The organism is Nocardia brevicatena NBRC 12119 (assembly GCF_000308495.1).
Taxonomy (GTDB): domain Bacteria; phylum Actinomycetota; class Actinomycetes; order Mycobacteriales; family Mycobacteriaceae; genus Nocardia; species Nocardia brevicatena.
The window spans coordinates 1-91,166 of sequence record NZ_BAFU01000244.1 but is presented as its reverse complement, the minus strand read 5'-3'; the positions used below and the strand labels follow the sequence as shown (position 1 = coordinate 91,166).

The window sequence follows — 91,166 nt, the reverse complement described above, 5'->3', positions numbered from 1 at the left end:
GTGGATGTGCAGGGGCAGGGTGTGGTGGCGGCGCACGAACAGGCTCGGCACCCATTGGGGTGGGGAGTCGTCGGCGAGGTCGAATCGGGTGCTGCGCTCGAGGAGCCTGGTGAGGGCGGCGATGGCCTCGAGTTTCGCCAGGGCCGAGCCCACACAGAAGTGGACTCCCTTGCCGAATGCCAGATGCGCTCGCCCGTAGGGCCTTTCGAGCTGAACCTCGTCGGGGTCGGGGTAGATGGCAGGATCCCGGTTCGCGGCTCCCCACAGCAGCAGCAGGTGCGCGCCTGCCGGGAGATCGACTCCGGCGAGGGTGGTATCGGACACGACGTGGCGGTGGTGGCTGCGGAACGGTGATTCCAATCGGAGTGCCTCGTCGAGGAATGCGCCGAGCAGTGTCGGATGGTCTCGCAGCGACTGTTGCAGCTCGGGTGTGGTGGCGAGGAGGCGCGCGGCATTGGCGATCAGGCCGGCGGTGGATTCACCGCCGGCGCCGACGAGTTGGACCAAGATGAGCACCGCCACGTCGTCGGTGAGCTCCCCGGCATCGCACGCCCGGACCAGGACGGTCAGCAAGGTGTCCGAACGCGGCTGGATGGCTGCGGCTTTGGCCTCGGTGAACCGCTCGTGCAGGTAGGCGGCCAGCTCCGCCGCGGAGGCCACGAGGCGTGGGAGCCGGTCCGCGGGCACGACGCCGCCGAGCATTTCGGTGCTGTCGTAGGCCCATGCGAGCAGGCGCGGAACGTCGGCGGCGGGGAGACCGATGACATCGGCGACCAGAGCCAGCGGCAGCCGGTCGGCCATACCGGAGGCCCAGTCGATCCGGTTCCCGTGCAGTTCCTCGGACCACAGGCGGGCCACCAGCTCGTGCACCGTCGGTCCCAGGGTGCGGATGCGCTTGGCGAGCGCCGGGCCCACCAGTTTGCGGTGCAGTGTGTGGATGTTTGCGTTGGCGGTGGCCAGCACGTGCACGGCCTGTCCGCCGCCGTCCATGTCGAATGTGAGCGGCGGCCCGGCCGATTGCTGCACCAGCACGCCCGTCAGATGCGAGGAGAATTCGCTGGTGCGTGCCACCGCGTCGGTAACCGCCTCCCACGAGGAGACGAGATAAAAATCCGTACCCGGGATGCGGTGCACGGGAGCTCGCTCGCGCAGGGCGCGATACATCGGATAGGGATTGTGAAGATTAGCGGTATCGAAAACGTCGATCTCGCTGGGTGACCTCATTGTCATCGTGTACTCCCGTGTCCGGAAACTGGTGTGGCCGGTACGGTGCTCGACATATGCGACCATCGTCAAGCCACGTCTCACTGTAAGAATCGAACCCGAGTCACGATCCGGGCGGAGGCCGGCGCGCCCGCTCGTTCTGAGGCTTTCTCTGCTGGTCACATCACTGGCGGATCCTCTTCTGTACGAGACTGATCATGTAATTTGTCTCATGATGAGATGATTGATGACCTGGGAGTGCGGAGGGCCGGTGCAATGGGGAACCAGCGGGTGGATTGGCTGGCGGGCGGTGACCGCCGGTCCGTGGCGCGCGATCGGATCGGGGCCGCGGCCACCGAACTTATCCTCGCCCACGGGATCGACGGGCTCAGCGTGGATGACGTGGCCGCGCGGGCCGGGTGTTCGAGAGCGACGCTCTACCGCCATGTGGGCGGCAAGACGGCGCTGGTGCGGATGGTGGTCATGGGGGCCGCTGAAGCCGTAGCGGCACGGGTGGCCGCCGAGGTGGAAGGTCATCGTGGATCCCGCCGCGCGGTCGAGGCGATCCTCGCGTCCGTCACGGCCATTCGAACCGATCTGATGCTGTCGCAATGGGTTACCGGGGCCGGGTCGAGCAACGCTGAAGAATTCCTCGCCGCGGCGCCGGACCTCGGCCGCATCGCGGTATCGCTGACGCGCATCACACCAGATCACGAAGCGGCGCAATGGATCGTGCGTGTAGTGCTATCCCTGCTGGCCTGGCCGTTGCCCGATGCGGCGATGGAACGGCGGATGGTCCAGCGGTTCGTCGCTCCCCTCTTCGCGCACGAGCGCCCAGGCGCATAAGGCACCGACCAGCACGCGGGTATGGTCGTCGATCCTTGAGCCGAGTCGCCGGCCACTAGCGTCCGCCACCGGAGATCAGATTCCGGCGCCAGCGTGCTCAGGACCACACCGATCGCCATACGACCCCGAATAGTGCTTCCGGCTGTGATGCCAGCGGAATCTCCCCCACGGAGCCGCCCCGCCCAACACCTCAGCCCTCACAGCCTCCAGCGGCTGCACCCATCGGAGCCGTCAGCACGCCGAAAAGCAACCTCGACAGCATCGACGCCGACCGACCACCGAGCCCTCGGCGCACTCACACTCGCCAACTCGAACCTGCCGCTACGGAAGCCTACCGGCGAAGATCATCCACCGGTCAGCCCACAGAGGGAACGGAATCTCAAAACCGTGGCGGATCCGCCACGGCACCGTCAATCATTCTGAGACTCCGCCACGAGTTTTGAGATCCTACAGCGATAGGTGGCTGGGGTCTTGCGATCATGTCCGGCTGTGTGTTGAGCATGGTGTGCGGTTGCCGTTGCCGCATCTGGCCGTGGTGGCGATCGAGGAAGGTGCCGAGGTCAGCGGCGTGGTGTGCATCCGGGCGTCCGCGCCGGCGGCGACTGTTGCCTGCGTGTACTGCGGGTATGACGCGACCAGGGTGCACAGCCGGTACGAGCGCCGCCTGGCCGACGCGCCGGCGGTTGGTGGTCCGTCTGCGGGTGCGGCGGTGGTTCTGCGATACCCCGCCCTGCGGGGTCAGGACTTTCGTGGAGCAGGTCGAGGGGGTGACTGTGCGGCACGGGCAGCGAACGCCGCTGCTGCGGGCGATGTTGGAGGGTATCGCGATCGCGCCGGCCGGGCAGGCCGGTGCGCGGCTGGCCACTGCGCTGCATGTGTTGGCGAGCCGGTCTACTCTGCTGCGGCTGCTCGAGGCGTTGCCGGATCCCGCGACGGAGACACCACGGGTGTTGGGGGTGGACGACTTCGCGTTGCGGCGCGGTCAGAACTACGGCACCGCGCCTGATCGTCTGCGAGACCGGTGCGCCGCTGGAGTTGTTGCCGGGCAGAGACGCTCAACCTTGGCGAATTGGCCGGCCGCGCACCCCGGGGTGGAGGTGGTATGTCGAGACCACTCCGAATCCTATGTGGAAGGAACCCGTATCGGCGCCCCGGCGCGATGCAGGTCGCGGGCAGGTTTCACCTCTGGGGAGAACATGGGCAAGGCCGTCGAGCGCTGCGTGGCTCGCCACCGCTACTGCCTTCGCTCCATCGAGCCTCAGCCGGCCGACCCCTACGACCGGGAATAAACAGTGGAAAAGCTGGGCAGACCAGCGGCTACCCCGTGCCCTGAAACCCGGTAGCGCGCACGTCGCCAGTGCGCTCACCACCCACCACCACCCACATCGGAGGATGGGGTGCGCTGTGCTGGGGTATTCGAGGAGGGGCTCGGGCCACGCCGTCACCGACCGGTAAGTGTAGAGCTTGGGCCTGCGGTGTAGGGGTTTCGCCGAGAAAGGCGGGAAGCGGTGGTCGCCGGCGCGATCGCACGGCGGTGCGATCGCGGTGTGGCGGCGTACAGGGTTGCGGGCGTGGCTCTTATGTCTGAGGAGTATCGGCACGACCAGGTGTCCGGTCGATGCGGCGTGAATGATACAGCTGAGCTGAGGGAGGAAGATTATTGCTGCCGGCCGGTTTCCGGAGTCCTGTGAAACGGTTGCGCATCGTTCGATTGATCCGACAGTGTTCGGAACGGTTGGCCGGCCACGTCCATGACGTGTGTTTTCGATTGATCGTCGATCATCGGTGCCGAGCGAAGGTGCTACTCGCCGTAATGACCGCGCTCCACTACTCCCTTATGACCATACCGTATCTTGATACGGTATGGTCATGGTTGATTTGCTGAGACGTAGGCGAGCGGGGGGCGGTCGGCGAGCCGAGTTGCTCGCGGTCGTGGTGGAAGTGTTGGTCGAGCGTGGGGTCGACAGGACTCGGTTTCAGGACGTGGCTCAGCGGGCCGGGGTTGCGGTGAGCACGTTGCAGGGACACTTCGGTTCGCGAGTGGACATGCTCGTCGAGGCGTTGCAGCGGTCGACGGATGCGGAAGTGTCCGTGATGAACGAGCTGGCGGCGGCGGAAACGGATCCGTGGGCGAGGCTGGAGGCGCTGGTCGACCGTGGTTTGGGCACACCGGTACCGGTGTGGCGGATGCTGATGGAGTTCTGGTACGCCGCAGCCCACGACGACGAGTTACGTTCGCACAGTGTCGGTTTGCAGCAAAGGTATCGACAGCCGTTTGTCGATGCGGTGCAGTTGGGGTGTGAGCGAGGGAGTTTCACGCCTCGTCGGAATCCCGACGCTGTCGTCGACACATTGATAGCGGCGTTGGACGGGGTGCTGTTTCCGTCCGTGCTGTCACTTCCTCGGCCGGAGCCGGCCGAGGTGCGTGCGGTGATGTTGGACCAGCTGTCCTACCTGTTGGGGGTGCGGTCGTGACCTTGTTGGTGACCGGGGCCACCGGGAAAGTCGGGCGGCATGTTCTCGCGGGAGCTCGCCGACGCGGAATGATGGTACGAGCCGGCTCACGGAGCAGCCGGATCCCGCTGGACTGGCAGGATCCGACGACTTGGGACGATGCGCTCGCGGATGTGTCTGCGATTTTTCTAGTGGTTCCCGGAGGCGACGACGGACGCCGCGATGTGACGGGCTTCGGCCGAAGGGTGTGCAAGTTCGTAGGGCGTGCGCAGGAGGCAGGCGTCGCGTAGGTTGTGCTCATGACGGCCCTCGGGATGCAGTATGCGCCGGAGAAAGTCGAACAGCGCGCCGTCGAACTGGCGGTCACCCGAAGCGGTATGGCGTGGACGATTCTTCGTCCGAACTGGTTCTATCAAATCTTGTCGACGGGTTGTTGGGCGAGCTGGCACGACACGGTGACGGCTGTCTGCGTTTACCGGTCGGTGAAGCGCGCGTTTCGTTCATCGATGCGCGTGATATCGCCGAGGTGGCCCTGACCGCTGTGGAAAGGTGTACGGACCGCGCGGCTTTCGACCTCACCGGACCGGAGTCGCTGACGTTTGCTCAGTTGGTTGCGCAGACCGCGCACGTTGTGGAGGCGCCCCGAAGGTTCGAACCGACCACCGCCGGTGAATTCCGTCGCCAACTCGTCGAACTCGGCTCCCATCCGCGATATGTCGAGGTGGTGGATGAGCTGATGTCGTTCATCGCCGCCGGGCATGCCTCGGCGGTGACCTTCGATGTACCCGGGGTTCTCGGGCGGCCTGCGATTTCGGTGGCCGAGTTCGCCGGCAGCACGCGGAATCCGGACAGATGATCTTCACAGATCGCATCTGCGGCGCCATCGCGGCCGGAGAGGTGCGAGTCGTTTTCCGGCGCTGGGCCGTCGCACGGGTACGATCTGGAACGGTGGTCCACACTCGCGCCGGCCTGGTACGGGTCGACCTGATCGAGACCGTCGACCCGGAGTCGCTTACCGACGCGGACGCACGAGCTGCCGGGGAGACCTCGCTCGCGCGGTTGTGCGCGGGCCTTCGCGGCACTGCCACCGACACCCTCTTCCATATACACGTCTCGTACGAAGGTCCCGACCCTCGATGGGCCTTGGCCGGCGACAGTGATATGACGGGGGCGGATATCGAAGAGATCGACGCTCACCTTGCCACCGCGGACCGTCGCGCCTCCGCGCCATGGACGAGACGAACTCTCGAGGTGATCGCCGATCACCCTGGTCTGCGAGCGGCCGGGTTGGCCGAGATCCTGCACGTGGAAAGCGTCGATCGTCTCAAACGGCGAATCCGTAGGCTCAAAGCCCTCGGGCTCACGCAGAGCCTTGGCGTGGGTTACGCTCTCTCGCCGCGCGGGCATACCTATCTTCACGGCCGAACCGACGGCCACAGCCGGAACGACTCGGAAAAGCGGCACTCCGGTTGAGCTCGACACCCGCCACCAAAGGTATGCGCTGCCGAAGTCCGACGCGCAGTGATGTCAATTTTCGCCGTCACGACAACGTCACTCGGTCCCCATGCGACGTCGGAATTCGCCCAGGAACGATCTCGGAATTCGCCGGCACAACCAGTCGGTGTTTACGATCGCTACGTTGTATGTAAATGCCCTTTTGTGAACACCATCCGGAGTGGGGCCGAGGTTCGATCGCTCGCCTGGCGTCAGAGCGTGGCCACGCCGAGTGTGAGGGGTGCGGACGGCGGCAAGGGTGAGCACTCTCGGTGCGATGGCACTCTTCATGTCGTGGACGCGGAGGTGGGAGGTGATCGCGCCGAGGAAGAACAGGACGACGCCGATGGCGGCGACGATGCCCATGGACCGCCAGGCGATTCCGGCGAGCAGGCGGGCGCCGGCGAGTTCGCGGGCGGCGAGCATGGTGCACCAGCCGGCCGGGACCTGCACGCTTGCAGGGATTCGACGACGTGAGGGTTGCAGGCCACAGTCCCCTCCATCATCCTTCAGGCCGAATGTCGTTGGTGTTGTCGGGATCACGCCGACTGCGGGCCCAGCACGGTGAGCATCGCGTGGGTGTCTTGATATTCACGCCAATGCACGATCTGTCCCTTCCCTGCGGTGAGCACGCTGATGAACCGGGCCGAGGCCTGCCGACCTGTCGTGGTGAGAGTGCCGGCCAGTTCGTACTCGCCGATGACGACGTCCGGGTCGGTACTTTGATGGACGACGACGTTGCGGACCTCCTCGAAACTCACCGGCAGTGCTCGGCGCCCCTCTTCGGCGAGGGCGAGAAGCCGGCCGCGGCCTTCGATCCGCCGCATCCCGCCCGGGGCGAACGGCATCTCGATTACCACGTCGAGCGCCCACAGATACTCGTCGACGGACTCGCCCGGATCGCTCAGCACGTAGTCGAGAAACCGGCGAAACAGTTGCTCGGCCGAAGTGTGCCGGCTCGTGGTGGTCATGGTCGTGGCTCCTTACCTGCCGGAAGTGGTACGAATGAAATACACTAAAATATGAGTAATGACTCCGTTTCTGGCATGAGAATATGAGTCGGCGCTCAGGCTGTCCAGAGTTCACGGGAAGGGTCGGGACCACAGGTGCCCAACGAACCCGGTAGCGGCGCACCACGCCGGGCCGACGCGCGACGTAACCGTGCCCGCATCCTCGCCGCGGCCGATCAGGTCTTCAGCGACGAGGGTGCGGCCGGGTCGACCGAGGAGATCGCCCGGCGCGCCGGGGTCTCGGTCGGCACGGTGTTCCGGCACTTCCCCACCAAGCAGGAACTACTCGCCGCGATCATCAAAGACCTGCGGCAGCGGCTGGAGGACGAGGCGGCCCGACTCGCCCACGACGGTGATCCCGCCACGGCGTTGTTCGCGTTCTTCTCCCAGCTCGTCGCCGGGGCAGCCGAGAAGAAGACGATCGTGGAACTCCTCGCCGGCATAGGAACTGCCGTCCCGGTCGACACCGCGATCACGGGGTTCGCTGACACTCTGGCGAGATTGCTGGCGCAGGCACAAGCCGCCGGAACCGTGCGCGACGACATCACCGACGACGACGTTATCGCATTGCTGACCAGTGCCACTCGAGGCGCGGTGCGGGGCGGATGGGACCCGCACCGGCAACAGCGCGTCCTGTCGATCATCTTCGCCGGGCTCGCCGCGCCCGCAGCCCGGTACACAGCCCCCAGCTGACCCCAGGTTCTTGCCGGCCCCAGCACTCCCCTGCCGGCCAGTGGCGAATGCGTCGACATACACGAACCTCAGTCGCAGGACCAGCCCCGAATTGCCTCAGATAACGGCCTGCTATGTGCAGGTAACCGCTAAGCGCCGGATTTCTCAGCGATGCTCCTCGACCCTCCGTGCCCCAGCCGCCCGCGGCCGAACAGCCGGACCGGCCGGATCTCACCTGTCCATCCAATAAACATTCTTGAACATCCGGACCGAAACAGGCTCCGACACAGGAACGCCCAGTATGGCTCGCGGCGGTGAGTGGCGGTGTTCTCGCACTGTCAGGCGTCGTAAGTGGCGAGGCCGGTTGGTCCCCGGGTGGGTGTGGTTCAGGCGCGGATCTGGTCGTGGCTGTCGGCGAAGGCGAGGTAGCGGGGAATGATCTGTTCGGGGTTGGCCCACAGCAGGTCGTGTCCGACGCCGGGGTAGATCTCGACCTCGGCCAACCGGATGTGTTGGCGGGCGCGATCTCCCGCGTGTTCGACGTCGTTCACTACCGTTTCGGCGCCGAAGAGCACGAGAGTCGGGGCGGTGATGAGTGCCAGTTGCTCGTCGGTGAACGGTCGGTCCCACGGCATGCCAGGCCGGAATTTGGTCGTGGCCAGCACCAGAGCGAATTCTTCGGCGTCGAGTTCGAAGCCGGGCATCAGCCAATTGTTGAACTTCCGCATCCGCTCGGGCGTAGGCCGCATCCCGGCCACCAGGAATTTGAACAGCAGGCTCGAGCGCGGTTTGGCGAAGGTCGACGCGCTCGGCTCGAGCATGGTCAGACTTGCCAGTCGATCGCTGCGATGTACCGCGATGGCACTCGCCAGCCACGCCCCGAGGGAGTTTCCGGCCAGATGGACACGATCGACACCGAGTCCATCGAGCGTCTCGGCCATCCACGTCGCGATGTCTGCGGTGTCGCACACGGGGGCAGTTTGTTTGCAGCGCCCTGCCCAACCGATGACGTCGGGTGTGCAGACGACGCGATCGCGGGACAGCTCTGCGATGAACCGCCACCACACCTGACCGTTTCCCCCGATACCTGGCAGCAGTACGATCGGCACACCCGTGCCGTTTCCTGATCTGCGTACTCGGGTCGTCCCGAACGACGTCTCGACGTCGATCTGACTCGAAGGCACCGGCCATTTCGCGGCGACCGCATCATAGGCGCGCAGGAAGCTCGCTTTCGCTTCCTCGCTGGTGAATCTCCCGATCCTTGGCATTCTACGTCCCTCTCATCCGTTTGATGGTATGAGCGTATCATCTTGACAATATGAACGTACCATTTATGCGGTATGGACATACCATCTAGCTGAGAACGCTCGACACGACGAGGAAGGCGAGGTTCCCGTGCCACGATTGGTCGACCATGAAGTGCGGCGCCGCCAGATCACCGATGCTGTGCGCCGAGTCATCGTCAGTGGCGGCCTGGAAGCGGTGACCTTCCAATCAGTCGCCGCCGAGGCCGGGATCTCGATACGGCTGGTGCAGTACTACTTCGGAACCAAGGACGAGTTCCTGTTGGCGACCCACCGATCGGTCATGCAAGACGCCGGTGCCCGATTCCTCCATCGGTGGACCGCACTGGGGCCGGACGCCACACCCCGAGAGGCGATCCGCGCGGTCCTGACCGAACTGCTGCCCTTGGACGAGCAGCGCCGGGAAGAAGTCATCGCACTCGGAGCGTTCGCGACCGCGGCGATCGCCGGCCGAGGCATCACCGCCGAAGAAACCTTCACCGCGCCACAAGCCCTCACCGCGATTGTCACCGACCAACTCCGGCGTACCCGGCGCTCCGACCCATCAGGCCCGAGTGCCCTCGAACGCGACGCCGAACTCATCACCATGGCGATCGGCGGACTGGCCCAGGCCATACTCCAGAACTACATCGCGCCACAATCCGCGCTTGAACTCATCGACCATCTGCTCGATCGCGTGCTGGGGACAAACACCACAGACACCAACCCAACCCGCTCGGCATCGAACTGAGCGCCACCAGACAACAATCCGATACTCCTGAGGACGATCGCGAGCTTGCTAGAACCAGCGCGGCGGCACTTGCAGCTGTGTCCGCGAACGATCGTTGACGAGACACCCCACTGGTGCGCACTGCGGGTCCTCGTGCGTCGAGGCAACCCTGTGCCCTCGAAGGACCAGGCCGCCGAAGCAATTGGTTGCGCACCGAACAACATGTATCGACAGCCCGGCCGATCCTTGTAGCGCTTCGTTCAATTCCATATCTGGTCGTAGTTGTCGGCGAAGGTGAGAAAACGAGGGATGACCTCCTCCGGGTTCGCCCACAGGAGGTCGTGCCCGATATTCGGGTATATCTCCACGTTCGCCGACGGGATGCGTTTCCGGGGGCGGGCCGCCCCGAATTCGGGGTCGTTGACGACCGGTTCGGCGCCCTCGCCGAATGCGACACGTGGCTCGGCGAGGGCGCCGAACCGGGCAAGGCCGCCGGGCATCTCCGCGACGACGGCGACCGGCGGTTCGAACGGCAGCTCGGCGTCGTTCTCGACGGTCTCGCGGCCCGGCTGCGCTGACAGCGCAGTCAGCTCACCGGACCGTGGCGGTAGGCGTAGACGAGCGGGAGCAGCAGCACTGCCGTACCGTCGTCGTCGAGAACACCTACCTGTGAATCCTGCATGGTGAAGAAGAAATCGCCGTCCGGCCTCGCAAGAACACCACACCCGTCACCCGCTTCTACGTCACTGGCAAGTGACCTGCCCCACCGGTTGGGTTCCAGCTCGGGTTGCTAACCGACAGCCTTCCCGAAAGGCTGATCCACGTGCCACGCGCCTATCCCACCGAGTTCCGCACCCGAGCGATCGCTGTGGTCCGGGCTGGTAAACCCGCCGAACAAACCGCGGTCGAGCTCGGCATCCACCCGGTCACCTTACTGCTCGACCGCAGGAAATGGAAGACCCGCCTCGAGCTCGCGAACGCGATCTTCGACTACACCGAGATCTTCTACAACCGCCGACGCCACCACTCCACCCTCGGCTACCGCACCCCCATCGAATACGGGCTACTCTCCGAGAAAACACCTTCTACCGCTGCCGGTTGGCCACCGCGACCGGAACCCGAGAGGTGGGGCAGGCCAACCTGTCACCTCATCATGCAGCAGTCCCGTGGTCACCGCAGACAATAGGGGTGATCAGGTCTATCGTCTCGGTTGTGGTGAGACCGAAGGCAGTGTAACCAGGCAGCAGGTGCGAGTCCTGGACGGACAAGCGTTCAGTATCCCTGGATCGCTTCTGGGGGAAGTCCTTCCGGCTTGTGTGTTGGGCACTCGACGTACTCTGGCGCCGATGAGTATTCGAGGCGTAGAGGGTGCGTATCAGAGGCTCTTCGGGCGTTCAAGACCCCGATGCTGGATTTGCTCCACCAAACATATGCGCCGTTTGTCGTGACCATGCCGGCGACGGTGTTCACGGCCGAGTGTTCCGCGTCGCTGTGGCGAACGTGCATGCGGAAATCGGTGATGCGCTGAATCAGTTGCGAGCCAAGAGATATGGCGAGGAGGACGGGTTACCGTTGCCCGCGGGCAGCCGAAGCCGGTCGAGTTCCCTGTCCCTGCCGGTTTCGTGCTCGACAACTACTCCGGTTTCCACAGGCCGAATGCCCTGAACACCCCAGAGCATTCCGAGCGCTGATGTCGGCTCCGGACCAGGATTGCGCGAGAAGAGTTCCGCGTTCGATCAGTGGTGGGAGCAGTGTCGGGTGCATCAACGCACCCACGGCTCCAAACGGCTACGCCACCCCCTCGTCGGCGAACTGACCGTCGAGTTCGAAACACTCACCTTGCCCGGAGACGCCGATACGACCCTGTTCGTCTACACCGCCGAAGCGGAATCGGCGTCGCGTCGGGCGTTTGACCTGCTGGCGAGTTGGACGCTTACCGGGCCGAGCGCGGAAACGGCGCACGAGCATTCGCCAGAACCTTAGCGGGAGCGGTGTCCGTGGTGATACCCAACGGGTCGGGTAGGAACCGCCTCTGTGCCAGGTCGATTCTGCGCACTGCCGGTACAGGTACTGGTGAATGTTCTGCCGCATTGGATACGGTGAGCACGGCGCACTCCCGCGAACTGGGTCGGGGTGCGCGGGTGCGGCCGCGCTCCTGGGTCGTTCGCAGTGCTGTCGCCGGCCGCGTTCGCGGAAAACGCACTGTACGGCCCTGTCGGCGACGGCAGCGAGGTCTGGCTGGGCGGTCTGGCCACCTCCCAACCACTGGCCGCCGCACTCACCGCACCAACCCCGGCTACATCGAACCCATTGTCCTATCCGACTGTGGCACTACCTGTTTTCGCTTGGGTCGTCGCGGGTGGATTACTGGTGTGGCGTCGCCGGGCAAGTATCGCCTCACGAGGGCCCGGCTCATGACCACCCTCGGTGTTCGGCGGCCGCCGCGGGCTCCGGGTTCGGTCTGGGTGGCTGGCTATCTCTACGCAGAGGTAGCCGCGGGTGCGCTCGTTGCCGCGATCGGCGCACTGTTCGCCCTACACGAGGCGAGTGCCTTCCACAGCGAACGAGCAGGCGACGTTGCGGCCGGTCGTGCCGCCACCTCCGGTTTGATCGCCTTCGTTCTCATAGCGATCGCATTCGCAGCTCTCGGTGTATGGCTTGCGCTGTCGAGCGGCCTCGGTAGGCCTTCGGTCCAGGTATTGCCGTGGGCAATCAGCATCCCAGCGGTCGTTTTCGACCTCGCGCTCCTAAGCGCTGGGGAATACAGCTCCGTCGGCTGGTTCGAGACTATGGGCCGAGTGATCGCCGCAGCGACTCTGTTGTTGACGACGGCGACACTCGTGCTGTTCGCCCAGTCGGCCTCGCGCACCTACTTCCGCACCACACAGGAGATCCGGCGCATCCGGGCGTTCCGGCCGGCTGCGCCGCTTCCCGGCGTGCCGATCCACGCACCCGGTTTCACCGCCGCGCCGACCCACCCATACGGCGTAGCCCGGCAGTGGAATCCTGCGTTCACGCCGTCGCGGCCACGGACACCGGCGGTGATGGTCCGGCCTTCGGCGGCAACCGCGATCATCGCAGCCGTCCTCGCGTTCCCTGGTGGAGTCCGGGGCCTTTTCAGGTTGCTTGCGATCCCGTTGATCGAAGCCGATCCCCATCTCGATCCGAGCGGGGATTGGCGCAGGATCGAGTTGCTGCTCGCGGTGGCTGCGCTGTTCGCGCTCCTGCTGCTGATCGGAGGGATACTTCTGCTCGCTCGCCGGAGGATCGGGCGCATACTGATCGGTGTGGGCGGCATCGGCACGTTGGTTCTGTCGCTCGTGGTGAATGCCATGCTGGACAGCGCCACCACCGGCGCCGGATCGGTGAACATCGTGCCGACCGCTTTCGGGGTGGTAGGGGCTGCGATGAACGTGGCGTGGTGATCCTGGCATTTCTGCCCAGCTCTTCGCGCTGGTTGGCATTTCGCCCCATCCCGCGCTGATGGCCGTTCGAATCGTCACGGGTCGGAGAGCGGCTTCGGGGCAGACCAGCGCGGTCTGCATGGTGATCGTCGAGATGGTGTTCGGACTCGGTGCAGCTACCTACGACCGGTACGACCACGGCCGCGGAGACCACCACCAGCATCGCCAGCGAACAGATCCAACCGGGTAGCAGACCCAGCACACTCAGCACCAGCATGACCATCGGACAAGCCAGCAGTCCGAAAGGTTCGGGCAGATCGCTGTCGCGAGGACGAACCGCGCAGAAAAGCTGGTCGGCATCATCGAGCACATTCCCCAGCGAGATGGATTTTCGTAGTCGGACCACCCGCGAGCATCCGATGGCGTGATCAATTGACCTGATTGTTGGGATGGTTCAATTGCTGCTCTCTCATGCGGTCGATACCGGTTGTCGTGGTCCGATCCACCATGGCAGCTGGTGTGCCGGTGCGCCGGCAAGTGCGGCGTCGGCATGACGTTGACCGAGTTCGATCGACGATTCGATGAATTCGCGGTCGAAGTACAGGTAGCTGAACAAGTCGCCGCGGCGTGGGCCGTCGCCGCCCAGCGCGCGGCCCAATATCCGTAATTCTGTTTGACGCAGCGTCGACACGATTCCGCTCTGATAATGGCGTCGATCGGCAAAAACCTCTTCGGCCAGGTTACCCAGGGTCGCTCGCGTGGGCGGCGTGATGGGGAGGAAGGGGATAATTTTTTTCGGCAGCTTGGTCGTGGTGGCGGATACGCTCGAGTCCACCAACGCGTTGACCTTGGCCAGCGTGCGCACATCCTCGATCATCCGGTCGACCAGCGCGGCATCCATCAACCGCACGATGACGTCGTCCACGTCGGGCGGCAGGTTGTTCGCGGGTGCCGTGGATATGGAATCGACTACAGGGTGGGTCGCCACGACCACAATCGCATCGGTGCCCAGCGCGATCGCAGGTTTGAGTGGCGCGTTGAGTCGTATTCCGCCGTCCAGATACCAACCGGCCCACTGTGGTGGGTCGCTGACGTGTACGGATGGGAACACGACCGGAATCGCCGCCGAGGCGAGCACATGTTCGGCCGTGATCTCGGCGGCCACGTAATCGATCGGCCGTTCATCGTCGGACGGCGGCAGCGGCGCCGTGTGGGCGCGGTCGACGAACACCACGGTGCGATTGTCCGCACCGGATGTCGCGACCACTGCCAACGTGGCCCGCCCCTCGGTGATATTGAGGCGCAGCGATTTCCAATCGATGGTGGTGCGGGCCGTGTGGTGCAAGGGAGAAGTATCGAGCAGGTTGGTCAACTGCACTCCCGGTATCCCCAGCAGTTGACCGGCAGCGCGGCCGACAAGGCGAGGCAGGCCGATGGCCGGGGACCGGAACACGTCGCAGACGGTGATGTCGCGCCACACTTGCAGCGCCCGCTGGGCCTGCTCGTCCGGCGGTAGATGCGACAGGGCAGCGAAGATCGTCGCGTTGATAGCCCCGGCACTGGTACCGACGAACCGCACCGTGTCCACACCCGCGTTGCGCAGGCGCGGCACCAGCACCGAGAGCACGCCGGCCTCGTAGCCACCACGGGCTCCCGCACCCGCCACGACGACGCTCACCCGGCGGGGCTGGGTACCAGTCCAGTCGATCACCAGCGACCTCCTTCGTTCCAGTGAAGTTCCTGCTTTGCAGTGCGTCGGGAAATATCTGCAGCATTCTCGAGGTGAAACCCCAGGTCCTGGGGCGTTGCCAACGTCGGAACAGGGCATAGACCGCCTGCCAGGATACGGGCAATTCATCTTGTGGGCCGTCAGCGAACGGGCCCGCGCGTCCGGGCCGGTGCCATCCTCGGTGTCGATCGGCGACCGCCACGACAACGCTTCATCGAATCGATTCGAGGCAGAACGCAGGCGAGTTGTCCAACCGGCAACTGGGGCGAACCTGCGACGGTGAGACCAATGAGCATCTCCAGGTCAGTGTCTCTGGCGCGCGTATGGCAGCGACTACCAGCGCCGAGCGGCAGTCCCCCATCGCCCGCGAGGTCTTCAAATCCCTGTCCCGCGGTCTCGCCGCCCCCGACCTCGACGACCTACGCCCGACACGACAAGCCAAGAACATCCCCCTCACCGCTGCCGCCGCCGCGATAGGCACCTACATCAGCAAACTCGCCCGCACCGAACTGGGCACCACCCCGACTGCGAACTCGCCCAATGCTATCGGGCATGGCTCACCGCAGCCTGATACGCAGCTTGATACAAATAGGAGCATCAATCCAGCCCCCCGATGCCGCACCTTCGGAACATCGGGGACTGCGAGTCGGCCGGGCCCCGAGCCGGTATGCGCCGTACGCAGGTAGGCCACTACCGACCTCGAAATCCCCATCAGAGACTCCATTTTCGGCTGTTTACACGTCTCCTGCACGGTCGCATGGTCATTTTGTGTTTTCGGTAGCGATAAGGGTGCATTTATCGATGGCCAAAGACGTGCACAGAGGATATGCGGGACGGAAATAACATCGAATACCAACAAGGCAGTCCCCTCACGTATCGGCGCCGATACCGGTGCAGCTACTCGATGACCAGCATTTCCCGTTGCCGTAGCACGTGGACGTAATGGTCGACTCCCCCTTCGGACACTTTTTCGTAGCATTTCCGCCCGAGAAGCCGTGTCCATGCGTAGGCACCTACACCACTGCCACTATCGCCGAAGTCGCCCTCGCCGTCGTACACCTCACCGGTGAACCTCACCCACTGGCCACCGAGGTCCCTGATTGCCGGGCTTCGCAGGGTCCGGGCCGGCTCGAGTAGGAGATCTGGGCCGGGTCGATTTCGGAATGAGTCGGGACGAGTTTCGACATCAGGATGTCGGTTGCTGGAACGCGAAACGTCGGCCGATTGACCGAGATACGCACTCACGACAAAACCACCGAGGAAAGGGCGTGGCGTCGCCAGATCGACCAGTGGGTGCGGTGGAGGGTTGGGGTGGTCTCACGAACAGGGGCATGAATTGGTAGAGGCGGTCTTTCGAATCGGGGATCCGGAAGTACCGTTGCAGGTGGTGGAGTACGTCCTCGCGGCGTCGGAGGTCCCTTCGACGGTCCGATAACGGTGGTCGCGGAACGGGGGGCTGATCGAGGGATGTCGGGCCAAGGGCCAAGCGGATCGCAAGCCCTCGCCAAGCGGGCTTGGCGACGGTGGGCATCGTCCCGCGCGGCCTTTCGGTCGCCCGCCCCGACGACCTCGTGAAGGACGGTTCTGCCGTGTCCGTTTCGCCCGTGCTCTCCCCACCGAGCCGGCCCTCGACTCCGCCACCATGGCTGCGCGCATCCGATGCGGCCGCGGAACCGGTGGTTGTGGCCCCGAGCCCGATCGTGCAGCGCGTCACCCTGGCCGTGGTGTGTCTGGCGACAGCGATGCTGATGCTCGACATCGCCATCGTGAACACCGCACTTCCGGCCATGGCCCGCGAGTTCGACGCCGGCATGTCCGCGCTCGAGTGGGTCGTCGACGGCTACACCATCACCCTGGCTGCGCTGGTCCTCAGTGCCGGAGGGTGGGCCGACAGGTTCGGCAGGCGCCGCATGTTCCTCTGCGGCGCGGTGATATTCACGGCGTCTTCGATAGTGTGTGCGATGGCCGGCGGGATGGATGTGCTCATCGCCGGCCGCATCGTGCAGGGGGTGGGCGGTGCGCTGCTGTTCGCGTCGTCGCTGGCGGTCCTGGCCGATGCCTTCCCCGAACCGGCCGCGAGGACCAAGGCGCTGGCCGCTTACGGAGCGACGATCGGCGCATCCTTCGCCGTGGGGCCGCTGGCCGGCGGCGTTCTCACCGAGACCATCGACTGGCGTGCCATCTTCGCGCTCAATCTTCCGATCGGCCTGGTGATGATCCTTGCGACCCGATGGCTTCGGGAATCGGCGAGCACGTCGCCCCGTCGAGGTGACTGGTTTGGACAGGTGCTGGTGATCATTGCTTTGGGTGCGCTCACCTTCGGCCTGATCGAAGCCAACGACCGGGGGTGGACCGACGTGGTCACTGTGGGCGTGCTGGGTATGGCGATTGTCGCCGCCGCCGGGTTCGTCGCGGTGGAAAGTCGAGTCGCCGAGCCGATGCTGCCGCTGTCGATGTTGCGCAACGCGCGGTTCGCCGGTGCGCACCTGGTCACCTTCGCGATCTCGGTGTCGATGTTCGCGTTGTTCGTCTACACAACGATCTACCTGCAGGGCGTCCTCGGCCTGTCCGCGATCGAGGCCGGACTGGTGTATCTGCCCGGCACGATGACGATGTTCGTCGTCGCGGGGCTGACCGATCAACTGGCCCGACGGGTGCCGACGAGTACGCTGCTCGCCGGGTCGATGGTCGCGGTGGCGGGTGGCCTGGCCTGGATGACGACCGGTGGGGTGGAGGGGTCCGGCTGGGGCCTGCTGCCCGGCTTCCTGCTGGCCTGTGTCGGCGCGGGTGTGTTCAATCCCGTGGTCAGCGGGCTGGTGCTGGCCGAGAGCTCCGACAACGACGCCGGGTTGGCCGCCGGTATCAACGATGTGTTCCGGCAGTCGGGTATCGCGCTCGGCGTCGCGGCTCTCGGTGCGGTCTTCCCCGCGCGGTCGGTGCTGCACGGTGGATCGCGGACCGAGTTCGTGTCGTCACTGCACACCGCGTTGTGGATCGGCGTCGGGATCGCGCTGGCCGGTGCCGCGGTCTGCGCGGTGACCATGAGGCAGACGCGGGCATGAGGCCCAGCGAGGAACGTACCGTGCTCTTACACTTCTGATGATCGCAACATCTGGTTGCACCAATCGACCATCGCAACGCTGCGCTGCTCGGGAGCCGGTGAAGGAGTCGCCCTGTGCGCGAGTATCTCGTCCTCGGGGCATTGGATGTTCGCCAGGACGGCGTGCCGGGTGATCTCGGATCGCCCAAGCAGCGTGCCGTCCTGGCCGCGCTGCTCCTCGCCAGGGGCGCGGTGGTGTCCACCGACCGGCTCATCGACGCGGTGTGGGGTGCGACGCCGCCCGCCGCCGCACTGACCAGCCTGCAGGCCTACATCTCCAATCTGCGGCGCGCACTGCGGTGCGGCGCCGACAGGTCGCCGATCGAACGTGTCGGTCCCGGCTATCGGCTCGATGTCACCGATGACCGGGTGGACCTGACCGAGTTCGTCACGCACGCCCATGCGGCACGGCGTGCGACCGCGGACTCGGACTGGGCGGTGGCGCTGGCCGAAAGCGAAGCCGCGTTGGCCCTCTGGCGCGGCCCGCTGCTCGCGGAGTTCGCCGACGCGGAGTGGGTGGTCGTCGAGTCGGTGGCACTGGCCGAATCACTGACCGTGGTGCGCGACGCGCACATCGGCGCGCTGCTCGCTCACGGCGACGTGGCCGGCGCACTGGCGGAGATCAGTGTGCTGCGCCGCGACGACCCGCTGCGCGATCGAGGGGTCTGGCTTCAGATGGTGGCGCTACATCGGGCGGGTCGGACCACCGAGGCCCTCGATGTCCATGCCGGGCATGTGCGGACTCTCGGCGAGGAGCTCGGACTCGATCCGGGCCCCGAACTGCGCGAACTGCATTCGGCGATCCTGCGTCACGACCCGGTGATCGCGGCCTGGCCGCGGACGCCGAATTGGGCGGGGGCCACAGCGGTCGAGGCGCCCGAGTCCCCGGCTGCCGACCCGTCGCCGCCGCGGGATGCCGGCCTACCCGCGCGGCCGCTGGTCGGCCGGGAGTCCGAATGCGTAGCCCTGGCAGCACAGTTCACCGCCGAATCGTCGTCGACGAGTCGCTGGGTGCTGCTCCAGGGACCGGCAGGGATCGGCAAGACCCGGCTCGCGGAGGAGGCCGCCCGGCTGGCCGACGACGTGGGGGAGCGGGTCGTCTGGGTGCGCTGCCCCGACGCCGAGGGCATCCCGGCATGGTGGCCGATGCGGCAGCTGTGCCGTGCATTCGACGCGACCGCATCCGAGGTGTTGTCGGTGCCCGACGGCGCCGATGCCGACACCGCTCGGTTCGTCGTCTACGAACGGCTCCAGCACCTCGTCGAGGAGGCCGCCGCACGCGGGCCCCTGACCGTGATCGTCGACGACGCCCAATGGGCCGATGCGATGTCACTCGGCTTCCTGACCTATCTCACCGGCGTGCTGCGTGACGTGCCGGTGTGCATGGTCGTCACGATCCGCGAGGACGAGGTCGACGCGGACGTGGACCGGCTGCGGGCGGCGCTGGTCCGTGCCGACGGCCTGGTCATCGAAGTGCCCCGGCTGGCGACCACCGAGGTTGCGACGCTGGTCGCGGAGATCGCGGGTGAGGCGATCACCGAGTCCGATGCGCGCACCCTGGCGCGTCGCACCGATGGCAATCCGCTGTTCGTCTCCGAATACGCGCGTCTGCCCCGTGACCAGCGGCTCGGGCAGGTGGTGCCGTCGGCGGTGCGATCGGTGCTCGCCCGGCGCCTGGCGGCTCTCGAGCCGGAGGTCCTCGCGGTCGTCGCGCATGCCGCGGTCCTCGGCGACGAGATCGATGTCTCCCTCCTCGCCGAGGTGATGGGACGAGATGTGGAAACCATCATGGACTGCCTCGACGAGGCCGCCGACGAGCGAATTCTGGTCACGTCGCCGATCCGGGGCGATACCGGCTTCGCACACGCGCTGCTCCGCGAGGAGGCACTCGCCACCATCCGTCCGTTGCGGCGGGCACGGATGCACGCGCGAGCGGCCGACGTCCTGCTGCGGCTCGGCATCCCCGACGCGACCCGGCGACGGGCCGCACACCTGTTGTCGGCGGCCGCGGTGACCGAACCGGTCGTCGTGGTGGAGGCGTGCCGCGCGGCGGCCGACGAAGCCACCGCGCAGTGGGACTCGGGAAACGCCGCCTACTGGCTGGATTCCGCGCTGCGGACCTACGAGGCGATGGCGCCCGCCGAGCAGGACGTGTCCGCCCGGGACGGCATCCTGATCGATCTGCTGGAGTCGCTGTCGCGGGCAGGTCGCGCGCGATCGGTGCTGGAGACCGTCGAGGCGCGACTGGACGAGGCGGTGCGCCGCGGTTCGACGGCGACCATCGGCCGACTGGCCGGCGCACTGGTCCGATCGGGTGGCGGGTGGCCGTGGATGGCGCCGTGGGGCGGTCCGGGACGACTGCATACCGTGCTGGCCACCGCCGAGGTCGCGGTCGCGGTCGAGGGCGATGCGGGCAGCCGGGCACGGGTGCTCGCCGCACTCGCGATCGGGCACTGCTACCACCCCGACGCGTCGGTCCCGGCCGGACTGCTCGAACGTGCCGAGTCGCTGGCCGGTGCTGTGGCCGATTCCGAGGTCACCGCCGATGTCGTACTGGCTCGGCTGATCACCTATTCCGGCGTCGCCGACCACGTGGAGGAGTCGATCGTGGTGGCCGCGCGGCTGGATGCCCTCGATCACCCGCAGGCGCCGGTCGACCGGGTGATCGCGGATTCGGTACTCACCATGTCGCTGATGGCGATCGGGGATATGCGGGCCACCGACGAGCACCTGCGGCGCGGGATCCTCGGCAGCGAACGGCTCAAGTTGCCGATCCTACGAGCGCAGCTGCGGTGGATGGAGCTGACGCTGGCGGTGTGGCGCGGGGAGTTCGCGCTGGCCGCCGAGCACTATCGGATCGCGGTGGCCGTGCACCGGGAGACCGAACTGTACGTCGCGGACAGCGGCGCGATCGCGATGATGGCGTTGGCCACCGAACAGGGCCTGCTCGACGACGCAGTGGAAACCGGCGACCTCGATCCGGTCACCTGGGCGAAGTCCATGGCCGCAGAGTTCAGCGAGAACGATGTCGCGATGCTCCTCGCCTCGGGAGTGGCGGCCATCGCGGGTCGCGCCGGCGACACCGATCTGGCCGTCGCGATGGTCGAGGCGTGGCTCGCCGACAAACGACCCATGGTGTGGACCTCCCTGGCGCAGGCGGTGCTGCTCGGTCACGTTGTCGCCGATCTGGGCCTCGTCGGCTACGCACAGCGGCTCATCGACTATCTGATGCCGTTCAAGGCGATGGTGGCCACGGTGGGTCAGGTGGGTTGTGTCGGTCCGGTCGGGCTGTCCATCGCGCAGTTGCTGGCGCTCGTCGGACGTCCGGAGGCGGCCCGGCAGATCCTCGACGATGTCGCGGCGCTCGCGGCGAGGACCGGAGGCCTGCCGGCTGCCGTACGGTGTCGCCTCCTGCGCGCATTGCTGGCCCCCGGGGGCGCCGCGCGCGACGCCGAGCTCCGGGATGTGGAACGGGTGGCGGCTGCCGTGGGGCTGACGCAGGTCGCCGAGCGTGCGCGCGAGGCCGTCGGCGTCGCGCCAAGCCATCACCAAGGTTTCACCAAGTAACGCGGATGACAGTGAGGGCACGGCAACCAGCCGTCGAAGTGTCCGCACAGAAAAGGTATCCGCAATGACGCTCTCCCTCGACGATGCCGACGTCGCCGATCTGCGCTCCCGTGTCCGAGGTGTCGTCTCGCGGCCGACAGAGCCGGCTTATGCCACAGCCGGATTCAACCTCGCCGTGTCCCGGCGACCGTGGGCGGTGATCGATCCGGTCGATGCCGCCGATATCGCCGAGACCCTGCGCTACGCGGCCGACAACTCCTTCACCGTGGCGGTGCACCATACCGGACACGGCGCCTTCGACATCGACGGCAACTCCCTGCTGGTCCGCACCTCGGGGTTCGACCGCTGCGAGATCGATGTCACCACCCGCACGGCCAGGGTGGGCGCGGGTGTCCGCTGGCAGACGGTGATCGACGCCGCGGCGCCGCACGGACTGGCCCCCCTCGCGGGTTCGGCGCCGGCTGTCGGGGTGGTGGGCTATCTCACCGGCGGCGGGATCGGACCGTTCGTCCGGACGGTCGGGCTGTCCTCCGATTACATCCGCTCTTTCGAGGTCGTCACCGGTGACGGCAACATCCACCAGGTGACGCCGGAGACGAATGCCGAACTGTTCTGGGGGCTGCGCGGCAGCAAGGGCACCCTCGGCATCGTCACCGAGGTGGTCATCGATCTGCTTCCGATCACCGAATTCTACGGCGGTGCACTCTATTTCGACGGCGCTGCGGCGGCGAATGTGTACGCGGCGTGGCTGCGCCTAGCGGTGGACCTGCCGCGTTCGGCGACTACGTCCATCGCGCTGCTCCAGCTCCCGGACCAGCCGGGTGTGCCGCCGGTGCTGGCCGGCCGGACGACGGTGTCCGTGCGGCTGGCAAGCCTCGACGATCCCGGCGCGGCGGCCGCGCTGCTCGACGAGGTCCGTGCGGCAGGGCCTGTGCTTCTCGATGCGATCGGCACCTTGCCCTATGCGGCGATGGGTGCGGTGCACGCCGACCCGGTCGACCCGATGCCCACTTTCGAGCGCAGCGCCCTGCTCTCCGAGGTGTCCCCGGAGTTGATCGCCGAACTCCTCCGGCAGGCCGGACCGGGCTCGGGATCGCCGCAGGTTGTCGTCGAGTTGCGTCTGCTCGGCGGTGCGCTGGCCGACACGCCGTCGGTGCCGTCGGCCTTCAGCCATCGCGGGGCGGCAGCGAATGTCATGGTGATCGGGGCGCTGGTCCCGCCCATCGCCGACGTGGTACCCGCACATGCCGAGGGTCTCATCGCCGCGCTCTCACCGTGGGCGACCGGTGGCGAGCTTCCCAACTTCGGTACGTCGACCGACCCGGCACGTCTGCGCCGGTGTTACGACCAGGACACCTATGCCTGGCTGGCCGCACTCGGCGCGCAACACGACCCGGCCGGGGTGCTCCGGGTGGGTGCCGTGGCCCGCTGACCGGTGGAGCGTTTCGAGCACGGGAATCCACAGGCGTCGGATACGGAGGGCGCCGCGGGGCGTCGACCCCCCGGGGTGGTGCGGCGATGGTCGCCATCACCATGCGCCTCCGGCGGTGACTCGTTGCCGAGTGAACTCCTGCCTTGGTCAAGACAACCTCGGGGAACGGGTGGACATCTCGTTGACGAAGATGCCGTTCCGATCCGGCGATCGTGCCCACCGGCGGGGTGTGGGCACGATTCGCATCTGCCATCAGTTCACTTTGCACCGACGTGTGTCTTGGTTCGGCGCTTCTCACCTCTCAGTTCTTGGTGCCGCATCGTTCGCCGCGCCGGACATTGCCGTTGGGGTTCTATCGGCCGGCATCACCGACGCCACCGCCACCAGGAGTTCCTGCGGTTCCTCGAGCCATCGGCGCCAACACCCCGGCCGAGTCGGATCTCCATCTGATCTGCGACAACTACGGCACCCACAAACCCCTGCCGTCAACAGATGGTTGGCCGCCCGCCCGCGCTTCCACCTGCATTTCACCCCCACCAGCAGTTCCTGGTTGAACCTCGTCGAACGCTGGTTCGCCGAACTGACCAACCGCAAACTCCACCGGTCGACCCACCACAGCGTCACCGAACTCGAAGCCGACGTCCAGGCCTGGATCCATGCCTGGAACGAGGACCCCAAACCGTTCGTCTGGACCAAAACCGCCGACCAAATCCTCGACAGCCTCGCCCACTACTGCCGCAAACTTACGGCGCTGAACAACGACTCAGGACACTGGCAGCGGTACGTCGCCCGACAGAATCGAATTATCAATAGCCGAGTCGGCGCTCCCTGGTATCGCTTGCGGGGACGGATCCGGTTCATCGCGCCTGTCGCGTCGGGGTCCCACACAACTCGAGCCTGATCACTATCGCTTTCGATACCGGGGTACTGGACTGTGCCGCGATGTGATCCAGTGGTACGAGCGGGTTGGTTTCCGGATAGTACGCGGCGGCGTTGCCGCGCGGGGTGGAGTATCCGACCAGCCGGAAGCCTTCGGCACGGCGTTCTTCCACCGCACGCCCACCGTGATCGCCGGACCAGCGACCAGCGCCGCCGAGAGCGCCGAGGTGACCACGTGCACTGTCCCTGAGTGGGAGTAAGCCGGATGGTCCTGCAGCGCAGTGGCGCAGGACCGTCCGGGCTATCGGGGCGTGACCGGTTCGAGCGCCTCGGCGTCTCCTGCATGCTCGGCAACGATCTTGCTCGGGCCGAATCCCAGGGTGTAGACCAGCAGGCCGCCCATGACGGCGACACCCACATGGCCTGCTGCTACCCGTGGACGAAGGGCTGCTGGGCTGCCTGAACCAGCTGTTGTGCATGCTCGCCCGCGCTACCTGCGATATCGACGGCGTTGGCGATGTCTTCGCGCGCGATATCGGCAGTGTCGTGCGGGATTCCGTCGAGCTTGCCGTCGATGGAGTTGCGGTAGCCGGTGGCCACGAGCGCGCCGAGCAGGGCGACACCGAGAGCGGTGCCGAACTCGCGGGTGACGTCGTTGAGTGCCGAGGCCACGCCTTGCTTTTCCTGGGAAGGGAGCTGGTGATGGCTTGGGTGGAGGGGGTCATCGCCAGGCCCATGCCGATGCCATGGCGATGCTGCCCGGCAGGATGGACAGGTAACCGCCCTCGACGGAAGCGAATCCGGCCATCTGCGCCAGGCCGGGGATGGGGGCAGCACATCCCGCAGCCCGGTGGCCACCAGCATGCGGCGGGTACCTGGACGGCGGCCGTCGGTCAGTGTGACGGTGAAACGCAGGTCAGCGTCGGCGGCCGGGGCGGCTGGTTCGGTGTCGGCAACCGTTGCGTGCACGACCCGGCCATCGTAGTGGCGCACTTGTTCGCGTCCGCGTTCGAGCAGTTGCGCGGGCGGAGTGCCATCGAGCACGATAAATCGGTGCATGGCCTCGGTCGGGGCGTTTCGCAGGTCGCAACTGTCGATCACGACGACCGAACGCCGTGAACGGGCCGGCATCAGTGCGCCGTTGAGACCTGCTCACCACGACATCGACGGTCTGGTCGGGCAGTGAGTCGGACGCGTAGGTGAATGCGGTCTCGGTCATGTCCATACCCTTCATGCCTGGTCCAGCGGTTCTGGACATCCACGAACGACCGTAACCGCGCCTTGCGGAAAAGGCATACAATGTTGCTCATGACGCAAGAAGAGGGTGGTTTGGACAGCCTCGTACGCAAGCGCATCCGCGCCCTGCGTGTGGCGCAGGGCTGGTCACTGGAAGAACTGGCCGCGCGAGCGCATCTGAGCCAATCCAGCCTGTCCCGGATCGAGAACGGCCAGCGGCGCCTGGCCCTGGATCAGCTGGTCATCCTCGCCCGCGCCCTGGAAACCACCCTGGATCAGCTGGTGGAGACCGACGCCGACGATGTGGTCATCAGCCCCGTGATCGACGGAGCGCACGGAGGCATGCGCTGGTCGATGAAGGGCGAACCCGGCATGAGCGTGGTGCGCCGGCGGATGACCCGGCCACCGCCGGACAACCCGGCGCGCATGCGCGCACACCCCGGCCGTGAATGGCTGGTCGTGCTCTCCGGCACCGCCGTCCTGATGCTCGGCCACCGGCGCTTCCGGGTCGAGACCAACCAGGCCGCCGAGTTCCCCACCATGTTGCCGCACGCGATCGGCGCCGAAGGCGGGCCGTGCGAGATCATCGGCATCTTCGACCGCGATGCCCGGCGTGGCCATCAACGCGACGACCAGGACGGCCCCGGCCAGAACTGCTCGGCCGCCGGCAGCTGCGGCTGACCGCTGAGATTGCGCAGCAAGCACCCTTTACTGCCCCATCCTTGCGCATTTCGGGACAATGCTTGCCATAGGCGCATAGCCGTTTAGCGTGGTGGGCATGGCACACACGCACTCGACCAGCACCCGCCACACCACGCCCCATGTCGCCGACTCCGCCGTCCAGGCCGAAATCCTCGACCTGGACGCGGAAGTCCTCGCCGAGTACACCACCGCCATCGCCGCGTGGCTGCCCCTACAGACAGCGCCCCGCGAAATCATCGATCTGGGTGCCGGTACCGGCGCAGGAACCTTCACCCTGCTCGAGCATTTCCCCGACGCGCACGTCACCGCGGTCGACTCCTCCGTCGACCACCTGCGCCGGCTCCGCGACAAAGCTTGTACCGCCGGGCTGCTCGAGCAGGTCGACACCATCGCCGCCGACCTCGACGCCCCCGACTGGCCCCACCTCGGCACACCGGATCTGATGTGGGCTTCCGCGTCCATGCACCACATGGCGGACCCGATTCGTGCGCTGAGCAAGGTCTACGACGCGCTCGAACCGGGCGGCCTGTTCGCCGTCGTCGAACTGTCCGGTCACCCACGATTCCTGCCCGCAACAGCGCCGGCCGAACGTCCGGGACTCGAGGATCGCTGCCACGCCGCGACCGCTCACTTTCACGCCGAACACCTCCCGCACCGCGGCGCCGACTGGGCACCGCTGCTGTCTGCAGCCGGATTCACCATCGAAGATGCACGCACCTTCACCGTCGAAATTCCAGCCACGAGAACACCGGCCGTCGGTCACTACGCGCTCGCGATCCTGCGACGCCTGCGCCACAGCGTCGCGGGCGCGATACAGGTCGAGGATCTCGCCGCCTTGGACCGGCTCCTCGACACCGCCGACCCGAACAGCCTCCTGCGCCGCGACGACCTGGCACTGCGGACCGAACGCACGGTCTGGGCTGCGCGCCGCACGAGCTGACCGGGCCGTAACCGAGCAGATGAGTCGTGAGCCTCTGGCCTGCCTCACCGGAAGGCCGACCCCCGTGCCACGCGCCTATCCCACCGAGTTCCGGACCAGAGCGATCGCTCCGGTCCGGACAGGCAAACCCGCCAAGCAGACCGCGGCGATCACTGTGACGCGGGCGGGATGCTCTGCTCGTACTGGAAGACGTTGTGGGGGTCGTACTTCGCCTTGATCCTGCGCAGCCGCTCGAAGCGCTTCCTCCCCCAATAGGCGGTCTCCCACTCCTGCATTCCGACGTTCGGCACGTTGACGTAGGCGCCGTCCACATAGGGCCGTAGCGCCTGGCTGAACTCAGCGGTCCAGGCCTGGGCCTGCGAGGTCAGCGGGTCACCGACGCCTGGTTGTGTTGAACGAGTCCCCCAGGCTGCGCCGATCTCGCCGTAGAAAAGCGCGTCGCGATGCGCGAACGCCGTGCCGCCGGGGGGTTCCCTCTGGATCGCCCCGCCGAAGGCATCGACGAAGTAGTTGCTCTGCTCTGTAGGAGCGTTTCGCATGAAGTCGCCGATGACGTCGATCGCCTTCTTCGGGAACCGCTCTTTGACGAACTGCGAGAAGAACTTCCAGTTCGCGGGCTCTTGCTCGAGCGGGAGCTGGGCTCCCACAAAAACGTCGCCCCAGTTACCGACCTGCACCGTGACATCGGGCGTGCCGACCGACAGGATCGGAGCAAGAATCTCTCTGGCCTGTACCGCCGCCCCCTCCACAAGCCACGCGGACAGCAGGATCTGGGACTTGTGGATCTCGAGCTCGGATCCCAGACGGCTGTCGGCGAACGGTACCGTACGCTGCCACGCTTCGAAGACCCCGTACAGGTCCCCAAGTCCATCCCATGTCGCCTGCACACAGGCGAGATGCTCGAGCGGATACACCTTATAGGTGAGTTGTGTGACGATCCCGAAGTTACCGTTTCCCGCCCCGCGAAGCGCCCAGAGCAGGTCCGAGTGATGCTGCAAGTCCGCGTTGATCACCTCGGCGCAGTCGTGACCCGACGGGACGACGACCTCGGCCGCCACCAGGCTGTCGCAGGCCATGCCGAGCCAGCGGTTGAGGGGCCCAAGGCCACCACCGAGCGTCGCACCACACAAGCTCACGCTGCCCTCGCTCCCGGTTGTGACCGCAAAGTTCTGCTTCGCGAGCGTCGTCACCGCTTCCAGTTGGTTCAGCCCGGCGCCGACCGTCGCGATACGAGCGCCAGGGTCGATCTCTACCGAATTCAGCCGGCTGACGTCGATCACGATGCCGTTGTCGACGTTCGACCAGCCTTCGAGGGCGTGGCGGCCGCTGCGCACCCGCAGCGCGACGTTGTGCTGCCGCGCCCACGTCAGGGCGTTCACCACGTCCTGGGTGTCCTGCGCGAAGGCGATGACCAGCGGATAGTGAGAAAAGAGCTGGTCCCATCCGAGTCGCGCATCCGTGTACGACGCGTCACCGGGGCGGACGATGTGGCCGGTCAACGTCGCGGGCGGGCATACCGGGCCTTTACGCGGGTGGCCCGCAGCCACAATTCCCGGGGCGCTTGCGTCCGCAATATCCGGCGTGTCTGCGGCCGTAAGGCCCGAGACAACGACTGCTCCGACGCCGGCGGCCGCCGACGTCCTGAGCAGATCACGGCGAGAAAGATCGCTCAAGGTCCAGATCCTCTCAATCGGGCTACGCCAGTACCGGCTGCCAAGGGAACTCTTACCCGCCGGCCGTCAGGCAGGTCCTTTGTGGTCGACCCCCGCACGGTAACGGGGTGACGTGGCGGTGTGTCCCGACACGCGCTACTTCGGCTACGACGGCTCGATCACCGCCACCAGCGGCGGGCCCGGCTCCCACGCCGACTGGAACTCCCGGGTCACACCTGTCGGCTGCCAGGGGGAAGGGACCACTTCGGAGCTGTTTTGCCATGAGCGTGGGACCACCCTGTTTGCCACTGATGGGACCACCTGACCAGCGGTTTTGCCAGGTATGGGACCACCGGCGTGGCGGCGGGGGTTCCCGGTCGCTCGGCCGCTGTATTGGCCAGATGAGCTACCGGGAGGTTTCGATGATCGAGATCAGGGAGATGCTGCGGTTGTGGCTGCAGGGTCGTGGGTTGCGGGAGGTGGCCCGGCTCTCGGGCACCGACCGCAAGACGGTGCGCCGGTATGTCGAGAGAGCGCAGTCGTGCGGTGTGGACCGCGACAGTGGTGTCGAGCAGTTGACCGATGGCCTGTTGACAGCGGTGATCACCGGTGTCCGCCGGAAACGCCCGAACGGCAAGAGTGAGGCGTGGGAGACCCTTATCGGTCACTCCGGGCAGACCAAGGAGTGGCTGGATCAGGGCCTGACCTTGACCAAGATCCACATCCTGCTCGGCCGCCGGGGTGTGGTGGTGTCGTATCGGACGTTGAACCGGTTCGCGCAGGCGGAATTGGGGTCCGGTCGGCGGCGCACGACGGTGCGGGTCGCCGATTGCGAACCGGGCGCCGAGGTACAGGTCGACTTCGGCCGGCGGAGGTATTCACCACCGGCGAACACCCGAAGCCCAAACCGCTGCCCGAGGGCAAATTCGATATTCCGACCTGGGTGAATCCGAAGGTTGCGCCGGACCGGCATGTCCAGATCACCAAGGCCCTCTACAGCGTTCCCGGAGACCTTGTCGGGCACAGGTCGACCGCGCGGGTCGACACGCAGACGGTGAAGCTCTACTTCCGTGGTGAGCTGATCAAGGTCCATCCCCCGTGTCGAGGCAGGTCGCCGGCAGACCGACCCCGCTGACTTGCCCAGCGAGCTGACTGCCTATGCGATGCGGGATCTGAATACGTTGGGCAGAAGCCGACGGTGTCTATATCGGCGCCTACGCGGCAGCGGTGCTCGAGCATCCGCTGCCCTGCACGAAAATGTAGCAGGTCTATCGGCTGCTCGGGCTGGTGCGCCGCCACGGCACCGACACCGTCGACGACGCCTGCCGCCGCGCCCTCGATGCCGAGGTCGTCGACGTCGGAGTCATCGACCGCATGCTCACCCGCGGCAGCACCGGCCGGCAATTGACCTTGCTGCCGCCGCCGGCTCCGTCCCGATTCGTTCGTTCCACCACCGATTTCTCGATCCGGACGCCGTCGTGAGCGCCACTCGTCATCCCGCCACGTCCCCAGCGGCCAAACCGATCGAGATCTCCCCGGAGCCGAAGTCGCTGATGAGACGTCTCGAGCTCGGCCAGCTGCTCGACACTCTGCCCGAACGACTCGCGCCGGCCAGGTCGAACCGGCTGCCGCATCACGATTTCCTGGAGATGCTGTTCGCCGACGAAGTCGCCCGCCGCGACCGGGCCTCCGAGCAACGCCGCGCCAAGGTCGCTCACCTGGACCCGCAGATGTAGCTGCAAGCCTGGGACGACTCGACCGCGGTCAGCTTCGACCGCGAGCTCTGGTCCGAGCTGACCTCTTTGCGGTTCCTCGCCGACGCCTACAACGTGTTGATCACGGGCCCGGCCGGTGTCGGGAAGACGTTTCCGGCCAACGCATTGGGACATATCGCGGTCCGCCGCAACCGCAGCGTCCACACCGAACGCGCCGACAAGCTGTTCAAACGTCTCCACGGCGCCCGCCTCGACGGCAGCTACGACGACGAGATGCGCAAACTGCACCGCGTCGACCTGCTGATCGTCGATGACCTGGCCCTGCACCGGTTCGAGGCACCCGAGACCAACGACTTCTACGAACTGATCGTCGAACGTCACCGCAAAGCCTCCACCGTGATCACCAGCAACCGGGAACCACCGGAAATCCTCACCATGATGGCCGACCCGCTGCCGGCGCAGTCCGCGATGGACCGGCTCCGATCAGCGGCCTACGAGCTCGTCGTCGAGGGCGAGTCCTACCGACAACGGCAGAAACCGCGCCGCGGCAAACCGGCCCAGCCCGGCGAATCGAGCTGACCGGCAGCACGTCATCCTCACCCGTCGGGTGTCTTCGTTACGCTCTGGTCGTGGCCGTAGGTGAGTTCACCGGTAGGGCGCCGGGAGTGCCGTTGCCGCACAGGAACCTCCGCGTCGTTGTCTTCCATCCGATGCCCGGCGGACCAGCGTCAGCGCCATGCGTTCCCAGTATCGCGTTTATCAGTTCAATTGGAGGAGTGGTTCGGCGAATCCGGCCCGGCGGGGTGACCGAGCCAGCGTCGACGACGGTGTGTTCTCGGCCATCCGTGCACACCTTCGGCGGATTGACCGGCAAGGGGTTCGAGATGGTCCCGCCGCTGGAGCGCGAGCGAGGTGCCTACTGGTCGTTCTGATCTGGACCGGTTCGTACTGCTATCGGGCGAGGGACATCTCCGCTATGTTGACGCAGACGAGTCAACTCGTGAGCGCTGTGGCTTCCATGGCCAGGTAGGCCCAGCCGACCCCTCCGATATGCCAGTCGGACGTGTGCAGGACCCGCACACGCGACAGGATATTTCCGCACCACCGACAACCTCGCGAACCGGTGTCACGGTGCCCAGGGGCACTTTCAGGGTCGAAACACATGTGTAGACGAGAGGATCCATAACCGTTCACGCCTGGCCCGGGAAGCTGACGTCGACACGATGTACCGCTCAGGACGAACAGGTCGCGGCGTTCTTCAATCGCTTCTCAGGCCAGTCGGTGGTGGTGATGCCGAAGCTCGATGGAGCCGGCGGGATCCGGAGCCCTGGCTGCGAAGAGTAGCGGCTTCGTCAACCGCTACCACGCTTCCTTGACGCGCGGTGGCGCTGCAGCTGCCCGGCCGTGGCCATCGGCGGCCGACGCGGAAATTCCCTATCCCGCGGAATGCGCGTGCCGGACTGCGGCGTACATACCGGCTTCCCATCCAGCCTTCGCAGTATCCGGATCTCGCAATCGGCATCGAGGCTGCCTTCGGTCAGCACTTCCACCTCGGTTTCAATCGGGATGACCGGACCTCCGCATTGCGGAGGTCTTCTCCGTCGACCGTTCTATACCGGTCAGAACTGTTGTCCGGCAATCCTATTGGATCCATGCCCTGGCTGATAATGATCAGGACGGGAGGGTTGGTGTCGTGCAACAGGTAGGTGGGGCCCGGTCGGCGAGTTCCACGTCCGGGACCGGTCCCCGATGCCGTGGGTAGGGTCTGTCGGATGAGCGGACTCTCAGATCGATCACGTCCGGCCGGGGCGGCGAACAGGTGGACTCCGGCCCGGATCGTCGGGTGGGTGATAGGCGGAGTGCTCACCCTGATTACCGGCACCATTATCGTGGGCCTTGTTGTCGGGCTGCTATTCGGCGATGAAGACAGTTCGGTGTCGTCCTATGCTGTCGGCTTCGTAGCGTCGGCAATCTACCTTGGTTGGCTTGTGACACGGGCGATTCGGCGTACGGAATAGACGCCGGCGGTGTCATCCAGCAATCAGGGTCGGCTCCTCGGAGGTGTTTGTTCGCCGTATCTTGGGTGGCGGCCCGAAAGATGCCGAGGAAGACCGCGATCATGGTGTTCTCTCGCCGGTCAGACCTGTTGGCGCTCAACCCTCAATCCAGCTCTCTCGGGATCGGGTGTGCGGCGCGGAAGCCGGGTCGCACCCAACGCCTCGGCGATGAGACGGCGAGCCGACGACTCCGACGGCCCCACGCCGATATGCGAAACTACATCCACGAGGCCGTATGCCGACCGGGCCGGTACTCAGTTGTGGATACGGCAGCGCCACCGCCATCGCCATCAACCTCGACCTACTCTACGACGTGAAGCCGACCCGACAACAGGCCGACAAACTCGGCGTCTGGAAGGGCGGCGCTGCAGCTACTTCGGCTGGGAACCGCAGTAACTGTGAGGCCGACACCCGCCGCACGAGATACCCACATCCCGGTGCTCGACGGGCTCGCCGCGAGTATTGCGGTAGACGGCGACGTCGGTCGGGGCCGACGTGGCGCCAGACTGTGGTGTCACCGAGTTCGCCGCCGGAGGTCATGGTCACAGTAACCGGGGTAGTCGTAGTTTTCGCCGAAAATCGGGTGGATATGGTGTAACCACCTGCGCACCCGTTCGTCCTTGGGGCCACGATGCCGATCGGCGTGCTCGGACAGCCGGCGAAGCATTGACCGGTGTCCCGCATGAGCACCACCTGGTGACTCGCGCGGGACAACCCGCTTCGCCGGCAACGCAGAACTACGACGCGGTGTGAGCCGGCTCGGCGGCCGGGTAGTAGACCTCACAGCGCAGTCGTTCCAAGTCCGGCTCCGGCCCTCCGGAAGCGGAGGTTTGCGTGTGCCGATCGCTCTGCGGCACCGACAGCGCCATATTCGTCATGGTTTCGAAGAGCGCCGCGTACTTCTTCCCCTGCCCGGACAGGCCGGGAAGGATGCGCAGCAGCGCGGGAATGTAGCGGATCACCGCGTCGAGCTGGGCGCGGTGATCCGCGAGCCGGCGCTGCACCTGCTCGATGGCTTCGCTACGGCTGCATCCGTTCTCGTGGCGGATCGCCCGGACCAGGTTGTAGGGGACCTGGTCGGCCTCGTCCTGATCGAATCCCACCAGGTCGTTCTCCACGAACGCCACAAAGAAGGCGAGTTCCTCGAAACGGCGGATCACGGGGTGGCTGCGCAGCTTCGGCGGCAATTCGAGGTCCTGGTACGCCTCCAGGACGGCGAGGAAGACATCGAACCCGCTGGTCGCTCTCCGCAGCGGCAGATAGTCGGCCACCGAGGGGATGTAGCCGGTGATGCGATGGTTCGCTTCGCGTTCGCAGGCTTCGAACCATTCCTCGAGGCCGTCGAGGAACTGCTGCTGCCAGCAGGCGCTGCGACCCTCGCGCAGGCGTGGCCACACACTCGCCCACGCTGTCGGGAGCGCGCCGTGCCGCCACGGTTTGTCCGGGTCCTGGCGCAGTGTTGCCACCAGGCCACGCCTCAGCGCGGTGATGGCTTGCGGGTCCCGCAGCTGCGGGTCCTCGAACAGGTCGTCCCATACAATGCAGAGCATGCCCATACTGAAGACGGCTTGTTTCTGGACGGTATCCGCGGGGCCCAAGGCTGGGGTCAAGGCTGCCATTAGCTGAAACGCCCCTGCCCACCGGCGGTGGTCCAACTCGGCCGCGGAGGCGGCAAGGCCGGTGTCCACCAACCAACTCCTCACCCATGACGTGACCTGCGACGAGAAGTTATGATCGTCGACCTGTGCTGACATCGATGACCCGGTCGGGCGAGCAGTTCGCCGGTCGAGTATGGACCGGGTGTAGGCGGTCATCGCGTGGCCTGCGCGCGGGTCGACGGCCACGGCGGCGAGTTGGCCGGCGGCCCGGTCCATGAATTCCTCGGCCACCCTGTGCGCCTCGCCCACGGCGCCGGAGGCAAGGACCAGCTCCCGGACGCGGGCGGCCTCCTCGACCGTCATCCCTCTGCGCAACAGGCGGGCAAGATCACGGTCGCGGGCGGCCGTGCGGATCACAGGCAGGGTATAGACGCCCTCGACCAGATCGGCGTTGACCGGTTTGCCCATTTCCTCGGCGGTCGAGGTCAGATCGTAGATGTCGTCATAGAGCTGGTAGGCCAGCCCGAAGTCCCGGCCGAACCGCGCCAGCGCCTCCTCGTGGTCCTCGGGTTGCCCGGCCTGCATGGCGCCGACCCGGCAGGCCAGCGACAGGATCGCTGCGGTCTTGCCGTCGATCGCGGCCAGGTAGGCCTGCTCGGTGCGCGACGCCTCGTAGAGGTCGGCGGCCTCGATCACCATGCCCGCACACATCTGCTTGCTCGCGACCGTCGCCGCCAGTGCTTCACGTCGGCCGAGTTCGATCAGCAGGTGCATACCCTCCACTGTCACCGAGTCCCCGCCCAGCACGGCCATATGCGACCCCCACACCGCGTTCGCGCTGGGGCGACCCCGACGCTCATAGGCGTGATCGATGACGTCGTCGTGATACAGCGACCCCAGATGCAGCAACTCCACCGCGGCAGCGGCGCGCACCGCCCGCTCGTCGGCCGGTGTCGCGGGATCGGTGAGCAGGTAATATGACAGCAACGTCAACGTCGGACGTACGAGGCGCCGCGACGTGTCCGGGCCTTGGTCGGTGAGTGCCGCCAGCTCCGGCCGGCCCGGAAACTGCACGGGCCCGAGAACATCACGGACACGGTCCAGGTCCGCCTCCAGATGGGGGAAGACAGCGGAATCGATTTCACCGGGCACGCGCACGCTCCTGACTGGGTACATCACTGGTCCACAACACCGTCGAACAAGATCATTCCACCACCCTCACACGAAAAAAGTTGGCGGAACCGGTGTTTGACTTCTCCGCACCCGATGGATGGATCCACGTGAGTGTCGGTAGGCACCCGGTGGACGTGTCTGCCGATGCCCGGGTGTCCGACCTTCCACCGCCGGCCCACCACCTGGATCAGACGATCTCCTGCGTCTGGCCGGATCACTGAAGTCCAGGCATGCCACCGCCTCGCTGCTGGTCGGCAAGCTGTCCGCGTCCGGGCGGCAGCGCTCAAAGAGTACGGGGCGATGCGCCGCACGATCTACGCCGCGAAGTGTCTGTCCGACCCGGACCATCGGCGCAAGATCTCCCGTCAGCTCAATATGGGCGAATCCCTGCACGCGCTACGCCGGGGCCTGCTGTATGCCCACGAGGGCATGATCCACGTCCGGCATTTGGAGGGCCAGACCGAACAAGCCTGGTGCCTCGCCCTCTCGCCATGACAGGCTCGGTCACGGCGCGGCACATGCTGTTCGATAATCTTGCGGCCCACATCCGAGACGGTTCACGGTGCGTGCGTGGGGGCTGCGGGCCGGTCATGGCCAGATGGGCCAGGCACCGACGGTGTGGTCATTGCCGATCCAGCGTCGCCACGATCTCGACGCCACCATCGTCACCTTGGCGTCCTGCACGAGCACCTCGCCTCATCCGGGCCCCGCGGTGGACACCTTGGTGCACGTCCTGGCCGGGACGGGCACAGTGGCCACGGAGCCGGGTGGCCTCGACCCGGATCCCGGCGCCTTGGTCTGGTTGCCGCGGTGCGCCCCGCGGTCCTACAGCGCAGGCCCACGGGCTGTGGTGATCGGCGGCGAGCCGGCCCGGTGGGCGGTTACTTCGCGACCGTCAGCAGTACCGCGCTGTCTTCGACGGCTTCGAGGCCGTGCCGGGCCTGCGGCCCTCCCATACTGCCTGCGAACCGTGCAACCGTACCCGACCGCGCAGCACGAACACCTGCACCACGCGCTCGAATGACACCCGGTCCCCTCATCGGCCTGGTCGGCCGTGACAACCATTGGCCGGCCGAACCGACGCAGGAGCAGCAACGCAGAGGACGCCACATCGAACGGTCGGTGACCCTCGACGGGCTACGGGGTCGAGCCGCCCCGGGTTGCCGTAGAGACCCGGGATCGAGGACGTGTTCACCACTTTGCGCGCCGGTATCACCGGCTCCTCGGCGCTGTGGCCGGCACGGCAGGCGGTGTGGTACGGCACTGTCTGTTCGTGGTCACCCAGGAGGTGGGGTTCGGCGATCCGCCGGACCCGGAAACTCCCCTTACCGGCACAGTCACGCTGGTCAGCACCTCAGGGCACCAGTACCGCGCGACCGCGGACCTCACCTGCCGCGAGGCGATGGAAGGCCTCCAATGCATCGGCGAGGGGAAAAGTCTCCACCTCGATGGCGATGCGGCCTTCGTGAGCCAGGCGGACACACGCCTCCAGATCGGCACGGGTACCCCCGTAGGAGCTGCGCAGCCATGCGCCCCACGGCCAGCCGCGACCCGTCCTGGCCTCGGCGCGCACCGGGATGACGCCGCCACCGAGCCCCGGCACCTGACAGATCCCGCCGGGAGCGACCGAGTCCACCGCGGTGGCCGTGGTCGCGGTATTGCCGACGAAGTCGAAAACCACGTCGGCACCGAGGCCACCGGTGAGTTCCAGCACCTGTGCGGCGGCGTCGGGGCCTGCCGCAACGGTGTGGTGGGCACCCAGGTCGACAGCAGCCTTCAACCGCTGTTCGTCGACGTCCAAGGCCACGATCTGTACCCCCTCCAGGGTGGCGAGTATCTGCACCCCCACGTGGCCCAGGCCACCGATGCCGATGACCAGCGCCATGGCGCCGGGCCGCATCAGGGATCGGGAATGCCGGATGGCATGGTAGGGCGTCATCGCGGCGTCCGCGAGAGGGGCCGAGGCCACCGGGTCCAGGTCGCCGAGCGGCACCAGATATCGGGCGGGCACCCGCATCAACTCGGCCATCCCACCGTCGGGACCGAGCCCGGGCGCGGGCGGTTGCGCGCGCCGCCCAGTGGCCACGCACAGGTTGTCATCCCCGCGCCGGCATGCGACGCATTCACCACATGACCAGCACAGGTGCACGATCGCCGAGTCCCCGAGTGACCACTCCGTGACCTGCTCACCCAGTTGCACCACCCGTCCGGTCACTTCGTGGCCGAGCACCACGGGACGGCGAAACATCGGACGCTCGGACTCGAGCACATGCAGGTCGGAATGACAGATTCCCGCCGCGGCGACCTGCAACAGTACGTCGCCGGCGATCTCGGAGATCAGCTGAACCCCAGAAGAACCGGTGCCGATCACGGCCACCTTCTTACCCGCCACGTCGATTCCCTCCTGCGGCCACAGCCCGGTGTGCGCCGAGACACCGCGGAAGTCATCGATACCCGGGATCGGCGGGAACTGGGGTGCCGACAGCATGCCGATACCGGTGATCACGAAGCGGGTATGGATGACATCGCCCCGATCGGTGGTCACCTGCCAGGTATGGGTATCCTCATCGAAATCCATGGCCGTGACCCTGGTTTCGAAAGTGATGTGCTTGCGCAGGTCGAATCGGTCCCCCACATGGTTGAGGTAGCGCTCGATCTCGGGCTGGCCGGCGAAGTGCTCCGACCAGGACCACTCCTCGCGGAGCTCCTTGGAGAAGAAATAGGCGTAGGTGTAGGACTCGGAATCGAACCGAGCGCCGGGGTACCGGTTCCAGTACCAGGTGCCACCGACCCCGTCGGCGGCCTCGACGGCGGCGAAGGAGAGGTCGGTTTGCGCCAGCCGGTAGAGCTGGTAGATACCGGAGATACCGGCGCCGATGACGAGGACATCGAGGGTGCCTTCGGGCGCGGGAGTGGGCTGGGTGGTGTTCATGACAGTGGTCCGTTCTGGGGATGGTGCTCAGCCGAGCGAGCGGATGAAGGCGCCGGCTCGCTGGAGTGACGGGAGGGCTTCGGGGAGGCGGCCGAGCAGGATCTGGTGCACGTGGGGCATGCCCTCCTCGACCTGCACCTCGACCCGGCCTCCGCTCGCGCGGATCTTCTCGGCGAGACGCTGGGTGTCGTCCAAGAGGATTTCTTCGGTACCCACCTGCAGTAGCACCGGCGGCAGTGCGGCAAGGTCGCCGTAGAGGGGGGAGGCCAGTGGCTCGGAGCGGTCCCCGTCGCCGAGGTACGCGGTGGCGTTCGCCTCGAGCTGTTCCCTGGTGACCAGGGGGTCACGCTCGGCGCGGTCGGCGATGGTGGCACCGCTCTGGGTCAGGTCGACCCACGGCGAGAACGCGACCGCGCCGAGCAGGCTCCCGATTCCGGCCGCACGGGCTGCCAACAAGGTGCCGAACACGATACTGCCGCCGGCGGAGTCACCGGCCGGCACGACCTTGTCGGAGCCGCGCTCCTCGGCCAGCGCCCGGAGCGCCGCGGTAGCGTCGTCGAGCGCGGCGGGGAAGGGATGCTCCGGTGCGCGGAGGTAGTCGAGCACGAACACCTCGGCGCCGGAAGCGATGGCCAGCACCCCGGCAAGCGGGGCATGGCTGCGGCTGGAGCCGAACTGGAACCCGCCTCCGTGTAGGTAGAGCACGACGCGGCCATCGGCACCGGGGGGACGGAGCCACGCCCCGGGCACGCTACCCAGAACACCCTCTTCGCGGGTCACCCCTTCGGGAAGGCCCGCCTTCTCCATGCTCCCGTCGTAGCCGGTGCGCACCTGTTCAAGGGTCGCATCCGGGCCGGCAAAAGAATAAGCGTCAATAACCGCGTCGATGACGCGCTGCTCGGGCACAGCATCCTCCTCAGGATGAGTTCACGACCGGAGAGCTCGCCGGAGAGCACATATCTGCACTCCATGATGCTTTTTCCGGCATTGGATCAAGAGTTGCGTCGAGGTCAGGCGGACAGCTCCACGGCGACCCACTGTGACGACCGGCACATACCCTACCCCATAAACGCCGGAGTCAACAGAATTTCAATTAACGAATCCCGCTCAATTCGAGCCGGAGGTCGGTGCCGGCGACACCACATAGTCGTTGAGATCCGGGCGCTGGGTCATGTTCCAGTACTGCAGCACCGTCCACGGCGAATTGGTGACCACCCGCCCGGTGGAATTGCGGTAGTAGCTCTCCACCCCATCCAGGGCGAACACCTTGGTGCGGTTGGCCGCGTCCAAGCGTTCGTTGTAGTCCGCGTACACGTCTTGGCGCACCTCGACCGCACCGATACCGTCGCGTGCCATGGTCACCAGCAGGTCGGTCACGTAACGCACCTGGGCCTCGGCGAGGTTGATGTAGCTGCCGCCGGGCGGGTTGGTATTCGGCCCGAACAGGTAGAAGAGGTTCGGATAGCCCGGGCCGGCCAGGCCGAGGTAAGCGCGGGCGTTGTCATCGCGCCACTCCTCGCGCAACTCCCGGCCGTCGAGGCCGGTCACCTCGAGCGGGTAGAGATACCTCTGCTGCTGGAATCCGGTGCAGAGCACCAGCACGTCGAGTTTCACCTCGTCCCCGTCTGTGGTGACCACGCCGGTAGGGGTGAGCCGGGAGATCCCGCTGCGGACCAGGTCCACATCGTCACGCTTCAGCACGTCGAACCACCCGTTGTCGATCAGGATGCGCCGGCCGAACGGCGGGAACGTCGGGGTGCACGCCTCCACCAGGTCGGGCCGGTCGCGCAACCGGGAGTTCAGGTAGTCGGTGTAGAAGCGTCGCAGCGCCTCGCTGTACCGATTGACCGAGTTCCTGCTGATATCCCACTCCGGATCCACCTCGAGCGCAGGGAACATGCCTTCGGTGTACATCCAGTAGAGGCGGAACCGGTTCCACTCCCGGTAGAACGGGACATTCTCCAGCAACCAGTGGTCGGCTGCGGAAATATGCTGGAAATAGAGGTCATTGGGGGCCACCCAGTGCGCGGAGCGCTGGAAGACGGTCAGATGCGCGGTACGGTCGACCACTGCGGGCACCACCTGCATGGCACTGGCTCCCGCACCGATCACCCCGACTCGCTTACCGGTCAAGTCCAGCCCTTCCGGCCACTGGGCAGAGTGCGCGACCTCGCCGGCGAAGTCCCCCAGACCGGGGAAGTCCGGGATCTTCGGCCGGTTGTGCAAGCCGACGGCGGTGATCAGAGCGGAAGCCTGCAGTGTCTCTGTTCCCTGCGGTGTCGTCATCGACAGCACCCACACCTGACGCCCGGCGTCCCACCGGGCACTGTGCACCTCGACGCCGAACCGGATCGCGTCGCGAATTCCCAGTTCGTGGGAGGCGCGGACCAGATACTCGGAGATCTCGTCCCGCTGCGAGAAGTGCTCGCTCCACTGTTTATCAATGAAAGAGAAAGAGTAGAGGTTGCTGGGAACATCGACCCGGGCCCCCGGGTAGCGGTTCTCCCACCAGGTGCCGCCAACCTCGGAGTTCTTCTCCAGGACCGTGTACGGTATCCCGGCCGCCGCGAGGCTGCGGGCCGCCGCGAGGCCGGAAATCCCGGCACCGATCACGGCCACCGAGAAGTCCCGTCCGGCCAACTGTTCGTGCATCCGCTCGGGTTTGTATGGGCGCAACCCCAGTTGCTCGCTCAGCATCGGCGCGTAGTCTTCCGGCACCGGGGCGCCCAGGCACTGGCTCATCAGCGCGGCCATCAGGTGCGAACCAGGGACGGGCAGCTCGGGTTCCAGTTCCCCTTTGTGCCACCGCGACACCGCGTCCACTGCGGCCGCGCGGATCTCGGCCTGACCCTCCGGGTCCAGCCCGCCCGTGGGGTCCTCGACGAACCCGACGGGCCTGCAGGGCCGGTAGCGTTCCTCCAGCCATCGGAGATCACCGGTGAGCTGGACCAGGGCGGGCAGCAAGAGCGGGATTCCGGCTTGCTCGATCATGGCGGCCAAGTCGACCTGATCGTGGCGGTCGTTTCGCTGGGCTTTCATCACACACCTCGACAGTTGTTGGTTCGGACGATGTCGCCGGTTAGCCGGCCAGGGCGTCGGAAGCCGCGCGCAACGTCCGGACGGCCTCGGCAACCCGATCGGGCGCCTCGTTCATCGGTTGGATGGTGAGCAGGCCGAGCCCGGCGCGCTGGAAGACACCCAGCCGCTCGGCCACGTCATCCGGAGTTCCGATCAGGGTCGTCGCGCGCACGAACTCGTCGGGGACAGCGGCGACGGCCTCCGGTACCCGGCCGGAGAGATAATGGCCCTGGATCCGGTCGGCCTCCGGGCCGTATCCGTAGCGGTGCGCCAGATCGTGATAGAAGTTCTGTTTCCGCGAACCCATCCCACCCACGTAGAGCGCCAGCTGAGCGCGGGCCTTCTCGAACTCGGCGGTGGTGTCGGCACCGATTGCTACCGGAACCCGGGCGACGATTTCCAGCGGGGACAGATCCGATGCCCGTTCGGTCGCGCCGGCGGCCAGGTCGGCGCCCCACACCTCCTCGGCACGGCCGGGGTGGAAGAAGATCGGCTCCCAGGCGTCGGCCTTCGCGGCCGCCAGCCGGACGGTTTTCGGGCCGGTGCCCGCCACCGTGATCGGGATATGTGTGCGGACCGGCTTCTGGATCAGCTTCAGGGCCGGATAGCCCTCGGTCCGAGGAATAACCCACCTGCGGCCCTCGTGCACCAGCTTCTCGCGACGCCATACCGCACGGCACACGTCAATTGCTTCCGAGATGCGGCTCAGCGGCGCGACGTAGTCGACGCCGTGGAAACCGTCCACCACCTGGGGGCCGGAGGCTCCGAGCCCGAGTCGGAACCGCCCTTCGGAGGCGAAGTCCAGCCCCGCCGCGGTCATCGCCAACAGGGTGGGCGTCCGGGTGTGCACCGGCAGGATTCCGGTGGCCAGTTCGACGGTGCGAGTCCAGGCGGCGAGGAAGCCGAGTTGGCTCACCGCGTCGAATGTGTACGCCTCCGAGACGGTCACCGACTCCAGCCCGACATCCTCCAGCGCCGCCAGCCGGTTCCCGACCTCGCCCAGCCGCTCGACCACACCGATCAGCAGCCCGATCCTGATACGCTGCACCATTGTTAACCTCATCGAAAATTAGAAGCGCGAATAACCGAATGGGACGCTATCAGCGATAAGTGTGCGAGTGAAGAGAAATCAGCAGGATAAATTTTCGAAAGCCGTATTCACATAACCGTCATCGGAGTTCCGGCAGCGGGCCGAAGAAGGTCAGCGCGGCGAAAGAGACCTCGCCCCGGGTCTCGTGGCACAGCTGGACGGCCACGAGCATTCCACCGGCGGCATGCACCGGCGAAGCCGCGCGGACGAGCACCGGACACGGTCAGCTCGTCTCCCTCGGCGACTCCGTGCCAGTACACCGGCTCTTGGCGGTGGAGGAGGCACGCCGCGGACAGCGGCATCCGATCGACCCACCGCTGGCCGAGCCCGGCAGCGGCCGGCGCGAGATACTCGGGAAACCGAGATGGCCGTTCACATCCACCCACTCCGGCGGCACCGTCACCGCAGTACGGCGGGGCGCCCGGACAGCGACTCCGGCGCCGGTGCAGCACGATTCAAGCGGGCCGGCGAGAAGTTACCAGAGGAGAGCGCGAGGCAACGGAGACCTCGGCGCCCGGCTCATCGGACCCACCTACCCCCTGGTCAGACCCGGAGCAGCGAACTCATCAGGGCGACGAGGTCTTGATGCAGGGTCGCGCGGGCGCGGAGGCGGGGAGTCTGGGCGATGTCGGCGGCGAGCCCTAATGCGGAACGGACCCGGGCGCGCGCCTCGGCACTACCGAGCTCCGGACGCACCTCCCGAAGCACCGCGACCCACTGGTCGACATGCCCCCGGTAGCTCACCAGCAGATCCTCGCGCTCGCCCTCACCCAGCATCACAACCTCTTGATCGAAGATGCCGAATGTGCGTCCGTGCGGCCCCAGCGCCAGCTCGACGTACAACCCGAGCAGGGCTGCCAGCCGGGACTCCGGGGAGACGAGCCCGGCCAGGCGGTGCGTCACCGTGTAGTTCAGGCCTGCCATGGCGCGGCGGAGAATCACCGCCAGTAGGGCCCCTTTGCTGTCGAAGTTCTGATAGATCGTGGCGAGCGCGGCGTCGGATTCGGCAGCAATGTCCTCCATGCTGACCTCGACGAAGCCACGGTCGGCAAAGAGCTGGGTGGCCGCCTCGATGATCCGCTCCCGGCGGCCCCCGGCCCGGAAGATCGGTGGCACACCCTCGGCACTGCCGCCCTCTGCCAGCGGAACCCGGACGACCTCGGCCGCGAACCGACGCAGCAGCGCAGCGGGAGCATCGTGGCCACCGGAGCTCCCCGAGGAGCGCAGGCCCCGGGAGTGTGCGAACACCGAAAGCACCGCCCAGCTGAGCAGTTCCACGTCCGCGGCGGGTGCCTCCGGGCGAAGACCGGAGACCACAGAGGCGACCGCCGCCTCGAGTTGGCGAGCACGGGCCCGATAGGCGGACACGTCGGCTTGGGCGAGATTCCGGCGTTCCCACCGCCAGAGCATGGCTTCGTCACGTGTCAGCACCAGACGCGCCAGGTCCTCGGTCATCTTGTCGAACCGAGTCCGGGAAGTACCGTCGGCATTCGCGGCCGCCTCGACCACACTCGCCGTGACCGAGATCTGCCCGAGCACCACATGAGCCAGGATGTCCTGCTTGTTGCGGAAATGACGGTAGAGGGCCGGCCCCCTGATGCCCACCCGCTGGGCGATCTCCTCCATGCTGACCCGGTGGTACCCGCGCTCCTGGAAGAGCCGGCCGGCGGCCTCCACGAGCTGCAATCGACGAGTGGACTCCTTGCGTGGCACGGGCGGTGGCTGCTCTACCCGGCCGACCCGCTCGGCAGTTCCGCCCCTGCCCCCCGGGGGATCTATCACGCGTTCGCCTCGCCTTCGTCATGACCCGTCGAACAACCGGGCCCACCAGCTAGAATGGAAGTCTATATTCTAGCTGTACATCCACCGATGACCGGCATTATCCACGCCCTTCTCGCCAAAATTGTTATTCCTAGTTATGGTTGGCGGCGCATCAGAGTTGAGGAAGGCGCCCCATGAGGCACGACAAGAGCAACCTGCGGGACGTGGAGTTCACCCTGTTCGAACCGCTCGGCCCGGGTCCAGAGTACGGAACGGCGCCCTTCGAGGAGTTCGACCAGGTCACGGCCCGCAACATGCCGGCCGAGATCGAGCAGCCGGCCCGGGAGAACCTCGCGTCGTCGTTCGCCGACCTCTGACCACGCCGACGCCGTTTCCGACCCGGCAGGAGCCGCCATGACATCCGGCATGACCGACCGCACCACCGCCGCCACCGATCCCGATGGGCCCGCACCGGAGGCCACCGAGCAGGCGCACCACGCCGCACTGACCGCCGACGAGCACGGGGGCATCGATCTGCGCGTTCTCGATCAGCAGGTCCGAGCCGCTTTCGACCTGCCCGCAAGCACCCCTGTGCGGCGCGAACTGCTGGGCGGCGGGCTCTCGCAGACCACCATTCGCTATCGGTTCGAACCGGGCGGTCCGCATGCCTCGGTCATCGTGCGGATCCCGCCGGTACACGGGCCGCTGGCGCCATACAGTCCCGAAGGCGAGGCCGCGCTGTTGCGCTGGCTCACCGGACACGGAATCGCGGTGCCCCGCGTGCTGTCCAGCGGCCCGGCCGGCGGGCCGCTGGGACGGGCCTTTCTGATCTCCGAAGAAATAAGCGGCGACGTCGTGCGAGACGGTGCCCGCGGTTACACCGATCAGGACAAGACGTTGCTGGCTCACGCCTACACGGCGGCACTCGCCGGTTTCCACGGACTCGCTGGAGCGGAGAGATCCGCCGAGGTACTCGACTGGGCTCCGCGCAAGGATCCCGCCGGTGTGCTGGACCGCTGGACCCGGAGTCTGGCCGAGACCGGCTTGGTTCTGCCGGATTTCCACCGATTCCTCACCGATTGGCTGGGCGACAGGATGCCCGCGACCGGCACGACCACCGTGGTCCACGGCGACTTCCGACTCGGAAACGTGTTGTGGCGCAGGCCCGGCGAGATCTCGGCCATCCTCGACTGGGAGGAGGCCGGTGCGGGTGACCCGTACTTCGACCTCGGGTGGACATTGATGGGAACCGACGCGCCCGAGGACTCGATGATGGGCGTGCTGAGCCGACGCGAATTCCTGGCCCGCTACGAAGACCTGGCCGGTACCGAGGTCGACCGCGAGCGACTGCTGTGGTGGGAGATCGCCGCGGGCTGGTCGCGGCTGTGCATGGAGGCCAAGGCGATCGCCCTGATCGACGAGGGCCACTACCTGGATCTGCGCCCGCTGCTCTCCACCTACCTGAACCGTAGGCTCTCGATCGTGCTGTTGGAGAAGATCCAGCGCCACGAGGGCACCCGCACCGGATCGGAGCATCTGTGATGGACTACCTGACGCACACCCGCGCCCTGGAGGCAATCGTCCGCACCGTCGAACAAGACGTGATCGGACGGATCGACGATGCTTACGCGCGCAGCCAGCTGTGGACGGCCACCGGCATTCTGGCCAATATCGCCCGCGAGCTGGCCGCCGATGCGGCCGGCCCGGACTCCGCTTCCCCACCCCGCGGGCACGACTCGCACAGCACCGGTGCTCCGGGCTCCGACGACTTCGGAACCCGCGCGTCGACGCTGCTCGAAGGCGTCAGAGGCGATGTGGCCGCCCAGCGCTCACTGCACTACCGCAAGGCCACCACCGGCGCGAAGTAACCGACACCGATCAGCGAACGGCCCGGGCCGTTCCGCGTGCGTCGCCCCGCGCACAATCCGCCGGGCGCAGGCCCGAAAAGCTCCTTTGTGAACTATGAATATGCAAATTTCCGGACCAAATCGCCAATAACGGTGGACCTCCGTGAATCTGTATTCTAGTCTTGCTTCTGTGGGTGCGGTCACACAGTCCGCCTCGGCCACGCCCCTTCGCCGTCGGCACTCACACAGGCCGGATGATTTGGCCGCCCCCGATCGACCGGACGAGCCGCTCTGCACGGGCTCTCGCGCCGGACTCGACAGGGTCCTCCCCTGGCCTCTGGCCATACCGGTTCAGCCGCCGTCGAGCGCCCGTGCGCCGATCGGCCCGGCGTACGCCAGAGGCCGGCACTACCCGAAGGAGCTCACGTCATATGACACTCGAGCAGCAGAACTCGACCGGGTACGAGATCTACCCCGATGCAAGACCGCACACCGACGAGTTCCTCACGTTGGACTACTCCGCCGACATGTTCCACATGCATCAGGCCGAGGCACCGCAGGACAATCCGGACTGGACGGAGACCGTGTACCTCGGCTTCTGCATTCCCGAGGAACGGATCAGCGGACAGATCTACTCCTGGCTGCACCCGTTCCAACGGCAGGCTTCCGGTGGCGTGTTCATCTACCAGGGGTTCAACCCGATCTGGCTGCAGGCCGAGCACTACGACTACCGGATGGTCCTGCCGTATCCCGAAACGGACCTCGACGACATCGACTTCGGCAACGGGTTGACCCTGCAGGTGCGCGAGCCGCTGCAGCAGATCGACGTCCAGTACCGGAGCACGGATGGGTCGGTCACACTGGACCTCCGCTACGACGCGATCATGCCCGCGGCCGGGCGCCTCGACGGCAAACACCTCGCGCAGACCATGCGGACCACCGGAACCCTGCGGCTGCGTGACAAGACCTACGAGGTGAACAGCTTCTTCACGCGGGACCGCAGCTGGAATCAGGTGCGGTCCGAAAAGCCGCAGCCGATTCCACCGCTGACGTGGGGCGCCGCGACCTTCGGCGAGGACCTGAGCTTCCACTTCGTCGGCTTCGACGCATACCACCGGGCCCCCGAGTGGGCCGATGATTTCGATTCCGGATCCCTGCCCGACTCGCTCCGATGGGGATGGGTCTGGACCGAGGGCGAGCTGCGCGGCCTGAACCGCATGGAGAAGCGGACCATCCGCGGCGCCGACGGCATCGCACCGGATCGGGCCGAGGTCGAACTCACCGACACCCGGGGAACCGTGTACTCGCTCACCGGCCGGAGCATCGCGCACATCGTGCACCCGGCTTTCCCGAATCTGCTCGTCGAATGGGCGCTGATGGAGTACGACCTCGACGGCCGAACCGGTTACGGCGACTACCAAGACTGCATGTTCACCGATCACGTCCGGCGCCACGCGGTGCGACCCCCTCGGCTGTGACGTCTCCCCCTCCCCCTCATCTCCCGACCCGAGGAGCCCACATGTCCGTCACGGCACCCGTGCCCGCGACTATCGACGACATCACCCCGCACTGGCTGAGTTCGGTACTGCGACGTCCTGTCATCGGGATGGAGGTAACCGACGTCATCTGGGGAACCTCGACCAAGGTGCTGGTCCACGTCACCTACGGCGACAGCGCCGAGGGCGAGCACGAAGGTGAGTTCCTGTGCGTGAAGGCCGAATTCGGCGAAGACGCCGAGAGCGCGGTGGGCCAGACGACCACCCAGCGCGAAGCGCAGTTCTATCAGGACGTGATCCCCCGGCTCGACATGCCGACAGCCCGGATCCGGTACGCCTACGGCGAGACGGAGGGCCGCGGCGTGCTGGTGATGGAGGACCTCGCCAAGGCCGGCGTCAGCTTCGGCGATCCCGCGACACCGTGGACGCCCGAACGAGTGGCCGCGGGCCTCGACACCCTCGGACGGCTGCACGGCTCGACGTGGGGCAGCGACTTCTCCGACACACCGTTCCTCCGCCACGGTTCGCCGGACTTCAAACTGGCCCTCGAGATGTTGTTCTCCCCCACGAACTTCGAGGCCACAGCACTCGCGCCGGAGGCCCATCCACTGCCGCACGCGCTCCGGGACCGGGACGCGGTGCTCCGAGCGTACGGGAAGATGTTCGAGCGGGACGCGTCCGGGCCGCACTGCGTACTGCACGGCGACGCCCACCACGGCAATGCGTTCATATCGGCCCAGGATGAGGTCGTCTTCATCGACTGGCCGACCGCATGTCTGGGGGTGTGGGTCTACGACGTGTCCTACTTCGTGGCGGGCGCGCTCTCGGTCGCCGACCGGCGCGCGCATGAGCGCGACCTGCTCGGCGCCTACCGGGACGCGGTAGCTCGCGCAGGCGGACCGCGATTGGACGCGGACCAGAGCTGGGTCGACTACCAGGCGCACATGGTGCGAGGGATCATCTGGGCCACATTGCCTTCGGCGATCCAGCCCCCCGCGGCTGTCCGGGGAATGACCGAGCGCTATGCCGCCGCGATCACGGATCATCACAGCATCGACCTACTCGGCTGACCGAGGACCGCGGCACAGCCGCGCTGCGGTCGATCGATCGCAACGCGGCTGTCGGAGGTTGTTACGGCGCGAAGTCGTCCGGGCCCCCGGTCACCAGCCATCGAATGCCCCCCTCGGCCAGGAACCGGCCCTCGTCGGCCGTCAGCGCGTCCCGGACCGATTGCTCCAACATGGTCTCGACCAGCTGCTCGGCATCGGCACGCGTGGCGAGCGTGATGTGGGTGATCGCGCTGACGTTCTCCTCGACGCGATCGCCGCGGCCCTCGGCCAGCCGGCGGGCGAGCGCGTCGTCCATCCGATGATGCCGCGCATAGCCGACCGGGCGGGCTCGCACCAGGCGCGCCACCAGCGGGATGTGCCGCTCTTCGTAGTAATGTCGGAACTCCTCGTCGGTGAGGTCGTCACGCTTGGTCAGCAGCATGGTCAGGGTGATCATCAGAACTCCTCGGCCAGGAAGGCCGCAATCTCCTCGACCGCGGCGCGCCCCGCCGGCAGGAACGACCCGAATAGCGGCCAGGCATGTGGCATACCGTCGTAGATGTATAGCCGGGTGCGCACGCCGGCGTCGGTGAGCCGGTCGGATACGCGAACCGAGTCGTCGAGCAGCACTTCGGCACCGCCCGCCTGTACCAGCACCGGCGGGAGACCGTGCAGGTCCGCGTTGAGCACCGTGGCCTCCGGGTGCGCCCGGTCGATCCCACGCAGATAGAGCGCCACGATGGTCCGCAGGCCCTGCTTGCTGACGGCCCGGTCGAGGTCGGCATTGGTCACCATGCTCGTCCCGGTACCTGCCAGGTCGAGCAATGGCGAAACGAGTACCGCGCGAGTGGGTAGCCGCCCACCCGCGTCACGGCGGCGGACCAGCGAGGTCAGGGTGAGCGCGCCACCGGCGGAATCGCCGCCGACGGCGACATCCGTGACCGGACCGCACCCACCGTCGAGAACCGCGGCCAGAGCCGCCCCGGCATCGTCGACCGCGGCGGGGAAGGCGTGCTCGGGCGCTCGGCGGTAGTCCGGAAGCACCACCGCACGGCCGGTCGCCGCCGACAGGGACGCCGCCAGGCTGCGATGGCCACGGGCACTGCCGAGCACGTAGCCCCCGCTGTGGAACCAGACCAGCACCCGGGTCGCGGAGGCTCCGGGTGCGGTGACCCGCAGCCCGGGGACGCCCCCCACCGCGATCTCGTCGACCACCACGGCGGGGTCGATCGGGAACCGGGCCAGCATGCTCTCGAATCGCTCGCGGGTGGCTTCGATGCTTTGCTCATGACGTGCTCCGAACACGCCCTCGTAGAGTGCATCAGCACGGGCTACCGGAGCGTCAGGACCGAGTTCGGCGGTGTGCGACATGCCGGGAGACTAACACCGAACTTCCCCATAAAACCAGAATTTGAAATAACACTTGCGTCAACTACGCAGTGTAAAGTCCGCTGTTGACGAACTAAGACATCGAAATTACAGTTCACACCACCGGTGGTTGTTCGTGATGTCAACACACTGCGGCCAGCAACGCACGGACCCAGGTCCCACCGTTGCCCGCGCCGACACCGCCGAGCATGCCTCAGTCACCAGGAGGACACCGTGTACCCCGGCCCCCGAGCCCAGAATTACCCCGACCGCGTCGCACTGGTCATGGCGGACACCGACGAGTCGCTCACCTACCGCCAGTTCGAGGAGAAGGCCAACCAGATGGCCCACTTCATCCGCGACGCAGGCGTGCGCCAAGGCGAGCGGATCGCGGTGATGTTCGAGAACTCGCTGGGCTCCATGGTGGTACAGGGCGCCGGCGAGCGGACCGGCGTCTACTACACGCTGATCAACTATCACCTGACCACCGAGGAGGCGGCGTACGTCGTCAACGACTCGGACTCGAAGGTCGTGGTGGTCTCCGCCCATGTGGCCGAAGTGGCCTGGCGCCTGCCCGCACTGTGCCCGAAGGTGGAGCGGTGGCTCATGTGGGACAAGCCCGACGAGATCTCGGAGTTCAAGGACTACGAGACCGTGGTCGGCGTATACCCGACCACTCCGGTCGAGAATGAGAAACTGGGCATGGCGCTGCTGTACTCGTCGGGCACCACCGGTAAGCCGAAAGGCGTACTGCGACCACAACTCGACATCGACCCGAGCGACCCGCTGCCCATCTTCCGATTGGCGCCGAAGGTCTACCACACCCGCCCGGACATGGTGTTCCTCCAGCCGGCGCCGCTCTACCACTCCGGCCCACAGTCCTCGACCGCGGAGTCGCTGCGTTGCGGCGGAACCTGCGTCATAATGTGCCGCTTCGACGCGGAGAACTTCCTGCGCCTGGTGGAGAAACACAAGGTCACCCATTCGCTGGTGGTGCCCACCATGATGTCGCGGATCCTGCAGCTGTCCGAGGAGGTGCGCGCGAAGTACGATGTCTCGTCGATCGAGGCGATCGCCCACGGCGCCGCACCGTGTCCGCCCTCGGTCAAACGCGGCATGATCGAGTGGCTCGGCCCCATCATCCACGAGTACTACGGCTCCACCGAGGCCAACGGCAGCGTCATCTGCGACTCGGAGGAATGGCTGGCGCACCCGGGTACCGTCGGCAAGCCGCTGGCCGGTGAACTGCTGATCCTGGACGCGGACGGCAACGAGGTACCCACCGGTGAGACCGGGCAGGTCTGGATCCGGGGCGCGACGAACTTCGTCTACCTCAACGACCCGGCCAAGACCGCCGAGGCGCAGAGCGCCGACGGTTCGATGAGCACCACCGGAGACATCGGTTACGTGGATGCCGACGGCTACCTGTACCTGACCGACCGGGTCGGCTTCACCGTCGTCTCCGGTGGCGTGAACATCTACCCGCGCGAGATCGAGGACGTTCTGGTCGAGCATCCCGGAGTCGCCGACGCCGCAGTGGTCGGGATCCCCGACGACGATCTCGGTGAGGTGGTCAAGGCCGTGGTCGAGCTGCGGGCCGGTGTCGACGCCGACGGTATGGAGGCCGACATCCTGGAGTTCTGTAAGTCACGGCTGGCCAAGTACAAGTGGCCGCGTTCCATCGACGTTGCGGCGGCACTGCCGCGCAATACCAACGACAAGCTCATGAAGCGGGAGATCCGTGACATGTGCCTGCGGGCAGTCGCCCGTCCCTGACCCACGGAGGAAAGACGAACATGCCCCGCAGTTACGGCGACTTCTCCCGCCCGGCCTACCGCGACCCACGGTGGATGGAGACACACTGGTTCTCGGCCACGACCGAGAGCAACATCCGGCTGCACTTCTGGACCGGCTTCCGATTGAACACCGGCGTCGCGACCACCAAAGTCTACGCATTCTCCCGGATGTGCGACTCCGTGCTCGACATGGAGATGTGCGATATGCAGTACAACAGTCCGATCGGCAACGCCCGGCTGGCCGATTTCACCCTGGACAGCGGGATACGGGTCAAGGGCCGCGCGCCGCACAGCTACGACCTGCAGTACCGCTCACACTGTCGGCGAATGCGCGCCGACCTGCACTTCGAATCGCTCATGCCCCGGTGGACCTCGAATTCACCAAGGTGGCCAACGGCCCCGAAGGCTTCGTCGCATTCCACCGCACCCCCGGCCAGGGCGCGCCGGCCAACCGGACCGGAACCGAACCCTACGGGCACATCGATCAGACCACGCGCGTGACCGGAAGCGTCGTCATCGACGGCACCGAGCATCCCGTGGACTGTGTCAGCAACCGTGACCACTCGTGGAGCCCTCGGGCCGAGGTCGGTCACACGATCGGCACCTTCGATCTGATCCACTTCGGCGAAGAGTTGACCCTGCTCACCCACACCGGCGAACGAGCCGACGGCGCCCCAGAGGTGTCCCACGGCTACGTGCTCCGCGAGGGTCGCGCATTGCGTCTGAGCAAGGCCGACGTGAGATACGTCCGTGAGGGATTACGGATCACCGGCCTGCGCTACGACGCGGTCGACGAAGAAGGCACGTCCTACGCGATCACGGGAAGCGCTCGCGCCTCGGCCGAGATCGACGGCGGACAGAACATCTTCCTGGTGATGGGGCTCTTCGACTGCGAGTGGGAGGGCCGCACCGGCTACGGCGAGGTGCAGTGGCACGACTACATCTCCCGCCTCCAAGGCGTACTAGCTGCACAGCGAGCCACCGTCTCCTGACCCACCGCGGGCGCCCGCAGTTCCTCCAAGGCCGGCGTCGGAATACGCCGAGGCAGAGTGTCGATCAGACCTGCAACTCGATCCGGGCGAGCTGCGCCCCGAGGCACGAGTGGATGCCGGACCCGAAGGCCGGGTGGCCGCGCGAGTCGTTGTGGATATCGAAGGTGTCCGGAGCGGCGAAGACCTGGCCCTCCCGGTTCGCGGCGTCCATCGCCACCGTGATCAGCTTGCCCGCATCCAGCCGCTGTCCGTCGAGGTCGGTCGGCTCTGGGGTGGTGCGGGGTTCTGTCGGCACCCTGCGCACGTCGTCGAATCCGGTCACCGGCCAGGCCGGGGAGCCCTTGAATGTGACCGATATGAGGGTTCCGTCGTTCGGAACGTTCCGATAGTCCTCGGCCACCGAGAACGGGCAGCGACGGACGAAGGGGAAGCAGGGGCGTCGGCGTATGCGTCGGTGTCCCGGACCGGTGTAGCGGTCATCTGTCTCTGTTCTCTCTACTCGTGGTGCGCCCCAGCGGAGCGACACCGGTGGTCAGGAGGGCGAAAGGGTCAGAAGTACTGCGCGCCGCCGTCGACGCTGATGTGCTCGGCGGTGATGAAGCCGGCATCGTCGGAGGCCAGAAACAGTACGGTGCTGGAGATCTCGTCGGCCTCCGCCGAGAATCGGGGCAGGAACGGGGTGCCCATGTTCATCAGAGTCGGGTGGGTGCTCGCGGCGCGCTCCAGGGCAGAGATCATGTCACCGGACCCCATCGGGGTATTGACATTGCCCGGATGCACGCTGTTGACCCGGATGTTGTGCTTGCCGAGTTCGGCGGCGAAGGCCCGGGTCATTCCGGTGACGGCGTGCTTGCTGGCGGTGTAGCCGACCATGAACGGCTGGACCTTCTTTCCCGCGTAGGAACTGATCAGGATTACCGAACCGCCACCGCGGGAAACCAGGTGCGGCGCACCGGCGATCACAGTGTTCCAAACTCCCGTGACATTGGTGTCCATGTGCGCGGCGAATACCTCCGGCGGGGTTTCGTCCCAAGTGCTGGGGATGCAGACACCGGCGTTGGCCACGATGATGTCCAGTCCACCGAACTCGGCGACGCCGGTGCCCACTACCTCCTTCAGCCGCGCCGCGTCGCGCACGTCACCCTGCTCAGCGATGATCCGGCCGCCCGTCTTCTCCACCAGCTTCACGGTCTCCTCGAGGTCGTCCGGCGTGGGCGAGTCGTACGGGACGCTGGGGATCGGACCGGCCAGGTCGACACCGATGATCGCGGCACCCTCACCGGCCAGGCGTACCGCGTGCGCACGCCCCTGCCCACGCGCCACTCCGGTGATGAAGGCAACCTTCCCCTGCAAGCGACCTGCTGTTGACATGACAACTCCTCTGACGGATCGATCGACTGCTCGGACACGCCCCGCGGGAACCGAGGTGGATGTCCGTCGAACCACCCGCCTGTTACTGTCCTCACGCCTCAGAGGTTAGAATGCAAATTTCCATATGTCCACCTCATATGGATAATTTCTACTTCGATCAGTATATTCCCCATTCACATTTGATGGCGGTAGGGGGTTGGGCACGCCTCGATCGGCGGGCTGATCCAAGTCAGCGATGGGGACAACGGGCAGAGGAATCCGGTCGGCGCATGGCACGGGCAGCCATATGCGGCCACCTCGGCAGCCGGCCCGCACGCTGAACGCGGCCAGAAGGCGATCGCCACCCACCTGGCGACGGTGCAGGAGTGAACACGTAAGGAGGACGCGGTAGAAACCGTCCGCAGCCGGCAGATGTGGCTGACCAACCCGCTGCCGGCCACCCCCGTGATCACCACCAGCCACGGGTACCGACTGCTGATCAGCCCGTATCTGCTGCACAAGATCACCCCACTGGGACTGCACTTCACCGGCCTGACCCACTTCGGCACCGACTTCCCGCGCGCGCCGGGAGATTCCTTCGAAAAGCTCGTCGGACGTCACCTCGCACTGCTCACCGGGTGCGGGGCCGCCGTTCACTCGGCGATCACCTACGGCCCCGAGAACAAAGAGACCATCGGCTACTTCGCCGTATTCCCCGAACCGGTGTTGCTCGTCGAAGAGAAAAACATGCGTTCGACCGTCGCGGCGCAGCTCGGCAACGAGGACGGCCTGGCCGCTCTCACCGACCGCGTCCAGTATGCTCGCAACCAGATCGACCACACCGCCGGTCTCATCGCCGACCGGATCCCCGAACTGGCCGCCCTCCCCACGATCGGCCGATCCGCGGCTTGATCGTCACCCTGGAGCCGATCCCGCTGGTCGATATCTACCTGTTCGCCGATTTACCCAGGCCCAACACTGTCGAGACCTCGACCGTGTGCGCCCACGATTCGGGATCGATCGTGCCCATACTCGCCCCGGACAACAAACGCCGGGCAACGACTGTTGGACCCACTCATCTTCCGCGACCCCGCGCCACCGGCCCTGGCCCGCGCGGTGGAAGGGATGGACCACAAGAACAACCCGATCACCACCGACCTGCGGGAGCGGTGGAAGGCAGTACTGTCTCGACCGTCCTGATCCCTCCACGCCCCGATGGCGAGTCCGCGCACGGCCCCGGAGAACGCCCGGCCCGCGGCGTTCATCGTTTACGGCATTCCACAGCAGGACCGGCTCTTCCGCCCACCCCACACAGGACCTATCGACCGGGGTAAACCTTGACAAGGTTGCCCAGCGCACGCACCTTCTCGCTCATCGTGGTGACCAGCGCCCGTAGGCGAGGAGTGCGCTTGTGAGCAACTTGCGCTCCTTCCGGCGGGTCCACGGCAGTGGCAGTCGAGGATAGCTGCACCGACTCCGAGCCGGCGGGATCGGCATTGTCGGTGACCGGCTCCGGGCCCTGGTGTACCGCCTGCTCCTGTGCGTCGTTTCGCGGATCCGGATCTGCGGCGATGGCACCGTCGCGCTCGGCTCCCTGATCGGGACGCCCTTCGGCGTGCGTGGTCTCGAGGGGGATGGGCATAACACTGTCGAGTACGTCGGCGGCGCTGCCGGGCTGCCGTTCGAGCGCTGCGTCCACCTTCTCCAAAACACCAGGACCGGGACGATACGCGGAGTCCTCGCCCTCGACCCGTCGGAGCTCCTCGACGGTCTCGGCGGTCGTGAGCGGACCGGTGTCGTTTCCCGGTCCTGCTGCTTTGGCCCACTTCGTCAAACTCGTCGCCGGCGGGCGGCCGCCGTTGCGTTCGGCGACCTGCCGACAGGGCAAAGCCGAGACCGAGCATCTCGTCGAGCCTGCGATGCTTGCCGTCGTAGGAGCGAATCCATGGCTGCGGGATGAGCATGCTCCACCCCGCGCCACGACTTGTGGGGCAGCCCCAGCATTTCGGTGGTGCAAAAGCCCGCATCGTCCGGGGTGAGCGGATGCGGTTGACAGGGCACACCTGCACGCAGGTGGCATCGATACAGCATGGTGGGGTCACAACGAAAGACAAGGGATTTCCCTCGACCGAGTACCACCGAGCCGTATGCGCCGGTCGGAGGATCGGGATCCGGGAGTCAATACGTGGAGATCACCACATCGGATACCGAAACGAAGGTCATCGCATGATCGCGCGCGAAATCGATGCTTTCCTGCTCGCCCGCCATCCTGGCCGGAGCCGTCGGGGAGACCAGTTCGCACAGGGCCGCCATCGGGCGCAGGCCGGCGACTCGCAGAAGCCGCACGACCGACTCGGCCACTCCGGTCCCGTTACGCCGAGCGATGATCGGGGCGATATGCCCCGGCCTGGACAACGCGGGGGGAACGGTGGCCGGGTCGGCGATGGTCCGGATCGTCTGCGCGCGGTCGGCCGCGGAGATTCCGGTGCCTGTCCCTTCCACGGCGTCCACGGTCACGGCCGGCACGGAACTCGCGCCGAAGTCGCCGAACTGCCACATCGGCGGCAGCAGCAGCCGGACGCAGTCCTCCTCCGGGACCGCGACCTTCACGAAGCCCGAGGTGTGGCGGATCATGAACGACACCGAGCCTGTGGTCACGAACTCGGCAGCCGCTACGAGACTGGCCTCCCCGCATGCGGGGTCGAACAGGACGATCGACCGGCCCGCGGCGAGGTCGACCAAGGCCTGCTCGACACGGGCCCGGCCGGTCTGCCGTACATCCATTGGGGAAAGGTGCTTGATCTCGGCTACCGACATTGCCACTCCCAGTTCATACTCCGGTCTTCGGCCTGGCTCGTTTCGCCGTGAATGCCGCGATGGCGGCGCGGAAACCGTCCGTGGTGGTGAGCCGAATCTGACCGGCGCGCTCACGGGTGAAGGCGGCGCCGAGTTCGGTCAGACTCGCGTCGTTGACCGCGCGTTTGGTTTCGTCAAGCGCCTCGGAGGAGATTTTCGTCAATCGCGCGGTGAGCTTCGCGAGTTCGGATTCGAAGACATCGGGTTCGTGTACCGCGGCCACCAGGCCCATCCGAGCCGCATCGGTCGCGCTCAGACGCTCGCCGAGCAGTGACATCCGCATCGCGACCGCGCGCCCGACAGAGGCGGCGACCAGCGTCGTGGCGCCGCCGTCCGGCATCAGTCCGACCGAGGTGAACGGCATGGAGAAGAAGGCGTCGGAACGGGCGACGGTGAAATCCGCCGCCAGCGCGAGCGACACGCCCACGCCGACGGCCGGTCCGCGAACCGCGGTGACGACCGGACGCGGGACACCGACGATCGCCGAGATGCACCGGTTCGCGGCGTCGGAGGTGCTCACGGTGTTTTCGACCGAGAGCGGGTCCTCGACCTCGAGATCTCCCCCGGCGCAGAAGGCCCGGCCGGTCCCCGACAACACGATCGCGCGCACAGCGGGGTCCTCGCCCGCGCTCTCTATCGCGTCGGCGAGTCGGTGGAGCGTGTCCTTGTCGACCGCGTTCATACGCTCGGGACGGTCGATCAGGATGTACCGCACCGCGGCATCGTCGTCGACGCTCACACTCATGGCAGAACCTTTCGGAAGAAATCGGCGATCTCGGCGACGCCTTCGCGTGCCTGCGGGAGGAAGTCGGTGAACAGGGTCCACGCGTGGCAGGTGTCCGGGTGGACGGACAGAGCGCTCGATCCACCCGCGACCTGCACCGCATCGTGGATGCGTACCGCGTCGTCGAGCAGGATCTCGCTGTCGCTGACGAGCAGCAGGATCGGCGGAAGCCCGGCCAGGTCGCCGAAGACCGGGGACGCGAGGGGATCGAGACGGTCGTGGCCCTGAAGATAGGTGGAGGCCAGCAATCCGAGTGAACGTTCGGTAATCACGGGGTCGGTATCGCGATTGGTCACGACACTGGCTCCGGAAATGGTGAAATCCGCCAGAGGTGAGACCACTGCCGCGGCCCCGGGCAAGGGGGCACCGCTGTCACGTGACGCGATCAGGGTGGCGACCGTCAATCCGCCGCCGGCGGAGTCGCCACCGATAACGGTGCGCTCGGCACCGAACTCCGCGATTACGGCGCCGAGCACCCGGGTCGCGTCCTCCAGCGCCGCCGGGAAGAGGAACTCCGGGGCGAGCCGATAGTCGGGCACGATGACGAGCGAGCCCATGGCACGCGACAGCGCCGCGGCGGCGTGCCGATACCCGTGGGCGCTGCCCATGACATATCCCCCGCCGTGCAGCCACACCAGCACGGTGTCGTCGATGTCCGTCCCGGCCGCGACCCGGAGCGCGGGCACACCGGCAATCGAGGTCTCCTGCACCGAAACATCCGCGTCCAGTGCAGGTTCGAGCATCATCGTGTCGAGATTGCCGCGCAGTTGCACCAGTGACAGCCTGCCGTCCCCGAAGACCGAGGCGAAGGCCTGACATGCCCGCGCCAAGGCTTCGTCCCGGCAGGCCTGCCCGTTCCGACCCACTGCCGTCCCCGAATGATTCATCTGTGCCATTCCCTGCGTCTTTCCGTCGGATTCGGAGCGTCGACCCGCGCCTACAGTGCGGCGTGGGTGCCGAACACCCGGTCGTGATAGGTCAGCGGCGGCACGATCTCGCTTTCGACAGCGAGGGCACGTCCGAACACGATCGTGTGATCGGCGACCGTCGCGGTGTCCATCACCTCGGCGGCCACCCAGTGCGGAACGCCCGCGATACGGGGCACGCCGTGGTCGGTCCGCCAGGCGACGTCGAGGAATTTGTCCTTGCCCTTGCGCGCGAACTGCGCCGCGAGTGCGGACTGCGCGCTACCCAGAACATTGATGCCGAAGATCCTCGCTTGGAGGATCAGGCTCAACAACTCCGAGCCCTGGTCCAGCGATACCAGCAGGGAGGGCGGTGACATCGACAGGGAGGCGAAGGCGCTCACGGTCGTGCCGTGCGGGCGCGCGCCGTCCATGGCGGTCACGACCGCGACCGGCGTGCACACCGCGGCCATCGCGTTGCGGAATCGTGCGGTGATGTCGAGCAACTGCTGGTCGGACATCTCGGGTGTCCTTTCGTACGTGAGGGTCTAACCGCGGGTGTCGCGCCGCGATAGGCGCGACGCCCGCGGGTGGATCGGTTCGCGGCGGCCGCGAATGTGTCGCCGGCAGGGTGGCTGTCGTGCGATATCGGGTTCGCCGGTACTATTCGGCGGCTGCCGGCGCTCAGATCCCGAAGTTCTTACGGATGAACGATCCGGCCTCGTCGGCTGCCTGGATACCCTCCGGCAGGATCGCCGAGAACAACGGCCACACGTGGACCATGTCGTCGTAGACCGAGACGCTCGCTGCCCCGCCCGCGGCGGTGATCGCGGCCGCCGCGCGGCGGGAGTCGTCGAGGAGCACCTCGCCGGAACCGACCATGAACAGCGCGGGCGGCAATGCACGCAGGTCACCGAACAGTGGCGACACGAGCGGATCCTTAGGATCGTGCCCCTGCAGATAGGCCCCGCTGATGTTGAGGATCGACCCGCGCGAGACGGCGATGTCCTTACCGTCGAACTCGTCTACGCTGGCACCGCTTGCGGTGAGGTCGAGCAGCGGGGAGATGAAAACCGCAGATGCGGGCAGAAGTTCGCCCTTGTCGCGCAGCACGGTGAGCGTGGCGAGAGCCAGGCCGCCGCCGGCGGAATCGCCACCGACCACGATATTGCCCGTGCCGTACTCCGATACCAGCGCCGTGAGCACCGCGGCACCGTCGTCGATGGCGGCGGGGAAGGCGTTCTCCGGCGCGAGCCGGTAGTCGACCAGCACGACGGTCACGCCCGCGGCCCGCGACAGGGTGTGACCGAGGTCCTGGAAGCCGCGGGCGCTGCCCATCGAGTAGCCGCCGCCGTGGAACCACACGAGCACCTTGTCTCGCGCGGCGCCTTTCGCCGTAACGGACAGAATGGGAACGCCGCCTGCCGCGGCTGCTACGGGCACGACGTCCTCGGGAAGGGCGAACTGCAGCAACAGTCGGTCATACGCCTCGCGCAGATCCTCGATCGTCGCCGTCGCCGGATCGGGAAAGCCGTCCAGATACATCTTCTCGGCGCGGGCGAGTGCCTCGGTCCTGGCCATGGGTCCTCCGGATGTGACATCGAATCCCGGCGCCATCTTTCGCCGGGCTGTGAGCCAGCTTACATAGTTACCACTAACTTTTGTACTGATTTTCCTGCATTTTTTGGATCTTTCCACAAAAAGGACCATAACGACTGTTCACGGTGGTAGATTTCGGCACAATCGAACCGCTGCTGTGCGCCACCGCCGAAGCGCACGGCGAGCGTGGGCACCGCGGTGACCACGCCGTTTCCGTCCGCACAGGACATTCCCGAAGTACTTCATCCGACGTCTGGACACCCGACCGAAAGACCACACCATGACCCTTATCTCGGACGGCGGTGCGCCCCGCACCGAGGAAACCGGCGTTCGCCCGGCGGCATCCCTCGACCGGGTGCTGAACCCGTCGACGATCGCGATCGTCGGACTCAGCGACAGGTCCCCGGTCGCACCCTTCATCCGGCCGACGCTCAACAGCGGCGCGAAGGTGCACTTCGTACACCCGACGGCACCTACCGTTCTCGGCGTCCCGGCCTACCGCTCGATCTCCGATGTTCCCGAACCGATCGATGTCGTGCTGTCGGTGATGTCCGCCGAGCGCACGGTGACGCTGGCCGAGGAGTGCGCCTCACTCGACTGCGGCGGACTGGTCGTCTATGCCGCCGGCTTCTCCGAGGTCGGCGGGGACGGCGCCGCCCTACAGCACCGGCTGGAAGCCGCCGCCGAACGCGGGGGGATGGCCGTGGTCGGCCCCAACAGCCTGGGCTACATCAGCGTCCCACGGAGTCTGAACCTGACCGCCTCGGCGGACTACCGGCCGCCCGCCGGTGGCGTGTCCATCGTCTCCCATAGCGGTGCGATGATCGGCGGCGTCGCCATCGCCGCCCGACTGCGGACCGGTACGGGCATTTCGCGACTGATCTCGGCGGGCAACGAGGCGACCACCGATATCGCCGACTACCTCGATTTCCTGGCCGCCGACCCGGAGACCACCGCCATCGGCCTGATCGTCGAGGGAATCCGCAGGCCTGAGACGTTCTTCCGCGCGGCGCGGCGCTGCCTGGACGCGGGAAAGCCGATCGTCGCGCTCAAACTCGCCCGAAACAGCCGCACCCAGCAGATGGCGGCGTCCCACACCGGAGCGCTGGCCGGAAGCTCCTGGGCCTACGACGTCGCGTTCCGGCACGCGGGGATCCAACTCGCCTACGACCTCGAAGAACTCGTGGATCGGCTCTCGACCGTCGACCAGCTCGACCCGGCGAAGTGGAATACCGTCGAGCGCTTGGGCGTCGTCGCCGGAACCGGAGGCTTCGCCTCGCTGGCCTACGACCTGGCCGAAGCGGAAGGACTCACCCTGCCGCCGCTCGACGACCTCGCCGACTGGGTCGCGTCGACGATTCCGAGCATCACCGTCCCCAACCCCTTGGACACCACCGGATTCGGCGCAACGTTCTGGACCGACATCGTCGACCGCTATGTCGGATCCCCCGAACTCGACGCGGTCGTGTTCGTCAACATGTGGGGCGAGGGCGACGACTCCCCTGTCTACCGCCGTCTCATCGACGATGTCGCGGTCGCCGCCCGTCGCTACGGGAAGCCGGTCGCGATCGCGGCAGGCGCGGGGCCGGTCGGCGCATACGCGCAGAAGGTGATCGGCACCGACGGTAGCGTCGCGATCGGCTACGGGTTGCGCGGAACCCTGCGCGGCCTCCACACGATGGGAGTGTTCGTCCGCGACCGAGCGACGCCACGGCCTCGAGCCGAGCGCGTGCCAGCCCTGCCCCTGCCGCCGGGCCCCCTCCCCCACACCGCCGACGGCCGCCGGTTCCTCCCGTTCGCGCAGGCCATGGACCTGCTGACACAGTTCGACATCCCGACCGCACCGTATTGCGCCGTCGAGGCCGGAGCGCGGGTCGCACCGTCCTTCGACGGCCCGTACGCGGTGAAGCTCGCGGATGTGCCGCACCGGACGGAACTCGGCGCGGTCACCCTGAACGTCGGGCGGGCCGATCTCGACCGCGCGGTGGCCGATATGCGTGCGATCGCGCAGCGCCACAGCCTGTCCGAGACCGTCGCCGTGCAGCCGATGGCCGCCGCGCGCGGCGAACTGCTCATCGGCGTCGAGGGCGGCAGCGAACTCGGCCCGATGGTGGTCCTGGGCATCGGCGGCATCCTGGCCGAGGTCCTCGAGCGAGTCGGCGGCCGCCCGGCGCCGTTGACCAGGACCGACGCCGAGGCACTCATCGAGGAGTTCCGCGAGCTGCACGTCATGCACGGCTACCGGGGATCCGCGCCCTGGCATCTGTCCGAGCTGGCCGATCTCCTGGTCGGATTCGGACGCCTCGCCGCGGCCTGTCACGACTGGCTCGAGTCCCTGGACGTCAACCCACTCCTCGTCACCGACAACGGTCTACTCGCGGTCGACGCACTGTTCATCGTGCGCGACCAGTGACCACCGGCTGGTGATCCGACGCGGCGCGCGGCCTGGGTGGGCAGCACGGTGCCGGTACGACCCATCGGCCCCGACCTTCCTCGTCCACGGCCACGACGCCGTATCCGCCCGAGGTCGAACGCGTGATCACAGACCAGTTCCGTCCGCTCGTGCACGAGTACTGTGGCGGCTCCGAATCCGGTGCCGCCGTGACATCTACGAGTGCTGAGGCAACTCCCACGCGAATCAGGCGGGCAGACAATGGGAGGACGCACCCGATTGGATATCGGATGCGCCCTTCCTCGTCCGTCAGCGCGTCAGAAGGCCGCTTCCCCCAGGCTCATGACCGAAACATCCACCGCATCGGCGATCCGGCACTCGGCGACCGTGACGGGCAAGACATTGCGGGCGAAGAATCGGGCCGCGGCCACCTTGCCCTCATAGAAGGACTTCTCGTCCGCCGAAAGCTCCGAAGCCAGGGCACGCAAGGCGATCACGGCGCTGCGCAGCAGCAGCCAGGCGACGAGAACGTCGCCCAGCGCGTAGAGCAGCCGGGTCGCGTTGAGCCCGACCTTGTAGACGTTCTTCTCGTCGCCACCGTCGACCGCCGGGTTCGCGCCGACGAGGTCGGCGGTCATCTTCTCGACGGTCGCCGAGACACCGCCCACTGCCTCGAGCAGGAGATCGCGTTCGAATGCCAGCTCGCTGACCGCGGCCGGACCGTCGGCGAACGACGACATCTCCCGGACCAGGTGTCCGAATGCCATGCCCTTGTTCCTGACGATTTTGCGGAAGAACAGGTCCTGGGCCTGGATAGCGGTCGTGCCCTCGTAGACGGTGTCGATCTTGGCGTCGCGCACGTACTGCTCGAGCGGATAGTCCTGGAGATAGCCCGATCCTCCGAAGGTCTGCAGACATTCCGTACCGAGCACCGTCCACGCACGCTCGGAACCGTACCCTTTGACCACCGGTAGGAGCAGATCGTTGACGGCCTCGGCGAGCGCCGTGTCGGCGCCGGCGGCGCTTCCGATGGCGACATCGTCCTGCCAGGAGGCCGCGTACAGGACGAGGGACCGAAGCCCTTCCGCGTAGGACTTCTGGGTGAGCAGCGACCTGCGGATATCAGGATGGGCAGTGATGGTGACCCGGGGCGCCGACTTATCGGAGGAACGGGTCAGGTCGGCGCCCTGCACACGCATCTTGGCGTAGTCGAGCGCATTGAGGTACCCGCTGGACAGCGTGGCGATCGCCTTGGAGCCGACCATCATCCGGGCGTCTTCGATCACCTCGAACATCTGGCTGATGCCGTCGTGCACCTCGCCGAGCAGCCAGCCCCGGGCCGGCTCGTTCTCGCCCAGCGTCATCTCGCAGGTCGCCGACACCTTCACACCCATCTTCTTCTCGACGTTGGTGACGTAGACGCCGTTACGCTCACTGGTGAGCTCGCCGGTCTCGAGATCGAAGTGGAACTTCGGGACGAGGAAGAGGCTGAGCCCCTTGGTTCCCGGCCCTCCGGTGCCTTCGACCCCCACGGGCCTGGCCAGCACGAGGTGGATGATGTTCTCCGACAGATCGTGCTCACCCGCGGTGATGAAGCGCTTGACACCGATGATGTTCCAGGTGCCGTCTTCGTTGGGGATCGCCTTCGTGCGGCCGGCGCCCACGTCGGAGCCGGCGTCGGGTTCGGTGAGCATCATCGTCGCGCCCCACTGCTTCTCGGCGGCGATCCGCGCGATCCTCTTGTCCCGTTCGGTGCCGTGGCGATACACGACCCTGGTCGCCGTCGGGAAACCGACGTAGGTCCACAGGGTTGGGTTGGCGCCGAGCACGAATTCGGCCAATGCCCAGTTCAGCGAGCTCGGCGCGGTCGTCCCGCCCAGTTCGGGTAGTACCCGCAGGCGCCACCATTCGGCATCGAGCCAGGTCTTGTACACGGCTGCGTAGGCCGGAGTGACGGTGACCGTGTGGGTCGCGGCATCGAAAACGGGGGGATTGCGGTCCGCTTCTTCGAAGGACTCGGCGAGGTCCTCGCGGGCGAGGCGGTCGACCTCACGCAGCGCGACCTTCGCGGTGTCCAGGTCGACCTCGTCGAACGGTCCGATGCCGAGCACCCGGTCGCGTTCGAGCAGCTCGAACAGATTGAACTCCACATCGCGGAGATTGCTCTTGTAATGGCCCATCGTGGGTGCCTCTCACGCTTGTCGACCCGCCCACGGCAGGCCGGGAACTATATCGCGCACTTCGTGGCTCGACGGCGGGCACGGACCACAGGGGCATGCGGCGCGTTTGTGCGGCATGCCCCCGCGCGGCATCCGGCGACCGGGTCCGAACTCGGCACGCGGGTCCGGTACCGGCACCGCGCAGCACCGTTCACAACCGGCGATCTATCCGAAGAACGGTATGTGCGGTACGCACCGAGGATTCGGTGACATATTCACGCCTCGGCCTGCGCGTAGATCGGAAGCAGGACCCCCGCGGCGTCCACGAGCATCTTCGGGTCGACGAGAAGGTGCTGCGTCGCCACGTTCATATCCCGCACGAAGCGGCCCAGCGTGCTGGTCCGACCGATGCTCCGGCTCCCGCCCCAGCGGTGCGCGAATGTCACGATGTCGGCGGTGACCTCGTGTACCCACGACAGCATCTGCGACGCTCGGGCGATCTGCTCGGGCGTCACCGGCTGCCCGGCGTTCACCGCGGCTTCGGCCGACCGCACGACGTCGTAGCAGTAGAGGCGGGAGGCCTGTAGGTCGGCTTCCTTACGAGCGAATTCGATTCGGAAGATCTCGGCTTCGCCGACCGGAACGGCGTAGGTGGGACGAACCTTGCCGTCGGTGATCCTCGCTACCAGTTCCAGTGCGCGAGCGGCGATTCCGAGCACGATCGGCGCGTGGCAGATTCCGCCGCTGAACTCGTTGCCCAGCTTGTACAGGGTCTCGGAGCGAGTCGGCGTGCCGCCGAAGGTCTGTGTGGTGTACTCCGCGGGCACGAACTTCTTCGAGACCGCGTAGTCGTGGCTGCCGGTGCCGGCCAGCCCCCATACGTCCCAGTTGTTCTTGAACTCGACCTGGTCCTTGGGCAGCAGGGCAATGCGTGCCTGCGGTTGACCGTTGGCGCCAGGGATCGGGTTGCCCTGTTCGTCGGCGACGTAGAAACCCGCACCGATCCAGGTCGCGTGATCCGAACCGCTGGCGAAGGAGTAGCCGCCGTCGATGATGTAGCCACCCTCGACCTGGATGCCGGGATGCCGCGGCAGGAGCTGACCCGCGACGATGAAGGGTTCGTCCTTGCTCAGCAACTCGTCCATGACCTCGGGCGCGAGGTGGCCGATCACGCCCGCGGTGCCCCAGGTGCTGGCCATCACAGCCCATCCGGTCGAGCCGTCGGCCTTGGCGAGCTCTTCGTACACCCGCATACCCTCACTGGGGAGGAGCCCGCCGCCGCCGAGTTCCTCGGGCTCGAGCATCCGATGCAGATCCAGTTCGACCAGCGCGTCGGCGACCGGCTTGGTGATCGTGCGCTCACGTTCGATGGCGGCGGCCTCTTGCCTGATCAGCGGCGCGATGGAACGCGCGCGCTGCACATAGTCGGTCACTCTGTCGCTGCCGACAACTATCTCGCGGATCAGCGTCTCGGTCATGTTCTGCCTTTCGTGCGGATGTCCATCCGGAGGCGCGCTCATCGGTCGAGTGGCTCCCACGCATCCGGCCTTCCCAGCCCCCTGCAGCACTCTCCGGACCGGCTCGGGCCGCCCCAGGGGCGCTGTTGTGATCAAGATAACATAGTTACCATTAATGTCAAGGGCAAATTACGCAGGCCAGAGTTACTATTTCAGTCACATCAGTCCAAAATGGTTATTCACACGCGTTCACCACGCCGTCGCCACACACCCTTCGGACACACGACTCGATCACCGCTGACGGGCAATCCGCCGACCCCCACCCCGGAAAGCGCCGCCGGCGCTCCCCTCTCAGAGCCGGCACACCGAGAGGTCGCGCGCCGGACGCGAGGACCACGAGCCCTCCGCGAGGGCGACGAGATCGAGTCGCGCGCGGCAAGGGGTATCGCACCACCCACCCTATCCGGCCAATAGACCATATTAGGTAATAACTTAAATTCATAAACTATGACGTAACAGGCCATTGACCGAGATATATAGCCGTAGTTAACATTAACTAAACATCATGAGCGGTCGCGGCACGACCAGCGGAACCGGCTATCACGGTCGGTCGCGAACATTCATCGATCGCAGCGTGGGCTGCGACTTGCGGAAAGCAGGAGAGCACATGCGTATCGGCACCGTGCTGGACTTCGGTCCACCGTTCGAGGAGATCGCCGCGCAGATCGTCGACTACGAGGCCGCGGGCCTCGACTCGGTGACAATGGGCGAGGCCTACACCTTCGACGCGGTCAGCCGGCTCGGCTACCTCGCGGCACGCACCTCGAGAATCGAACTCGCCACCGGCATCCTGCCGATCGACTCCCGCACCCCGACCACACTGGCCATAACCGCCGCCGGCCTCGACTACGTGTCGAAAGGGCGATTCCGCCTCGGCCTCGGCGCCTCCGGACCGCAAGTGGTCGAGGGCTTTCACGGCGTTCCGTTCGGGCATACGCTGGGCAAGACCAGAGAGACCATCGAGATCTGCCGCACCGTGTGGCGGCGCGAAGCACTGCGCCACGAGGGCAGGCACTTCCATATCCCGCTTCCCCCGGGCCGCGGCACCGGCCTCGGCAAGCCGCTCGAGCTGATCAATCACCCCGTCCGCAATCGCATTCCGGTCTCGATCGCAGCCCTCGGCGAGAAGATGGTCGAGCTCACCGCCGAGATCGCCGAGGGTTGGGAGCCCCTCTTCTTCCACCCGGAGAAGTGGGAATCGGTGTGGGGTGGCGCGCTCGCACGCGGAAAGGCGAAGCGTGCCGCGGAGCTGGGCGAGCTCAACATCATCGTGCGGGTTCCCTTCGCCGTCACCGAGGATCCGACACCATGGCTCGAGCAGGCCAGGCCCCAACTCGCCCTCTACATCGGCCCCATGGCGCCAACCCATCCCGAGCGCGTCTCGGCGATCGAACTCCTGCGCTCACTGACCGACTGACCACCTACTCCGCCCCGAAAGACACGATATGAGCCCAACCATTCCACCAGATCCCGATCTCGACCGCGCCACGGTGCACGCGGCGGTCACCGCGGCCAACATCCCGTGCCTGCTGCCGGTGATCTACCAGCTGACCGGCGAGGAGAAGTGGCTGTCCGCGCCCTACCTCCCTGCCGCGCCCAAAGGATTCGAGGAACTGGACTCGGGCGGACTCGATCCGGCGATCCAGACCGAGATCCACGAGGCGGCCACCGACGCAGTCCTCGACTGGAGCAGAGGCAAGCCGATCGCGCATCCCACGCCGGCGGCCGGCGAACTCGCGCGTCTGATGAGCACCGTCATGGGCGAGCCGATCCCCGAGACCTACTCCCCCATGATCGCCGAACAACTCGGTTTCACCCCCTTCGAACCCGCGGACACCGGCGCGCTCATCGAGCACGACCGGCCCGATTTCGGTGTCGTCATCGTCGGTGCGGGCGTCTCCGGCCTGGCCTGCGCCATCCACCTGGACAAGGCGGGCATCCCCTACACCGTGCTCGAGCGCAACGACCGCATCGGCGGCACCTGGTGGGAGAACAGGTATCCCGGCGCGCGCGTCGATATTCCCAGCGATCTGTACTCATTCTCGTTCCGGCCCAAGAACTGGACCGAGTACTTCTCCCGGCGCGACGAGATCTTCGCCTACCTCGAAGACGTCGCCCACGAATACGGCGTGACCGAGAAGATCCGGCTGCGTCACTCCGTGGACAGCGCCGTCTGGGACGACCAGGCACAGCAGTGGGTGATCTCGGTGACCGGTCCGGACGGGGAACGACAGAAACTACGCGCCACCGCGCTGGTGACCGCCGCGGGGCTGCACAGCACCCCCAATATCCCGGACTTCCCCGGTACCGCCGACTTCGGCGGGCAGATTGTGCACTCGGCGCGTTGGCCCGAGGACATCGACCTCACCGGCAAGCGGGTGGCGGTCGTGGGCAGTGGCGCCAGCGCCATGCAGTTGGTCGTGGCGATCGCCGACGAGGTCGAGAGTATGGTCGTCCTGCAACGGCAACCACAGTGGATCGCGCCCAACGAGCACTACTTCCAGCCGTCGCCGCCCGCCAAGCACTGGCTGTTCGACCATGTTCCCTTCTACCGTGGTTGGTACCGGTTCCGGCTGTACTGGCTTTACACCGAACGCACGTTCGCCGCGCTGCCGGTCGATCCGCGGCGTGCCGAGAAGGGCAAGCTCGTGAGCTCGCTCAACGACGCGTATCGGGCCTACTTCACCCAGTACCTCGAGCAGCAGCTCGCCGGACACGAGGAACTGCGCGAGCAGACGCTGCCCGACTACCCGCCGTTCGGCAAGCGGTTGCTCATCGACAACGGCTGGTTCGCCACGCTGGTGAAACCGCATGTCGAACTCCTGACCGGCAGTGTCGAGCGACTGACGCCGGGCGGCGTCGTCACCGCGGGCGGCGAGGAGCGCAAGATAGATGTGCTCATCCTGTGCACGGGCTTCCAGCAGCAGCGCTTCCTGTTCCCGATGGATATCCGTGGCCGTGGCGGCGTCGCGCTGCGTGAGCAGTGGGACAACGACAACGGGCGCGCGCACCTGGGCATCACCACGCCGGGTTATCCGAATCTGTTCTTCCTCTACGGCCCGAACACCAATCCGCCGGGCGGTAGCTACATCACCATCGGCGAGGCGCAGGTCCGTTATGTCATCGAGGCGATCAGCCGCTTGGTGACCGACGACCTGGCGACACTCGAATGCCGCCGGGAGGCATACGACCGGTACAACGAAGAGCTCGACGAAGCGAACTCCCGCATGGTGTACGCCATGGACGGAGTGAACAGCTACTACCGCAATTCCAGCGGACGAGTGGTGACCAACTGCCCGTGGCCGGTCATCGACTACTGGACGCGGACCCACCGGCCCGACTCGGCCGACTTCGTGGCGACGCCGCGGAAGACGGACTGACATTCGCGGCGAGTCACCGGGATGGACGAACGGATTCGCCGGGCCCCGTACGGGGCCCGGCGAATCCGTCTTCCGGGGCTACCGCCGGTTATATCGGAGGAGTTCCGCCTACCGACCCGGCGATTCAGCTGACGGACACGGCTGCTGTACCGCATTCAATTGACATGGCGATCTCTGCCTTGCCAATAAGGTTCCCGCAGATCACGCTCGAGAACCTTGCCGACCGCGCTGCGCGGCAGTGGTCGAGGACCATCTGCTCGGTGACGGTCGCGCCCACGGCGGGCACGACCACCGCGATCGGGCTCTCGCCCCAGCGCTCGCTCGGCACGCCGATCACCGCCACGTCGGCTATACCGGGCATCTCGGACAGGATTTCCTCGATCTCGCGCGGGTAGATGTTCTCCCCGCCCGAGACGATCATGTCCTTCACCCGATCGGAGATGAACAGGAAGCCCTCGGAGTCGATGTGGCCCGCGTCGCCGGTATGCAGCCACCCGCCGTCGAGCGCGTCCCGCGTCGCGTCCTCGAGACCCCAATAGCCCTCCATCAGTTGCGGTCCGCGGACCACGATCTCGCCGATGGCCCCGCTGGGAAGCTGTTGGCCGTTCTTTCCGATCACGCGGATCGAGGAGCCGAGCACGGGGCGCCCCGCCGAGCCAGGATGTCCGGGCGCCCGGCCAGTGCCCGGCGATGGTCCTACGGGGCGAGAATGGCGGCCACCGCGCAGGTTTCGGTCATGCCATAGGCCTGCGCGAAGTCGCAGCCGAACACCTCCATCGCCTTTTTGACGAGTTCGACCGCCATCGGAGCCGATCCGTAGCCATCAGCTCCAATGCCGAGAAATCCAGCTGCGTGGCCAACGGGTCGTCGATCATGCCCTGGATCATCGCCGGGGCCAGGGTGAGAAGCCGGATTCGGCGATCCGACATCGTCCGCAGCATATCGGTCCGGTCGAAATCGCGCACGACGTGCACTGAACAGCCACCGAGGTATAGGCCAAGATCTGCAACGCGGCGCCCGCGTGGAACAGCGGCATAACGCACAGCGTGACTTTGCGCACCGATCCCAGAGCCGGCTGGATCTGCAGGGCGTTGGCGCACGCCGCCCGGTGGGTCACCATCACGCCCTTGGGTGTGCCGGTGGTGCCGCTGGTGTACATCTGGTGGTAGATCGCGTCGGCCGGGATATCCCGGTCGAGCGCCTCGTCGGAGGTCGCGACCATATCATCGTCGAATCGCAGGCGCGATTCGCTGTCGTCGCGGATGACCGACGCCGTGATGCCGGGGACAGCCGAGGTCAGCGCGTCCGCGTAGTCCTCGTGGACCACGGCCAGGCGGCAACCGGCGTCCTCGGCGATGTATTTCCACTCCTGGGGCGCCAGTCGGTAGTTGAGCGGCACCGGAACGACGCCGGCTCGCGAGGCGCCGAAGTACAGCGCGATCATCTCCAACGAGTTGCGGTCGAGCAGGCAGAAGCGTTCGCCGGGCCGCAACTCGCCTGCCGACCAGTTGCCGATCCGGTGGCTCCACCGACGCATCTCGCGCCAGGTGAGTCCGCGGCTGCCGTCGGTTACATAGATCTCTCCGGGAAGCGGTCGGCCCAATGGTCCAGCAGTTCGTGGACGCGCATCTCCACCATCCTCCGATAGTCGAAAGCCGGGCCACCTGTAGGGCGGCCCGGCCGTTGGTGAACGAATCAGTTCGGTAGTCCCGCGCGCAGGTCCACCGAAATCTGTTCCGCGACATCTCGTTCCGAGAAGTCGAGCACGGATTCGACGAGCTCGACGTGAGGTACGCCGTCGCGATAGGCCTCGCGCAGTACTTCCGACACCGCGCGCCGGCGAGTCCGCAGGGTGTCGACATCGGTCGCGGGCGCATCGGCGGGTGCGAGCCCGAGCCGAGCCGCCAGGCCCTCGGTGCGTTCGCAGACCTGCGCGAGCCGATCGCGGTCCCAGGCAATCCGCCCGGTGAGGTTGTCGAGCTGTTCGAGCACCGCGGCGAGTTCCTGCCGGGCGGTGCCCTCCGGGAGCGCCGGAGCGACGCGGCGGCCGAGCGTGTCCTTGATCGTGTTCAGCAGGCCGGTGAGATCGGTCGAGTAGACGGTCATGTCAGTGTCCCCATTCTCCGTCGCGGAGCATCTTCGTCAGCCAGCCGACGCTGTAGTAGACGCTGTGCGCCATATTCGAGTACCGCAGGTCGTCGCGGTCCCCGCGCTTGTAGACATCCACGGCCTGCAAACAACCCACGGCCGTCTTGACCAGGGATTGGACCGACCACCAGGTGAGCGTTTCCGGGCTCGGCCGCCGGCCACCCGCCCGCTCGTACTCGTCGAGGAACGGCTCGAGCTCGATCAGCTTGCACAGCAGCGGCGACCGGCCGCGCGAGGTCCGCTGCGCGAACCAGGCGATATCGGCCACCGGGTCGGAGAAGTGCGCGGTCTCCCAATCCAGCACTCCGGAAATGGAACCGTCCTGGATCACCAGATTCCCGATCCGGAAATCGTTGTGCACCAAGCCGACCCGCCCGGAGACGGCATCGGCGCGGTGGTCGAGCCACGCGCAGGCCAGGTCGAGGACGGGGATCGGGATGTCGGCGACCTCGCGGTAGGCCCGCAACCACTTGTCGTTCTCGATTCTGCCGGTATCGGCGCCGTCGGGCACCGGTCCGAGCATGTCCAGCCCCAGGCCGATCGGATCGGCACTGTGCAGCCGGGCCATCTCCCTGGCGACCTGCCGTCCGATATCTGCGCGCACGGCGGCGTCGGGGATCAGCCGTGAGACGGTGTGCGGCATCGGGATGATGCCGGGCACCTTCTCCATCACGAAGAATCCTCGCGCGCCGGCACGCTCGCCACGATGCGCGAGCACGGCGGGTACCCGCATGCCCGCCCGGTCGGCGGCCTGCAGCAGCGCTACCTCACGGCTCACGTCGTAGTCGCCGGTGATGCCGCTGACCGGCCGGCGTTTGACCGCGTAGGTCGCGATGCGGAGCTCGGAATCCGCCTTCCACTCGACGGTGACCAGATAGGTCTCCCACGAGTTTCCTTCCCCGCGCCGGTCGATATCGGTCACCCGCAGCGTGCCGTCCGCCGACAGCACGGTGTCCAGCGATGCGGTCAGCTCGGCGAAGAAATCGTCGTGCTCGGTAGCGGTGGTGCCGGTGGTGTCGTCTGTCTCGACCACGGTCGTCACCCAAGCCTCACTCTCGTGTCGGTCGTCAGAAGATCGTCGGGTTCGGGCCGCCGCCGTCGACGACCAGCCGCTGTCCGGTCACGTAGCCGGAGTCCGGTGACACCAGGAACGCCACCGTGCCGGCGACGTCCTCGGGGCGGCACACCCGCCCGAACGGTGAATCGGCGTCGAGATCGCCGATATCGGCGCCACGCGCGGCGGAGACGAGTCGTTTACCCATCTCGGTGGCGACGAGACCGGGCGCGACGATATTGGCGTGGATGCCGTAGCGGCGCTCCTCCCGTGCGAGGGTGCGCACACACATCTCCATAGCAGCCTTGGCCATCGTGTAGGGCGCGGAATTCGGCGGGGCCGACAGCGTGGTGTTGGAGGAGATCATCACGATGTCGCCACGGCCCACACCCTTCGACGCGGCCTTGCGCATGTCCGGCAGCACCTGTTGGATCAACGCGATCGGGCCGAAGGTGTGTACCCGCATGAGTTGCAGGTAGTCGGCCTGCGGTGTCGAGGCGACGTCCTGGCCGCGACTGGCCGAACCGGCATTGCTGACGATCAGGTCCACCGGGCCCAGATCGGCGCGGATCGCGGTCACCATATCCGCGACGGCGGCCTCGTCGTCGATCGATGCGCCGTAGGTCGCCGCACGTCCGCCTGCCGCGACGATCTGCTCGACCACCTCGTCGGCGGCCGCCGCGTCGCGCCGGTAGTTCACGGCCACCGCAGCGCCGTCGCGGGCCAGGCGCAGCGCGATCGCGCGGCCGACGCCCCGCGAGCCGCCCGTGACGAGTGCGGTCCTGCCGGCGAGCGGTCCCGCCGGCGATGCGCTGTTCATCCGGCCACCACCGCGCGGCCGACGAGATCCTTCATCACTTCGTTCGCTCCTCCGTAGATCCGCTGGATGCGCGCGTCGCGCCACATCCGCGCGATGGGATATTCCTCCGTGTAGCCGTAGCCGCCGAAGAGCTGCAGCGACCGGTCCAGGACGTCCCATTGCAGTTCGGTCGCTTTGTATTTGGCGCCCGCGGCGTCCGCAGCGGACAGTTCGCCGCGGTTGAGCGCGGCCACGCAGCCGTCGACGTAGTGCTGCAGGATCCGCACCTCGGTGTGCATGTCGGCGATCGACATCCGCACCGATTGCAGGTCGGCCAGCGGTGCGCCGAACGCGATCCGCGAACGGACGTGGTCGAGGGCCAGGCTCAGTGCGTGCTCGGCCGAGGCCACCGCGGACACCGCGATGGAGAGCCGCTCGCGCGGCAGGTTCGCGATCGCCGAGCCGAAGCCGCGGCCGGGCTCGCCGAGGATGTTCGCGACCGGGACGCGGCAGTCGGTGAACACCAGTTCCGCGGTGTCCTGGGCCTTGCGGCCGATCTTGCGCATCGGGCGTCCGCGGTCGAATCCCGGGGTGCCGTACTCGACGGCGACGAGCGAGGCGCCCCGGCCGTCGCGTTCGCCGGTGCGGACCAGCACGATCGCCAGGTCGCAGGTGGCGCCGCTGGTGATGAACGTCTTGGTGCCGTTGATGACCAGATCCTCGCCGTCGCGGACCGCGGCGGTGCGGATCGAGGCGAGATCCGAGCCCGCCCCGGGTTCGGTCATGCCCAGCGAGGTGACGCACTCACCACGGGTGAACCTGGGCAACCAACGCTGCTTCTGTTCGTCGGTGGCGAGGTCGCGCAGATACGGCACGATAATGTCGTTCTGCATGCTGAAGGTGTCACCGGCCATGCCGGAGCGCACGACTTCCTCGGCTATGACGGCGTTGTAGCGGAAGTCCGAGATACCGAGGCCGCCGTACTCGGTGTCGAATTCGAAGCCGAGGAAACCGGATTCGGCCGCGGTGGTGATGAAGTCGCGGTCGACGGTGCCCGCCTGTTCCCACTTCTCGACGTTGGGCACGGCCTCGCGGTCGAGCAGTGCGCGGAACGCGGAACGGAAGGCCTCGTGTTCGGCGGTGTAGATGTCCCTGCGCATATCACTGTCCCGTCAGCGAGGCCGGCGGGGTGAACCGCGCGCCGTACCGGTCGGCCAGTTCCCGCGCGCGCCGCACGAACGCGGCGGTGCCGCCGGGGTAGCCCGCCACGAACTGACTGGTGCCACCGGTCCAGACGGGGAAGCCGATGCCGAGCAGTGAGCCGACGTTCGCGTCGGCGGTCGAGCGCAGGATGCCATCGTCGTGGCAGCGGACGGTCTCGAGCGCCTCGGCGAAGAGCAGGCGATCGCGCAGATCCGCCAGGTCGACCCGCTGCTCCGCGCGCGGGAACCGCTCTGCCAGACCGGGCCACAAGGCTGTCCGCTTGCCGTCGACGTAGTCGTAGAAGCCGGCGCCGGCGACCCGGCTCGGCCTGCCCAGTTCCTCGACCATCGCGGTGAGCACCGCGTCGCCGGGGTGGTCGGCCAGCTCCGCGCCCCGCTGCTGGGCGACCTCGCGGAACTGGCCGCGGATCTTCAGCGGCAACGACAGCGTCAGTTCGTCGAGCAGCGCGAGCGTGCCCACGGGATAGCCCGCCTGCAGCGAGGCCTGCTCGATGGACTGCGGGTCGACGCCCTCACCGATCATCGCCGCGGCTTCCACGAGACGCTGCAGGATGACCCGGCTGGTGAAGAAGCCGCGTCCGTCGCCGACCACGATCGGGGTCTTGCGCATCTGCAAGGCGATGTCGAAGGCCTTGGCCAGGGCGGCGTCGCTGGTCTTGTCGCCGACGATGATTTCGATCAGCTCCATGCGGTCGACCGGCGAGAAGAAGTGCAGGCCGATGAAGTCCTCGGGGCGCGGCAGATCGCGAGCGAGATCGGTGATCGGCAGGGTGGAGGTGTTGGAGGCCTGCACCGCGTCGGGAGCGACGACGTCGAGGACTTCGGCGAACACCTCACGCTTGAGATCGGGGTTCTCGAACACGGCTTCGATCACGAGGTCGGCTCCCGCGAGATCCTCGATGGACGTGGTGGGAGTGATGAGGTGAAGGATCGCGTCGGCGTCCTCGCGGGTCCGCTTGCCCGCGTCGACCTGCTTGCCGAGCACTGTGCGGGCGTAGTCCTTGCCGCGCTCGGCGGCGGCCAGGTCGATGTCCTTCAACGCCACCCGCATGCCGACGAGCGCGCACGACAGGGCCACACCCGCGCCCATCATGCCCGCGCCGAGCACGGCAACGAAGGTCGCGCGATGGGTGGGAAAACCCTTCGGCCGGCTCGCACCGGACTTGATGACCTTCTTGTCGAAGAAGGTGCCCTGGATGATGTTCTTCGCGACCGGGCCGGTGACCAGTTCGACGAAGTAGCGGGTCTCGATCGCGGACGCGGTGTCGAAGTCGACCTGGGTGCTCTCGACGGCCGCGCTGAGAATATTCGTCGGGGCGGGCATGGGCGCCCCCCTGTGGCGGGCGCGCAGCGCGGCGGCACGCACCGGCAGTCGGGCTTCGATCGACGGGGTGTACGCGGTTCCGCCGGGGATCGGCTCACCGCGATCCCACGGCTGGGTGGCACCCGGATTCGCCGAGATCCATTCCAGGGCAGCGGGAATCAGCGCCTCGGCGTCCGGGGCGACGCAGTCGACCAGACCGAGGGCGAGCGCGTCCCGCACGCGATGGGCGGTGCCGGGCAGCAGCACCTTGTCCAGCGCCGTGTCCAGGCCGAGCAGCCGGACGGTGCGCACCACGCCGCCACCGCCGGGTAGCAGGCCGAGGGTGACCTCGGGAAGTCCGATCCGAATGGCCGGTGTGTCCACGGCGATGCGATGGTGGCAGGCCAGGGCGATCTCCAGGCCACCGCCGAGCGCGCTGCCGCCGAGGGCGGCGACCACCGGGACGCCGAGGGTTTCGAGCCTGCGCAGCATCGCCTTGGCGCCGTTGGCGAAGGCGGTCAGTTCGCCCGCCTGCTCGGGGGTGGTGGCGAGCAGGTCGCCCAGATCGCCACCGGCGAAGAAGGTCTTCTTGGCCGAGGTGAGGATCACGCCGGTCAGCTCGGAACCCAGTGCCGCGAGCCGGTCGAGGGCGGCGGAAAACGATGCGGACCAGGCCGCGGTCATGGTGTTGACCGACTGTGTGGGGTCGTCGAAAGTCAGAACGACGACGCCGGATTCGATCTGCTCCCAGGTGATGGTCTCGATGGTGGTCACGGCACCGGCCTCGCTCGGGGTGTTGTCGGAATTCTGTCGGTGGGATGTCCGGGTGGGGGACGTCTGGGACACGGCGCTCTCACACCCGCTCGACGATCGTGGCGATGCCCATGCCGCCGCCGACACACAGGGTGATCAGGCCGCGGCGCTGATCACGACGTTCGAGCTCGTCGATCATCGTCGAGATCAGCATCGCGCCCGTCGCGCCGAGCGGATGGCCCATGGCGATCGCGCCGCCGTTGACGTTGACCTTCTCGTGTGGGAGGTCGAGGTCCTTCATGAAGCGCAGTACGACCGAGGAGAACGCCTCGTTGATCTCGAACAGGTCGATGTCGTCGACGCTCAGCCCGGCGGCCTCGAGTGCCTTGCGGCTCGCCGGGGCAGGACCGGTGAGCATGATCGTGGGATCGGAGCCGCTCACCGCGCCCGCGACGATGCGGGCGCGTGGGGTCAGGCCCAGTTCCTTGCCGATCGCCTCGTTGCCGATCGCGACCAGCGCGGCGCCGTCGACGATGCCCGAGGAGTTGCCGCCGGTGTGTACGTGATCGATCCGCTCCACCCAGTGGTACTTCTGCAGTGCGACGGCATCGAACCCGGACTGTGCGCCGAGCGCGGCGAACGCGGGTTTGATCTTGCCGAGCGACTCGAGGGTGGTGCCCCGGCGGATGTGCTCGTCGTGGTCGAGGATGGTCTGCCCGTTGCGGTCGAGTACCGGCACGATCGAGCGCGCGAATCGGCCCTCGTCCCAGGCGGTCGCGGCGCGGCGCTGCGATTCGACGGCGAAGGCGTCGACGTCCTCCCGGGTGAAGCCCTCGAGGGTGGCGATGAGGTCGGCGCCGATGCCCTGCGGGACGAATCCGGTGGTCAGGTTGGTCTCCGGGTCGTTGGCCCACGCGCCACCGTCCGATCCCATCGCCACCCGGGACATGCTTTCCACGCCGCCCGCCAGTACCAGCGACTCCCAGCCCGAGGCCACCTTCTGCGCGGCGGTGTTGACCGCCTCGAGCCCGGACGCGCAGAACCGGTTCAGCTGCACGCCCGCCACGGTCTCGGGCAGTCCGGCGGCGATGGCCGCGGTGCGAGCGATGTCGGCGCCCTGGTCGCGCAGCGGACCGACCACGCCGAGGATCAGATCGTCGACGCGCTTGGGGTCGAGGCCAGGATTGCGGCCTCGGAGGGCGTGCAGCAGGCCGACGACGAGCGAGATCGGCTTGACACCGTGCAGGGCTCCACCCCTGCCGCGACCTCGCGGGGTGCGGAAGGCGTCGTACACGTACACGTCATGAGGCATTTCGGGTCCTGTTCTCAGGTGTTGGCGCACGACCGGTCGTGGTCCGACGGCGGTCGCGGGTCAGTGGACGGCGGCCGGCGACGCGGAATCCGCGGTCTGCCAGTACGCGTCGCGCAGGGGCTTCTTGTAGAGCTTCCCGGTGGGCAGCCGGGGCATCTCGTCGATGAAGTCGAAGGACTTGGGGCACTTGAATTTCGCGAGGTGCTCGCGACAGAACTCGCTCAGTTCGGCGGCCAGTTCCGGACCGGCCTGCGCCGGATCGACGGCTTGGATCACGGCCTTGACGGCCTCGCCGAAGTCCTCGTCCGGGACACCGAAAACCGCGGCGTCCATCACCTTCGGGTGTGTGACGAGCAGGTTCTCGATCTCCTGCGGGTAGATGTTCACACCGCCGGAGATGATGACGAACGCCTGGCGGTCGGTGAGGTACAGGAACCCGTCCTCGTCGAGGTAGCCGATGTCACCGATCTTGGACATCGTCCCGGTGGGGTCCTTGGCCTCGGCCGTTTTGCCCGGGTCGTTGAAGTACTCGAAGCCACTGCCCTCACCGCGGAACCAGATAGTTCCGGCGACGCCGGGCGGACATTCGTTGCCGTCCCCGTCGAGGATCACCGGTTCACCCATGAACGGCCGGCCGACGGTTCCCTTGTGCGCCAGCCACTCCTCGGGGGTGCATCCGCACATGCCGTTGGCCTCGGTGCCGCCGTAGTACTCGTAGATCACCGGGCCCCACCAGTCGAGCATGGCATCCTTGACCGCGACGGGGCACGGAGCGGCACCGTGCACCACGACCTCGAGCGAGGAGACGTCGTGGGCGCGCTTGTCCTCGGGCAGCTTGAGCAGCCGGGAGAACATGGTCGGAACGACCATCGAGTGCGTGATGCGGTGTTTCTCGACCAGTTCGAGATATAGCTCGGCGTCGAACTTCTCCATCACCACCACCGTGGCCCCCAGGCGCAGGCTGATCGCGACCGTCGATTGCGGGCCCGAGTGGTAGAGCGGGGCGGGTGAGAGGAATCGCATGCCTTCGCGCAGGTGGAACAGTTTGCGGCCGAAATCCTCGATCGCGAGGATCTGGCCCGGGTGCGCGTCGGGCAGCATGCGTTTGATCGCCTTGGGCCTGCCGGTGGTGCCGGAGGAGTAGAACATCGGCGTGCCGAGCCGTTCGTCCTCCCCCGGTGCGGTGCCGAATCCGGCGACCGCCGCGTGGTAGGACTCGTACCGGTCTGCCAGTGCGGGCGAACCGGGATCGGCGTCGACCATGAGCCAACGGCTCACCCGCGGACACCGTTCGGGGAACTCCCGCGCGACCGGGGATTTCGCCGCGGTCGTGATGACCAGCCGCGACTGCGAGTCGTTGATGATGTACGCGGCCTCGGCCGCCGACAGGAAGGAGTTGACCGGGGTGTAGAACAGCCCCGATCGCTCGGCCGCCGACATCGCGACGATCATCTCGAGGTGGTTCTCCATGAACAGCGCGATGTGGTCTCCCGGCCCGATGCCCTCGGAGCGGAACAGCGCGGCCAGCCGGTTCGCCCGTGCGTCGAGGTCACCGTAGGCCATGACCTCCCCACTGGGCGCCATGATGATGGCTGGGCGATCAGGATGTTCGATGGCGCGGCGGCCGGGATACATGGACGTGCTCCTCGGAGACGATTCGTTCGGGTGCGACGGGTGACGGTCTACGGGCGGATCGGCCGCAGGAATTCGGCGACCGCCCAGCCGCCGTGTCCCTCGGCGAGGTCGACGGTCATCTGGCCCATCCGGACGGCGCGGTCCTCGGTGCGCTGGGTGACCGGGACGAAGTGCCGGATGGCGCCGTCGACGAGGATCGTCGGCAGGCCCTCCGCGGTGATGATGCCGACGTGGCGTCCCGAGTACGTGGATTCCCCGGCGTAGTCGGTGTGCACGGTGTAGTCGGTGATCGGGTGCGCGACACCGTCGGTGGTCAGCACCGCACCCGCGGACACCCGCACCCCGGATTTCTCGTATTCGCCGTACGCGCTGAAGGCGGTTCCGTCCGCGAGCCAGCCGGCCACCCATTCACCGGTGTAGGAAGCCCACTCGCGCGGGCCCCACGAATGGTCGCGGAACGAGGTGACCCGGTCGAGCACCCAGGTACGGCGGCCGACCCGGATGGTGCCCGACAGGTGCCCGAACTGCTCGTAGTGGTCGGTCGCGATCGTGGAACCGCCGGGGGTGCAGTCGCCGTCGCTGTTGATCACGAACATCGGGCTCGACGCCTCATAGGTCAGCGAGATCTCGCATTCCTCCGACGGCGCATTCTTCAACGCGATGCGACCGTGCTCGGCCATCAACGACGGATGAACCACGCGGGCGACGGTGTTGCGATAGGTGATCTCGGCCTTGCGCGTGGGCTCGGTGATGGTGATCCCGAGGCCCTGACCGGCGAAGTCGTCGTTCGTCTCGCGCGGCGTGCGCCCGGCCCGGAACGCGATCGCCCCGCCGGGGAGTGTGAGCTGCACCGAGGTCTCGCTGTACCCGAGATTCGGCCGGTTGCCGATCCGGACGAGCCCACCCAGCTGGGAGACCGGATCGACGAAGTTGAAGTAGACGCTCTCGTTGAAATTGGGGATGCCCGCGAAGTCGTGGGTCCCTTCCGCGTCGGCGCCGTACTTGCAGACGGTGAACGGTTCGGTGGACATGGTGCTCGGCACTCCTCGGTGGGTCAGAATCTTTCGGCAGGCGACGGGTCGAACGGCGGGAACACCGCGGGTCTGCGTTCCAGGAACGACACGACCCCTTCGCGCGCGTCCGCCGAGTCGACCCGGCTCGCGTAGGCGCGGGATTCGTCGGCGGCCGCCGGGCCGGGGTGCGAGTGCAGCCAACCGGTGGCCAGCAGTCGTTTGGCGAGCGCGACCGAGGTGGGCGAGGTATCCCGCACGAACTGCTCGGCGTACGCCCTGGCGGCGGTGAGCACCTCGTCGTGCGGCACCACCTGGGTGAGGAAGCCCGCCGCATAGGCTTCGGCGGCGTCGAACACACGGCCCGACAGGATCCAGTCGGTCGCCCGGCCGATACCGACCAGCCGGGGCAAAAACCACGACGACGCGCCCTCGGGCACCACGCCGCGGCGATTGAAGACGAACCCGAACCGGGCCTGCTCGCTCGCGATGCGGATGTCCATCGCGGCGGCGATGGTGACACCGCCGCCGATCGCGTGGCCGTTGAGCGCGGCGATGACCGGCTTCTGCATGGCGAAGAGCCGCTCGCTGATCCGGCCGGCCGGTTCGCGGTAGCCGGTGGGCGTGTGACCGTCGACGTCTTCGGCCAGTGCCCGTGACAGCGTCTCCGGCCCGTCCAGTGCCGCGCCCACGGAGAATGCGTCGCCGGCGCCGGTAACGATCACGACTCGCACCTCGGGGTCGCGGTCGGCCCGGTCCAGCGCCCGCAGGACGTCCACCAGCATCGGCACCCGCATCGCGTTGCGGCGCTGCGGTGCGTCCAGGGTCACCGTCGCGATGCCGCCGGAGGCCTCGTAGCGCACGTCGGCATAGGCCGTTGCGCTCTCGTCGGCGCGAGCGGACGTCATGGTCACAGCCCGCCGCCGCAGACGAGCGTCTGGCCGGTGATGTAGCTCGACTCGGGGCTGCACAGCAGGTAGACCGCGCCTGCAGCTTCCTCGACGGTGCCTGCCCGGCCCAGCGCGATCTGCTTGGTGGCCGCTTCCATCACCGCGGGATCGACGCCGACCTTGATGTCGCGGTCGGCCACCTTGATGGTCTTCTCCTCGGTCGTCACCGAGGTCAGCCGGGTGTTGATCACGCCGTAGGCGACGGCGTTGACGGTGACGTTGTAGCGACCCCACTCCTTGGCGATCGCCTTGGTCAGGCCGACCATGCCGGCCTTGGCGGAGGAGTAGTTCGCCTGGCCGGCGTTGCCCTGCAGGCCGGAGGTGGACGAGACGTTGACGACCTTGCGGCACGGCACCACGCCGGATTCGCGCTCGCGCTTGACCGCGGCGCTGATAACCGGCTGCGCGGCGCGCAGGATGCGGAAGGGGGCGGTGAGATGCACGTCGATGATGTCGTCCCACTGCTGGTCGGTCATCTTCTGGATCACGTTGTCCCAGGTGTAACCGGCGTTGTTGACGATGATGTCGAGGCCGCCGAAGTTGTCCACCGCCGCGGCGGCGAACCGATCGGCGAACTCCGGATCGGTGACGCTGCCCACGCAGGCCACCGCCTGTCCGCCGAGCGCCTCGAGCTCGGCCACGACTTCCTTCGCCGGTTCCGGATCGAGGTCGTTGACGACGACCTTGGCCCCTTCGGAGGCCAGCTTCAGTGCCACCGCGCGCCCGATGCCGCGTCCCGAGCCCGAGACCAACGCGACCTTGTCCTGCAGTTTCCGCACGCTCACGTGCTGCCTCCTGAATTTGCCGTCATGGGCACGACGCCGGGAATCAACGTCCGCCCGCGAGGAATGGCTGTGACTGCCATCACTGTGGTGAATACTAACTTCACCTCATTTGGGCGTCAATGGCAAGTTTTCTCAGGCATTTTTCGCCATATGTTAGTCATGAATATGTATAGTCACGATCGACTCGGCTGAGTGACTCCCCGAGTGGCGGACCCGAGCATCAGCCCCGAACAAGGACAGGCCCATGACAAACGTCTGTATCAGCGGCGTCGGAATGATGCCCTTCACCAAACCCGGAAAGAGCGAGACCTACGACCGGATGGGCGCCGCGGCGGTCCGCGCGGCCCTACGGGACGCGGGCATCGACTACGACGATGTCCGGCAGGCCTACGTCGGCTACGTCTACGGCGACTCCACGTCCGGGCAGAACACGCTCTACGACGTCGGCATGACCGGAATTCCCGTCGTAAACATCAACAACAACTGCTCCACCGGATCGAGCGCCCTGTGGCTGGCCCGCCAGGCGGTCGCCGCGGGTGTCGCCGACTGCGTCCTTGCCCTCGGTTTCGAGCAGATGCAGCCCGGCGCCCTCGTCAACACCTATGGCGACCGCCCGAGCCCCACCGCGCGCGGCGAGAACATCGCGGCGGCCATGCCGGGCGGTGACGAACCGGCTCCCATGGCCGCGAAGCTGTTCGGCGGCGCGGGCCTGGAATACATGTCGCGCTACGGTGTGAGCTCCGAAGTGTTCGGCCGTGTCTCGGTGAAGGCGCGCGCGCACGCCGGCCGCAACCCGCTCGCGGTGTTCCGCGATCCGATCGACCTGGCCATGGTAATGGGCTCGAAGCCGATCTGGGGCCCGCTGACCCTGCTGATGTGCTGCCCGCCCACCAACGGCGCCGCCGCCGCGATCGTGTGCAGCGAGGAGTTCGCGCGTGCCCGCGGGCTGGACGCGAGCATCCGCGTGCGGGCCCAGTCGCTGGTCACCGACCTCGCGGGCACTTTCGAGACCACCGACATGATGAAGGTCGCCGGATACGACATGACGGCGAAGGCCGCCACCGAGGTCTACGAGCAGTCGGGCGTCGATCCGCTGGACATCCCGGTGGTCGAGCTGCACGACTGCTTCAGCACCAACGAGGTCATCACATACGAGGGCCTCGGTCTCACCCCCGAAGGCACCGCGGAGAAGTTCGTCCTCGACGGTGACAACACCTACGGCGGGCGGGTCGTGACCAACCCGTCCGGCGGCCTGCTCTCCAAGGGCCACCCGCTCGGCGCCACCGGCTTGGCGCAGTGCGCCGAACTGGTGTGGCAGCTGCGCGGCCGGGCGGGCGAACGCCAGGTCGACGGAGCGCGAATCGCGTTGCAGCACAACCTCGGTCTCGGCGGCGCCTGCGTCGTCACCCTGTACGAGAAGGTGGGATGATGGCCCTCGATCACGCGATTCTCGATGTCGTCACACCACCGCTGATCGTCGACGTCGAGCGCGGCCGGATCCGGCAGTTCGCCGTGGCGATCGGTGAGGAGAACCCGATCTACCGCGACCAGGACGCCGCGATCGCGGCGGGCCACCCCGATGTGCTCGCACCGCCCACCTTCCTGTTCGGCCTCGAACTCGAGAACTCCCCCGTCTTCGACGATCTCGCGGCCCACGGAGTCGACCTCGGCACTGTGCTGCACGGTGAGCAGCGATTCCGCTACTTCGCCGAGGTCCACGCGGGCGACCGGCTGCGGTTCGACTCCGCCTACGTCGACGCCTACACCAAGGCAGGAGGCGCGCTCGACTTCCTGGTGCGCCGGACCACGGTGACCCGTGACGGTGCGGTCGTGGCCGAGCTCGAGAGCGTCAGTGTCATCAAGAACTCCGGAGGCATATCGTGAACTCACCCGCGTCCGTCGTCACCGAATCCGTGCCGGAGCTGCGGCTCGGCGCCATCACCCGTACCACCCTGGCGCTGTTCGCCGGCGCCTCGGGCGACCACAATCCGATCCATATCGACATCGACTCCGCGCGGGCCTCCGGTGTGGACGACGTCTTCGCCCACGGCATGCTGTCGATGGCCTATCTGGGCCGCCTGCTCACCAACTGGGTTCCACAGCACCGCATCCTCGAGCTGTCCACCCGGTTCACCGCGATCACACCGGTTCTCGCGGAGCCCGTCTTCCGCGCGGAGATCACCAGGATCGAGATGGTCGGCGGCGAACAGCGCGCCCACCTGGATCTGACAGCGGTTCTCGCCGACGGAACCAAGACGCTGGCCGGATCGGCGGTCGTGGCGTGGCCGGCCGGAGAAAGCTCCCGAGATGCGAAAATGACCCCATGATCACGCCCACAGGGGAGAGCTGACATGCCACGACCGACGGCGACGCCGACGAACACCGACACCGACGTGGAGTCACCCGGCCCGTCCACGCGGGGTAGCCGGCGATCCGAACAGATCGCGCGTGCCGCGGCCCGTCTTTTCCAGGACATGGGGTATCAGAACGTCAGTATCGACGAGATCGGCGCCGCCGTTGGTCTGACCGGACCGGCCGTGTACCGGCACTTCAAGGGCAAGTACGCCATTCTCGTGCGCGCCCTCATGGGCCAGGTCGAGATGGTCGCGGAACTCGAAGCGGCAGCGGACAAGACAGGCTCGACACCTCGTGAACAACTCCATCTGTTCCTCGAAGGGCTCGGCGACCTGACCGCCAACGGCGACGAGGCGACACTGTGGCGGCGTGAGCGGTACCACCTCCAGCCGGCCGAGTACGAACTGTTCCTCGATCATTTCGTGGCCAACCGGGACTACATCGCGGCGAAGATCGTCGCCGCGAATCCTGCCGTCGGCGAGCACAAGGCCGAATTGCTCGGCTACGCCGTGCTCACGATGTACTCGAACACCCCGGACATCCGCGGTCACCTGCCGGCCGAGCGACTGATGGAAATCCAGGCCGCCCTGGCCAGGACGATCATCGAGTGCCCGCTCCCCGATCCCGGCCTGGGCACCGCTGTCCTGCCTCCCGCCGTGCCCCGCCGCCCGGCCGGCCGTCGCGAACGCATCATCGAAGCCTCCACGAAGTTGTTCGAGGAACGCGGCTTCTACGACGTGCGGATCGACGACATAGCCAAGGCCTCGGAGATGTCGGTGGCCACGTTGTACCAGCATGTGACCAGCAAAGCCCAGGTGCTGCGCGCCATCCTGGAACGAGGCGCGGAGGGGTTGCTCTATGTCACCACCGACGCGCTGGCGCACGCGACCACCGGCCAAGAGGTGCTCGAGGCGCTCATCCGCACCTATATCCGGCAGGCATTGGGCGTGCACGGCCGAATCATGCATATTCTCGCCACAGACCTGCTGTACCTGTCCGACGAAGAACAATCCGCTCTGCGGGAGACCCAGCGCGAGTATGTCGCCGAATGGGTGCAGGCCATCCGCGAACTCGCCGGCGACCTCACAACGGCGGACGCCCGCGCACTCGCGCAAGCTGTGATAGGTGTCGTCACCGACATATCGCAGGTCCCGCAGTTCCGGCAACGCCCCGGAATCGCCGAGGAACTCACCGCCCTGGCAACCGCAATGGTGCTCCCGCGGAGCCTCATTCGATGACCATCCACTTTTTCCCTCCGAGAAGAGGACGCACGCAATGTCACAGACACAACGACGCCATGCGGTAGTCGTAGGAGGCGCCTCCGGCATCGGCGCCGCGATCGCCCGCGCACTGGCGGCGGACGGAGCGACGGTCACCCTCGCCGACCGCAACGTGGCCCAGGCGCTCGAACTCGCCGCAGAACTCGGCGCCGACCACGATGCCGTCAGGGTGGACGTGACCGACGAGGACGCCGTACGCGAGCTGTTCGAAACGGCTCGTGCCACTCGTGGAGGACTCGACATCGCCGTGAACAGTGCCGGAGTCAGTGCCGCGGGCGCTGTCACCGACCTGCCCGTCGAGAAATTCCGCCGGGTCGTGGACGTGTGCCTCACCGGCGCCTTCCTGGTCGTCAAGCACGCGGCCCGCGCCATGTCGGCCGGTGGCGTCATCATCTCGCTGTCCTCGCTCAACGCACGGCAACCGGGAACCGGTATGGCGGCCTACTGCTCCGCGAAAGCCGGCCTGGCCATGCTGACCCAGGTCGCCGCGCTCGAACTCGCACCCCGCGGCATCCGCGTCAACGCCATCGCACCCGGCATCGTCATGACACCGTTGACCAGCCCCTCGATGAGCGTTCCCGGCCTCGAGGCCGACTACCTCGCCAATATCCCGCTGGGCAGACCCGGCACACCGGAGGAAGTCGCCGACGCCGCGGTCTACATCGCTCGCGCCGCGTGGCTCACCGGAGAGACGCTCGACATCAACGGCGGCGCACACCTGGTGAAATACCCGGATCTGCTGGCGCATTTCCAGCGCGCATCCGCCTGAGCCCGGGTCGGCGAGCGCGGACCGAATCACGGTGAAGCGATACCGCCGCGGTGGTTCGGCACCGCGGCAATTCGACGCTGCCCTCGAACATCGTTACGTGCGATCAGCGCCGCAGTCGAACATCGCTGCCCAGGAAACCGGCGACGCCATGCCGAGGCCGCCCGGAAGCGGTTCCGCCGTGAACGACACATCGGGGCGGCCCTCGTCGTGCTCGCCGATGTCAGGGGGCGCAATCTTCCTTCAACCCACCCAAGGGACATCCAAACCAGATTAACCACTAACAAAACCGACCATAGCAGCCGTGCGCCCGACGCGACGCAGCCCAACCGGCCAGTATGATCCAATCGCGATCAACGGCTCGATTATACGTGAATACTATTGCCTGGCAGCATCTTTCCGAGATTTTCCAATGGGTTCGATCGCGGCGGGCAGCCGCAATACAGATTTATCTCCACCACCCATTGACGAGCTTTTCGCAACGTGTCACGATATGACCGCTAACACACTCTGTGCCCTCCGTCACATTCCCCGGATGGGCGAGCTTTCTCGATTCCCTCGAATCATCAGAGGCTTTCAGTTCGTCATCGCGTGGTGCCGGCCGACGACGGCCACGGCACATCAGCCCAACGAAGGAGCAGTAATGACAACGCAACCCGCCGAAGCAGAGGTCGCAGCCCCCTCGGTCGGCACGGCTGCCACCAGCGACCTGGCCTCGTTCCCCTTCCGGCGCGAATGCCCGTTCGCTCCGTCCGACAAGTACAAGTCCTACTCCGACGACGCGCTGCGCAAGGTCGACTTCAAGGGCGCTCCCGGTTGGCTCGTCACCGGCTACAACAACGTCCGCTCCGTCCTGGCCGATCCGCGCATGAGCGTGCGCGGCATCGACGACTCCACCCGCGGTGACGCCGGCGATCAGGTCGTGCCCGGATTCTTCCTTGCCATGGACCCACCCGAGCACGACGATCTCCGTCGCATCCTGGCCAAGGAATTCACCCCGCGCCGGATGGCCGCCATGCGCCCGACCATCGAACGCATCGCCAACGAGCTGATCGACGACATGCTCGCTTCCGACGGCCCGGTGGACATCGTGGACGCGCTGGCTCTGCCGCTTCCTTCACTCGTCATCTGCGAACTGCTCGGAGTTCCCTACGACAAGCACGACTTCTTCCAGGAACGAACCCGAGCCGTTCTGGCGTCGGAGAGCACTCCCGAGCAGGTCGGAGCGGCGATCACCGACGTCATGACCTACCTGGCGGAGCTGGTGACCATCAAGCAGGCCGAACCCGGCGACGACCTGATCAGCCTGCTGGTCAAGCACGTCGAATCGGGTGCGGTCTCGATCGCGGATGTCGCCGGTATGTCGACTCTGCTGCTCATGGCCGGGCACGAAACGACCGGCAATATGATCGGTTTGGGCCTTTTCTCTCTGTTCGAGCACCCCGACCAGCTGGCCGAGCTGCGCTCGGACCTCGAGCTCATGCCGCAGGCGGTCGAGGAACTCCTGCGGCACCTCGACATCATCGGCAACCTGCCCCGGACCACCACCGAGGACATCGAAATCAACGGCCAGACCATCGCCAAGGGCGAGCTGGTGATGCTGTCCACCGAGGCAGGCAACAGGGACGCTGCCGCCTTCGACGAGCCCGACCGCTTCGACATCCACCGTGACGCCGGCCGTCATCTGACGTTCGGGCACGGCATCCACACCTGCCTGGGCGCCCCGCTGGCCCGGCTCGAGCTGGACGTCGTGTTCACCACGCTGCTGAAGCGACTCCCCACACTGCGCCTGGCCGTACCCGCGGCCGCGGTCCGGGTCAAGTACGAGGCCAAGATCCTCGGCGTCCACGAGCTGCCCGTCACCTGGGATCGTTCGTAGTTCTCGCTGTCGCGGACCGATGGAAGGAGTGTGTCGTTGCCACCTTCGAAAACCAAGGCCCTCAACGGCTTCGACGTCGTCGTCGAGAGCATCGAGGATGTCGCAGCCGGTGTCAAAGCGATCCTTCTGCGGCCGGTGACCGGCGCCGCGCTGCCCGCGTGGAACCCCGGTTCCCATATCGATGTGTTCCTTCCATCGGGCGCGGTGCGCCAGTACTCGCTGTGCGGTGATCTCCGCGAACCGGACGTGTGGCGGATCGCCGTACTGCGCGAACGACCCGGCAAGGGCCGAGGCGGCTCGGAGTACATCCACACCGCGCTGCGAACAGGTACGAAGCTCCGGGTCGGCACCCCCCGCGACAATTTCGCCCTGGTCGAGTCGGATCGATACCTGTTCATCGCAGGCGGTATCGGGATCACCCCGATCCTGCCGATGATCGCCCGAGTCCAGGAGCGCGGTGCCGAATGGCGATTGGTCTACGGCGGCCGCACCACGGAGTCCATGGCGTTCGGGGACGAACTCGAGCAATACGGTGATCGCGTCGAGTTCCATCCGGAAAATCGCGCCGGTCTCCTCGATCTGGCCGGTGTCCTCGACCGAACCCCCGCGGACACCGCGATCTACAGCTGCGGACCCGCCGCGCTTCTCGAAGCACTCGAGCGGCTTTGCCGGGATCGGCCCGCGGGATCGCTGCACACCGAGTGCTTCGTGCCGAAGTCCGACGACAGCGCATCCGAGGACACGGCCTTCGAAGTCGTCCTCGCGAAACAGGAGCGGACGTTCACGGTGCCGCCGGGACAGACCATCCTGCACACACTCGAATCCCAGGGTGTCGACGTGCTGTCGTCGTGTCAGCAGGGCATGTGCGGCAGATGCGAACTCACGGTCCTCGAAGGAACGCCCGACCACCGCGACGAGGTCCTCACTCCCGAGGAACGGGCAAGCAACGAATACATCCTCATCTGTGTTTCCCGGTGCCACGGCGATCGCCTGGTCCTGGATCTGTAACCGACATCCGAATTTCGACAGGAGAGAACAATGGGTCGCGTAGAAGGAAGGATTGCGATCGTCACCGGGGCGACATTCGTCGAACCGGGCGGTCTCAACATCGGCGGCGCCACCGCCACGGAACTGGCCGCCGAGGGCGCACGCGTGGTCGTGGCCGATATCAATGTCGAAGGAGCGCAGCGCCTCGCGACGATCCTCAACGAGCGGCACGGCGAGAAGACCGCCTTGGCGTACGGCATCGATCTGCGCAATGAGAGCGAGATCGCGCAACTGGTGCAACGGACCGTCGATTACTTCGGCGCCCCTGGAATCGTCGTCAACAACGCGGGCATCTTCCCCGCCGACGACGGCGACATCGCCACCATGTCCATCGAGACCTGGGACAACGTCCTGGCTGTCAACCTGCGCGCCGCGATGCTGATGACCAAGCACACTCTCCCCTACCTGTGTGAACACGGCGGCTCGATCATCAATACCGCCTCCACCCACGCCTTCGCCGGCGACAACAGTCTCACCGGGTACGGCGCCACCAAGGCCGCGCTGCTCGCCCTGACCAGGTACACGGCGACGCAGTACGGCAAGGAGAGCGTGCGCTGCAATGCGATCTGCCCGGGTACCACCACCACTCCCCCGGCGCAGGCACTGCCGCAGGAGATCAAGGACATCTACATCCGCCACACGATGAACCCCACGCTCAACGGGCCCACCGAGCTGGCCAAGACGTATCTTTTCCTGGCCTCCGACGACTCGCGCGGCATCAACGGCGAGGTGATCCGAGTCGACGGCGGTCTGCTCGCGCACCAGCCGTTCGTCCCGGACATGCGCAACCTGGGCATGACCACGGCGTCGAGCCAGTGACCCCGACCTGTCGAACCCTACGCGACCCTGATCCACTTCCCTATCGGTTCGACAGCATCCGCGCGCGGCCCCGGAGCTCCGCTACCTTTCCGAGGCGGGTCCGCGTTTCCTGTCCGTAGTCATGAGTGGTTCCGCCGAATGTGACTCCAACGGCGCTATCGAACAGGACATCGAAGGTGACTACTTTTCCTCCGAACCGACAGATCACGAACTCCGGCCCGGGCGTCGTCGCGAACCATCGGCGACACCGCCTCCGCGCGCCGACCCAGGCAGATCAGCAGGCCCGCCATTGCCGGCCCTGGCCCGATGCCTGGCAGATCGTGGAATTCGCCGAGGCATGGTCACCGTTCGGCGGCCCACCGGACGAGGAGTTGTTCGTCCGCTTCGGCATGAACCGTTCGCGGTTCGCCGAAGTCCTCGCCGAGTCCGTCGATCGGATCACGCACCAACTGCGCCCCCGGCAACGCCGGCCTCCGGCAGCACGCTGACACCTGCCGGACATGTCCGCTTCATATCCCTGACGGGGCCCATGAAGCGACCCACCCGGGTCGAATCAGAGGGGTTACGTCACATAGCCCGTTCCCTTCGTTCGGCACTACCGCACACCCCATGCCATATCCGCCGTCTTGCCTACGGTGCGTCATTATTCCCGGCGAAAAGCAGCGATCATCCCGTCTCACGGACAGCTCGGCTTTTCTCTGAGGTCCCTCCACATCGTTGGAGGGCGATGACGGTTCGACGCAAGACAGCCTGGATTATCGACCCTGATGGCCCACGGCGGTACCCCTTCCGGCCGCCGGATAGGGAGATATTGCCAAGAC

Annotated in this window: 80 protein-coding genes and 5 pseudogenes; 43 read left to right on the top strand and 42 right to left on the bottom strand. The window is 66.7% G+C overall.

All coding sequences use genetic code 11. From position 1 onward, the window contains the following. Positions 1–1,230 (bottom strand): cytochrome P450 (locus ON20_RS30390; protein ID WP_040841466.1); only part of this gene is annotated, 1,230 nt, incomplete at its 3' end. Positions 1,231–1,443: 213 nt separating this feature from the next. On the opposite strand from ON20_RS30390, the gene ON20_RS30385 reads away from it, so the two are divergent. The 5 genes from ON20_RS30385 to ON20_RS30365 all read left to right on the top strand — a co-directional run bounded on the left by ON20_RS30385 (position 1,444) and on the right by ON20_RS30365 (position 5,976). Then, a complete protein-coding gene (locus ON20_RS30385) occupies positions 1,444–2,049 on the top strand; it encodes a TetR/AcrR family transcriptional regulator (protein WP_245547576.1) in 606 nt (201 codons plus the stop codon). Positions 2,050–2,675: 626 nt separating this feature from the next. Next, positions 2,676–3,338 carry a hypothetical protein gene (locus ON20_RS30380; protein WP_218002702.1) on the top strand — a complete coding sequence of 221 codons (663 nt, stop codon included), beginning with the start codon at positions 2,676–2,678 and terminating at the stop codon, positions 3,336–3,338. A 580-nt stretch (positions 3,339–3,918) separates the two neighbouring features. Next, the gene (locus ON20_RS30375; protein WP_245547575.1) at positions 3,919–4,524 is read left to right on the top strand and encodes a TetR/AcrR family transcriptional regulator; all 606 of its coding nucleotides are present in this window, start codon (positions 3,919–3,921) and stop codon (positions 4,522–4,524) included. Positions 4,525–4,885: 361 nt separating this feature from the next. After that, complete coding sequence (locus ON20_RS33715; RefSeq protein ID WP_051163649.1) at positions 4,886–5,359, top strand: Rossmann-fold NAD(P)-binding domain-containing protein; 474 nt, start codon at positions 4,886–4,888, stop codon at positions 5,357–5,359. Continuing rightward, the gene (locus ON20_RS30365) at positions 5,356–5,976 is read left to right on the top strand and encodes a hypothetical protein (RefSeq protein ID WP_051163648.1); all 621 of its coding nucleotides are present in this window, start codon (positions 5,356–5,358) and stop codon (positions 5,974–5,976) included. Before ON20_RS33715 ends, ON20_RS30365 begins: the two co-directional genes overlap by 4 nt. A gap of 78 nt (positions 5,977–6,054) precedes the next feature. Here the strand turns inward: ON20_RS30365 and ON20_RS30360 are convergent, their stop codons facing one another. Both ON20_RS30360 and ON20_RS30355 read right to left on the bottom strand, forming a co-directional pair. Further along, entirely contained in the window at positions 6,055–6,450 is a 396-nt protein-coding gene (locus ON20_RS30360; RefSeq protein WP_040841437.1) for a DoxX family protein, read from the bottom strand. 86 nt (positions 6,451–6,536) lie between these two features. Beyond that, positions 6,537–6,968 carry a nuclear transport factor 2 family protein gene (locus tag ON20_RS30355; protein WP_040841436.1) on the bottom strand — a complete coding sequence of 144 codons (432 nt, stop codon included), beginning with the start codon at positions 6,966–6,968 and terminating at the stop codon, positions 6,537–6,539. 135 nt (positions 6,969–7,103) lie between these two features. Here ON20_RS30355 and ON20_RS30350 point away from each other — a divergent pair, with 135 nt between their 5' ends. Then, positions 7,104–7,700, top strand: coding sequence for a TetR/AcrR family transcriptional regulator (locus ON20_RS30350; protein WP_040841435.1), 597 nt, complete (start codon positions 7,104–7,106; stop codon positions 7,698–7,700). Between the two features lie 365 nt (positions 7,701–8,065). On the opposite strand, the gene ON20_RS30345 is transcribed toward ON20_RS30350, so the two are convergent. Further along, positions 8,066–8,947: an alpha/beta fold hydrolase gene (locus ON20_RS30345; protein ID WP_040841433.1), complete on the bottom strand. Its 882-nt coding sequence runs from the start codon at positions 8,945–8,947 to the stop codon at positions 8,066–8,068. A gap of 127 nt (positions 8,948–9,074) precedes the next feature. Here ON20_RS30345 and ON20_RS30340 point away from each other — a divergent pair, with 127 nt between their 5' ends. After that, the gene (locus ON20_RS30340; RefSeq protein WP_051163647.1) at positions 9,075–9,713 is read left to right on the top strand and encodes a TetR/AcrR family transcriptional regulator; all 639 of its coding nucleotides are present in this window, start codon (positions 9,075–9,077) and stop codon (positions 9,711–9,713) included. Positions 9,714–9,952: 239 nt separating this feature from the next. Here ON20_RS30340 and ON20_RS37535 read toward each other — a convergent pair whose 3' ends face one another. Further along, entirely contained in the window at positions 9,953–10,192 is a 240-nt protein-coding gene (locus ON20_RS37535; RefSeq protein ID WP_040841432.1) for a hypothetical protein, read from the bottom strand. A gap of 434 nt (positions 10,193–10,626) precedes the next feature. On the opposite strand from ON20_RS37535, the pseudogene ON20_RS37085 reads away from it, so the two are divergent. From ON20_RS37085 to ON20_RS37080, 3 genes and pseudogenes are all read left to right on the top strand, one after another. Next, positions 10,627–10,791, top strand: a pseudogene (locus ON20_RS37085) (IS3 family transposase); the annotation flags it as partial. Positions 10,792–11,402: 611 nt separating this feature from the next. After that, a complete protein-coding gene (locus ON20_RS30325) occupies positions 11,403–11,675 on the top strand; it encodes an MmyB family transcriptional regulator (RefSeq protein WP_245547574.1) in 273 nt (90 codons plus the stop codon). A gap of 716 nt (positions 11,676–12,391) precedes the next feature. Next, complete coding sequence (locus ON20_RS37080; RefSeq protein WP_218002701.1) at positions 12,392–13,117, top strand: hypothetical protein; 726 nt, start codon at positions 12,392–12,394, stop codon at positions 13,115–13,117. A gap of 448 nt (positions 13,118–13,565) precedes the next feature. Here the strand turns inward: ON20_RS37080 and ON20_RS30315 are convergent, their stop codons facing one another. Beyond that, positions 13,566–14,807: a patatin-like phospholipase family protein gene (locus tag ON20_RS30315; protein WP_157229129.1), complete on the bottom strand. Its 1,242-nt coding sequence runs from the start codon at positions 14,805–14,807 to the stop codon at positions 13,566–13,568. Positions 14,808–15,148: 341 nt separating this feature from the next. Between ON20_RS30315 and ON20_RS38300 the strand changes: the two genes are divergently transcribed. After that, positions 15,149–15,511 (top strand): hypothetical protein, encoded by a 363-nt coding sequence (locus tag ON20_RS38300; protein ID WP_218002700.1) that lies wholly within the window; start codon positions 15,149–15,151, stop codon positions 15,509–15,511. Positions 15,512–15,722: 211 nt separating this feature from the next. Here ON20_RS38300 and ON20_RS38295 read toward each other — a convergent pair whose 3' ends face one another. Further along, complete coding sequence (locus ON20_RS38295) at positions 15,723–15,902, bottom strand: hypothetical protein (protein WP_040841428.1); 180 nt, start codon at positions 15,900–15,902, stop codon at positions 15,723–15,725. 599 nt (positions 15,903–16,501) lie between these two features. Here ON20_RS38295 and ON20_RS30305 point away from each other — a divergent pair. From ON20_RS30305 to ON20_RS30290, 4 genes and pseudogenes are all read left to right on the top strand, one after another. After that, on the top strand, positions 16,502–17,887 hold the full coding sequence (locus tag ON20_RS30305) for an MFS transporter (protein ID WP_040841457.1): 1,386 nt from the start codon (positions 16,502–16,504) through the stop codon (positions 17,885–17,887). A 113-nt stretch (positions 17,888–18,000) separates the two neighbouring features. Further along, positions 18,001–21,492 carry an ATP-binding protein gene (locus tag ON20_RS30300; protein WP_051163645.1) on the top strand — a complete coding sequence of 1,164 codons (3,492 nt, stop codon included), beginning with the start codon at positions 18,001–18,003 and terminating at the stop codon, positions 21,490–21,492. A 64-nt stretch (positions 21,493–21,556) separates the two neighbouring features. Next, positions 21,557–22,924 carry an FAD-binding oxidoreductase gene (locus ON20_RS30295; protein WP_040841427.1) on the top strand — a complete coding sequence of 456 codons (1,368 nt, stop codon included), beginning with the start codon at positions 21,557–21,559 and terminating at the stop codon, positions 22,922–22,924. A gap of 354 nt (positions 22,925–23,278) precedes the next feature. Beyond that, a pseudogene (locus ON20_RS30290) lies at positions 23,279–23,696 on the top strand (transposase); the annotation flags it as partial. An 85-nt stretch (positions 23,697–23,781) separates the two neighbouring features. Here the strand turns inward: ON20_RS30290 and ON20_RS39510 are convergent. Both ON20_RS39510 and ON20_RS38285 read right to left on the bottom strand, forming a co-directional pair. Then, positions 23,782–23,979 (bottom strand): annotated as a pseudogene (locus ON20_RS39510) (hypothetical protein); the annotation flags it as partial. Positions 23,980–24,232: 253 nt separating this feature from the next. Next, complete coding sequence (locus ON20_RS38285) at positions 24,233–24,475, bottom strand: hypothetical protein (RefSeq protein WP_218002699.1); 243 nt, start codon at positions 24,473–24,475, stop codon at positions 24,233–24,235. A gap of 636 nt (positions 24,476–25,111) precedes the next feature. On the opposite strand from ON20_RS38285, the gene ON20_RS30275 reads away from it, so the two are divergent. Both ON20_RS30275 and ON20_RS30270 read left to right on the top strand, forming a co-directional pair. Then, positions 25,112–25,720: an XRE family transcriptional regulator gene (locus ON20_RS30275; protein WP_040841454.1), complete on the top strand. Its 609-nt coding sequence runs from the start codon at positions 25,112–25,114 to the stop codon at positions 25,718–25,720. 97 nt (positions 25,721–25,817) lie between these two features. Continuing rightward, complete coding sequence (locus ON20_RS30270) at positions 25,818–26,681, top strand: class I SAM-dependent methyltransferase (protein ID WP_040841452.1); 864 nt, start codon at positions 25,818–25,820, stop codon at positions 26,679–26,681. A 149-nt stretch (positions 26,682–26,830) separates the two neighbouring features. On the opposite strand, the gene ON20_RS30265 is transcribed toward ON20_RS30270, so the two are convergent. Further along, a complete protein-coding gene (locus ON20_RS30265) occupies positions 26,831–28,354 on the bottom strand; it encodes an FAD-binding oxidoreductase (RefSeq protein WP_040841422.1) in 1,524 nt (507 codons plus the stop codon). A gap of 380 nt (positions 28,355–28,734) precedes the next feature. On the opposite strand from ON20_RS30265, the gene ON20_RS39505 reads away from it, so the two are divergent. From ON20_RS39505 to ON20_RS30250, 4 genes and pseudogenes are all read left to right on the top strand, one after another. Then, positions 28,735–29,280, top strand: a complete 546-nt coding sequence (locus ON20_RS39505; protein ID WP_245547573.1) for a hypothetical protein — start codon at positions 28,735–28,737, stop codon at positions 29,278–29,280. Further along, on the top strand, positions 29,277–29,468 hold the full coding sequence (locus ON20_RS41165) for a Mu transposase domain-containing protein (RefSeq protein ID WP_438803456.1): 192 nt from the start codon (positions 29,277–29,279) through the stop codon (positions 29,466–29,468). Before ON20_RS39505 ends, ON20_RS41165 begins: the two co-directional genes overlap by 4 nt. A 152-nt stretch (positions 29,469–29,620) precedes the next feature. Further along, the gene (locus ON20_RS39500; RefSeq protein WP_245547572.1) at positions 29,621–29,815 is read left to right on the top strand and encodes a hypothetical protein; all 195 of its coding nucleotides are present in this window, start codon (positions 29,621–29,623) and stop codon (positions 29,813–29,815) included. A 71-nt stretch (positions 29,816–29,886) separates the two neighbouring features. Then, positions 29,887–30,627: pseudogene (locus ON20_RS30250) on the top strand (ATP-binding protein). 2,215 nt (positions 30,628–32,842) lie between these two features. On the opposite strand, the gene ON20_RS30245 reads toward ON20_RS30250, so the two are convergent. Next, a complete protein-coding gene (locus tag ON20_RS30245; protein WP_051163653.1) occupies positions 32,843–34,855 on the bottom strand; it encodes a polyprenyl synthetase family protein in 2,013 nt (670 codons plus the stop codon). A 165-nt stretch (positions 34,856–35,020) separates the two neighbouring features. Between ON20_RS30245 and ON20_RS35280 the strand changes: the two genes are divergently transcribed. After that, on the top strand, positions 35,021–35,371 hold the full coding sequence (locus tag ON20_RS35280; RefSeq protein WP_083865495.1) for a Tn3 family transposase: 351 nt from the start codon (positions 35,021–35,023) through the stop codon (positions 35,369–35,371). A 400-nt stretch (positions 35,372–35,771) separates the two neighbouring features. Here ON20_RS35280 and ON20_RS40100 read toward each other — a convergent pair whose 3' ends face one another. The 7 genes from ON20_RS40100 to ON20_RS30215 form a co-directional block, all read right to left on the bottom strand. Beyond that, entirely contained in the window at positions 35,772–35,903 is a 132-nt protein-coding gene (locus ON20_RS40100; protein ID WP_281032936.1) for a hypothetical protein, read from the bottom strand. A 327-nt stretch (positions 35,904–36,230) separates the two neighbouring features. Continuing rightward, on the bottom strand, positions 36,231–37,808 hold the full coding sequence (locus ON20_RS30235) for an alcohol dehydrogenase catalytic domain-containing protein (protein ID WP_083865493.1): 1,578 nt from the start codon (positions 37,806–37,808) through the stop codon (positions 36,231–36,233). Between the two features lie 27 nt (positions 37,809–37,835). Continuing rightward, complete coding sequence (locus tag ON20_RS30230) at positions 37,836–38,714, bottom strand: alpha/beta hydrolase (protein ID WP_040841418.1); 879 nt, start codon at positions 38,712–38,714, stop codon at positions 37,836–37,838. A 201-nt stretch (positions 38,715–38,915) separates the two neighbouring features. Further along, positions 38,916–40,847, bottom strand: a complete 1,932-nt coding sequence (locus ON20_RS30225) for a flavin-containing monooxygenase (RefSeq protein ID WP_040841417.1) — start codon at positions 40,845–40,847, stop codon at positions 38,916–38,918. A 40-nt stretch (positions 40,848–40,887) separates the two neighbouring features. Then, positions 40,888–41,937 (bottom strand): LLM class F420-dependent oxidoreductase, encoded by a 1,050-nt coding sequence (locus ON20_RS30220; RefSeq protein WP_245547571.1) that lies wholly within the window; start codon positions 41,935–41,937, stop codon positions 40,888–40,890. 118 nt (positions 41,938–42,055) lie between these two features. Beyond that, positions 42,056–42,190, bottom strand: coding sequence for a hypothetical protein (locus ON20_RS40095; RefSeq protein ID WP_281032935.1), 135 nt, complete (start codon positions 42,188–42,190; stop codon positions 42,056–42,058). 329 nt (positions 42,191–42,519) lie between these two features. After that, positions 42,520–43,653, bottom strand: a complete 1,134-nt coding sequence (locus tag ON20_RS30215) for a TetR/AcrR family transcriptional regulator (protein WP_040841415.1) — start codon at positions 43,651–43,653, stop codon at positions 42,520–42,522. A 278-nt stretch (positions 43,654–43,931) separates the two neighbouring features. Between ON20_RS30215 and ON20_RS30210 the strand changes: the two genes are divergently transcribed. The 5 genes from ON20_RS30210 (at position 43,932) to ON20_RS30190 (ending at position 48,150) form a co-directional block, all read left to right on the top strand. Further along, complete coding sequence (locus ON20_RS30210) at positions 43,932–44,114, top strand: hypothetical protein (protein ID WP_040841414.1); 183 nt, start codon at positions 43,932–43,934, stop codon at positions 44,112–44,114. Between the two features lie 37 nt (positions 44,115–44,151). After that, positions 44,152–45,279: a phosphotransferase family protein gene (locus ON20_RS30205; protein WP_040841413.1), complete on the top strand. Its 1,128-nt coding sequence runs from the start codon at positions 44,152–44,154 to the stop codon at positions 45,277–45,279. Then, positions 45,279–45,605: a hypothetical protein gene (locus ON20_RS30200; protein WP_040841411.1), complete on the top strand. Its 327-nt coding sequence runs from the start codon at positions 45,279–45,281 to the stop codon at positions 45,603–45,605. The genes ON20_RS30205 and ON20_RS30200 overlap by 1 nt, the downstream gene beginning before the upstream one ends. A gap of 410 nt (positions 45,606–46,015) precedes the next feature. Continuing rightward, on the top strand, positions 46,016–47,062 hold the full coding sequence (locus ON20_RS37075; RefSeq protein ID WP_040841410.1) for a DUF7064 domain-containing protein: 1,047 nt from the start codon (positions 46,016–46,018) through the stop codon (positions 47,060–47,062). Positions 47,063–47,103: 41 nt separating this feature from the next. Then, positions 47,104–48,150 carry an aminoglycoside phosphotransferase family protein gene (locus tag ON20_RS30190; protein WP_040841408.1) on the top strand — a complete coding sequence of 349 codons (1,047 nt, stop codon included), beginning with the start codon at positions 47,104–47,106 and terminating at the stop codon, positions 48,148–48,150. Positions 48,151–48,211: 61 nt separating this feature from the next. Here the strand turns inward: ON20_RS30190 and ON20_RS30185 are convergent, their stop codons facing one another. Then, positions 48,212–48,586, bottom strand: a complete 375-nt coding sequence (locus tag ON20_RS30185) for an EthD domain-containing protein (RefSeq protein ID WP_040841407.1) — start codon at positions 48,584–48,586, stop codon at positions 48,212–48,214. Beyond that, the gene (locus ON20_RS30180; RefSeq protein ID WP_051163643.1) at positions 48,586–49,500 is read right to left on the bottom strand and encodes an alpha/beta hydrolase; all 915 of its coding nucleotides are present in this window, start codon (positions 49,498–49,500) and stop codon (positions 48,586–48,588) included. Before ON20_RS30180 ends, ON20_RS30185 begins: the two co-directional genes overlap by 1 nt. Positions 49,501–49,731: 231 nt before the next feature. On the opposite strand from ON20_RS30180, the gene ON20_RS30175 reads away from it, so the two are divergent. Next, on the top strand, positions 49,732–51,273 hold the full coding sequence (locus ON20_RS30175; protein WP_040841406.1) for an AMP-binding protein: 1,542 nt from the start codon (positions 49,732–49,734) through the stop codon (positions 51,271–51,273). Then, positions 51,239–52,285, top strand: a complete 1,047-nt coding sequence (locus ON20_RS41325; RefSeq protein WP_498043803.1) for a DUF7064 domain-containing protein — start codon at positions 51,239–51,241, stop codon at positions 52,283–52,285. Before ON20_RS30175 ends, ON20_RS41325 begins: the two co-directional genes overlap by 35 nt. Before the next feature lie 64 nt (positions 52,286–52,349). Here the strand turns inward: ON20_RS41325 and ON20_RS37525 are convergent, their stop codons facing one another. Beyond that, positions 52,350–52,685: a cytochrome P450 gene (locus ON20_RS37525; RefSeq protein ID WP_040841403.1), complete on the bottom strand. Its 336-nt coding sequence runs from the start codon at positions 52,683–52,685 to the stop codon at positions 52,350–52,352. A gap of 149 nt (positions 52,686–52,834) precedes the next feature. Further along, on the bottom strand, positions 52,835–53,656 hold the full coding sequence (locus tag ON20_RS30155; RefSeq protein ID WP_040841402.1) for a mycofactocin-coupled SDR family oxidoreductase: 822 nt from the start codon (positions 53,654–53,656) through the stop codon (positions 52,835–52,837). 411 nt (positions 53,657–54,067) lie between these two features. Here ON20_RS30155 and ON20_RS30150 point away from each other — a divergent pair, with 411 nt between their 5' ends. After that, positions 54,068–54,547: a hypothetical protein gene (locus tag ON20_RS30150; protein ID WP_040841401.1), complete on the top strand. Its 480-nt coding sequence runs from the start codon at positions 54,068–54,070 to the stop codon at positions 54,545–54,547. A gap of 153 nt (positions 54,548–54,700) precedes the next feature. After that, positions 54,701–54,835: a hypothetical protein gene (locus ON20_RS40090; RefSeq protein WP_281032934.1), complete on the top strand. Its 135-nt coding sequence runs from the start codon at positions 54,701–54,703 to the stop codon at positions 54,833–54,835. A gap of 118 nt (positions 54,836–54,953) precedes the next feature. Here the strand turns inward: ON20_RS40090 and ON20_RS30145 are convergent, their stop codons facing one another. The 6 genes from ON20_RS30145 to ON20_RS30120 form a co-directional block, all read right to left on the bottom strand. Then, positions 54,954–55,469 carry a hypothetical protein gene (locus tag ON20_RS30145; protein ID WP_157229127.1) on the bottom strand — a complete coding sequence of 172 codons (516 nt, stop codon included), beginning with the start codon at positions 55,467–55,469 and terminating at the stop codon, positions 54,954–54,956. Between the two features lie 344 nt (positions 55,470–55,813). Next, positions 55,814–56,452: a 3,4-dihydroxy-2-butanone-4-phosphate synthase gene (locus tag ON20_RS30140; RefSeq protein ID WP_083865487.1), complete on the bottom strand. Its 639-nt coding sequence runs from the start codon at positions 56,450–56,452 to the stop codon at positions 55,814–55,816. A 13-nt stretch (positions 56,453–56,465) separates the two neighbouring features. After that, positions 56,466–57,236 (bottom strand): enoyl-CoA hydratase-related protein, encoded by a 771-nt coding sequence (locus ON20_RS30135; protein WP_040841399.1) that lies wholly within the window; start codon positions 57,234–57,236, stop codon positions 56,466–56,468. Then, complete coding sequence (locus ON20_RS30130; protein WP_040841398.1) at positions 57,233–58,171, bottom strand: alpha/beta hydrolase; 939 nt, start codon at positions 58,169–58,171, stop codon at positions 57,233–57,235. The genes ON20_RS30135 and ON20_RS30130 overlap by 4 nt, the downstream gene beginning before the upstream one ends. Before the next feature lie 41 nt (positions 58,172–58,212). After that, on the bottom strand, positions 58,213–58,701 hold the full coding sequence (locus ON20_RS30125) for a flavin reductase family protein (protein ID WP_040841397.1): 489 nt from the start codon (positions 58,699–58,701) through the stop codon (positions 58,213–58,215). Positions 58,702–58,864: 163 nt separating this feature from the next. Further along, the gene (locus tag ON20_RS30120) at positions 58,865–59,761 is read right to left on the bottom strand and encodes an alpha/beta hydrolase (protein ID WP_040841396.1); all 897 of its coding nucleotides are present in this window, start codon (positions 59,759–59,761) and stop codon (positions 58,865–58,867) included. A gap of 298 nt (positions 59,762–60,059) precedes the next feature. On the opposite strand from ON20_RS30120, the gene ON20_RS30115 reads away from it, so the two are divergent. Then, positions 60,060–62,192 carry an acetate--CoA ligase family protein gene (locus tag ON20_RS30115; protein ID WP_040841395.1) on the top strand — a complete coding sequence of 711 codons (2,133 nt, stop codon included), beginning with the start codon at positions 60,060–60,062 and terminating at the stop codon, positions 62,190–62,192. Between the two features lie 296 nt (positions 62,193–62,488). Here the strand turns inward: ON20_RS30115 and ON20_RS30110 are convergent, their stop codons facing one another. Both ON20_RS30110 and ON20_RS30105 read right to left on the bottom strand, forming a co-directional pair. Next, complete coding sequence (locus tag ON20_RS30110; protein ID WP_040841394.1) at positions 62,489–64,351, bottom strand: acyl-CoA dehydrogenase; 1,863 nt, start codon at positions 64,349–64,351, stop codon at positions 62,489–62,491. Between the two features lie 254 nt (positions 64,352–64,605). Further along, positions 64,606–65,808 carry an acyl-CoA dehydrogenase family protein gene (locus ON20_RS30105; RefSeq protein WP_040841393.1) on the bottom strand — a complete coding sequence of 401 codons (1,203 nt, stop codon included), beginning with the start codon at positions 65,806–65,808 and terminating at the stop codon, positions 64,606–64,608. A 646-nt stretch (positions 65,809–66,454) separates the two neighbouring features. Here ON20_RS30105 and ON20_RS30100 point away from each other — a divergent pair. Beyond that, positions 66,455–67,204, top strand: a pseudogene (locus ON20_RS30100) (LLM class F420-dependent oxidoreductase); the annotation flags it as partial. 88 nt (positions 67,205–67,292) lie between these two features. Further along, the gene (locus tag ON20_RS30095; protein ID WP_040841391.1) at positions 67,293–69,227 is read left to right on the top strand and encodes a flavin-containing monooxygenase; all 1,935 of its coding nucleotides are present in this window, start codon (positions 67,293–67,295) and stop codon (positions 69,225–69,227) included. Positions 69,228–69,351: 124 nt separating this feature from the next. On the opposite strand, the gene ON20_RS33705 is transcribed toward ON20_RS30095, so the two are convergent. The 12 genes from ON20_RS33705 to ON20_RS30040 all read right to left on the bottom strand — a co-directional run bounded on the left by ON20_RS33705 (position 69,352) and on the right by ON20_RS30040 (position 82,199). After that, positions 69,352–69,954, bottom strand: a complete 603-nt coding sequence (locus tag ON20_RS33705; RefSeq protein WP_368853944.1) for an AMP-binding enzyme — start codon at positions 69,952–69,954, stop codon at positions 69,352–69,354. 156 nt (positions 69,955–70,110) lie between these two features. Then, positions 70,111–70,830: an AMP-binding protein gene (locus ON20_RS33700; protein WP_051163640.1), complete on the bottom strand. Its 720-nt coding sequence runs from the start codon at positions 70,828–70,830 to the stop codon at positions 70,111–70,113. A gap of 92 nt (positions 70,831–70,922) precedes the next feature. Then, a complete protein-coding gene (locus tag ON20_RS30085) occupies positions 70,923–71,333 on the bottom strand; it encodes a hypothetical protein (protein WP_040841390.1) in 411 nt (136 codons plus the stop codon). Between the two features lies 1 nt (position 71,334). Next, entirely contained in the window at positions 71,335–72,408 is a 1,074-nt protein-coding gene (locus ON20_RS30080; protein WP_086009105.1) for a phosphotransferase family protein, read from the bottom strand. A 34-nt stretch (positions 72,409–72,442) separates the two neighbouring features. Beyond that, entirely contained in the window at positions 72,443–73,249 is an 807-nt protein-coding gene (locus ON20_RS30075; RefSeq protein ID WP_040841388.1) for an SDR family NAD(P)-dependent oxidoreductase, read from the bottom strand. Continuing rightward, a complete protein-coding gene (locus ON20_RS30070) occupies positions 73,246–74,388 on the bottom strand; it encodes an acyl-CoA dehydrogenase family protein (protein WP_040841387.1) in 1,143 nt (380 codons plus the stop codon). Before ON20_RS30070 ends, ON20_RS30075 begins: the two co-directional genes overlap by 4 nt. 1 nt (position 74,389) lies before the next feature. Continuing rightward, positions 74,390–76,528 carry a 3-hydroxyacyl-CoA dehydrogenase NAD-binding domain-containing protein gene (locus ON20_RS30065; protein ID WP_040841443.1) on the bottom strand — a complete coding sequence of 713 codons (2,139 nt, stop codon included), beginning with the start codon at positions 76,526–76,528 and terminating at the stop codon, positions 74,390–74,392. Positions 76,529–76,607: 79 nt separating this feature from the next. Next, entirely contained in the window at positions 76,608–77,819 is a 1,212-nt protein-coding gene (locus ON20_RS30060) for an acetyl-CoA C-acetyltransferase (protein ID WP_040841386.1), read from the bottom strand. Positions 77,820–77,879: 60 nt separating this feature from the next. After that, entirely contained in the window at positions 77,880–79,454 is a 1,575-nt protein-coding gene (locus tag ON20_RS30055) for an AMP-binding protein (RefSeq protein WP_040841385.1), read from the bottom strand. 47 nt (positions 79,455–79,501) lie between these two features. Next, positions 79,502–80,485 carry a DUF7064 domain-containing protein gene (locus tag ON20_RS30050; protein ID WP_040841442.1) on the bottom strand — a complete coding sequence of 328 codons (984 nt, stop codon included), beginning with the start codon at positions 80,483–80,485 and terminating at the stop codon, positions 79,502–79,504. Between the two features lie 23 nt (positions 80,486–80,508). Beyond that, positions 80,509–81,372 (bottom strand): enoyl-CoA hydratase-related protein, encoded by an 864-nt coding sequence (locus ON20_RS30045; protein ID WP_040841384.1) that lies wholly within the window; start codon positions 81,370–81,372, stop codon positions 80,509–80,511. Between the two features lie 2 nt (positions 81,373–81,374). Beyond that, entirely contained in the window at positions 81,375–82,199 is an 825-nt protein-coding gene (locus tag ON20_RS30040; RefSeq protein WP_040841382.1) for an SDR family NAD(P)-dependent oxidoreductase, read from the bottom strand. Between the two features lie 244 nt (positions 82,200–82,443). On the opposite strand from ON20_RS30040, the gene ON20_RS30035 reads away from it, so the two are divergent. The 9 genes from ON20_RS30035 to ON20_RS29995 all read left to right on the top strand — a co-directional run bounded on the left by ON20_RS30035 (position 82,444) and on the right by ON20_RS29995 (position 90,833). Continuing rightward, positions 82,444–83,628 (top strand): lipid-transfer protein, encoded by a 1,185-nt coding sequence (locus ON20_RS30035; protein WP_040841381.1) that lies wholly within the window; start codon positions 82,444–82,446, stop codon positions 83,626–83,628. Continuing rightward, positions 83,628–84,083, top strand: coding sequence for a MaoC family dehydratase N-terminal domain-containing protein (locus ON20_RS30030; RefSeq protein WP_040841380.1), 456 nt, complete (start codon positions 83,628–83,630; stop codon positions 84,081–84,083). Before ON20_RS30035 ends, ON20_RS30030 begins: the two co-directional genes overlap by 1 nt. After that, positions 84,080–84,526 carry a MaoC/PaaZ C-terminal domain-containing protein gene (locus ON20_RS30025; protein WP_040841379.1) on the top strand — a complete coding sequence of 149 codons (447 nt, stop codon included), beginning with the start codon at positions 84,080–84,082 and terminating at the stop codon, positions 84,524–84,526. The genes ON20_RS30030 and ON20_RS30025 overlap by 4 nt, the downstream gene beginning before the upstream one ends. A 24-nt stretch (positions 84,527–84,550) precedes the next feature. Then, positions 84,551–85,792, top strand: a complete 1,242-nt coding sequence (locus ON20_RS30020; RefSeq protein WP_040841378.1) for a TetR/AcrR family transcriptional regulator — start codon at positions 84,551–84,553, stop codon at positions 85,790–85,792. Positions 85,793–85,829: 37 nt separating this feature from the next. Then, a complete protein-coding gene (locus tag ON20_RS30015) occupies positions 85,830–86,603 on the top strand; it encodes an SDR family NAD(P)-dependent oxidoreductase (protein WP_040841377.1) in 774 nt (257 codons plus the stop codon). Between the two features lie 640 nt (positions 86,604–87,243). Continuing rightward, positions 87,244–88,479, top strand: coding sequence for a cytochrome P450 (locus ON20_RS30010; protein ID WP_040841376.1), 1,236 nt, complete (start codon positions 87,244–87,246; stop codon positions 88,477–88,479). A 30-nt stretch (positions 88,480–88,509) separates the two neighbouring features. Continuing rightward, positions 88,510–89,487 carry a PDR/VanB family oxidoreductase gene (locus tag ON20_RS30005; RefSeq protein WP_218002697.1) on the top strand — a complete coding sequence of 326 codons (978 nt, stop codon included), beginning with the start codon at positions 88,510–88,512 and terminating at the stop codon, positions 89,485–89,487. Between the two features lie 30 nt (positions 89,488–89,517). Continuing rightward, positions 89,518–90,345, top strand: a complete 828-nt coding sequence (locus ON20_RS30000) for an SDR family NAD(P)-dependent oxidoreductase (RefSeq protein ID WP_040841375.1) — start codon at positions 89,518–89,520, stop codon at positions 90,343–90,345. 176 nt (positions 90,346–90,521) lie between these two features. Continuing rightward, the gene (locus ON20_RS29995) at positions 90,522–90,833 is read left to right on the top strand and encodes a hypothetical protein (RefSeq protein ID WP_040841374.1); all 312 of its coding nucleotides are present in this window, start codon (positions 90,522–90,524) and stop codon (positions 90,831–90,833) included. Positions 90,834–91,166: the final 333 nt, after the last annotated feature.

Excerpts from the sequence above, each read along its gene's own strand:
- ON20_RS30385 (WP_245547576.1), top strand. The coding sequence starts at position 1,444 with ATGATTGATGACCTGGGAGTGCGGAGGGCCGGTGCAATGGGGAACCAG.
- ON20_RS30380 (WP_218002702.1), top strand. The coding sequence starts at position 2,676 with ATGACGCGACCAGGGTGCACAGCCGGTACGAGCGCCGCCTGGCCGACG.
- ON20_RS30375 (WP_245547575.1), top strand. The coding sequence starts at position 3,919 with ATGGTTGATTTGCTGAGACGTAGGCGAGCGGGGGGCGGTCGGCGAGCC.
- ON20_RS30365 (WP_051163648.1), top strand. The coding sequence starts at position 5,356 with ATGATCTTCACAGATCGCATCTGCGGCGCCATCGCGGCCGGAGAGGTG.
- ON20_RS30355 (WP_040841436.1), bottom strand. The coding sequence starts at position 6,968 with ATGACCACCACGAGCCGGCACACTTCGGCCGAGCAACTGTTTCGCCGG.
- ON20_RS30345 (WP_040841433.1), bottom strand. The coding sequence starts at position 8,947 with ATGCCAAGGATCGGGAGATTCACCAGCGAGGAAGCGAAAGCGAGCTTC.
- ON20_RS37535 (WP_040841432.1), bottom strand. The coding sequence starts at position 10,192 with ATGCCCGGCGGCCTTGCCCGGTTCGGCGCCCTCGCCGAGCCACGTGTC.
- ON20_RS38300 (WP_218002700.1), top strand. The coding sequence starts at position 15,149 with ATGGCAGCGACTACCAGCGCCGAGCGGCAGTCCCCCATCGCCCGCGAG.
- ON20_RS30295 (WP_040841427.1), top strand. The coding sequence starts at position 21,557 with ATGACGCTCTCCCTCGACGATGCCGACGTCGCCGATCTGCGCTCCCGT.
- ON20_RS30275 (WP_040841454.1), top strand. The coding sequence starts at position 25,112 with ATGACGCAAGAAGAGGGTGGTTTGGACAGCCTCGTACGCAAGCGCATC.
- ON20_RS30270 (WP_040841452.1), top strand. The coding sequence starts at position 25,818 with ATGGCACACACGCACTCGACCAGCACCCGCCACACCACGCCCCATGTC.
- ON20_RS39505 (WP_245547573.1), top strand. The coding sequence starts at position 28,735 with ATGAGCTACCGGGAGGTTTCGATGATCGAGATCAGGGAGATGCTGCGG.
- ON20_RS35280 (WP_083865495.1), top strand. The coding sequence starts at position 35,021 with ATGCCCGGGTGTCCGACCTTCCACCGCCGGCCCACCACCTGGATCAGA.
- ON20_RS30235 (WP_083865493.1), bottom strand. The coding sequence starts at position 37,808 with ATGAACACCACCCAGCCCACTCCCGCGCCCGAAGGCACCCTCGATGTC.
- ON20_RS30225 (WP_040841417.1), bottom strand. The coding sequence starts at position 40,847 with ATGAAAGCCCAGCGAAACGACCGCCACGATCAGGTCGACTTGGCCGCC.
- ON20_RS30220 (WP_245547571.1), bottom strand. The coding sequence starts at position 41,937 with ATGGTGCAGCGTATCAGGATCGGGCTGCTGATCGGTGTGGTCGAGCGG.
- ON20_RS30210 (WP_040841414.1), top strand. The coding sequence starts at position 43,932 with ATGAGGCACGACAAGAGCAACCTGCGGGACGTGGAGTTCACCCTGTTC.
- ON20_RS30205 (WP_040841413.1), top strand. The coding sequence starts at position 44,152 with ATGACATCCGGCATGACCGACCGCACCACCGCCGCCACCGATCCCGAT.
- ON20_RS30200 (WP_040841411.1), top strand. The coding sequence starts at position 45,279 with ATGGACTACCTGACGCACACCCGCGCCCTGGAGGCAATCGTCCGCACC.
- ON20_RS37075 (WP_040841410.1), top strand. The coding sequence starts at position 46,016 with ATGACACTCGAGCAGCAGAACTCGACCGGGTACGAGATCTACCCCGAT.
- ON20_RS30190 (WP_040841408.1), top strand. The coding sequence starts at position 47,104 with ATGTCCGTCACGGCACCCGTGCCCGCGACTATCGACGACATCACCCCG.
- ON20_RS30185 (WP_040841407.1), bottom strand. The coding sequence starts at position 48,586 with ATGATCACCCTGACCATGCTGCTGACCAAGCGTGACGACCTCACCGAC.
- ON20_RS30180 (WP_051163643.1), bottom strand. The coding sequence starts at position 49,500 with ATGTCGCACACCGCCGAACTCGGTCCTGACGCTCCGGTAGCCCGTGCT.
- ON20_RS30155 (WP_040841402.1), bottom strand. The coding sequence starts at position 53,656 with ATGTCAACAGCAGGTCGCTTGCAGGGGAAGGTTGCCTTCATCACCGGA.
- ON20_RS30150 (WP_040841401.1), top strand. The coding sequence starts at position 54,068 with ATGTGGCTGACCAACCCGCTGCCGGCCACCCCCGTGATCACCACCAGC.
- ON20_RS30140 (WP_083865487.1), bottom strand. The coding sequence starts at position 56,452 with ATGTCGGTAGCCGAGATCAAGCACCTTTCCCCAATGGATGTACGGCAG.
- ON20_RS30135 (WP_040841399.1), bottom strand. The coding sequence starts at position 57,236 with ATGAGTGTGAGCGTCGACGACGATGCCGCGGTGCGGTACATCCTGATC.
- ON20_RS30130 (WP_040841398.1), bottom strand. The coding sequence starts at position 58,171 with ATGGCACAGATGAATCATTCGGGGACGGCAGTGGGTCGGAACGGGCAG.
- ON20_RS30125 (WP_040841397.1), bottom strand. The coding sequence starts at position 58,701 with ATGTCCGACCAGCAGTTGCTCGACATCACCGCACGATTCCGCAACGCG.
- ON20_RS30120 (WP_040841396.1), bottom strand. The coding sequence starts at position 59,761 with ATGGCCAGGACCGAGGCACTCGCCCGCGCCGAGAAGATGTATCTGGAC.
- ON20_RS30115 (WP_040841395.1), top strand. The coding sequence starts at position 60,060 with ATGACCCTTATCTCGGACGGCGGTGCGCCCCGCACCGAGGAAACCGGC.
- ON20_RS30110 (WP_040841394.1), bottom strand. The coding sequence starts at position 64,351 with ATGGGCCATTACAAGAGCAATCTCCGCGATGTGGAGTTCAATCTGTTC.
- ON20_RS30105 (WP_040841393.1), bottom strand. The coding sequence starts at position 65,808 with ATGACCGAGACGCTGATCCGCGAGATAGTTGTCGGCAGCGACAGAGTG.
- ON20_RS30095 (WP_040841391.1), top strand. The coding sequence starts at position 67,293 with ATGAGCCCAACCATTCCACCAGATCCCGATCTCGACCGCGCCACGGTG.
- ON20_RS30085 (WP_040841390.1), bottom strand. The coding sequence starts at position 71,333 with ATGACCGTCTACTCGACCGATCTCACCGGCCTGCTGAACACGATCAAG.
- ON20_RS30075 (WP_040841388.1), bottom strand. The coding sequence starts at position 73,249 with ATGAACAGCGCATCGCCGGCGGGACCGCTCGCCGGCAGGACCGCACTC.
- ON20_RS30070 (WP_040841387.1), bottom strand. The coding sequence starts at position 74,388 with ATGCGCAGGGACATCTACACCGCCGAACACGAGGCCTTCCGTTCCGCG.
- ON20_RS30060 (WP_040841386.1), bottom strand. The coding sequence starts at position 77,819 with ATGCCTCATGACGTGTACGTGTACGACGCCTTCCGCACCCCGCGAGGT.
- ON20_RS30055 (WP_040841385.1), bottom strand. The coding sequence starts at position 79,454 with ATGTATCCCGGCCGCCGCGCCATCGAACATCCTGATCGCCCAGCCATC.
- ON20_RS30050 (WP_040841442.1), bottom strand. The coding sequence starts at position 80,485 with ATGTCCACCGAACCGTTCACCGTCTGCAAGTACGGCGCCGACGCGGAA.
- ON20_RS30045 (WP_040841384.1), bottom strand. The coding sequence starts at position 81,372 with ATGACGTCCGCTCGCGCCGACGAGAGCGCAACGGCCTATGCCGACGTG.
- ON20_RS30035 (WP_040841381.1), top strand. The coding sequence starts at position 82,444 with ATGACAAACGTCTGTATCAGCGGCGTCGGAATGATGCCCTTCACCAAA.
- ON20_RS30030 (WP_040841380.1), top strand. The coding sequence starts at position 83,628 with ATGGCCCTCGATCACGCGATTCTCGATGTCGTCACACCACCGCTGATC.
- ON20_RS30020 (WP_040841378.1), top strand. The coding sequence starts at position 84,551 with ATGCCACGACCGACGGCGACGCCGACGAACACCGACACCGACGTGGAG.
- ON20_RS30015 (WP_040841377.1), top strand. The coding sequence starts at position 85,830 with ATGTCACAGACACAACGACGCCATGCGGTAGTCGTAGGAGGCGCCTCC.
- ON20_RS30010 (WP_040841376.1), top strand. The coding sequence starts at position 87,244 with ATGACAACGCAACCCGCCGAAGCAGAGGTCGCAGCCCCCTCGGTCGGC.
- ON20_RS30000 (WP_040841375.1), top strand. The coding sequence starts at position 89,518 with ATGGGTCGCGTAGAAGGAAGGATTGCGATCGTCACCGGGGCGACATTC.